Source organism: Glutamicibacter endophyticus (assembly GCF_048457885.1).
In the GTDB taxonomy this organism is placed as follows: domain Bacteria; phylum Actinomycetota; class Actinomycetes; order Actinomycetales; family Micrococcaceae; genus Glutamicibacter; species Glutamicibacter endophyticus.
The window spans coordinates 3,375,293-3,489,595 of sequence record NZ_CP174200.1; the positions used below are offsets into that span (position 1 = coordinate 3,375,293).

Here is a 114,303-nt window from a genome sequence, read left to right on the forward strand (position 1 = left end):
GCACCGCCCCGAACGTGTTAGCGTAATCGCGACCACACGGGTGTCCGTAAGCACGGGCTGAGATCGAACTGTAGCTGTTCGAGACCGTCGAACCTGTCCGGGTAATGCCGGCGAAGGAAGTGAGCTCATTCCATGAATGAATTTCAGCAGCACCCTGCCCATTCTCTGTCCTATCTCGAGGAGGGTGACCTGCGCGTTCCGGTCACCGAAATCGAGTTGGCCGATTCCCCCGATGGGCGAAGCAATCCCCCGTTGCAGGTGTACCGCACCTGTGGCCCCGGTAGCGACCCGGTACAGGGACTGCCACCCTTCCGCGAACAGTGGATCCGGGGACGCGGCGACGTTGAGGACTATGCCGGGCGCGGGCGCAACTTGCTCGACGACGGCAAGTCCGCGCTACGCCGCGGCACCGCCAGCGAGGAGTGGGCCGGGCGGCGCCCCACCCCGTTGCGTGCCACCGGTGAGCAGCGCGTCACCCAGATGCACTATGCGCGCCGCGGGCTGATCACCGAGGAGATGCGCTATGTGGCCCTGCGCGAGGGCTGCGATGTGGAGAAGGTACGTAGCGAGTTGGCCGCCGGCCGGGCCATCATTCCGGCCAATATCAACCACCCGGAAGCGGAGCCGATGATCATCGGCCGCGCCTTCCTGGTCAAGATCAACGCCAATATCGGTAACTCGGCGGTGACCAGCTCCATCGCCGAAGAAGTTTCGAAGCTGCAGTGGGCCACCGCGTGGGGGGCCGACACCGTAATGGATCTGTCCACCGGTGATGATATCCACACCACGCGCGAGTGGATCCTGCGCAATTCCCCGGTGCCCATCGGCACCGTGCCGATCTATCAGGCGCTGGAGAAGGTCAACGGCGAGGCTAACGCGCTGACCTGGGAGATTTTCCGCGACACCGTCATTGAGCAATGCGAGCAGGGCGTGGACTACATGACCATTCACGCCGGGGTGCTCTTGCGCTACATCCCGCTCACGGCCGATCGTGTCACCGGGATCGTCTCGCGCGGCGGGTCGATTATGGCCGGCTGGTGCCTGGCCCACCACAAGGAGAATTTCCTCTACGAGCACTTCGACGAGCTGTGCGAGATCTTCGCCAAGTACGACGTGGCCTTCTCCCTCGGCGACGGGCTACGCCCCGGCTCCATCGCGGACGCCAACGACGCAGCACAATTCGCCGAACTCGATACGCTGGCCGAACTGACCAAACGCGCCTGGAAGTACGACGTGCAGGTCATGGTCGAGGGACCCGGTCACATCCCGCTGCACCTGGTCCGCGAGAATGTGGAACGCCAGCAGGAACTGTGTGATGGTGCCCCGTTCTACACGCTGGGCCCGCTGGTCACCGATATCGCTCCAGGTTATGACCACATCACCAGCGCCATTGGCGCCACCGAGATAGCCCGCTACGGCACCGCCATGCTCTGCTATGTCACCCCCAAGGAGCACCTGGGGTTGCCGAACCGCGACGACGTGAAGACGGGTGTGATCACCTACAAGATCGCCGCCCACGCCGCAGATCTGGCCAAGGGCCACCCCATGGCCCAGGCACGCGACGACGCGCTGAGCAAGGCTCGCTTCGAGTTCCGCTGGAACGATCAGTTCTCGCTCTCGCTCGATCCGGTCACCGCCCAGGAATTCCACGATGAAACCCTGCCCGCCGAACCGGCGAAAACCGCGCACTTCTGCTCCATGTGCGGGCCGAAGTTCTGCTCGATGCGCATCAGCCAGGACATCCGCAATGAGTACGGTACGGCCGCCGAACAGCAGGCGCTGGTCGGAATGGCAGAAAAATCGGCTGAATTCCTCGCGTCCGGCGGAAAGGTTTATGTCAGCGCCGAAATTCCGGTGGGTGAGCCAAGTAGCTAGACAGGATTATCGGCTAGTTTCCTCCAATCCCAAAGGATTAGCACAGACTCGAGCCCTATAGTCATAAGTACCTCATGAAGGTGCGAGTGATGATCGACTGATGGCCCCGGTAGTTACCGGGGCCATCAGTCGTTAAGCCATCGCTCCCCGCCGGGTCAAAGATCCCCCAATTGGCTATTTCTTCGTGGTCAACTGCCCGATGCCACGCACTGCGCCTCGCGGCGACGATAGATACTAAGCGGCCCGCCGAGCACGGTGAGCGGCCGCCAACTATTGCCGATCGACGAAGGATCTCCGATGAACTTCCGCTCCAAGCCAGTCAAGACCGCCACCGCCCTGGGTTCTGCCCTGTTGGCCGCGGGCCTACTTGTCTCCTGCGCCTCGGGCGTCTCCGAGCAGCCAACCACTTCCGCCGAGGCCTCCGCGACGCAAAGCCCCTCTCAGCTGCTGGCCGCTACCGCATGGGAAACGACCGGCGCCGTGGATCAGGACGGCCAAGAGGTGGACTTGAGCGACGAACGCGCCGCGAATTTCGTTGGCTACGCCTACTTCAACCAGGACGGCAGCTTCCAGATGTATACCTTGGATGACGAGCCCAAGATGCAAGGTGAGTGGAGCATCTCGGAGGACGGAGCAACCCGCCATATTGTGGCCAAGGACGAGGACGGCAAGGTTCTCTTCGAGCGCGTCTCGCACATCACCACCCTGACCGGTGAGGAGTTCACCTACCGGGTCCCCGCCGAGGACGACCCGGAGCAGTTCGTGGACATCGTCCACACCCCCACCGACCACCTCGAACCCACTAAGTAAGAGGAGCTATCGGCAAGCTCCAGTGCGGGGCTAAGTTCACGCACAGATGAGAGCCTTAGAGTAATAAGTACCTCATGAAGGTGCGAGTGATGATCGAGAAAGCCGCCGGTTCCCACCGGCGGCTTTGTCGTTAAGGCAATTCGGGCCGTGGTTACGTACCCGTGAGGCCATCGCCTGGTGCTACAACCGCGGAGGAGTCTGGAAACGGAAGATCCAGCCCCTACTTCTTGATGCTCGGGGCTGTTAGGTGCGCTAGCCCGGCTCGTCACACCTCCGGAGGACTGCCGGGTCTAATTTCGAACGCCTCTGCCTTCGACACTCACCACTGTGGCATCTTGTTCCTTCTGGTATCCACCTACGTCAACATCCCTCGCAAAGCCCATGTACTTACCATGCCCCATAGTGCCCACCGGACACTGCGACCTGCGCCGCGGACATACCTAAAGGCTCTCCTGCCCCACGAACTACAAAGCCAAAGGCAGCGCCATAGGCACGGTTCCGCGAGCGCGTTCACCTTCGTTCAGGCTGATGGTCGTGGATGGTGCGTTCCTTTGGCCTGCGGCGGGGTGCTGTTCCAGAAGAATCCTGGTGGTCGCATCTTTTGCTCCGTGGATGACCTAGCAGGTCTGAACTTCACTGAATCCATCTCTGACTTCTTGGGAAGGCCAACGCTTGTCACCTGAGTCCAAATAGCCCCATTTCCGGCTCGGGATCGAATAAGTTGGCTAGCACTCCGGATGTGGCAAGCAGGAACATACCCACAACGACCACTGCGACAATTATCAAGGAAATGAAGAAAAACTTCTTGTCTTGTGCTTTCATAGGTTAAGTAATACCACCTGACCAATACCCTCCGCCTACCCAGGTCTACCCAGGAAGATAAGATGACACGGAAAACCCGTAGTAAACTTCTTGCGATTTCGCTAGTTGCTTCCCTCCTCTACGCGCCAACAGGTGCTTTTGCGCAGCCACAAGAGGCTTCGCCCAACGGCACCACTGAGGCGCTGGAAAACCTTGCTGCTCTATCAGGCGAAAGCTCGACCGACATTCTGGGGACCTCAACAGATACTCCAGTTTCTGAGAGCGCAGATGCTTTTGATCTTTCGATCGCAGAGACTGAGATCTCCATTCCTCGAGAAGCAGACAAGCCAGTGAAAATTGGTGAGGGGCCAGAGACCGTTGAGATCCTTCGACCAGCCGATAACCAGTCGGAGGCAACGGCTATCGCACCTGGTGTGGTTGCGAACGAAGGGGAAGAATTCACAACTGTCACATCTGTCAAAAATAGTGGTGACGTCCAGATCGCGACGATCATCAACGATGCAGAATCGACCGAACGGTTTGAATACCAAATGCTCCTGCCAGCAGGCGCCACGATGCGTGAGACGAACGGGGGCGTGCTTATCGAATCTGAGAATGGGGACTTAATTGGTGGGTTTACTCCCCCGTGGGCCAAGGACGCTAACGGCTTAGAAATACCCACCCGCTATGAGGTCGACGGAAACACTCTAATTCAAGTCGTCGACCACCGTTCTGCTAAAAATCTCGAGTATCCCGTCGTTGCCGATCCGGCCTACTCAAGAGGAATTATCAAAGAAGTCAAATGGGAACGCTGGAACAACGGGGGCTGGGAGATTCGGTTCACGGTTACTTCCGTCGCACGTTGGTACCAACCATTCAACCCAAGCTACGTTTACAAAATGGGTCTAGATGATCTTCGTGAACACCATCCCCGCTCCATGGCAAAAGCTACGATGGCGCAACAGTGGGAATGCCACGTCGTTGGCCTTCCAGGAACCATAAATATCGATCTAGAAAGTAAGCGTAAAAGCTGGCCTGGGTGGCGTAAAGGTATAGCTGCCTCAGTGATCAAGGGAAACCCCGCCAAAGCCTGCAATTGGTGATTTCGCTGAGCGATCTCGGATACCACTAAGCAACCTTTGAGAAGCGGCACTCAATCCTGACAGTTTTCAGATAGCCGATACACCGTAGCATGTGACGACGCCCGGCTCCTTGTGACAGGGAGCCGGGCTTCCACTGTTGATGGACCTAGACGAGGTCAAACTTCTCTCGTAGTACCTGCCGGGAATATCCCTTGTACACGGGAAGCTTTCCACCGACGCCCCGCACGAGAATACACACAGAAGTGTCGGCATCCTCCGCGGATAGATACGAACGACAGGCGAGCGCGAGCACCTGTGTGGTGGTGGTGGTAGGTGATATGCCCCACCGACGGAGTACTCCTGCAGAGAAACTAGACGTTAGTAAACCCCTGTGAGATGGGTGGCATGCCGCCGTGAGAGTGGCCGGTATGCTGGAATGATTCCCTAGGAGAACTTACGCCCGGTAGTGCTCGGACACTGCCATATTTGGTTGGCCTAGAGGGTGGGATGCCGGTTCCTGGATTACGTTGCCGTGCCCCATCGTCCTGCTCTCTTGTTGACATCTACGACTGCAGTCCGAGCAGCGTGCCGTTGAATGGATCAGGCGATGCCTCATATCAATGACCGAACCGGCTTCGACACGATTGCTGACCTCTTCAGAGTCCCGACTCGTCTTTTGCACGAATTGTGAGACAACGGCAGACTTCAACTGGAAAATATTTCGGATCAGCAAAAATCGTTCGACGGGCTTTTGGCGCTAACGCTTCTCTCCCCGCCACGCACTGTCATATCCCAGGTTTTGTAGAGAGTAAACGGGTATAAAAATTAGACCGCCAACGCCAGAGCCTTGGCATCAGCCGCATAGTCTGCCTCAACCTCGGCCGATGTCCGGTAATCAAGCATGCTGTGCACCCGATCCGTGTTGAACCAGTGCACCCCTGCGCCGTAGCCCGCTCCACGCCCTGATGACCCTCAACAAAACCCGGGACTTGACTGGTCTTGCCGTTTTTCACGAGCTTATTTCCGCCAGCTCCACAGCGTGGGGAGTTCGCAACCGTTGCCACGGTACATGCTTTCTAAGCCTGTAGTTGTGGTGTTACTCCTAGTTGTTGTGGCTTTAGGGAGGTTCTATACGCACATTCGTAAATAAAATCGCTAGTTCAGCGGCAGCCGGTAGTAGGCGCTGTGCGGGTCGCTGCGATAGGAGCCGAAGGCCGGAGCCGGTGTGAATCCCACCGACTCGTAGAGGGCCCGCGCAGCTCGGAAGTGGTCATGAGTTCCCGTTTCCAGCAGCAGCGTGCGTATCCCGCGTTCAGTGGCAACCTCGACGAGGTATTGCAGCATCTTGCGCGCATGACCGCGCCCACGGTGGGAGGCCATTGTGCGCATGCTCTTCACCTCGGCCATGTAGTCGGCGAAGAAGTGTAATGCGCCCATGGTGACCGGCTTCGACCCCAGATAGCCGGCATACAGCTGCACCGTGCGGTCCGTGAGGCGATCGGCATCGAAGGCGTGCCGGCTTTCCGATGGTGCGGTAGCCTCCAGGTCGCGCAGGTGCTCATCAATGAATTCGGCCATCCCGGGCGCATCGACGCCCACCGCCCTGATCTGTAGCTTCATAAACGGCAGTCTGCCAGAGTCATGTTTCAAGCAGTTTGAGCCGCGGTCACAAGCGCGTTTCCGATGCTCGCTTTTTCGGCGGCAATCCGGCCCGTGCCGTCTCCCACCGCTGACATTGTCGGTCTTAGCTCGTATCCTAAAGCTACGTGCACCCCTTCAACGGAAGTCAGGACGTTGCGCGATGGACAATGATTTCGATGCCGAACTCACCGATGCTTCCACGGCACCGGCATCAGCGGCGCCCACAACCGGACACCGCACATTCCTTCACGTTCTGGTCAACACCGCCATTGCGAATATCACCACGAGCTACCTGTGGTTCGCGCTGACCTTCTGGGTGTACCTCGAGACGAAGAATGTCATGGCTACCGGCTTTATCGGCGGCGCGTTCATGCTCCTGATTTCGGTCTGTGCCATGATCTTCGGCACCGCCGTGGATCGACACCGCAAGAAGGCTGTCCTGGTCTTTTCGGCGGTGTTCACCGCGGCGATGTTCTCCCTAGCCGGCCTGCTGTATCTGTGGCTGCCCACCGCGTCCATCTTGGATATTGGCGGGTGGCAATTCTGGCTTTTCAGTGGAGTGATCCTCATCGGCGCCATCGTGGAGCAGATGCGCAATATCGCCCTGTCCACCACCGTGACCCTGCTGGTGCCGGTAGAACGACATGCCAACGCAAACGGTCTCGTCGGCACCGTGCAGGGGGCCGCGCTGATTGTCACCAGCGTGTTTAGTGGCCTGTCCATCGGCCTGCTCGGCATGGGATGGACCCTGAGTTTGGCGATCATTCTGGTGCTGGTGACCTTGACGCATCTGCTGACGATTCGCATCCCAGAAAAGCAGCCCGAGCCGGAACCCGGGGTCAGCCGCAGCATGGATTTCCGGACCGGATTCGCGGCCATCACCGCCATCACGGGATTGCTCGCGCTCATCCTGTTCTCGATGTTCAATAATTTCATCGGCGGGGTCTACATGGCGCTGATGGATCCCTACGGTCTGGAGATCATGTCCGTCGAGGCCTGGGGCATCGCCTTCGGTGTTGCCTCCACCGGCTTCATCATTGGTGGGCTCCTCGTTGCCAGATTTGGGCTCGGCAGCAACCCGATCCGCACCCTGTTGATCGCGGTGATGGCCATGGGTGCCTTGGGCGCCTTATTCACCATCCGGGAATCGGTGTGGCTTTTTGTGCTGGGAACCTGGCTCTACATGATGTTGATTCCCGCCGCGGAAGCCGCCGAACAGACCGTCATTCAGCGCGTCGTGCCCTACGCCCGGCAGGGGCGCGTCTTCGGCTTCGCCCAAATGCTTGAGGCGGCCGCGGCACCCATTACCGCGTTTCTGATTGCGCCGTTCGCACAGTATTTGATCATTCCGTACATGCGTACCGAGCAGGGACTCGATACCTTCAACTGGTTGTTAGGTGGCGGTGGTACGCGCGGCATCGCCCTGATTTTCTGCGTTGCCGGCGTGATCATGGTGATTGTCGCCCTGCTGGCCCTAGCCAGCCGACCCTACCGTGAACTCTCGGCGAGCTTCGGCTCGGCAAAGGTCAACGAACGAACCGGACAGGAAACCGATGGCTAATCAAAAAACCTTGCCCACCACGGCCAGCGTGGCCGACTTCCTCGCCGCGGTCACACCGAACAAGCGACGGATGGACGGTGAAGAGCTGGTGGAGATCTTCCGTCAAACAACCGGCGTTGAACCGGTCATGTGGGGGCCGAGCATGATCGGTTTCGGACAGTACAGCTACAGCTACGACTCCAAACGCAGTGGGATCTGGCCCAAGGTCGCGTTCTCCCCACGCCGGGACCGGATAAGCCTCTATGGGTTGAAGGACAACACGCAGCAGGTGGAGCTGCTTCCGCGTTTGGGTAGCTTCACCGAGGGTGTTGGTTGCGTCTACGTGAAAAAGCTTGAAGATATCGACCACACGGTTTTACGCGAACTCATAATTCTGGGCTTCAGCCGCCCGGATCGGCTACCCGAGTCCACAGATTAGTACTGATCTCGCGTCGGACGGGCATTCGTGCTCGGGGTGGTTCCGAAGCTCGGCTTGCCTTCGCAAGACTGTGTCAAAGGTCGCGCCGAGGGCCATTGTGACCAGAGTATAGTTTGCCTTGTTAGTACCCATTATCGTGTTGGCGCGTCGCGTTTTCGCGGCGGCTACCCGCCACGGAAGGACTAGGCATGCACCTGCTCACCCCGCAGATTGATGCGTCACTATCGCGCACTCTGGCCAAACACATGTTTACGGCGATGCTAGTGCGTGGCATTCTGGCCATCGTTTTAGGTTTGCTGATCTTGTTCTTTCCGAAGACCTCGTCGGTGACCATTTCCCTCTTCGTGGTCCTTACCCTGTCTTTTTGGCTCTTTCTTGACGGCGTCGCATCGCTGCGAGCCGGTTGGATCGAGCGCAAGGCCGGGGTGAAAGGTTGGGGGTGGACGATCGCCGGCGGTATCGCGGCGATCCTCGCCGGCCTTGGCGCACTGGCCTTCCCGCTGTCCGTGGCCTCCTTCGGCGGCCTGATGATTATGTGGTTCATGGCGTTGGGGCTGATGATCCGCGGCATGCTGGAAATCGGCTCACGCCTCGGTGGGGCCTGGGCCAAGGTATTCGGCGTGCTGAACCTGCTGGCCGGTCTCGCCCTGTCCATCGTCATTGTGACCAATCCGGTCTCGGCGCTGTTGGCCCTGTTGTGGATTATTGGCTTCTACGGCGTGGTGTTTGGCGTTGCCGCGCTCGTGGGCGCCTTTGCCTTCCGCCGCGCGACCAAGCCGCTCACCGCCGCCTAACGTATCGGCAGGCAGTCGCAAGCCGAGGCACAGTGCGGACATAGGGGCGCGACTTAAGCTGGTATTACCTCTTTGAAGGTGCGAGTGATGATCCGCGAAATGCCCCGCTTCGGCGGGGCATTTCCTGGTTTAGCCGGCTAGGGAGCCTTGCAGGCGCAGTTGAGCCGGAGTACGCAATACCGGGGCCCGGCGTTGCGCGGCGGCGACGGCTGCGGCGGCCGCCGCTGGGGTCAGTCCGTCGCTGACCATCAGGCGAATGGATTCCTTGGCCAAGTCGGTGGCCGCCTCGGCGGCCAGGCGCACATCGATATGTTCCTCGTCGAGTCCGAGGGCGCGGGCCATGGTGGGCGTTAATGCCTCGGTGGTTTCCTGCTGCATATCGAGCCAGACCCTGCGGTAGGCTGCGGCACCGACCAAGAGGTCGGCCAGGCCTTGATCTACAACGGCCGATTCGCCGTGGTAGGCCTCGGCGAAAGATTGAGCGACGAGGTCAATGAGGGCCGGGGTGGACTGGCTGCCGGGCCGGGCCGCTTCGCGGACACGCCGGGAGAGCCCTTCGATGAACTTGACCAGACCCTGCACGAGTAGCGGACGCAGGCAGTCGGCCTTGGTAGGAAAGTTGCGAAAGAAGGTCCGTTCGGACATTCCAGAGGCTTCGACCAACGCCTTGGTGTTGGCGTCGGGGCCTTCGCTGATGAGTACTTCGGCGCAGCGGCGAGAACTATCGAAGAGCTGCTGCGCACTGAGGGGTGTTCTTGCCATCCTTTAAGCCTAACCTTAATGCCGGTTACTGCCATTATGAGCTCACTCACCGCCGCGTGGCAGGCCTAGCCGAATGGCCGATGCGCCCCGCCTGCGCCATTGGGCATAGTCGAAGAGACGATGATTCTGCACAGACACTTCGGAGCTAGCCCATGAACGCCCGCCGCCTATTCCCCCTGCCCTTCCTGCTGCTGACCCTTGCACTGGCCGGTTGCACCACGGGAAGTCCTAGCCCCGCGCACTCCTCCGATGCCACGGAAGCAACGGCCACGGCCAGTAGCTCCGCAATATCGGCCACGGCCGAACTGCGTCAGGCCGTGACCGACTCAGATGTGGCCGCCGCGCGGCAAGCGATCGCCCGCGGTGCCGATCTAGAGGTGCGCATGCACAACGGGATGACCCCGGTCATCGTCGCGACCAAGGCCGACGACACACCCATGGCGCTGGCGCTGATCGAGGCCGGAGCGGATGTCAACGCCATCGACGACATGCAGGACTCCGCCTTTCTCTACGCTGGCGCCGAGGGGTTGGATGAGATCCTCGCCGCGACCCTAGCCGCGGGGGCCGATGTAGAAAGCGTGAACCGGTACGGCGGCACCGCGCTGATTCCCGCCAGCGAACACGGCCACGTCTCCACCGTCAAAATGCTCATTGCCGCGGGCGTGCCCCTGGATCATGTCAACAACTTGGGGTGGACGGCCCTGCACGAGGCGATTGTGCTCGGCGACGGCGGAGCCGATCAGCTCGAAACCATTCGGCTGCTCTTGGACGCCGGCGCCGATCCGCAGCTGGCCGATGGCAACGGGGTGTTGCCGGTGGAACTCGCCCGGCGTCACGGATACTCAGAGATCGCCGAACTGCTGGCGCGTTCCTGAGCGGCCGGGTGCCGCCGCCAGGCGCACCACCCGGTGCGCGGTGCGCCGCATGAACGACTCGTCGTGGCTTGAGAACAGCACGGCGCCCCCGGCGGCCAGTCGATGCTCGATCACCCGGTGGAGTCGTTCCAGCCCGTGCTCGTCGAGGGCCTCGGTGGGTTCGTCGAGCAGCAGCACACGCGGCTCGCGCACCAGCACCGTCGCGAGCGCCAGCAAGCGGCGCGCCGATACCGGGAGCTCATAGGGGTGCGTTTCGGCCAGCTCGCTCAAGCCCAGTTCATCCAGGACGCGCTCGACCCGCAGGCGGTGCAGGCTACCGCGCGGCAGACCAAAGCTGACCTCGCGGCGCACCGTGCGCTCAAAGAGTTGCTCGGCCGGGTTTTGCAGCAGCAGCCCAATGTCTTCACATGATTCGACGGTTCCGCCGCGCGGTGGCAGGAGCCCGGCGGCGGTTTTCAGCACGGTGCTCTTGCCACTGCCGTTGGCACCGGCCAGGCCGAGACACTCACCGGCCGACAGCCGCAGGCTAAAGTCCTCGAGTACCGCGGCGGGCTGTTGTGGGTATCCCGCGCTGACGTGATCGAATGCTAGGAGCGTCGCCGGATCCTCGATCGCTGGACGCTCGGTGAGAGCAGGCGGCGCCGGGGTGGGCCAAGCTGTCACGGGCACCAAGGTCCCATCCTGCAGCCGGTAGCTGGCATCCGCCTGACCGGTGAGGGCATCGGGCAGCCGGCTGAGCACCACCACAGCCCGGCCCTGAGCGCGGAGCTCGAGGATCACCTGGCGCACGCGCTCGGCGGCAAGGGCATCCAATCCGGCCAGTGGTTCGTCGAGGACGAGCACCTGGGGGTCGCCGATGCTCAATGCGGCGAGCGCCACGAGCCGTTGTTGTCCGCCGGAGAGCCGTTCCGGGGCACGCTCCAGCAGCGGTTCGATCCCGAATTGCCGGGCGGCCGATTGCACCCGGGTTCGCATCTGCGCACGTGGCACGCCGATATTTTCCAGCCCGAAGGCCAATTCCTCGGCCACGGTCTCGCGGATGCCGGAGAGGTACTGCCCGACCTCCTGCGGCAGTAGTGCAACATGGCGGGCCCAAACGGCCAGGTCGATGCGTGGGCCCTGCCCGTCGCGGTGATCGATCTGCTGTCCGTCGAGCCGTAGCTGACCGTGGAGCAGGTCGAGTCCGGGGCGCGGCAGCATGCCGGCCAGGACCGCTCCGAGGGTGGATTTTCCGGAGCCCGAGGCACCGACGATCACGTTGAGCGTTCCCGGCACCAACTGCAGGTGGCTGCCGTGCAGTATCGGGTGCTGGGACCCGTCAAAGTGGAAGGAATCGATCCGGGCTTCGAGCACCGGCTGCCGTGCCCCGCTCATCCGCTGAACCGGTCCAGGGTCAGGATCAGGGCCGGACCGGCGACGGCACAGATCAGTGCCACACGGCGCAGCACGCGTTGCGTGGTGGAATCGGGGACCTCACGCAGCCGGGTATGCGCCCCGGCGGCGGGGAATCCGCGCGCCGCCAGGTGCGGGGCACGGTCGGCGGCATCCTGTAGCGACCCAAGCACCAGCGGCACGCTGCGCAGCCGGATGCGTTGAAACCAACCGACCGGACCGCGGCCAACATGCCCCAGACGCAAGGCCTGCGCCTGCCCGATGGTGTGCTGTTTCGCGCTCAACTGCGGCAGCAGCGACAACGTGGCCGCCACCAGATAGCCCAGCTGCGGCGGTGCCTTCGACAGGTCGATGGCCGCGATGAGCCGGTGCCGGTCGATCACTAACGCGCAGAGCAGCCCGACGACCACAAGCACCGCGGTGCGCAGCGCCAGCTGGGTAGCGAGCCACAGTCCCGCGCCGGTCAGTTCGAAGGGCCCGAGCTCGGCGAGCACCGGCGATGGGCCGGGGGTGAACAGGGCGTGGACCATCAGTTGGGAGCCGAAGGTCGGCGCTATGATCAGCGCGGACAGCGCGCAGAGCTTACCCAAACACCGGTGTGTGGCCGCCAGAACCAGGCAGCAGAGGATTACCGCCAGGCTCAGCGGCCAGTACCCGGCCGCGGTGGTGATGGTCAGTACCGCGGTGGCTAGGGCCAACACGGTGAAGGGGTGTAGCTGCTCGGCTTGTGGCATGGAGTCCGTTGCTTAGTTCCCGCTGCGTCGGCCCAGCACGCGGTAGCGGCGCACAAAATCAAAGCTACTAGTCAACCGGCCCGGCAGCGCGTAAACGAGCAGGGCGGCGATGAGGAAGACCACGGCCTTATCCCCGGGGTCGGAAATCAGCGCCTGCTTGGTGACCGCGGAAAACAGCGACTCGCCCATGGCCCGGAAGGTCGCCACGAGCGCACCGGTGCCCACCCCGGAGGTACCTCCGTAGACGAAGGCCGCCACCGGCGCGGAGATCACGCCGACGATCACGCCGCTGAGCAGACCGGCCACCGGGGCCAGGTAGATGCGGCGCAGCGCACCGAAACGGGCGGCGGTACCGGCGAGGAAACCAACGAGCGCGGCGCCAGCGGCGAAGGGCAACACGGTGGGAGCGAATAGCGACCAGATCAGCGTGCCCAGCACACCGGTGGCGGCCCCGGCACGGCGACCGGCGAGGAAACCGATGAGCACGGTACCAATGGAGTCCAGATACAGCGGCACCATCACCGAGCCAACGAACTGGCCCAAGATCACGTTCAGGGCCAGCGCCACCGGGATCAGGGTGAGCGTGGCGACCGGCACCTCGGGCAGTACCGCGGCCAGCAGCAGGATCGCGGCGGCAAGGTAGGCGACGAAGGTGGCCAGCGCGACGCCCTGCCCCAGCCCTTCGACCAGCGCGGTGGGTTGGGTGATGACCAGGGTGATGTAGGTGCCGACCAGCAGCAGCGTGCCGGCCACGGCCATCAGCCGGCGCGGTAGTGTGCCCCCGGCGCGGGCGTCGTCTATGGTCAGGTTCGATGACATGGGTACCTCTGATGCGTCGATGATGTGGCGGCATCCCCTGGGATACCGCCGTTCGGCAGGGTCTATGTCACCTCGACCCGGAAGCATAGTCTAGTCGATGCCTGCCCGCCCGGTCGGGGCGTTCAGACCCCGAGCCAGCGCCGCGAGCTTCATGCGCAGTTCGGCGAACCCGGCGGCCGGGTCGTTGGCGCTGAGCACCCGGGCGTTGGCCGGGCGACCCCAGAGCCCACGAAAATCGGCGACGGTGGTGCCAAAGAGCAACTGAGATTCGGTTTCCACCGCGACACTGGCCGGTCGTGTGGCGTAGTCCAGGGTGCCCACGGCAATCCCCGCGGCACAGTAATCGTGCACGTGGGCGATGTACCCCTGATCGTAGGCCCGATGAAATTCGAAGTAGAAACGCAGGGCATCGGAGAGGTAGCGCACCAGCGGATTCGAAGCGGTGCTTGTGGTTCCCTCGCCGTCTTCGGCGCGCACCAGTTCCGGTTCCGCGCAACCGGCCGCGGCGGCCAGCTCGGTCAGGAAGCTCGGCTGCATTTCGAATCGTTCGGTCTGCTCCAGCGGGCAGAGGATCGGCAGCTGTTCGTCCGGCAGCCCCTGCGCGGCGGCCCGGTCGTAGGCCGCAAAGACCTCGGCGGCGGCATGCGGGTCGACGTGCACATTCCATTCGGCCGTGGGGGTGGTGTTGCCCTGATAGTAGAAGGCCCCGCCCATGATCACCACGCGCTTCAGTAGCCAGGGCAGCCGCGGTTCGCGACGCAAGGCCAGGGCAAAGTTCGTCAACGGGGCGCAGAGCAGGGCGGTCAGCTCCCCCGGATGTTCGCGCGCGGCGCGCACCCAGACATCCACGGCGTCCTGGTCCTCGGTCGTGCCGGCCGGCTCGGGTAGCTGGGCGTATCCCACGCCCTGCGGTCCGTGGGTTTCTTCGGTGGTGACCAGCGGGATCTGCAGGGGTTGACGGGCCCCGATATACACCGGCACCTCGCCGCGGCCGCAAAGTTCGAGCAATGCCCGGTTATTGGCCGCCACCCTATCCGCATCCACGTTCCCCGGGGTACTGGTGACCGCCTCGAGTTGCACATGCTCGCAGGCGCAGAGGTAGGCCAACGCCAGCGCGTCGTCGATTCCCGTGTCGTTGTCCACCAGCAGGCGCACCGGTTCGGGTGCCTTGTTCATCGGACTCATCTCTTCCCCCTCGGCCGGGTCTGGACCCGTTGGTGACTATACCGGCCTTCCACCAAGACCCGCAGGTGATCTGGCATACTGAGCCCGTGCGACTCAGACCCTCCGCCCTGCTGCGTGCGCCGATCATCGCCGCGCTATGCGTGGGGTTCGCGGCGCTTTTTCACGCCGTGGGTGGCGGACCGGTACCGGATGCGGGTTTGCTTGTACTGCTGTCCGGGGCGCTGACCCTGGGAAACCTGTTGCTCGTCAGGCGTCATGCGCTCTGGCGCACCCTACTGGCCAGCGGCGCCGGCCAGCTTCCGCTGCATGCGGCGTTCGCTGCCGGGCACCGGGTGCCGAGCCTTGGCGCGGGCCATGCCCACGCCGTCGGTGAGCCGGTGCAGCTGGCGGTGCGCACCGCAACGGAGCACCCTCCCATGTGGTTGGCGCATATCGGGGCGGCTGTGGTCACCACCGCCGTCGTCGGCCTGGTCGATGGACTGGGGCGTTGCGCGCGACGGCTGGGTGGGCAGCTCATCCGGCGGGTTCTGCTGCTTTGGTTGCTGTGGGCGCTAGGCCGGGTGCCCCTCATCCCGCGTCTGCTCGCCCATCGACCGTTGTCCCGGCCGCGGTGCGGCTTAACGCACTGCGCGGATCCGGTCCGCGGCCCTCCAGCGCGTCCCAGATTTTCCTAATCCCTGCGGCTCGCACCACCGTCTCATGGCGGTATCGCGAGCCGTCTTCCCGCCGGGCCCCGCCCGGAGCACACCGTCTACGTCACTGGCCGAGCGCCGTGCCGTCGGACCGAAAATCTAGGATTCCTCATGTCGCCTACCTCGATGCCCTCGAGGCCCCTACCCGACTCCGCTACCCCCACCCCGAATGCCAGGGGCTGGTTTCCTGCCCTGTTGCGCCGCCTGCATTTCTACGCCGGGCTCTTCATCGGCCCGTTGATCGCCATCGTGGCGCTATCCGGGGCGCTCTACGCGCTGGCCGCGCCGCTGGAGAACGTCATCTACCGGGATGAGCTCTATAGTTCGGCACGCGGGCCGGCCCAGCCGCTGTCCGCGCAGATTGATGCCGCCAACACTTACCTGCAGACCGGAACGCCGGTCAAGGCCGTACGCCCCGCCATAGCCGAGGGACGGAGCACGCGCGTGCTGTACGCCGATGCGCAGGATCCCATGGGTGCCGACCGCGCCATCTTCGTCGACCCGGTCAGCCTTCAGATCACCGGCGACCTGCATTCCTATGGAACCAGCGGGGCGTTACCGATGCGGATCTGGCTCGATGGGGTGCACCGCAACCTGCACCTGGGCGAGCTTGGACGCGGCTACAGCGAAATGGCCGCCTCGTGGTTGGCCCCGGTGGCGCTAAGTGGCTTGGGCCTGTGGCTCTGGCGCCGCCGTTCACGGCGGCGTAGCACGCACCGGCCACCCGGCGCGCGGCGCGGCCTGCGCGCCACCCGCACGCTACACGCGAGGATCGGGGTCTGCGTCCTGCTTGGTGCGCTGTTCTTTTCCGCCACCGGACTCACCTGGTCCCACTATGCCGGTGGCAATATCGCCGCCGTGCGTGCCGAACTTGGCTGGACGGCCGAGCCGCTGAAGCTCACGGTGGGCGAGGCGGCCACCGATGCGGAGCATAGCGCGCATCATGGCGGCGGCGGGCATCTCGGCTCGAGTGTGGCACCCGAGCATTTCGATCACGTGTTGGCGGCCGCCCGGCAGGTCAATATCGACTCACCGGTGCTGGAGATCTCCGCGCCGGCCGATGAGCACTCGGGGTGGCGGGTACGCGAGCTCGACCGGCAGGTGCCCTCGGCGCTGGATTCGGTTTCGTTGGATCCGCAGACGCTCGCGGTGATCGACCGGGATGATTTTGATCGGTATCCGTTGATGGCCAAGCTTTCGAGCTGGGGTATCGCCCTGCACATGGGTGAGCTGTTCGGCCTGCCGAATCAGCTGTTGATGGCCGCCTTCGCCCTAGGCATCTTCGTCCTCTGCCTCTTGGGCTACCGCATGTGGTGGCAGCGCCGTCCGGCCGGGGTGGCCGGCGGCCTGGCGGCCGCCCCGCGCGCCGGGGCGTTACTACGCGCTCCGCGCTGGGCGATGGGAGTGAGCCTGCTGCTCGCTCTGGCGCTTGGCATCTTCCTGCCCTTGCTCGGCGTAAGCCTGCTCGGCTTCGTCCTTATCGACCTGCTGGTGCAAGGGCGTGCGCGGCGCCGCGCGAAACTTGCGAGTGATTCTCATTAGAATGGTGGCGGCCCGGCGTACGGGCCGCCACCGAGCAGAAAGGCAGGACCGTTGATTCCCGTCATCGCGCTGACCGGCCATTTGGGTGCCGGTAAGACCAGTGTGCTCAACCAGCTCCTGAGCCGCCCGGGCACCCGCGTCGGGGTCATTATCAACGACGCCGGGGCCATCAACGTCGACGCCGGGCTGCTCACCTCGCAGGTGGACGCGGCCGAGTCCATTGCCGGAGGTTGCGTCTGCTGCCTGAACGATTCCGGGCCGCTGGATGAGCTGCTCGAGAAGCTCAGCGCCCCGCGGCTACGGCTGGATGCGATCATCGTGGAAACCAGCGGGTTGGCCGACCCGGTGAATGTAGCCCAGCTGCTGCGCTTTTCGCAGGCCGAGAACGTGCGCTTCGGTGGAATCGTCGATGTCCTCGACGCCGTCGAACATGAACGGACCGTGGATACCGGCGGCCTGCCCCCGGCGCGGTACGCCGCTACCAGCTTGGTGCTGGTGAACAAGATGGATCTGTTGGAGCCCGCGGCGGCGACCGCGACCCTGGAGCGGATCACCGCCCGGGTGCGCGAACGCAATGCACTGGCTCCGGTGCTACCCATTGCGCATGCCGCGGTGGATCCGGAGCTCATTTTCGACGTGGCCAACGAGCAGGATCCCGAGGATCAACTGCCGCTGGCCGAACTGGCCCGCGCCAGCCATCATCGGCACACCCCGCACGTGCACGCGGTCACCGTCCCCTGCCCCGAGCCGGCCGATCCGGGGGCCGTGCTGGATCTGCTGGCTTCCCCGCCACCGGGGGCCTACCGGCTCAAGGGCGTGGTGCCGTTCCGGCTGGCCGGTGGCCGCCGCGCCCGCTACCGGGTCAACGTGGTGGGCCGCACGGTTCACTTCGAACCCCCGGGTCCGGGTGCCGACCCGAGCGAGGATGGGCTGGTCGCGGTGGGTATGGAACTGTGCGCGGAGGAAGCCAGCGCGGCCTTAGGTGTCGCGCTCAGCCCGAGCACGCAAGAACCTAGCGCACGGTCGCTGACGCGTCTGGAGCGCCAACTGATTCTCTCCGGCGGTGCCCGCTAAGGGCCGCGGTCCGGCTCTCATGCCGGCCCGCGGCCTACGGGGGTGAAATTTCTTAGCTTTGCACCGATTGCGCGGCGGCCCACTGTTCCACGCGCCGGTTGCTCTCCTCTTCCGAAAGATCCTCGACGCGGGACATGATCGACCAGCGCACCCCGTACGGGTCACGGATCGAGGCGAAGCGGTCGCCGGAGACGAAGGTGCTCAGCGACTCGCGGATCACCGCGCCGGCCGCCTCGGCCCGCTGCACCAGCTCATCGGCGTCGGCGCAGTACAGCCCCAGCGAGTAGCAGTCGTCGTCCCCCTCCGGGGCCGGTACGAGGTGGTAGTCGGGGTTGACCTCGCCAAGTTGCAGTCGGCCCTGGCCGAAGTCCAGCTCCGCGTGGACGATGATTCCGCCCATGTCGGTGGCGTTGACCACCCGGGCGCCGAAGACCGAACGGTAGAACTCGATGGCTTCGCGCACCGAGCGCAACGCCAGGAACGGGGTCAGGCTCGTGTAGCCCTGCGGGATACCGTCGGTGGTGTACGTGCCGCTAACGCCGCGGCGGGGCGTGTTGTTTGTTTCCATAACTCGACGGTACGTTGCCTTCAGGGGACGAGACTTGAAGATTTACGACAACCTGCGAAAGGGACCCATGGGCGACGTCGAGGACTTGCGCGGCATTCTGTACCCCACCCGTCTGCCGACCTTTCACCGGGAGCCGGCGCCCGCGGAGCTGACGGAGCTGATCCGTTGGTTCTGGATCCCACGCTGGGCCATCGCCCCGGGGCGTAGCTCGCGGCAGGAAGTCTTGCCGTTCCCGGCCTCGAACCTCGTGGTGCAGCCCCAGATGGTCAGCATCGCCGGCCCGACCACCGCAATCTCCCGCCGCGATCTCACCGGCACCGGATGGGCCGTGGGCGCGCTCCTACGGCCCGCGGCGCTGGCCTCGCTGAGGCTTGACCCGCAGGCGCTGCGCGATCGTGAAGAGCCGCTGGACGAGCCGGATCTGCATGCGGCGGTCTGCGCGGCCATGGACGAACCCGAGGAATCGGCCGCCCGGCGGCGGGCCGTGGCGGAATTTTCCAGTTGGGCCCGAGCGCGGCTGACCCCGCCCGATGAGGAGGCACGGCTGGCCAACACCATGGAGGAGCTGATCTCCACCGATCGCTCGATGATGCGCGTGGAACAAGTTGCCGACGCGCTGCACAGCAGCCCGCGCACGGTGCAACGACTGGCCCACCGATACATTGGGGTGCCGCCGTTGGCGATGATCCGACGGTACCGCTTGCAGGAAGCGGCCCAACGCCTCCGCGAAGAACCACAGCAGTCGCTGGCCGATCTGGCCGCCGATCTTGGCTACGCCGACCACGCCCATCTGACCCGTGATTTCCGCACGGTGCTGGGTTTCACCCCGCGTGGGTACCGCGGCAGCGACCAGTAACTGAGGCGGGGCCCTACGGGTTTTTGCGTGCCACGCAAGGATGCGCGCAGCACCGCCATCGGCGACGTACGCTGAATCCCACACCCGTTGATCCGAGAGGAAAAGTGGCCCCATGCATCAGCACCAGCACAGCGACGCCGTCATCAATCATCAAGACTTCTGGGAGCAGCACTACGGTGCCGCCCAGCGGATCTGGTCCGGTCGGGTCAACCCGCAGTTGGCCGAACTGGCCGGTGCGCTGCCGGCCGGCCGCTCGGTGGATCTAGGCTGCGGGGAGGGCGCGGACGTGCACTGGCTCGCCGCACGCGGCTGGGAGGCACTGGGCGTCGATATTTCTGCCACGGCTATCGAGCGGGCCCGCGCGGTGGCCGCCGAACATGAGCTGAGCACGGCGCGGTTCACGGCCGCGGATCTGACGGTTTGGACCCCGAACGAACATTTTGATCTGGTCACCGCCAGTTTCCTGCAGGCCCCTTTTGAGTTCTCGCGCAGCACGTTGCTGCGTCGGGCCAGCGAGCTGGTGGCCCCGGGCGGTCACTTGCTGCTGGTCTCGCACGGCTCTCGGCCGCAGTGGGCGCCGCAGCCGCAGGGCGGCTTCGAGTTCCCCACGCTGGAGGATGAGCTTCGGGCGCTGGCGCTGGATGAACAGCGCTGGGAGCTGCTCGTGGCCGAACGCCGTACTCGGGAGCTCACCGGGCCACGGGGCCAGCCGGGAACCACCGATGACAACGTGATCTTTGCCCGGCGCCGCTGAGCCACATCGGGCAGAAAGTAAAAAACCGGGGCCACGGCCCGGAACGAAGCGCACATCCCCGCCCCTCCCCGAGCAAAGAAACATCACTGGAACAAAAGAGGTTGGAGAGGAATGAGAATGGCGCGCCGTCCCGGGCCGTGGCCCCGGCGGTCTGAGATGAACCGGTCGTGCTACAGCACGATCTGGCGGTTCTGATCCTTGTAGAGCAGGTAGCGGAAGTTGCTCGGGCCACCGGCGTAGCAGGCCTGCGGGCAGAAGGCGCGCAGTGCCATGTAGTCTCCGGCTTCAACTTCGACCCAGTCGTCGTTCAGGCGGTAGACGGCCTTGCCCTCGAGCACGTACAGCCCGTGCTCCATCACGTGGGTTTCGGCGAAGGGAATCGAGGCTCCCGGTTCGAAGGTAACGATGTTCACGCCGAAGTCGTAGGACAGGTCCTCCGGATCGAGCATGCGGGTGGTGCGCCACTTATTGTCGGTGTCCGGCATGGCGCCCGGGGTGATGTCCTTCTCGTTACCGACCACGGCCTTCGGGGCCGGCACGTAGTCCAGGGCCTCGTAGCGCTTGCGGATCCAGTGGAAGGTGGCCAGCTCGGCGCCGTTGTTGTTCAGCGACCAGTTAGCGTTCGGCGGCACGAAAGCGAAGCCGCCCTCCTCCAGCACGTGCTCCTGACCTTCGAGGGTCAGGGTCAGCGACCCGCCCACGACGAACAGGAAGCTGGAGACCCCGGCCTGCGGTTCGGGCTTTGCGGCCCCGCCGCCCGGAGCGATCTCGACGATCACCTGGGAGAAGGTGGTCGGTCCGCCGGCGACCGGGCGGTTGAGCACCCAGGCGCGGGTGTTGGTGAACTCGGGGAACACGCTGGTGACGATATCGCGCAGCACACCCTTGGGGATCACGGTGTAGGCCTCGGTCACGATCGCACGATCGGTGAGCAGGTCGGTCTGCGGCGGGTGCCCACCATAGGTGTTGTAGTAGGCACTCTTGGTCTGTGCTTGGGCAGTCATCTGCGGTTCTCCTAGTTAGCGTGGGAGCGATTCAGTGCGATCGCTTCGAGTTCGTCGAGGGAAATCTGGGCCAGCTCGGTGACTTCCTCGGCGCTGACCGCACCGCAGGCAACGCCACGGTGGATATAACGGGCCAGCGCGCGGGCGGTGGCTGGCTCGTCCATAATGGCCGATTCGATCTTGTGCACGTAGTTGCGCAGTCGGGTCGCGGCGGCCTCAAGTCCTTCACGGAAGAACGCGAAGGTGGCAAGGTAGCGGGTGACCAGCTGGTTTTCGTGCAGGTCCCAGCCTTGGTAGATGCCGCGTTCGAGGTGACGACGGACCAAGCGGGCGTGCAGTTTCCAGGCGGCGGCCATATTCTCCGGGTCACCGGCGGGCAGGATATTGGTCGACCCGTCGGAGAGCTCGACCCCGGTGCCGGCCACGGCCACCTGCATGACATCCTTGGCGAAGTCGGCGACCGGGTGCTCCATGGACTGGTAGGCGGCGGCCACACCCAGCGAAGCGGAGTAGTCGTAGGTGCCGTAATGCAGCGAGATCACACGCCCGGCACCGGCGTGGATGAGGCGGGCCACCGGGTGATCACCCTCGGGCCCGATGATGACCTGCGGGGTTTCGATCTGCACCTCGAAGCGCAGCGAACCGGCCGGCAGGTTATGTGCCTGCTCGAGCTTCTCGGCGAGGAACACCATGGTGCTGACCTGCTCGACGGTGGTGACCTTCGGCAGCGTAATGCGCAGGCCCTCCGGCAGCGGTCCGTGGCTGGCCAGCTGGGAAACGAACAGATCTAGGGTGCGCACTCCGCGGGCCCGGGTGGGCTCCTCGAAGCACTTGAAGCGGGTGCCGATGAAGGCCGGGGCGCTTCCGTCGGCCACGGCGGCGGCGACGGCATCTGCCGCCGCCACCACTGCGGCGTCTTCTTCGGCATCGCTGCGCGTGCCGAAGCCGTCCTCGAAGTCGAGGCGCAGGTCTTCGATGGGCTCCTTGGTCAGCTTGGTGGTCACCAGCTCGGCCAGGCGCTGCGGCTCCTTGAGTCCCAGCGTGGTGGCCAGCTCGACCAAACCACGCGTGTCACCCACGGCGGCCAAAGCGTTGCGACCCCAGGTCGAAGGCAGCTCGGCAGTGTACCGGTCGGCCGGAATGTACACGGTGTGTACGGGCTGACGGTTACCGGTGTCCCCCGGGAACTGCTTAGCCAGCAGTTCGTCGGTGGAGGCTAGCTGTTCTTCGACCGCGGCCAAGGTTTGCTCATCAAAGACTGCACTCATCGTTACTTCACGGGCTCCTTATCCAACAATTCGTAGGCGGGGGTGGTCAAGAAGTCGGCGAAGTCCTCGTCACGGCCCGAGACCAGGGTGCCGATAAGCTCGGCGGCTGGCTCGTAGTAGGCGGCGAAGCGTGCCTCGTCGTTGACCTCTCCGCGCAGGCGCTCAACTTCCTCGGCGAGGATGTTGGCCACCAGTTCGGCGGTGATGGTGTTGCCGGTATCTTCGGCGACGACCTCGTTGCGGATCTGCTGCCAGATCTGCGAACGGGAGATTTCGGCGGTGGCGGCGTCTTCCATCAGGTTGTGGATGGCCACCGCACCGTTGCCCGAAAGCCACACGGCGGTGTAGGCCACTGCCACGTAGAGGTTGGCGCGCACGCCGGCCTCGGTGACCTTGCCCGGGGCGCTGGCCACGTCGAGCAGCTGCTCGGCGGTGACCTCAACCTCGGGGCGCTGCTTGTCGAGCTGGTTCGGCTTATCGCCCAGCACCGAGTCGAAGACTTCCTGACAGATCGGCACCAGATCCGGGTGGGCCACCCAGGAGCCGTCGAAGCCGTCGCCGGCCTCGCGGGTCTTGTCGGCGCGGACCTTCTCGAAGGCTGCGGCGGTGGTTTCCGGTTCGCGGCGGTTCGGGATGACCGCGGCCATGCCGCCCATGGCGAAGGCGCCACGCTTGTGGCAGGTCTTGACCAGCAGCTCGGTGTAGGCACGCATCATCGGGGCGGTCATCGCCACGTCGGCGCGGTCCGGCATGATGAAGGCTTCGCCGGCTTCGCGGAAGGTCTTGATCATCGAGAACAGGTAGTCCCAGCGTCCGGCGTTCAGCCCCGAGGCGTGATCGCGCAGCTCGTAGAGGAACTCTTCCATCTGGAAGGCGGCCGGGATGGTTTCGATGAGCATCGTGGCACGGATGGTGCCGTAAGGGATGCCCACGTATTCCTGAGCGAAGGTGAACACGTCGTTCCACAGGCGTGGCTCAAGGTAGTGTTCCATCTTCGGCAGGTAGTAGAACGGGCCCTGGCCGGTGGCGGTCAGGTGCTTGGCGTTGTGGAAGAAGTGCAGACCGAAGTCGACCAGGGCGCCGACGCCGGGCTTGCCGTCGATCAGCACGTTGTTTTCCACCATGTGCCAGCCGCGGGGGCGCACGACCACGGTGGCCAACGGCGCGTCGCTGCGCAGCTGGTAGGTCTTGCCTTCCTCGGAGGTGAAGCTCAGCTCGCCGCGGGCGGCGTTGGTCAGGTTGGCGACGGCGTCAATGACGTTGTCCCAGCTCGGGGTGGAGGCGTCTTCCAGGTCGGCCAGCCAGACCTTGGCACCGGAGTTCAGTGCGTTGATGGCCATCTTGGCCGGGGAGGCCGGGCCGGTGATTTCCACGCGGCGATCCTGCAGGGCTGCCGGAGCTTCGGCGACCTTCCAGTCACCGTTGCGGACCTCTTCGGTGGCCGGGTCGAAGTCGATGCGCTTGGCGGCCGAGTATTCGGCGCGGCGGGCGGCACGGGCGGCCAGCAACTCGTCGCGGGTGCCAGCGAACTTCTCATGCAACGCCTCGATGAAGGCGAGGGCCTCTTCGCTGAGGATATTCTCTGCCCCGTTCACCTCGGGGACTCGGGTTAGCGAGATACTCATGGTGCTCCTTTTGACCTCTTTTTAATCTGTTCCAGTGACTCTCAATGCTTATTCGACGCGCGAACCACGGCGGCGGCAACGTCGCCGGCGACCTGGGTATCGAACACCGACGGGATGATGAATCCCGGATTGAGTTCGTCCTGTCCCACCCGTGCGGCAATCGCGTCGGCGGCAGCCAGCAACATGGAGTCGGTGATGTCGGCGACTCCTGCATCCAGCAGCCCGCGGAAGAAGCCAGGGAAAGCCAGGACGTTATTAATCTGGTTGGGGAAGTCGCTGCGACCGGTGGCAACCACCGCCGCATGCCTACCCGCAACCTCCGGATCCACCTCGGGATCCGGGTTCGCCATGGCGAAGACGATGGCCTGGTCATTCATCGAGGCAATATCGTTTTCGTCCAGGACGTTTGGTGCCGAAACGCCGATAAATACGTCCGCTCCGGCCACGGCTTCCTTCAGGGAGCCGCGGAAATTCTCGGGGTTGGTGTTCTGCGCCAACCACACTCGGTGTTCGTCGGTGTAGGTTTCGTCGCGGTTGATCGCACCGCCACGGCCGCAGGCGATGATGTTCTTCGCGCCGCGGGCCTGCAAAAGCTGAATGATGGCGTTGCCGGCCGCTCCGACGCCGGAGACCACGATGCGCACCGAGCCGATGCTCTTACCCACGACGAGCAGTGCGTTCTGCAGGGCCGCCAAGGTCACGATGGCGGTGCCGTGCTGGTCATCGTGGAAGACCGGGATGTCGAGCTCTTCGCGCAGGCGCGCTTCGATTTCAAAGCAGCGTGGTGCGGCAATATCTTCGAGGTTCACTCCGCCATACACCGGGGCCAGGGCCTTGACGATGCTCACGATCTCGTCGGTATCCTGAGTGTCCAGGCAGACCGGCCAGGCGTCGACGTCGGCGAACTGCTTGAACAGTGCGGCCTTGCCTTCCATAACCGGCAATGCGGCGGCGGGGCCGATATTACCCAGGCCCAGAACCGCCGAACCGTCGGTAACCACGGCGATGGTGTTGCGCTTGACGGTCAGGTTGCGGGCGTCGGCGGGGTTTTCGGCAATGGCGAGGCAAACGCGGGCCACGCCGGGAGTGTAGGCGCGGGAGAGATCGTCGCGGTTGCGCAGGGCAACCTTGGGCACAACCTCGAGCTTGCCGCCTAGGTGCATGAGGAAGGTGCGGTCCGAAACATTACGAACCTTCACACCATCGAGGGCGTTCAGTGCATCGCGGACGGCTTCGCCGTGGGCGACGTCGGTAGTGTTGCACGAAACGTCAACCACCATGTGGTTGTGGTGGGACTCGGTTACGTCCAGGGCGGTGATATGGGCACCGGCGCGGCCGACGGCGGCCGCCAGTTCGCTGGTGGCTGTAATCGACGCGGGGGTCTCCACGCGCAAGGTCAAAGAATATCCAGGGCTTGGTGCAGCCATCAGTTCCTCCTACGAACGTTTTCCGTATAGTGGATACTAATATCTATAAAATGAAAAGGCAAGCACATTTTGTGGACCTGCTCACAACTCTGTCACAAAAAGTTTTCGGATCGTGGAAATCTGGCAGACTTTAGCGGTAATCTAGTTCCACGACGCCTAAACGACTTTCACTTGGACCCGTGATATAGCGCCCCTTGGCGCCTCGGATCCCCTTCACTCTAGGAGCAGCGATATGACAGAGACCGCGAGCAAACCGGCGGCGGGCGTACAGTCCGTCGAGCGGGCCTTTGAGCTGCTTGAAGTAATTGCCCGGGCCGGCGGTGAGGCGGCGCTGAGCGAGCTAGCCGCCGACACTCCGCTACCCCTACCGACCATCCATCGCCTGCTGCGCACCCTGGTTGGCGTGGGCTACGTCCGCCAGCTGCCCAACCGGCGCTACTCGCTGGGCCCGCGCCTCATTCGCTTGGGCGAGGTGGCCAACCGTCAGCTCGGCGCGCTGGCCACCCCGGTTCTCAAAACCCTCGTCGAGGAGCTCGGCGAAAGCGCGAATATTGCGGTGCTCGACGGCGACATGGTCACCTATATTGCTCAGGCGCAATCCCCGCATTCCATGCGCATGATCACCGAGGTCGGCCGCCGTGCGATGCTGCATTACTCGGGCGTGGGCAAGGCGATTCTCTCGGTACTCGACGACGAGCGCGTGCAGCGTCTGGTCGCCCAGGCCGGCATGCCGCCGAAAACCCCGAATACGATCACCACGCTCGGCAAGCTATTTACCGACGTCGAGGCCATCCGCGAACGCGGCTATGCGCTGGATGAGGAGGAGCAGGAGCTGGGTGTGCGTTGCGTAGCGGTACCGGTACCCGGCGCCCCCACCCCGATGGCCATCTCCGTCTCCGGCCCGGTCACTCGCGTGGATGCAAACTTCGTTGGCCTGGCGGTACCGAAGCTTCAAGAGGCGGCCGAAACTCTCGGACGCCAACTGGTGGCGGACGCCGAGTAGCGACCACCCACGGCGTCGAGTCTTTAACTAAACGATGGCCCTGGCCCACCCCGGGTTAATTGGGGCTGGCCAGGGCCATCGTCGTACGCTGAGGCTTAGACGGTGCGCACAACCTGGTCGTAGGCAAAGCGTTCCTTCGGGGCGCCGATCTGGTCGGCGGCGGGCTGACCGATGTTGACCACGAGGAAGCTCTTCTGCTCGCCGTTGGGGAAGAAGGCCTGGTCGATGGCCGAGAAATCGGCACCGGTCATCGGACCGGCGGCCAGACCCAGCGAGCGCACGGCCAGGATGAAGTAGCCGGCCTGCAGGTGTGCGTTGTTATTGCCGGTGGCGGCGGTGAACTCGGCGTCGGCGTCGTACATGGCCTTCGGGGCCGTGTAGCCGGGCAGGAAGTCTTCCCAACGCTCATGCCAGGAGGTGTCGTAGCTGAGCACGGCCACTAGCGGTGCCGCGGCGGTCTTCTCACGGTTACCGGGCATCAGCGCCTCGACCAGCTGGGCGCGGGCTTCGGCCGAGCGGACGTAGGTGACGCGCAGCGGCTGCGAGTTGAAGGCGGTCGGCCCGGACTTGGCCAGCTCGTAGATGGCGCGGGCTTGCTCGTCGCTGACCTCACCGGTGAAGGCGTTCGCGGTGCGCGAGGAGGCAAAGATCGCCTCAAGCGCCTGGGTGTCGATGGTTAATTCCTGTTCGGCAATGCTCACAGAGTCTCTCCTTGGCATGAGCCCGAGGCGGTGGAGCCACGGGCGCGGGCGGTAGTGGGTGCTTCGTTGTGTTCCAACCACCGCTTCCGCGGCCAGATTCCCCGAACCTGCTGTGACTTAGCCCACGCGATCGAGTGATTCCATCACCTCGGCGAGCAGGCCACGCAGCTGGGCGGCGCGCCGCTCGTCGAGTCCGACGGCCACGGCCATGCGCTCTGGAACATCGGCCACGGTCTCACGCAACGCAATCCCCTGCTCGGTCAGCGAGATGAGTACCCGGCGTTCGTCGGCCGCACTGCGCACGCGATGCAGGTGGCCAGCGGCCTCCAGGCGCTTGAGCAACGGGGTGAGCGTGCCGCTATCGAGGCGCAGACGGGTGCCAAGCTCGCCGATGCTCAGTGGTTCTAGATCCTTCCAGAGGGCCAACATGACCAAATATTGCGTGTAGGTCAGTCCGGATTCCGCCAGCAAGGTGCTGTAGGCGCGGGTGACGGCACGGGTTGCCGCATGTAACGGGAAGCAGAGCTGGGCGTCGAGGTCGAGCTGTTCGTAGGCCATGGCAAAATTATAGCTTGCCAATTTAAATTGTGCACAATATAGTTGTGCTCATGACAAACAAAACCCTGTACACCGCAACCGCCGCCGCCTACGGAGATGGCCGCAATGGCCGCGTCGAGTCCTCCGATGGACTACTCAGCGCCGAGGTACGCACCCCCACCGAGCTCGGCGGCCCCGGTGGCGCCACCAACCCCGAGCAGCTCTTCGCCGCCGGCTACGCGGCCTGCTTCCACTCCGCACTGAAGCTGGTGGCCGGTCAGCACAAGGCCGACGCCTCGGACTCCGAGGTCGTGGCCGATGTCAGCCTGCACGGTTTGCCGCAGGGTGGTTTTGGTCTCGCGGTGCGCCTCGAGGTTGCCCTGCCGGCCTTGGAGCGGGAGGAAGCCGAGAAGCTGGTCGAGGCCGCCCACCAGGTGTGCCCCTACTCCAACGCCACCCGCGGCAATATCGACGTCTCGCTCTCGGTGGCCTAAGGTGACCGCGCTGACCATCGCCGGCCTGGCCCTCAGTGGCCTCGCCGCCGCCGTGCACGTGCTGATTTTCTGGCTTGAGTCTTTCGCCTGGCTTACGCCGCGGGCGCGCAGGATCTTCGGCACCGGGGAGTCCGAGGCCCAGGCCACCCGCGAACTCGCCTTCAACCAAGGGTTCTACAACCTCTTCTTGGCCATCGCCGTGCTCCTTGGCCTGGTGTTCTTCGGCGCCGGGGCGCAGACCGTGGGGGCGACGCTGATCTTCACCGGCGCAGGCTCGATGGTCGCGGCCAGTCTCGTGCTGCTGCTCAGCAGCCCCGAGAAGCGCGCGGCCGCGCTGAAGCAGGGCGTGCTACCCCTGCTGGGCATCGCCGCACTGGCGCTGGGCCTGCTCTAGTTCCGGCGCACCCATTGGCACCGTCTCGCATGCGAGGCGGTGCCAATTTCTGTATCCAGCGCGTTGCGCCTAGTCGGGGATCAGCGCGGTGTCGCGCACCATGGCCAACGCCGCGGCCAAGGCACCTTGCACAACCACATCCTCGCCCATTTTCGAGGCGACCAGCTCGGCCCAACTGAGCGTGTAGTCGCGGCTCATCAATTCGCGGGTGCGGGCCAGCACCGGCTCGATCCGCTCGGCCACGGATCCGGCAATGATGATCCGGTCCAAATCCAAAAGCCCGGAGAGCAGCATGCAGACCGGGGTCAGCACCTCGGCCAGCGAACCGAGGATGTCCTGCGCACAGCGATCCCCACGGCGCGCGGCGGCAAAGACGAGGTCGGCGTCAATCGACTCGGCCGGCACCTCGGCCAGTTCCCCGCGCAAGGTTCCGGCCGCCGCGGCGGCCCGCACCTCGGTGCGCGCGTGGTAGGCCAGACCATCGGGTGTGCGCACCCCGGCGATCATCTCCAGCACGCGCATTTCACCCACCGCGCCATGCTGCCCACGCAACAGCCGCCCATCCACCACCAGTCCGGTACCAAAGCGCTCCCCGGAGAGCAGCGTGGCGAAGGAGCGCACCCCGGCTCCGGCGCCACCGGCGGCCTCGGCCAATGCGGCGAGGTTTGCGTCGTTATCCACCAAGACGCGCCAGCCGCGCTCGGCAAATTCGGCCTGCAGGTTCGGGTTCATGCGTTCCCACCAGCCCTCTGCGCCATCCGAGACGGAGGTGCCGTGGGCATCGACCGGAGCGGGGACTGCGATCGCCATGGACATGATCTGCTCTTGCCCGAGATCAGCCTCGGCGAGCACCGAATCGACCAGATCCACCAATGCGGCGCGCCGTCTGGGGCCGGAGGCGTCGGCGGGTATTTCCCGATCGCGCTGCGCCACGATCACCCCATGCAGATCCGCGACGCGGGCACGTAGCCGCGACTCGTCGCTTTCGCAGGCGATGACATAACCGGCCTGTGGGCGGAAGAGGTAACGCAGCGCCGGCCGCCCCTTGACGTAGCTGCCGGCGATACGCGAATCCTCGGCCTGTTCGATCCAGCCGGCCTCGACCAGATCGCGGCACACCGAAAGCACGGTGGCCCGCGTCAGCCCAGTAGCTTCGATTAATTCGCTCGCGGTCATGGGCTTTCCGGGCCAGATCGCCTGCAGGACGCTGCGCGCGTTGACGGTGCGCGGGGATAATCCGGCGCCCGCCGACGCGGCGCCATCCGCCTCGTTCAGGGGGAGCCATCCCGGCCACGCTGCCGGGTCCAAGTCCTTCAAAAAGTCCACGCAACAATTATAGACACGCTTATATTTAGGTGCTAATTTTATTCCCACGCCGCGTGACGGGCACCACATGCCCGGCACCCGCGATCGTCACCGCCGCACGAGAGGACGCCATGCACCCGATCAATTCCCCCGGAGCCACCCCGGCCCGCCACGGGGTTTCCCGACGCCAGTTACTGGCAGGCTTTGCCGGCCTGTCGACACTGGCCGCACTGGGCCTGAGCGGGTGCTCGGCCAGCGCCACCGCGGGCCAATCGCTGCGCTTCTACCAGACCAAGCGCGAGGTGATCGAGTACATCCGGGGCCTGCTGGCGGACTTCCACACCGAACACCCCGAAATCTCGGTCGTCCACGACACCGCCGAAGGCACGCTCAACGGCCAGTTCGTGCGCAGCACGCCGCCGGATCTGGCGCTGCAGCTCTACAACTTCGAAATGTCGCGCTTCCAGGAACGCGGGGAACTCTCCGATCTCTCGGACCTGCCGCAGGCCGCGGCCATCGCGCCGGCGGTGCGCGAACAGATCGAGCTCTACCCGCTCTATCCCGGGCGCACCTCGGTGCTGCCCTACTCGATGATGGCCGCGGGCGTGATCTACAACAAGGAACTCTTCGCCAAGCACGACGTGGCCGTACCCACCACCTACAGCGAGTTCATCACCGCCTGCGAAACCTTCGAGGACGCCGGGGTAACTCCCATGTATGGCACCTGGGCCGACGCGTGGAGCGTCAAGCAGGGACTGGTGGACTACGCGGTCGGCGGCATGGTCGACGTCATCGAGTTCTTCAAGCAACTGCGCGCCCTCGGCCCGGACGTCACCGCCGACTCGCCGGTCTCCTTCTCACGCACGCTGCGTGAACCGCTGGAAAAGATGCTCAAGATCGCGAAGTTCACCAACCGCGATGCCAAGGGACGCATCTACGGTGACGGCAACCAGGCCTTCGCCAAGGGAGAGGCGGCCATGTATCTCCAAGGTCCGTGGGCCCTGCTGGAAATCGAAAAGGTCAACCCAAAGCTTTCGGTGGGCACCTTCCCGCTGCCGATGACCGAGAACCCGGCGGATAACAAGGTGCGCGTCAATCTCGACCTGGCCCTGTGGATTCCGAGCAAGGCGAAAAACCCGGACGCCGCCCGCGAACTGCTGAAGTTCCTGACCCAGCCGGCCATCCAGGACGAATACAACCGTTTCGCCCTGGGCTTCGGGGTCCGCAACGACGCGCCGCCGGTCAGCGACCCGCGCATCAGCGAACTACAGCCCTATGTGGACAGCGGTGCGATCTATCAGGGTGTCTCGCAAGGCATCCCGTTGACCATCCCATTCGAAAACTACTGCCAAGACCTGGTCTTCGGGGGCAATCTCGAGCAGATGCTCGCCACCCTCGACGCCGACTGGGTCCGGCTGGCCAAGCGCGCCTAGGAGCCCTCGATGACGACTACCGAACAATCGGCCAACGCCCCGCGGCCCGAGACCCTCAGTCCCGCCAAAACCCAACCGCGTAAGCAGCGCAGGCTGGGCAAACACCCGGATGGCACGCACTGGCTTTTCCTCGCCCCGACACTGCTGGTGTTCACCCTCTGTATCGTGCTCCCGGCGCTGATGGGCATTTTCTTCAGCTTCACCAACTCCGTGGGCTACGGCGACTGGGAGTTCGTCGGGCTGAGCAACTACGCGCTCATGTTCACCGATCCGGCGATCCTCTCTTCCTTCGGCTTCACTCTGGGCTTTGCGGCAATTACCGTGATCGTGACCAATATTGTCGCGTTCCTGCTCGCGGTCGGGCTGAGCGCCAAGATCCGCGCCCGTGTCGCGCTCCGCACGATTTTCGTGATCCCGATGGTGGTCTCCCCCATTGTGATCGCCTTCGTCTTCAAGTTCCTCTTCGCCAAAACCGTGCCCGCGGCCTCCGGCGCTCTGGGGATCGGGCCGCTCGAGGAAACGATTCTGGCCAACCCGGATTTGGCGTGGCTGTCCATCGTGATCGTCACCGCCTGGCAGGCGATTCCCGGCACCATGCTGATTTATATTGCCGGATTGGTCGCCATTCCGGACGACATCTACGAGGCCGCCTCCATTGACGGCATTGGACCATGGCGCCAGATGTGGCTGATCACCATTCCGCTGATGGCCGGATACATCCTCATCAACGTGGTGTTGACCTTCAAGAACTTCCTGAACGCCTACGACATCATCAAGGGCCTGACCGACGGCGGTCCGGGCACCTCGACCCGTTCGGTGGCCATGACCATCTTCCGCGGCTTCACCGACGGCGACTACGCCTACCAGATGGCGACCGCCACGATCTTCTTCATCATCACCCTGGCCATCGCGCTGCTGCAGCTGCGCCTGACCCGCCCAAGGAAGCGCTAATCATGACGGCAACACCGAGTAGTCCCAAATACAGCAGCACCCAGATTCTCTCCAAGGGGTCCAAGGTCCGTCGTCGCGGCGAGCGCTTCAACCGTCCGCTGACCCTGATCTTGACCCTGTGCACCCTAACGGTGCTGATTCCGCTGCTAGTCACCGTGTTCATGGCCTTCAAAACGGCCGGTCAGGCAGTCGAGGCTCAGGCCTTCGCCCCGCCGGCCCCGTTGAGCATCGAAGGTTTCCTCGAGGCGTGGCGGCTGACCAACTTCCCGGTCACCTTCGCCACCTCGCTGTTTGTCTCGGCGATTGCGGTGGCCGGGGCGGTACTGATCTCATCGATGGCCGCCTACGCCATCCACGCCAACTGGGAACGCAAGTTCTTCCGCTTCGCCTTTTTCTACGTGCTGGCCGCCATGTTCCTGCCCTTCCCGGTGCTTGCGCTGTCGCAGATCAAGCTCAGCGGCATTGTCGGCCTGGATAACCCGCTCGGGGTGGGCATTTTGCATGTGATGTTCGCACTCGGTTTCAATGTCATGCTGCTGACCACCTTCCTGCGCAACCTGCCCGGTGAGCTCGAAGAGGCCGCCCGCATGGACGGTGCCAGCACCTGGCAGACCTTCTGGCAGGTCATCTTCCCGGTGCTTGCGCCGATGAGTGCAACGGTGGGGATCTTCGCCTTCCTGTTCTCGTGGAACGACTTCATGATGCCCTCGATGATCATCTCGGACCCGGCCCAGCAGACCTTGCCGGTGGTGCAACAGCTCTTCCAGTCGCAGTTCTCCAGCAATTACCACGTCTCCTTCGCCTCCTACCTGATGGCCATGACCCCCTCGATTCTGGTGTACATCCTTACCCAGCGCTGGGTACTCTCCGGAGTGACCCAGGGCGCGGTAAAGTCCTAGTCCCCGCGTGTCCGTATTTTCGAAAGGAATCTCAGTGACGAGCTCCCTCCGCCCCGCCGACCACACCTCGGCGGACCGCATGGCCGACCCGAACTGGTGGCGGCAGGCCGCCGTCTACCAGATCTACCCGCGCAGCTTCGCCGACGCCAACGGCGATGGCATCGGCGACCTGCAAGGGATAACCGCCAAGGTGCCCTACCTGCGGGAGCTTGGCGTCGATGCCGTCTGGCTCAGCCCCTTCTACCCCTCGGCGCTGGCCGACGGCGGCTACGACGTGGACGACTACCGCGACGTCGACCCAAAGATCGGCACACTCGAGGATTTCGACCGGATGGTCGCCGCCCTGCACGAGGCCGGCATTAAGCTCATTGCCGATATCGTCCCGAACCACTCCTCAAACCGTCACGCCTGGTTCCAGGAAGCGCTGGCGGCCGGCCCCGGATCCCCGGAACGCGACCGCTATATCTTCCGGGACGGGCGCGGCGAGCACGGGGAACTGCCACCGACCGACTGGGAATCGGTCTTTGGCGGCCCCATGTGGCATCGCGTCACCGAGCCCGACGGCCAGCCGGGACAGTGGTACCTGCACATCTTCGCCCCGGAACAACCAGACTTTAACTGGCAGAACCGGCAGGTGCGCGAGGACTTTTTGACCACGCTGCGCTTCTGGTCGGATCGTGGGGTGGATGGCTTCCGCATCGATGTGGCCCACGGGCTGACCAAGAACCTCGAGGGCGCGCTGCCCACCAAGGCCGAACTCGATGCGCGCAAGCACGCCACCGATGGTTTCGTCGACGGCTCGCACCCGTACTGGGACCGCGACGAGGTGCATGAGATCTACGCCGAATGGCGCAAGCTGTTCGACTCCTACGATCCGCCGCGGACCGCCGTGGCCGAGGCCTGGGTGCACGCCGACCGGCTCGCCCGCTACGCACGCCCCGAGGGTCTGGGACAGGCCTTCAACTTCGATCTGTTGCTGGCCGACTTCGACGCGGCCTCCTTCCGCGAGGTGGCCACCAAGGGGCTGGACGAAGCCGCACGGTCCGGGGCCTCCTCCACGTGGGTGTTCTCCAACCATGACGTGGTGCGCCACGCCACCCGCTACGGGCTACCGGTAACCGAGCACCCGCACACCGGCAAGGACTGGCTGCTGCGCGGCGGAGCGCGCTCCGAGGTCGACACCGAGCTGGGCGAGCGCCGTGCGCGGGCCGCCACCCTCTTCCAACTGGCCCTGCCCGGCTCGGCCTACCTGTATCAGGGCGAAGAGTTGGGCCTGCATGAAGTGGGGGACCTACCCGACTCCGCCCGCCAGGATCCGAGCTTCTACCGCAACCCCGGCAAGGAGATCGGGCGCGATGGTTGCCGCGTACCGCTGCCCTGGAGTAGCCAGGGCCCCTCCTTCGGCTTCGGTGACGGCGGTGCACATCTGCCGCAACCGGCGTGGTTCGCCGACTACTCGGTGCAGTCTCAGGACGGCACCGCCGGCTCCACATTGGAAATGTATCGCGCGGCACTGAAACTGCGCCGCGAACTACAGACCGAGGAACGTCTTCACTGGTTGGTCAGCGGCCACGAGCAGGTACTGAGCTTCGAGCGCCCGGGCGGCTGGGTGGTGGTCAGCAACTTCGGCAACGAACCGGTTGACCTCCCAGCCGGTGAGGTGTTGCTGGCCAGTAGCGAGCTGAACGACGCCACTCTGCCCGGGGCCACCACCGTATGGTTGCGCCGCTAACCACCTACTTTTACCCCACGAAAGGATTATGAATCGATGAGTCTGAGCACCGCGCCAGCCACCGAACGCCCCGAAACCCTCACCGATGCAAACTGGTGGCGGCAGGCCGCCGTCTACCAGATCTACCCGCGGAGTTTCGCCGACGCTAACGGCGATGGCATCGGTGACCTGCAGGGCATTACCGCCAAGGTTCCCTACCTGAAATCCCTCGGGGTGGACGCCGTATGGCTCAGCCCCTTCTACCCCTCGGCGCTGGCCGACGGTGGCTACGATGTCGCCGACTACCGCGATGTCGACCCCAAGATCGGCACCCTGGACGACTTCGATCGGATGCGCTCCGCCTTGCATGACGCCGGGATCAAACTGGTCGTGGATATTGTCCCGAACCATTCCTCCAATGAGCACCGCTGGTTCCAGCAGGCGCTGGCCGCGGGCCGCGGCAGCGTCGAGCGCGACCGCTACATCTTCCGCGAGGGACGCGGGGACAATGGCGAACTACCGCCGAGCGACTGGACCAGTATTTTCGGTGGCCCGGCCTGGACCCAAGTGGAGGACGGGCAGTGGTATCTGCACCTGTTCGCCCCCGAGCAACCGGATTTCAACTGGTCGAACCCCGAGGTGCGCGAGGACTTCTTGACCACCCTGCGGTTCTGGTCCGACCGTGGCGTCGATGGTTTCCGCATCGACGTGGCGCACGCGCTGAGCAAGGATCTTTCCGATCCGCTACCCAGCGAGGCGGAGCTGAACCAAATCGATCGCAGCTCGGGCACGCACCCGATCTGGGACCGCGACGAGGTACATGAGATCTACGCCGAATGGCGCAAACTGTTCGACTCCTATGATCCGCCGCGCACCGCCGTGGCCGAAGCGTGGGTCGAACGGCACCGCCGACCGCGCTACGCCAGCGCACAGGGCTTGGGGCAGGCCTTCGAGTTCGATCTGCTCACCCAAGAATTCGACGCCGCGGCCTTCCGCGAGGTGGTCACCGACTCGCTGGAGCTGGCCGCCGAGTCCGGTTCCTCGTCCACCTGGGTACTCTCCAATCACGATGTGGTGCGCCATGCCACCCGCTACGGTTTGCCGCCGTTGCAGGCCAGCGTGGGCTCCACCGAACGCGATCAGAAGCAGGGTCAGGCCTGGGTACTGGCCGGTGCCCCGGAAACGGCATTGGATCGCGCCCGCGGGGAACGCCGGGCACGGGCGGCCTCCCTGTTCGAGCTGGCGCTCCCGGGCTCTGCCTACCTGTACCAGGGTGAAGAATTGGGGCTCCACGAGGTGGGCGACATCGCCGATGAGGCGCGGCAGGATCCGACTTTCTTCCGAAACCCCGGGGTGGATAAGGGCCGCGACGGCTGCCGCGTACCCCTGCCATGGAGCAGCGAAGGGTCCTCCTTCGGTTTCGGTTCCGGCCACGCGCACCTGCCGCAGCCGCAGTGGTTTGGCGACTACTCGGTGGCGGCGCAAGATGGCACCGCTGGCTCGACGCTGGAACTGTATCGCGCGGCGCTACGACTGCGGCGGGAGCTGCAGGGCGCGGAAACCCTGCAGTGGCTCGAGACCGCTCGGCCGGACGTGCTGAGTTTCGAGCGGCCCGGCGGCTGGGTGGTGGTGACCAACTTCGGCACCGAACCGGTTGACCTGCCCGAGGGGGAACTATTGCTTAGTAGCGCAGAGCTGGTCGCCGGGGCGCTGCCCGGTGAGGCAACCGCCTGGTTGCGCCGCTAGTAGTAATTCTTAGGGCCCCGCTTCACTTTGGAGCGGGGCCCTAACTCATTTAACAGCTCCGTTGCGTTCCGGCATTGCAGCTGCCGCCAGTTTAAGCGCAGCCCTGTCTGGAGAATCTAGGTCCTACTCAGCAGGTTTAGAGCAACCTACGCAACAATGCTCGACCCTTTTTGTTATTGAGAATCATTTGCAATAAGCTTAGGGCGTTTGGTTCCTGGACGCGGCACTCGTTGACCGCACGGCTCGACGCACATGAAAACGGAGCAATCTCTCAATGAAACACCCCAATCCCGTCAAAGCACTCTCACTCGCCCTGCTAGTCGCGCTAATTAGTGGGTGCAGCACCCCCGGCACTGTCGATCGCACGAACGCGAACAGCACGACGGCCGAATCGGTCACCATCGACAGCTGCGGCCGAGAGGTCACCTTCGATACGCCGCCAGAACGCATCTTGGCCGTCGGGTCGGAAGCCCCGGCACTGCTCGAGGCGGCCGGTGCTGGCGAACGAGTCACCCACTACGCGGGAAGCTTGCAGGTTCCCTTCGACGCATCAACCCAGCGTGTGGTGGAGCAGGCCGAACGCATCGCCGAGGATTCCCACAAGGTGTCCTTTGAGATGATCCTGAACAGTGGGGTCGATGCGGTGATCGGCACCGATATCACCGCAGGCGTTGACCTCGACTCGCTGGCCCAGCGCCTGGAGGGAGCCGGGATCAAATTAGTCACGGTCAGCGGCTACTGCGCCGGTATCGAGGGGCGTTCCACACACAACCTCAGCGGCTTCGAGTTGATCTACCGGGATATTGAGAACTACGGCAGGGTCTTTGGCACTCAGGACCAGGCCGCGGCCTCCATCGCCGATCTACGCAAACGAGTTACCGCAGCCACCGAGCTCGTCGGTGACCACGCCGCGCGCAGCGCGGTCCCCCTCTATGTCCCGGCCGAAGGAACCGTGGGCTCCTACGGCGGACAGTCATTGGTGTCGGAGCAAATGGAATTGCTCGGCGTAGAAAATGTCTTCGCCGATGTCCCCAAGCGTTACTTTGAGCCCTCCACCGAGGCGCTGACCGATGCGGCTCCGCAACTGATTTTCGCCATGTTCCTACCCACCGGATCCTCGCAGGTTGAAACCGAGCAGGACGTCGTGGACGCGGTGCGTCAGCGCCCCGAGCTGGCCGGTATCGAAGCGGTATCGGACGACTCGGCCCTGCTGCCACTGAATTACTACTACACCTCCCCCGGCCCCTTGGCCGTGGATGGCCTGGAGCTGCTCGCTAATCGCCTGAGCGACGGATGAGCCGGCTCACCCAACACTCCCGGAGCGCCGCCTCCCACTCATCATTGCGCCGAGGGGCTCTGCCATCGGCTACCGCCGTGGAGTTCGTCAAGCTCTCGCCCACCGAAAACATGACTCTCCTGGTCACCAGCGGGCACCCCAGCGCGCACTACCCAGCGATTGCGGCCCAGCTGCTCCAAACCCAGCATGTGCACGCCGAGCAGGTCGGATTTATCCGCACCGCATCCACCCCGGAGGCGCACGCGCGGTTGCATATGGCTGGCGACGAATTCTGCGGCAATGCATGCATGGCGCTGGCCGCCTACCTTGCCGCGCACGGCGGATTACTACCCGGCCGGTCGCGACAGATCACCCTCGAGGCCTCGGGCAGCACCCGGGCGGTGCACTGTCTGGTCGAGCACCGCGACTCGGGATACCACTGTCAACTCTCGGTGCCCGGGCCACTGCGTGTTGAGCCCTACCGTTTCCCGGGTGCCGAAACGGCGCCCTGCGCTCTGTTGCGCTATCCCGAAGCGATTCATCTGGTGCTCGAAGGCAACCCCGCAGATCCGCATCTGCGTGCCGCGGCGCAAAACCACGCACGGAATCTAGCACTACGCACCGGTATCGCCCTGGTCGGGGTAATGCTCTACGACCCGATACGACAACAACTAGCACCACTGATCCACGTGCCCGCGCTGGATTCCATGGTTTTCGAACGCAGTTGCGGTTCGGGCACCGGCGCAGTGGGCGCCTACTTGGCCGCTACCGGCGGCCGCTCGATCAGCACCGCGGTGCACCAGCCCGGAGGCACCATGCACGTGAGCGCACAGTACACACAGGGAACCGTCACCGAGCTTGGTATCGGTGGGCAGGTTCGCATCATCGCCGAAGGGACAGCCTATGTTCACATCTAACCCAGTCACCACCGAGCCAACCGTTGCGAGCTCCGATGAGGCGCAACGGTTATTGGAGAGCCTGCACCAGTATCGCCGGCTCTTCACCGAGGCTCTCGCGGCCTATGACGGCAGCACCGGAGGGGCCCGACACCTCGAACAGGCCATCGCCAACTATGCCCGGCTGATCACCAGCGCATCGAACGAGGCACGGTTCACCCGGCTCCTTCAAGATGGCGGGGCACCGACGGAAGAATTAGTGGACGAACTGCGTGCACTCTCGGCACGATGCGCCGGGGTGCTGGAAAAGTACCGGGCGCTACGGTTGCTCAACGGTCAGGAAAGCACCGACGACTACTTCATGAACGTTGAATCCTGCATCGAGCAGGAATTCGGGGCGATGACTCCGGATGAGCATTCCAAGGTGCTGCTCATCGGTTCCGGTTCCTACCCGATGACCTTGCTCCACCTCGCTCAACAGACCGGGGCCCGCACTCTCGGTATCGACATCGACGCAGAAGCCGTGGAACTGGGCCGACGGGTGGTGCAACAGTTGGGCAGCGGCCTGCACATCGGGCTCGAACAGCGTACGGCCGCCGAACTGGAGTTCACAGCCCAAGCCACCCACCTCGTTTTCAGTTCCACGGTGGCGGCCAAATACGAGCTACTCGACGAGCTCTACGCGCACACCCGCGAGGACGTCGTGGTGGCCATGCGCTTCGGAGATTCACTGAAGTCGCTATTCAACTACCCGATGCAGCCGGTCAACCCACAACGCTGGCAATTGGTGCACACCATCCGCCAAGAAGATCAGGTTTTCGATATCGCGCTCTACGCCAAGGCGCGCACGCAGGCAAAGGACGGATAACCATGGAAGATTTCGGTTCGGTATTAATCGCCGGCACCGGTCCCACCGCGGTGCAATTAGCGCTCCTGTTCACCCGCCTCGAGCATCAGGTGGGCATCGCCGGGCGCCCCTCGGCGCGCTCCGCCGAGTTCTTTGACCGCTTGCAAGCCTCCGCCGGTCAGATTGAGGTCGAGGTGCACAATGAACAACACCGGGCGCTGGCCGGCACCGGCAGGCTCAGCTTCTGGTACACCGATTACACGCACGTACGGGGCCGTTGGGACACTCTCGTCCTGACGGTCACCGCCGATGCCTACCTTCCGGTGCTACGCAGTCTCCCGCCTAGCGTGCACACCTCGCTCCAGCGCATTGTCCTGCTCTCCCCCACCCTCGGCTCCAGTGCCCTGGTGCGCAGCTACACCCGCGACTGGCCCGCCACCCCAGAAGTCATCAGCCTTTCAAGCTACCTAGGGGATACTCGCTGGTCGCAGGGTACTATCGGCGAGCGCGTGCTGACCGCCGGGGTCAAACGCCGCGTCTACGCCGGTTCCAGCGCGGGTAGCTCGCCAAGTCTGCAGGTGCTGTCCAAGTTGCACGCCGGCGTCGGTGTCGAACTGGAGGCAGTTGAACATCCGCTGGCCGCCGAAACACGGAATATGTCGCTCTACGTGCATTCGAGCCTGTTCATGAACGAGTTCGCGCTGCGGGCCGTATTCGATCCGGCGGCGACAAAGAGCTATGTCTATAAGCTCTACCCGGAGGGACCGATCAACCCGGAGCTGATCCGCACCATGCTCGCCCATTGGCGAGAGCTCTCGGCCATTACCGAGCGCTTGGGCGGCGCCCCGGTCAACCTGCTGGATTTCATGCTCAGCGACGGGTATCCAGTGCGCCCCGAAAGCATCAATCCGGTGGACGCCGCCCGCTTCGAGAGCCTGTCGAGCAGCGAGCAAGAGTACTTGCTCTACGTACGCTATGCGTCGCTACTGATCGACCCGTACTCCACCCCGGATGACCAGGGACGCTACCTCGACTTCTCGGCCATCGCTTTCCGTCCGATCTTCCGCACACAGGCTGGGGTATGGGATATTCCGCGGATGCCGAAGGAGGATTACTACCGCACGAAGATCATCCAAGGTCTCGCCCGGCAACTGCAGGTCCCCTGTCCCACGATCGACGCGCTGCTCAATACCTACGAACGATACCTAACCCAGAGTGCCGAAGCCTTAGCCCCGGAACCTTGTTCTGAGGCCTTCACGGTGCAAGATTTTTCCGACGATGTGCAGCTGATCTGCGCCGCAACGGTGGGAGTGAAATGAGCAATAACCTCACAGTCGACCAAACCCTGCCCAGCGAACGGCGCATAGTCGCCGCCCTGTGGCCCACACTGCTCGCCTCCGCGGCGGGTCTACTACCCTTCACCATTTTCAGCACCTTTCTGGTCTCGATCGCAGAATCCGTGGGCGAAGGGAACGCCGCCGTCGGCGCCCTGCGTGGACTCGGCGGAATCGGCGCGGTGCTGGCCGGGGTCGCGCTGGCCCCGCTACTTTCCCGTTTTGCACCGGGCCGCGTGGCTTCGGTGGCGTTGGTGCTCCTTGCCCTGGCCACTGTTGTCGGGTCGTTCGCTTGGCTTCCGGCGCTGGCGGCCTTCTGCCTGATCACAGGCGTGTCGAACGCGTTGCTCTATCCGGCGCTCTCCACGGCGGCGGCCGACCGCTTTGGCTCCGGGCCCGCCGCCAGCCGGGCCGCCACACTGGTCATGACCTCACAAACCCTAGCCTCGACGCTGGGGGCTCCGCTGCTGGTGATCCCCACCAGCTGGTGGGGCTGGCGTGGCGACCTGATCGCGGTGGCCGTGCTGGCCCTCGCGCTGGTCCCGCTACTGCTGCGTTTTGACCGCAACACCCAGCATGCGGCACCGGATACCGCACGCATCGGTTACCTTGCCGCCTTCCGCACCCTTGCCAAGGTGCCGGGGGCACGGGCACTGCTCTTGGTGGCCTTTGGCCGGGCCGGGGCTCTGATGGGCCATCTGGCTTTCCTCGCGCCGTTGTACTCCGAACGCTTTGGCCTGCAACCGAGCCAGTTCGCCTTCGTTTGGGGGCTTAGCGGCGGTGCTTTCTTCCTAGGACATCTCGCGGCCGGTCGACTGTTGAATCTCGAGGAGGCCGATGCACGAGCCCGGCGGGTTATGGTGCTCTGCCTCATCAGCGCCCTTGGCGCTCTGGTTGGGGTGTATCTCGCCCCTAATCTGCCGTTGGCGCTTCTGGCCACGGCGTTGCTTTCGGCGAGTCACGCCGTGGTGGCCGCAGCCGTGGTGACCCTGCTGGTGCGCCGATGCAGTACCGTACGCGGCACCGCGTTGAGCCTAAACTCCGCGGGTATGAGCCTAGGTCTCTTCCTCGGTGCCGCCGTGGCCGGTGCCGGCATGGGCGTGGCCGGCTATCCGGGTGCGGCCACCGCACTCGGGGCGCTCACGCTACTCGCGCTACTAGCCGCCCTGTCTCTGCGACCGGAGCCGACCGAATGAGCACAGTTACCGAATTTTCAGCCGTCTTGCCCCCGCTCCCGGCAGCGGATGACCTCGAGCATGACCGGCGGCGTCGGCGCACCCGCCGATGGCTGATCGGGCTCTCGGTGCTCTTGGTGGCCACAATTCCGGTGGCCGTTAGCCTCGGGCCGGCCAGTATCCCGTTGGAGACGACCGCGAGGATTATCGGCCGGCAGCTTTTCGGGCTTCCGCTGCAAGTGGATTGGAGCGCGTCCGAGGAATCGATTATCTGGCTCTCGCGGGTACCTCGGGTACTTCTTGGAGCCGCGGTCGGCGCGGGGTTGGCCATTGCCGGAGTGGCGTTGCAGGCGTTGACTCGCAATATCCTGGCCGAGCCCTACCTGCTCGGGGTGACCTCGGGTGCCTCGACACTAGCCGCGGCCGCGATTCTTTTCGGTTTCGGTGCCAGCGTAGGTTCGCTATCGCTCACCGGTAGCGCTTTCATCGGGGCGCTCGCCGCCGGGGTGGCGGTCTTCTTATTGGCCCGTGTCAGTGGGCAGATGACTTCCACCCGTCTGGTGCTCTCAGGGGTTTCGATTGGGTACGTATTACACGCATTGACCTCGCTGCTGATTTTCGCCTCCGATGACCCGGATGCGGGCCGTTCGGTGCTCTTTTGGGTGCTCGGTTCGCTCACGCTGGCCACCCACGGTTCGGCCATACTGACCCTCGCGGTGGTGCTGGCCACGCTGATGCTGCTGTTGTATTGGGCTAGGCCGCTCGATGCGCTCGCCATCGGTGATGGCACCGCGCAGACCTTGGGCCTCTCCCCGACCCGGCTTCGCGCGATGGTGATGGTGTTGATCGCGCTCTGCGTCGGAGCCTTGGTTGCCGCCTCGGGTGGGATCGGCTTCGTGGGGCTGATCATCCCTCATGTAGCCCGGCTCTGCGTGGGAACCGCACACCGTCGGCTATTACCGGTCGCGGCGCTGCTCGGTGGGATCTTCCTCATCTGGGCCGATGTGCTGGCCCGCAGCGTCCTGTCCCCGCAGGAACTGCCGTTAGGGATCGTCACCGCACTACTCGGCGCGCCCTTGCTCTTCCTGCTGGTACGCCGGCTGAACCCTACCCAATGATGACGCGTTACATGAAAGGAAGTGAGTAGCCATGATTTCGGCCCAAGATATTTCGGTCGGCTACGATGACCGACTGGTCATTCAGGGCGTCTCGCTCGAGGCGGGCCCCGGTGAAGTGCTGGGGCTGATCGGCCCCAACGGTAGCGGTAAGAGCACGCTGTTGCGCACCCTCTATGCGGCCCTGCGGCCCCGGGCCGGACTCGTGAGCATCGATGGAGACCCGGTGACCGCGTTGCGCGGCACCGAACTGGCCCGGAAGATCGCGGTAGTGGCCCAAGAGACACCCTCGGACCTGCCGATCACCGTGGCCGATATGGTGTTGTTGGGGCGGACAGCGCAACGCGGTGCCTTGGCCGCTTTCGACCGCGAAGATCACCGTGCCGCGGCGCAGGCGCTGACTCGCGTCGGTGTCCGCGACTTAGCGGATCGGCGCTACGCCACGCTCTCCGGCGGTGAAAAGCAACGCGTGCTTATTGCTCGCATGCTCGCGCAACAGGCCGATCACCTGTTACTCGATGAACCGACAAACCACCTGGACATTCGGCACCAGCACGAATTGTTGCGCCTCGTCGGGCAGCTCGGGTTGACCACCGTCATCGTGTTGCACGATCTGAATCTTGCGGCGCGCTATTGCACGAAACTGGTGATGCTCCAGCAAGGGCGGGTCGTGGCCAGCGGTACTCCCGACACGGTGCTCACCTCGGAGCTGATACGCGAGGTCTATGAGGTGAACGCCGAGCGTGTTTCACTCGGCGCCCACCTACAGCTGGTGTTCAGTCCGCTTGAGGAGCCGGTCACGGTGTAGCCGGTTGGTGTTCCCACGGTTACTGCTCCTTGGGCGCAACATGACATATGCCAGACGCGCGAGTGCCGCAGGCTCCAACGAAAGTAGGATTTACAGCCAATTGGGGCCCGGAATAGACTTCAAGGGAATTTATACTCAATCACTTGGGTCGACTTCGTGCCTCCTGTTCGGAGTCCCGCCCGAGTCGTCGACCTAGAGATTGCTCGCCAGCCTAAGGTGGTGCGTTGCCCATTACTGCTCTTTCCGTTTCAGCCATGAGTGCATTTGCACTTGGAGCAGTACTCTGTCTGCGCGCGAGCAACCATTCTCGAGCAAGCTCTCCGACGCTCGAAGGGCGCCGGAATCCATTTCTGATCTTCATTTTCAGCGCCTTGGCACTATTCATTTTTGGGCTCGGGCTATTGATTTTCGACTTCATCAACTAGCCGCCAACCCGTAGCGGATGGCGTCGGTGACGTCATCCGCCGCGGTCCACGCTGTCTCTGGACCGCGTAACGCAACGCCACAGCCGGAGCGTTGGCTGCCCACTAAGCACGTCACGCCGGAGGCGGGCCCTGCCAGAGCTTGAGAATGCGGCGCTGGGAGTGGTCCCCCTCCGGAGCCATGTCCACCAAGGCCACACGGTCCAGCTCCAGCAGTTGTCCGGCATGTCGTCGCCGACCGTCGTGGTGGGTGATGTGCGGCCGGTAGGCCTCGAGGGTATGCCGCTGGCTGGCGATGCGCCCGTGCAGGGCCAGCACCTGCCCAGCGATGGTTTCGTGGAGCTCCTGTAGCCGTGGGTCGGGTTCCACGAGGTTGACCAGAATCGATTCGTGCCGCCCGAACCACGCCTCGGGGCCTACCCGCAGTTGCGCCCCTAAGGCCCGGCAGACGGCCGGGGTCGCATCTTCCACTAGCCGCCGCACGGGATCCGATCCGTCTTCGGCGGTACTGGGCAAATCAAAACGTAGCAGCGTGATGTGCAGTGGCCAGTCCTCGCGCGGGAACATCCCACCCTCGGTCACCGGTTCGACGAACACGACCATCACCAGATTCCGCATGGCTCCAGTGTCACATCGATCGCTCCGGCGGAACAGGGGCCGCTAGACAGTGGTGTGGTTGCGGCGGGCCAGATCGGCGGCGCCGATGAGCCCCGCTTCGGCCCCCAGTTGAGCCTGAGCCACCACCGCATAGGGCCGGTAGCCACGCCCGGAGAGCGTTTTTCGGTAGCTCTCGTCGGCGGTGGCCACCAACTGCGCAGAGGCCGCACCCAGCCCGCCACCGATCACGATCATGCCTGGATCCAGTACCGCGCACAGATTGGCGATTCCCAGCCCCAACCACTGCCCCATCTCGGTGAGCAGGTCCCGGCAGGCCGGATCCCCTTCGGCGGCCAGTCGGGTCACGATAGCTCCGGTGACCTCCTCAGGCGCTCCGTGCACCGCGGCAATCAGGTTGTGCGCCACCGGTGAACCCGAACGCACCAGTTCGGCGCCATCGCGGCCAAGTGCGTTACCCGAGGCGTACTGTTCCCAGCATCCCCGGTTACCGCAAGCGCAGCGGTGCCCTCCGGGAACGATCACCTGGTGGCCAAACTCCCCAGCTACCCCGAAGCGTCCGCGATACACCTCGCCGCCGAGAATCATCGCACCGCCAATCCCGGTGCCTAGGGTCAAGCAGACCACATCGCTTTCTGCGCGCGCGGCCCCAAAGCGGTACTCGGCCCACCCGGCGGCGTCCGCGTCATTGACCAGGGTGACTTCGGCACCCATCAGATCGCGAAGCCGAGCCCGCACCGGCTCGTTGCGCCAGGCCAGGTGTGGACTAAACAGCACGTTCTCACCGGCCGCATCCATCCACCCCGCGGCGCCGACCCCGACCGGGATACCCGCTTCGCCGGCACTGAGTTCATTCACCAGCTCGGCCACAGTGTATTCAACCGTTAGGGCATCATTTTTCGGTGTTTCACGACGAAGTTGACGCACGATGCGCCCTGCCGAATCGACAAGTCCGGCGGCTATTTTGGTTCCGCCTATATCGACACCGATGGCCATAATCTGTTGCACGCTAATAACTCTAAACGTTAAGCGCCTGGTGTCCCTCGGACCGGAGTTTTCTCACCGCAATGTAGGCGCAGCTCGAAAGGCACTAGCGACCATCTGTCCTAGGCTGTGGCGCATCCTCCAGTCCAGATCGCGGGCCGCCAAACTACCGTCGGCCACAATTCGCGCCGGGTCACCCGGCCGACGCTCGGCTAGGCGCGGCTCGAACCGGTGCCCGGTCACCTCGGCGACCGCCTGCATAATCTCCCGAACCGAAACCCCCTGACCCGATCCGAGGTTATAAACCGGCTCGACGGGTTCGCCGCGTTCGAGCCGCCGCGCGGCCGCCACATGCGCCAGCGCGAGATCCGCCACGTGCACATAGTCGCGCACGCAGGTGCCATCGGCGGTGTCGTAGTCGGTGCCGAAAATGGTCGGTCGCTCCCCCGCGGCGAGCGCTCGGAAGATCAACGGGAACAAGTTATGAGCGCTGGCGTCGTAGAGGTGCTTGTCCCCCGAACCCACCACGTTGAAGTAGCGCAGCGAGGTGTGCGCAATCCCCGCGGCGACCGCTTGGTCGCGGATCAACCATTCGGCCACGAGCTTGCTTTGACCATAGGGCGACTGCGGATAGGTGGGCGTGCGCTCGGTGACGAGCTCCTCACGCGGGGTGCCATAGACGGCGGCCGAGGAGGAAAAGACAATGCGCTCCACCCCTGCATCGGCCATGGCCTGCAATAGGGTGGCGGTGCCCGTGACATTCTGCTCGAAGGTATGCAACGGATAGCGCACCGATTCCCCGGCGTACTTGTAGCCGGCTAGGTGAATCACACCGCGCACCCGGTACCTGAGCATGGCGTGCGCGAGCTCATCGCGCTGCAAGATGCTCAGCTCGAGCAGCGGAATGTGCTCGGGTACGAAACCGCGCACACCGCTACTGAGGCTGTCCACGACGACCGGGGACATGCCGGCCTCATCCAGTGCCCTGATGACGTGGGCTCCGATATATCCGGCACCGCCGGTAACCAGCCAACTCATACGCGCCCCGCCCCCTGCGCGGGGGCCACCACAAAGATGCCGGGCTCGGCGTACCCGGCCCGGTCAAAGGCCTGACGGATCGCGCTCTCCACCTGCGGCCGCACCGTTTCGTCGATCAGCGCAATGGCGCTCCCGCCAAAGCCGCCGCCCGTCATGCGCGCCCCAAGGGCACCGGCTTCGAGGGCAGCGCTCACGGCTAGGTCCAGTTCGGGACAGGAAATCTCATAGTCATCGCGCATCGAAGCATGTGATTCGGTCAGCAGTTGGCCGACGAGGTTCAGATCTCCACGTTCCAGGGCCTGCACGGTGTGCAGAACACGGCCGTTCTCGGAAACAATGTGGCGGGCCCTGCGACGCAGTGGCTCTTCCAGCGCATCAAGCAGGTGCACCTCGTCGATCTCGCGCAACGAGCTCACCCCCAACCGCGCGGCGGCCGCTTCGCAGCTGGCCCGGCGTTGTGCATAGCCACCGTCCACCAGAGCGTGGGCGACCCGTGTGTCAATGACCAGCACCTTTAGGCCCCGCTCGGTTAGTGGCAACGGAACCGCTCGCGAGGCAAAGGAGCGACAGTCCAAAAACAGGGCGTGGCCTGCCTGCGAGAGCAGCGAGGCGCTTTGGTCCATGATCCCGGTCGGTGCCCCCACAAAGTCGTTTTCCGCCCGTTGCGTCAGGCGCACCATCCGTTCCGCATCGAGCCCGAGGTGGAGCACCTCATTCAGTGCCACGATGGTTGCTACCTCGAGCGCATGCGAGGAGGAGAGCCCCGAACCAACCGGGACCGTGGAATCCACGAGGAGTTCAAAACCGCGTATCCGTCCGGCATATTCCGCGGCGAGCACATGGCTCACCGCCGCCGGGTACGCAGCCCAGCCTGCCGGGGTTCCCGGAGCAAGGTCGGCTAGCCGCATCCGCGTCACCTCGGGAGCCCCACCACCGGCGCCCATGGTGGAGGCCAGGGCAATCTCGTCCGCATGCGCGGCGTCGGGGTCCACGCGACGCACCGCGATCAGCGTCTGCCGGTCGATGGCAAAGGGCAACACGTACCCAAGGTTGTAGTCGGTATGTTCCCCCATAAGGTTCACCCGGCCCGGTGCCTGCCAGACACCCTCCGGACGGTGACCGTAAAGTGCCTCGAAGCGCTCGTGCAGTCGCCGGGCGCGCTGCTCTACGGTGTGGTCCTCGTGGCGGATCATGGCATGGCCTCACGCAGTCGCGCAGCGGTCTGTTCGGCACTCACGTCGTTGATGAAGGCGCCCATGGCCGCCTCGGATCCGGCCAAGAACTTCAGTTTGTCGGCGGAACGGCGTGGACTGGTCAGTTGTAGATGCAACCAGCCGGTCGCGCGGTCAACTGCGGTCAGCGGGGCCTGATGCCACGCGGCGATATAGGGAGTGGGGCTGGCATACAGTGCGTCATAGCGGCGCAATAGGTCGCGGTAAAGCACGGCCAATTCGTCGCGTTCGGCCCCGGTCAATGCTGCGATATCCGGCACCTGACGATGCGGCACCAGATGGGTTTCCAGTGGCCAGCGCGCCGCAAAGGGTACATAGGCGGAGAAGTATTCGCCCTCGAACACCATTCGTTCACCACTCTCCCGCTCCCTAGCGAGTAGTTGCCCCATAAGCGCGCCCCCGGTGTCCTCGGCGTACCGGCGCGAACGCTCGGCCAGCCGCTGGGCGTAGGGGGTGATGTAGGGGTAGGCATAGATCTGTCCATGCGGGTGATGCAGGGTCACGCCAATGTCTTGGCCGCGGTTTTCGAATGGGAAAACCTGGCGGATGCCGGGTAGCGCCGAGAGGGCCGCGGTGCGTTGTGCCCACGCCTCAACCACGGTGCGGGCCCGCGCATCAGTCAGTTGGGAGAAACTCCCGGCGTGCTCCGGAGTGAAGACCACAACCTCGCAACGGCCGTAGGCGGGCTGGGCTTGACCGTGGGCGGCGTCCGCGAGGTGGTCTTGGGTCGGCCCCAGCGAGGGGAAGCGGTTCTCGAAGCAGACCACATCGAAATCGGCGGCGGGAATTTCGCTGTGCCGCCCCGCCACGCTCGGGCAGAGCGGGCACTCTTCCTTCGGCGGCAGATAGGTGCGCGCTTGGCGGTGGGCGGCGACGGCCACCCAGTCCCCGGTCAACGGATCCTGGCGTAATTCCCCGGGCGCCGAACGCGGGTCCAGCGCCCGCTGGTCTCGCACCTCTTGTGGCGGCTCGCGGCCAGCGTCGGCGAAGAAGATCGCCTCGCGGCCATCGGCCAGCCGATGGCTGAGCCAGCCGTGGTTGCCGCAATCCGCTAACCCGGAAGTACTGAGTGACATTGATTTTCTGCCCTAGCAATTGTTGAAGAACGGTGTCGTGGACGCAGCCTCTAGCTGGCTGCCCCAACCCTCCGCTTGTTGTAAATGTCGAAGGCCACGGCGATGAGCAGCACCATGCCCTTAACCAGTTGCTGCGTCGAGGCACCCACACCCATGAGCTGCATGCCATTTGAAAGCACCGCCATTACCAGACCACCGACAATGGCTCCGGTGACCCGACCCACGCCGCCGGTGGTCGAGGCGCCACCGATGAAACAGGCGGCGATGGCATCAAGCTCGAACATATTGCCCGCCCCCGGCTGGGCGCCGTTGGACCTGGAGGAGAACACCACGCCGGCAATACCGGCCAACATGCCCATATTCACGAAGATCCAGAAATTGATCTTCTTGACGTTCACCCCGGAGAGCCGGGCGGCCGACAGGTTACCGCCGATGGCGTAGACGTGGCGGCCGAAAACGGTACGCGTGGTCAACACGTGATAGGCGATGATGAGCACACCGAGAATCATCAGCACGATGGGCATGCCGCGGCTGATGGCGATCTGCCAGAAGAACCAGAGAATCACGGCGGTGGCGAGCGCGTACTTGATGATGAACAACGCCAGCGAATCCACGTGCTGCCCGAATTTCAGTTGTCCCTGCCGGGTGCGCCAGGCCGAAACCACCAAACCGACCACCGCAATCACGCCGATGACGAGAGTGAAGGTGTCATAGCCGTAGCCTCCGAGCAGTCCGTTAAGGAACCCGCCGGCGATTCGCTGGTATTCGCCGGGGAACGGCGAGAGGGAGACGTTATTGAGCACCTCATAGGTCAACCCACGAAACAGCAGCATGCCGGCCAGGGTCACGATGAAGGCCGGAATGCCCACATAGGCGACCCAAAAGCCCTGCCAGACTCCGCACAGGGCGCCGACCGCGATCCCGGCGAGCATACCCACCCACCATGGGGCTCCGCCCTGAATGACGAGCACCGCGGAGACCGCACCGGTCAGCGCCACCAGGGAACCGACGGAGAGATCAATGTGCCCGGCGACGATCACCATGATCATGCCCAAGGCGAGCACGAGCACATAGGAGTACTGCAACACAATGTTGGTGATGTTGATGGGGCTGAGCAGCAGGCCCTTGGTGAGCACCGTGAACAGCACGACGATCAGCACGAAGGCAATATAAATGCCGCTGGTGCGCAGGTTCTTGGTGAAAATATCCTTCACATCGGAAGCGATGGTCATCGGGTGTTGTCCTTCTCGAGTGTCATGAGCTCCATCAGGCGTTCCTGGGTGGCTTCGGCGCGCGGGAGTTGGCCGGTGATCCGGCCGTAGGCGAGTGTGTAAATGCGGTCACAGATCCCTAGTAGCTCCGGTAGTTCGGAGGAGATCACCAGCACCGCCTTACCTGCGTCGGCGAGCTCGTTGATGATCGTGTAGATCTCGTATTTAGCTCCGACGTCGATGCCGCGGGTTGGTTCGTCGAGGATCAGTAGTTCGGGGGCGGTGTGCAGCCATTTGCCCAGTACGACCTTTTGCTGGTTACCGCCCGAGAGATTTCCGGTTTTGGCCAGCACCGAGGGGGCCTTGATCCGCATGGAGCGGCGGTAGAACTCGGCGATCTGGATCTCCTTGGGCCCGTTGACGAATCCGCCGGTGGAGATCTTTTGCAGCCCGGCCGCGGTGGTGTTGGTGCGAATATCTTCGATGAGGTTTAGTCCGAATTTTTTCCGGTCCTCCGAAACATAGGCGATGCCAGCCTTGATGGCTTTGCGCACGCTGGAAGTATCCACGGGCCGGCCATCCATCAGCACGGTGCCGGAGATATCCCGCCCATAGCTGTGTCCGAAAATGCTCATCGCCAGCTCGGTACGACCAGCGCCCATGAGACCGGCAACGCCCACAATCTCACCGGCCCGCACATCCAGCGCCGCCCCATCCACCACCAGCCGATCGGGCTGGGTCGGGTGTCGCACGCTCCAATCCCGCACCTCGAACACCACCGAGCCAATGTCAGGTTCGCGCGGCGGATAGCGTACCGACAGCTCACGCCCGACCATGGCCCGAATAATGCGGTCCTGCGTGGTGAGCGGGTCGGACATGTCGAGAGTTTCAACGCTCTGCCCGTCGCGAATGATGGTCGTGGTGTCGGCGATCTCCTCGATCTCTCCGAGCTTGTGGGAGATGATGATGCTGGTGATCCCCTGCCGCCGAAGATCGCGCAGAAGATCCAAGAGATGCTCGGAGTCGGCGTCATTCAACGCGGCGGTGGGTTCGTCGAGGATGAGCAGCTTGACGTTTTTGCTCAGCGCCTTGGCGATTTCCACGAGCTGCTGCTTACCCACGCCGAGTTGTCCCACCGGGGTGGCAGGGTGCTCGGCCAGACCAACGCGTTCCAATAGAGCCGCGGCTCGCTGGTTCGTGGAGTTCCAGTCGATGAATCCGGCGTGCTGGGTTTCGTTGCCAAGGAAGATGTTTTCCGCCACCGACAGGTGCGGCACCAGCGCCAATTCTTGATGGATGATGACGATCCCCAGCGCTTCGGAATCCTTGATGGTGCTGGCCTTGAGCTCAACACCGTCAAAGTGGATGCTGCCGGAGTAGCTCCCATGCGGGTATACCCCGGAGAGGACCTTCATAAGCGTGGATTTCCCGGCGCCGTTCTCACCACAGATGGCGTGGATCTCTCCGGCGGCAACCGAGAGGTTGACGCCGTCGAGAGCCTTAACCCCGGGAAAGGTTTTGATGATGTCCTGCATGCGCAGGATGGTGTTCTCCATGTGGGCTCGTTCTTCTCCTCGCGTGCGCCCTACTGTGGGCGGTTACTTGCTCTGCCCGGCGGCAACTTCGTCGGCCGTGTAGTAACCGGAGTCGACCAGCAGCGAAGAAATGTTCTCGGCCGTGACGATGTCCGAGTCCAGTAGGTAGGACGGGACGGTTTTCACGCCGTTGTCATAGCTGGAGGTGTCATTGGCTTCCGGTTCGTGGCCTTCGGCGAAGTCCTTGACCGCGGTGACCGCCTGGCTGGCGAGCTTGCGGGTGTCCTTGAAGATCGTGGAGTACTGCACTTTGTCGTCGATGAGTTTCACGGAGGCGATTTCCGCATCCTGTCCGGTGATGATCGGCAGTCCAGCGTCGATATCGACTCCGTATCCGGCGTTGCTCAGTGCGGTGATCACGCCACGCGAGATGCCATCGAAGGGTGAGAGGATCCCGTCGATCTTCTTCTTGCCGCCGCCGTAATGGGCGGTGATCAGGTCCTCCATGCGGCTTTGCGCTTCTTCCTGAGACCAGCGCAGGGTGGCGGTTTGCTCAATGGTCGTCTGCCCGGAGCCGACCACTAGGGTGCCGTCGTCGAGGTAGGGCTTGAGGGTGTCCATCGCACCCTTGAAGAAGAAGTGCGCGTTGTTGTCGTCCACGGAGCCGGCGAACAGCTCAATGTTCAGCGGCCCTTTCTTCGTGGTGCGTTCGCCCTGTTCATCGAGCAGTCCCAGTCCGGTCAACAGCGAGGTGGCCTGTTGCACGCCCACCTTGTAGTTGTCGAAGGTGACGTAGAAGTCGACATTCTCGGTGCCGTTGATCAGCCGGTCGTAGGCGATGATCGGAATATTCTGATCGGCGGCCGCTTGAAGTTGGGTGGAGAGGGCGGTGCCGTCGATGGAGGCCACGACGAGAATATCGGCGCCCTTGGTGATCATCTGGTCGATCTGCTGCTGTTGCGTGGGGATATCGTCGTTGGCGAACTGCAGGTCGACCTCGTAGCCGGCCTCTTCAAGCTGGGACTTCACGGCGGCACCATCGGCAATCCAACGCTCCGAGGTTTCGGTGGGCATCGCCACGCCTATTTGCACGTCGCCCGGTTCCATCGCATCGCCACCACCGGCCGCACCGGCCCCGGCTCCCCCGCCACCGCAGGCGGCCAAACCCGTAATGAACGCCAACGAACCGAGCGCAGCTACCGTGCGGCGAGCCCATGTTTTCCGTGCCATGTAATCCTCCTGCTAGTCCTTCGTTGTCGGGCGGTGGAGCCAGACTCACACAATGTTAGCGCTAACAAGTGATGCGGGCCACCCCCAGAGCAAATTCTTCGCTTCCCACCCAGAGACCTCGCAATGGCAATAAATGCACGAAGACCCGACCCCTGCAGGGGTCGGGTCTTTCTCATGCGCGCTATAGGTGGTCTTTTACCTAGTGACCGTGGCCGACATCGGCCAGCTTCGGTTTAGGCATTTCGATCGCACCCGTTTCAATTTTTTCGAACTCCTCCGGGGTGACCACGGGGATTTCGTAGCCATCCTTGTCGATGAGCTTTCCACCCTCGAAGTGGTCCCCGTCGATCAGGCCGCACACCTCATCCTTGCGTACCAGACGCGGTGGGGCGGCCGAGAAGACCGAACCATCCTTCTTCGGGGTGCCGAAGCGCATCTCGTTGAACAGCAGATTCAGCAGCACGGCCATCAGTGCGGCCGAGGAGATACCCGAGTGGAAGATGGTCTCGAACCAGGTTGGGAAGTTGTGGTAAAAATCCGGCTTCACGATGGGCAGGCAGCCAAAGGAGATGGACGCGGCCACAATGGCGAGGTTCAAACCGTCGTACTTCACCTTGGACAGCGTGCGGATGCCGGAGGCGGCCACCGTGCCGAACAGGACGATACCGGCGCCACCGAGCACTGGCATCGGAATGGCGGCCACCACACGACCGAGGACCGGAAGCAAGCCAAGGACCAGCAAGATACCGCCACCTGCGGCCACCACGAAACGGCTGGTAATGCCGGTGATCGCTACCAGGCCCACGTTCTGCGCGAAGGCGGACTGGGTGAAGGTGTTGAAGATCGGGGCGACCATCGAGGAAGCCATATCGGCACGCAGGCCGTTGGCGATGCGCTTGCGGTCCACCTTGGTGCCGGCGATCTCGCCCACGGCGAGGATATCGGCGGTGGTTTCGGTCAGAATAACGAGCACCACGATGGTCATCGAGATGATGCCGCCGATTTCAAAGACCGGCATGCCGAAGGCCAGCGGCTGCGGAACCGCGAAGATGGCGCCTTCGCCGACCTTCGAGAAGTCGGCCATGCCGACTACGGCTGCCACTACGGTGCCGATGACGATAGCCAGCAGAATCGACAGGCGCGAAATTGCGGCGTTGCCGACCTTCGAGAGCAATAGGACGATCAACAGCGTCAGGCCGGCGAGCCCGATGTTGGCTAGAGAGCCGTAGTCCTCGGTGTTCGAGTTTCCGCCCATGGCCCAGTTCGCGGCTACCGGGGTGAGCGATACACCGATCATGGTGATCACCACGCCGGTGACCACCGGCGGGAAGAACCTAATCACACGGGCAAAGAACGGCGTGATCAGGAAACCGATAGCCGAGGCGGCAAGTACCGCACCGAAGACCGCTTGAATGCCGCCACCGCCATTGACGATGGCCACCATGGTGGCCACGGAGGCGAACGAGGTTCCCTGCACCAGGGGCAGCTGAGCCCCGAAGAAAGGAATGCCAATGGTCTGCAGAATCGTGGCCAGACCACCTACAAACAGGCAGCAGGCAACCAACAGGCCCAGATCAGCACTGTCCATCCCGGCGGCACCGCCGATGATCAGTGGCGGGGCAATGATGCCGCCGTACATGGTTAAGACGTGTTGCATGCCATAGGCAATTGTCTTCCCAATCGGCAACTTTTCGTCTTCGGGACGCTGTGGTTTGATAGATTCGACTTTCGCAGCGCGCATGGCTGACCTCCTTCGTCAGTTTGCTGCAAGGGGCGTGTCCGTGCGGCTACACGGACACGCCCCGATAGGCATTAAGGGCTAGATGAATGCCGGGATGTTGGTCCAGATCGGATGCTTGGCGCCGGCACCTTCGCGCTCGACAGTGGCTTCGATCAGACCGTATGGGCGGTCTGCGGCGAAGAACACTTCGTTCGGGTTGTCCTGGCCGAAGACCTCAAGGTCCACCAGGAAGTGGTGGTTGTTCGGCAGCGAGAACTTGATCTCGGAAATCTCCGGGTTGGCCTCCAGTGCAGCCTTGCCCATTTCGAACATGGTGTGCTGCAGAGCCAGCGAGTGAGTGTTGGCGAACAAGGTCAGCAACTGCTCACGCACCGAGGCGTAGACGGCGTTGAAGTCGATGCCGGCTTCGATAGCCTCGTTCGAGTAACGCCAGCGAGCGGTCACGTCGGTGGCCAAAATGCGGTCGGTGGTTTCCTTCAGCGTGGTGTACTTGTCACGCGGGAAACCGTGGAACTCCGAACCGGTGGACTTCAGGACGGTCAGGTCCTCAAGGCCGGCGACGATGCTCTTCGAACCGTCTTCGGCGATCTCCAGAACGGCGGTGCGTACCTCGCTCTTGTTCTTCGAGAAGGCGTGATCGTGGTCGTTGATGCGGTCCCAGAAGTACTGCTGGGCTGCCCAGCGGCCTCCGGTGATCCACTCGAACTCGCTGGTGAAGTGGTTGCCCAACTTCAGCAGGAACTCTTCCGGGCTGCGCACGCCGTCACGGGCTAGGCCGTAGACGGTGTTCTTCTGGGTGTCGGTCGGGACGACCAGACCGTTGTCACCCTCGTAGTGCGCCTTGGTGAAGTCGCCGTGGAGCTGGCTGGTGACGTTCAGGTCTTCGATCTCGTGGCGGGCGGTGTCGCGGGTGATCTTGACCAGGCGAACTTCGGCCTTGCCGTACTGGTTCTCGCCCAGAACGATCTTGGTGGCGGCGGGAGCGGTGGTTTCGGTAGTCATGGTTCTAACTTCCTCGGTACGTGGAATATGCAAACGGGCTGATAAGAAGAGGTACGTGGTAGTGCTCATCGACGCTATTGACGTAGAAGTCGATGCTTACCGCGGGGAAGAAGCTTTCCGTTCCCTGCTTCCCGAAGTAGTCGCCGGTCTCGAAGGAAACCCGGTAATGTCCTACTTCAACCTGTGTCGGCCCCAGGTTCTTGATGCGGCCATCCGCATCGGTTTCGCCGGTTCCAATTTCTTGCCAGCCGGATGCCGTCTTGGCTTCCAGCGTGGCCTTGACACCGGAGGCAGGCCTCCCGGTCCCGGTGTCGAGTACATGGGTGGTGATGTGGCTGCGCTCAGTTACATCTGCCATTGATAACTCCTTGGGTAAGGGGTTTATATTCGGGGAAAGTCTGGCGTCGAGCGCCTAGTTGTTAATCGCATTCGAGAGACGCAAAAGTGCAATGGCTCGAAGCTGTTCGGCGACCTCGCGCATTTCGGTGGCGTCATCATTGCCGATGCGACGCTGGCATTCGGCCAGGATCTCTTCGGTGGTGCGACCCGCTGCGCGGATCAGAAAGACGCGGTTGAAGCGCTGCTCGTACTCACGGTTGGCTTCTACCAGGCGGGCCTTGGCTTCATCGTCCAAGGAGAGCCCGGACTGTTCGCCACGCGAAAGGTTCGCTTCCTTAGATTCACCCTCGGCTCGTTCGCCAATTCTCGGGTGATGGGCCAGAGCGGCGTTAACCTCTTCTTCGGTGAAGGGATTGGCGCTGCGCTCGGCGGTGCGCTGAAGTTCATCGACGGAGTCGAAGGGGCGGGCCGAAAGCACCTCGTTAACCCACCGGTCAATATCGATGCATGGGCGCAAGATCGCCACGGCCTCGGAGTCGCTTAGGGTGTTGAAGGATTCTAAATCCATCGGTATCAGCTCTTTCGTCCTGCTCTGCTCGATCCGCTCGCTGACACCCTTACCACCGACTGGCTCGTCGGCTTCGACTAGATGTTTCTGGATCGTGGAAACTTCGTTCCACTACTGTAAGCCCAATCACACCCAGTGAGTCAAGTGGAATCCCTCACATTGCATAAAATCAGATTTTTTCTAGGTGGAAATCTTGCTTAGCGAAAGAATATGACACACACCACTTGCGCGTCGAGCTAAAGTCTGGCCATAATGATTTCACAACATAGAAACTAACTTCCGTAATACGGAATAAACTAGACTCAAAGGAGGGTCGCCATGACCGCCATCAATTCGGCCGAAACGCACTGCACACAGGATGAATCCCTGGTCCACGCGGCCACCGACGCACTGCGCACGGGACTGTTTGCTCCGATCCCCAACCTGGATCCGGACATCAGCAACCGGGTGCGCATCTCCCCCGCTGCTCCCACCATCTGGGACCGCTTCTTCGGCAAGAAGCGCTAAGCCACCGGCCACCGCCGGTCCTGTAGACCACGCAGAGCCCATTCTCCTGAGGCGTCGAGAATGGGCTCTGCGTTCTTTTAAGCGCAGGTGCAAGGGCTTTCAGGCCACGATCAGCGCAAGAAAAGTTGAGCCAAGGTCGGTAGCGTCAAGACCGCCAAGGCGCAGGTGAGCACGATCCCCACCGCAGTTGGTTCGCCATCGCCGGTTTCACTCGCCGCCATAATGTAAGCCGTAGCCGACACCGGCATCGCAGCCATCAAGACCGCAGTATTGAACCAGAGCGGATCCAAGTCGGGAGCCAACCACACCAGGCTAACTACGGTCAGCGCCGGTAAGAGCAATAACTTACCCAGCACCATCAACACCATTGCCGGTAACGACATCCGCGCCGCGCTCCGCTGGTCTGCTGCGCGCCCCCGGATACGGCGCACCGTACGCCGTAGCGATAGCCCAATGGTAAAAAGCGCCCCGGGCGCGGCTACAGCCGCCAACATCTGAGCGGCCCGCTCTACCGGGTCGGGCAATGACCAACCGAAGTAGAGCACGGCCCCTCCGGCCAGCATCGCCCAGGTCACCGGATTGCGTAGCAACGCGTTGCGCACCGTCATCGCCACGGTGCGCGCACTGCGTCGCCGCTGATCTCCTCGTCGCGTCGGCAACACGAGTTGGGCCAGTACGGGAAACCCGACCATGAACAACACGTTATGCACCAATTGCCCCATGCCAGCCGCGAGCCCCGCACTGCTGCCCAGCACGCCCAGAACCACCGGAATCCCCAGATAGGACACATTGCCAAATCCGGTACTCAGACTCATGGCCAGCGACTGCGCGAGAGACCGTCGCAACACATAGCGGGTCAACAGCCCAACCAGCCCCGCAAAAACCGTGGTGGCCGCGGTGGTGACAAGTAAGAACTCCAGCGGCACCCCGGACTGCGGATCAGCATCGGCCACCACCGTGAAAAGCAGCGCTGGCAAGGCAATGTAGAACACAAAGGTATTCAGCGCCGGCTCGACGTTATCGGCAAAGCGCAAAGCGTGGCTCGCGGCGTAGCCCACGATCATGATTAAGAACAGCGGGAGGATACCGAAAAGTACGTCGCCAAACATCACCGCTCCTCGCGCATAGCCACCCCGTCAACTCTAGGCGCATGCGTTGTTGACCTGTATCTTCATGAAGGCCGTTAACGAACGTACAGGCCGTCGGACGCATCGAAAACGATGCGTCCGACGGCCTGTACCGTACCGAAGATTTGCTTAGACCGCGGCGGCGGAGCCCAAGACCTCGGCTGTTGAGACATAGGGCAGCTCGAACTCATCGGCCACGGACTTGAAGGTCACCTGGCCTTCGTGGACGTTCAGCCCGTTGGCAAGGCCGGCATCTTCACGCAACGCCTGCATCCATCCCTTATCCGCAATGCGCAGAGCGTAAGGCAGCGTGGCGTTGGTCAGCGCCGCGGTGGAAGTCTGCGGCACGGCACCAGGCATATTGGCCACGCAGTAGTACACGGCGTCATGGACCTTGAAGGTCGGCTCGGCGTGAGTGGTTGGGCGCGACCCTTCGAAGCAGCCACCCTGGTCGATCGCGATATCGACCAGCACGGAACCCGGGCGCATGTGGGCGACCATATCCTTGGTTACCAGCTTTGGTGCGGCGGCGCCCGGAATCAGCACGGAACCGATCACGAGATCCGCTTCGGCTACTTCGGCGGCGATGGTCAGGCGCTGCGAGGCCAGGGTCTTGATCCGTCCGTTGAAGGCCAGGTCGATCTCGCGCAGGCGCGGGAGACTAATATCAATGATGGTCACGTCGGCGCCCATGCCAAGTGCGATGGTTGCCGCGTGCGTACCCGCCACGCCACCACCGATTACTACAACCTTGGCCGGACGCGTGCCTGGCACACCACCCATCAGCACTCCGGCACCACCGTTAGGCTGCTGTAGCTGCACGGCCCCGATTTGAGCCGCCAAGCGACCGGCAACCTCAGACATCGGTGCCAGCAGCGGCAGGGAACGTCCGGAAGTGACGGTCTCATAGGCAATGGCGGTTGACCCTGCGGCGAGCAGTGCGTCGGTGCATTCGCGCGAAGCGGCTAGATGGAGGTAGGTAAACAGCAATTGCCCAGCACGCATGCGGTGGTATTCCGCGGCGATCGGTTCCTTGACCTTCAAGATCATCTCGGCTTCAGCCCAGGTTGCATCGGCATCCGGCGCAATCCGCGCCCCGGCGGCAACATAGGCCTCATCGGCGTTGCCCGAACCGACCCCGGCGCCGGTTTCGATGATCACTTCGTGGCCCCGAGCGACAAACTCGGATACCCCGGCGGGGGTTATGGCGACGCGAAATTCGTTGTTCTTGATTTCCTTCGGGACACCAATGATCATGGCAACCGCTCCTCTCGTGAGACGTCTCGGGCGGTGTGAACGAACGGAAATTCGAGCGGTGACCGCCATAACTTGTGTTCACCAGAGTAGGGTTTTCGACGAGATTTTCAGAGGACTGCCGAAATATCTACGGCAGTATCAAGATAATCTGTTTTTTATTTCATCGGGTGACGCTTCGGCGGGCGAGATCGCCGTTGGATCTTCGGGGTTAACGACCCGCGACCCCGTGGCACCCAAAGCGGCGCCACGGGGTCGTGAGCTAGTGACGTGGGTTAGGCGTCGCCGCCGGCGTTCCCACTCGTACCCGCGGTCGGGTCATTCAACCGGTACGCCGCATGCGCCTCGGCGACCTTCGCCTCATCAATCTCCCCACGCTCGGCCAACGCGGCCAGCGCCTGGACCACCACGGTATGCGCATCGATCTTAAAGAACCGGCGCGCCGCGGCCCGCGTATCGGAGAACCCGAACCCATCAGCACCCAACGTATAGAACTCACCGGGCACGTACGGGCGGATCTGCTCGGGCACCGCGCGCATGTAATCACTGGTCGCGATCACCGGCCCGGTCGCCTGGGCCAGTTTCCCGGTCACAAACGGGGTCACCCGCCCACCAGCCGGATCACACAGGTACGCCTCATCGGCGGCCTGCCCATCCCGCGCCAACTCGTTCCAGGAAGTCACCGACCACACATCGGCGGACACACCCCACTGCTCGGCCAGGATCGCCTGGGCTTCTAACGCCCACGGCACCGCCACACCCGAAGCCAAGAGTTGGGCGCGGGGCCCGTCCACGGCGGCTTCCTTCAACAGGTAGATGCCCTTGATCAGCCCCTCGACGTCCAGGTTGTCTGGTTCGGCCGGCTGGGTGATCGGCTCGTTATAGACCGTGAGGTAATACATCACGTTCGGATCCGGGTGCCCCCCACCATACATGCGCTCCAGCCCGGAACGCATAATATGCCCGATCTCGTACCCGTAGGCCGGGTCGTAGGTGATCACCGCCGGGTTGGTGGCCGCCAGCAACGGTGAATGCCCATCCGCGTGCTGTAGTCCTTCACCGGTGAGGGTGGTGCGTCCGGCGGTCGCACCGATGATGAACCCGCGGGTCATCTGATCCGCCGCAGCCCAGAACTGGTCGCCGGTGCGTTGGAAGCCGAACATGGAGTAGAACACGTAGATCGGGATCAACGCTTCGCCATGGGTGGAGTAGCTGGTGCCCGCGGCGGTGAACGCGGCGACCGCGCCGGCTTCGTTAATGCCCGGGTGGATCAACTGACCGGCCGGGGATTCCTTATACGCCAGTACCAGGTCACGGTCCACCGAGAGGTAGTTCTGCCCGGCCGGGTTATAGATCTTCGCGGTCGGGAAGAACGAGTCCATACCAAAGGTGCGGGACTCATCGGGCACGATCGGCACGATCCGGTGCCCGAAGTCCTTATCGCGCATCAGATCCTTGAGCAACCGGACAAAGGCCATGGTCGTGGCCGCCTGCTGCTTCCCGGAACCGCGTTTGGCGATCGCGTAGGACTTCTCCCCGGGCAAGGTCACCGGGGTAGGGGTTTCGGAACGGCGTGAGGGTACCGCCCCGCCTAGGGCGGCACGGCGTTCCATCAGGTACTTATACTCTTCGGAGTCCACCCCGGGGTGGTAGTACGGCGGCAGGTACGGGTCGGCTTCCAGCTGCGCGTCGCTGATCGGGATCCGCAGGTGGTCACGGAACCCCTTCAAGTCTTCCAGGGTGAGCTTTTTCATCTGGTGGGTCGCGTTGCGGGCCTCGAAGTGCGGGCCCAGCCCGTAGCCCTTGACCGTTTTGGCCAGGATGACGGTGGGTTTGCCCTTGAACTCGCTGGCGGCCTTATAGGCGGCGTAGACCTTGTGGTAGTCATGCCCGCCACGCTTGAGCTGCCAGATCTCATCATCGGAAAGGTCCGCGACCAGTTCCTTCGTTTCGGGGCGCTGCCCGAAGAAGTGCTCGCGGATAAACGCCCCGGACTCGGCCTTGTAGGTCTGGTAGTCCCCATCGGGGGTCTGGTTCATCACATCGACCAGGGCCCCGGCCGGGTCCTTGTCCAGCAGGGTGTCCCATTCACGACCCCAGACGACCTTGATCACGTTCCAGCCCGCGCCGCGGAAGAACGCTTCAAGTTCCTGCATGATCTTCCCGTTACCACGTACCGGCCCGTCCAGGCGCTGCAGGTTGCAGTTGATCACGAAGTTCAGGTTATCGAGCTTCTCATTCGCGGCCAGCTGCAGGAAGCCACGCGACTCGGGCTCATCCATTTCCCCGTCCCCGAGGAACGCCCACACCTGCTGGTCGCTGGTGTCTTTAATGCCGCGGTTGTGCAGGTACCGGTTCAGTTGGGCCTGGTAGATCGCGTTCGCCGGGCCGATGCCCATCGACACGGTCGGGAACTGCCAGAACGCGGGCATATTCCGTGGGTGCGGGTAGGAGGGCAGCGCGTGCCCTTCCTTGGACTTTTCTTGGCGGAACCCGTCCAGGTCCTGCTCGGTCAGACGGCCTTCGAGGTAGGCGCGGGCATACATGCCCGGGGAGGCGTGGCCTTGGAAGAAGATCTGGTCCCCGCCCCCGGGGTGGTCTTGGCCGCGGAAGAAGTGGTTGAATCCGACCTCGTAGAGGGTCGCGGCACCGGCGTAGGTGGAGATATGCCCGCCGACCCCGATGTCGGGGCGTTGTCCGCGGTGAACCATGACCGCGGCGTTCCAGCGCATGAAGGCCCGGTAGCGGCGTTCAATGGCTTCGTCACCGGGGAACTCGGGTTCTTGATCGACCGGGATCGTGTTGACGTAGTCGGTGGTGGTGACCATCGGCACGCCCACGGATTTCGCGCCGGCGCGTTGCAGTAGGGAACGGATGATGAATTGGGCCCGTTCGGTGCCCTGCGCCTCGACGAGTTGGTCGAACGAGTCGATCCATTCCTGGGTTTCTTCAGGGTCTCGGTCGGATAGCTGATACGTCAAACCACTACGGATCCCGGTGATTTGCTCGTCGATATCCGCCGATGATGCGGTCAATGCACTAGCCGTTTGCGGCTCATTCTCGATGATGGTCATGCAGGGCTTTCCTTCGGAGTTTTGACCGCTTCTGGCGGTCGCCACGACAACACGGTCGTTTCACTGTATGAAAACTTTCTCTCGCATCCTAAGATTAAGTAACTCAACTCACAACCCCGGACAGACCCGGTAGAGTCGGGGAAACCAGTCATCACCGCTAGTGAACTCCGGATTAATGGGGAATAGCGACGCGTAAAAGTAGGAGAGTAATGTCCAGCGCCATCACGTCACACTCGGCACCGCAGCGTCGGCGCACCATCATCGTCACCGGAGCGGGCTCCGGAATCGGCCGCGCCGCGGCCCAACTGCTCCTCGCTCAGGGTTGGAATGTCGGACTGCTCGGACGCACCGAACAAACCCTGCACGAGACCGCCGCGGGGGCCGACAATGCCCTCGTGATCACCGCCGACGTGGCCGATGTCGCTCAGGTACGCGCAGCATTCGATGCCACCGTCCAGCGCTTTGGTACCGTCGATGCGCTCTTCAACAACGCTGGGATCTTCGGCGCTGCGGTCAACGTCGGCGACCTCGAACCGGAGGAATGGGACAGGGTCTGCGCCATCAATCTCACCGGGGCAATTAACTGTGCTCGCGAAGCTTTCAACCGCATGAAGGCGCACGGTGGTCGCATCATCAACAATGGCTCGATTTCCGCGCAGGTGCCGCGCCCCAATTCGGTCTCCTACGCGGTGACCAAACATGCAATCACGGGCCTGACCAAGTCCATTGAGCTCGATGGGCGAGCATGGAATATCTGCGCGTCACAGATCGATATCGGCAACACCGCCAGCGAGCTCTTGCAGGGCATCGGCACCCAGGCCGGCGCCTTGCAGGCCGACGGCTCGCGCAAGGTTGAGCCCTCATTCCCCTTGGAGCATGCCGCGCAGGCCGTGGCCTACATCGCCAATGCCCCGCTAAGTGCTTCGATTAACCAGCTGACCATTACGGCCGCGGGCATGCCCTTCATCGGCCGAGGCTAGCCCACGCCGACGTCGCGACCTAGAAGTATTCGGCGAGCAGGGTCTCGAGCTTATCGAGCGCGGAGTTCCAGGCCGCCGTGCTGGCCGCAAGCACCTCATTGGGTAGCGGCCATTGGGTCAGCGTCAGATGCGTGAGGCCGCCGAATTCCTTGAGGGTCACGCGGGTGTTGATCACCAGGTCCAAGGTCATCTCATGAGGACCGTCGGCACTGGCGAAGAGCTCATACTCTTCGTATTCGGTGATGACCGCGCGCAACGGCACGTGGTGCGACGGGTCTTGCTGCGGGTGCAGGTCCAGTTCATGTCGTCCCCCGACCTTGGGTTCGAGTACGATCGATCCCTCGCGTACCGACCATCCGGCCGGACCCCACCATTCGGCGATGATTTCCGGTTCACGGAAGGCCGCCCACACCGCGGAGCGGGGAGCTTTGAGTTGGCGGGTGACGATCAGCTCGGTCATATCCTGCATATCTAGAGAATATCGCGTCGGCGCCCGGTCCCTCGCCAGGGCCGACGCGAGCGCTAGCTCAAGCGCGCGGCAGCCTGGATGGTCTCGGCATCGGGCGTGGTGCCGGCGGCCTGGTGGGCCCGCAGCACGCGTACGGCACGCTCCCATTTCACGCGCTCACGCGGGCTGGTCTCGATGGTGCGCTCGGCGGGGCCAAAGATGGACAGTCCCAGATATTTCAGCCGCCACAGTACGCGGTACCCACGACTGAGTCCCGTGGTATCTCGAACGATGGGCAACGGTGCGTCACTCATGGCCACTCCTCTGGTCAGCGGTGCGTGCGGCATGCGCCGCACACTTCCAGTGTAGGCCAATAGTTGGTGCACCAACTAATTTTGATCGGTGGCGCTCAGCGCGTGACGGGTGGCCTTTTGCAAGGTGGTGCGCAACTGCACCACCTCGGCCTCATCGAGGTCCAAGCGCCGCATCATTTCGCGCGGCACGTTCAGAGCTTGAGTCCGCAAGGCAGTGCCTTGCTCGGTCAGCGAAATGACAATGGCTCGCTCATCGCGCGGATTACGGTTTCGCTCCAGCAGCCCCGCGGCTTCGAGGCGTTTAACCAGCGGCGAGAGCGTCCCCGGATCCAGATGCAACCGTTCGGCTAATTCGCGGGCTCCGATCGGACCGAACTCCCACAGCGCCAACATCACCAAATACTGCGGGTGGGTCAACCCCAGCGGGTCGAGCACCGGCTTATAGGAGGCAATGATGGTGCGTGCCGCCACCGCCGCGGCAAAGCACACCTGTTGTTCAAGCCTGAGTAATTCGTCATCGCCCAGCTGTTGCTCTTCCGGATTGGTCATCGATGCCTCTCTTTCCCGTCTCACTACTGCCACTTCACATCCTCGCACGTCCAGATGATTCGGGCGCTGGTCAGCTCGAGGACACACGCCTAGGCTGGCCCTATGAGCAACCTTGAACAGGTGCCTGCCGAACAGGACTGCAGAACCCTCCCCTGCCTCGATGAGCTTCAGATCCTCGAACCACGGCCGGTACCGCTCGGCGGACCGCGGGCCATGACGGTCTTCCGCACCCTGCCGCAAAAGCAACGCAGTCTGATCGGCGCCTGGTGCTTCCTGGACCACTACGGCCCCGACGACGTCGCCCGCACCGGCGGCATGCGCGTACCGCGCCACCCTCACACCGGATTGCAGACCGTGTCCTGGCTGTTCACCGGCGCCATCGAACATCTTGATTCGGCGGGCTTTAGCGCCACCGTACGCCCCGGCGAGGTCAACCTGATGACCGCCGGACAGGGCATCAGCCACTCCGAGTTTCTCAGCGAGGACACCACAGTACTGCACGGGGCACAACTGTGGATAGCATTGCCCGATCGAACCCGCTTTATGCCACCGACCTTCGAGAACTACCGTCCCGAGCCGCTGCACGGCCCCGGGTACAGCCTGCGCGTCTTCCTCGGGACGCTCGGCACTCAAGGGCACAGCAGCACCTCGCCGGTGCAAACACACACCGAAGTCAGCGGTGCCGAATTGTGGCTGGAACCGCATGCGGAGCTGAATATCGACGTGCCGGCCCACCACGAACACGGTGTTCTGGTCGATGCCGGAACCCCACAGGTACAGGGCCAGCAGCTCGCACACCGCGAGCTGGGATTCATTCCGGCCGGCGCCAGCTCCTTGCACCTGCGCGCCGGCGCGGAGCCGGTGCGCGCGTTGCTCATCGGCGGGGAACCGCTTAACGAACAAATCCTCATGTGGTGGAACTTCGTGGGGCGAACCCACGAAGAAGTCATCGCGTACCGTGCCCAGTGGCAAGCCGAGATCGGCGCCGAACCAGGTATGGTGCAGGGCGAACAATTCGGTCCTTTTCCGCCCGATACGCCAGCCCCGTTACCGGCCCCGGAGCTACCCACGGTGCGCCTACGACCACGCCCCAATCCAGGAGATCAGAGATGAACGAGAACAGCATCCGGCACCTGCCCGAGAAGCAGCGTTATGTCCTCGAAGACGCGGGCACGCAGATTGGAGCGGCCCACTACCGCGAAGTGCCGGGCAGTACGGACGAGGGCACCGATCGTATCTTCTTCCACACCGTGGTGGACGAGGCCTACGGAGGGCAGGGACTCGCCGGGAAGTTAGCAAACTACGCGCTCACGGACACGGTCGCCCAGGGCGCTCAGATCGTGGCCGTCTGCCCCTATATCAAGGCCTACGTTGCCAAGCACCATGATTTCGACGCGCACCTAGTAAAGGTCGCCGCGCGGCATCTGGCGGCACTGCCCAAGGATTAGCGCGCCGCGGTACGCCCAGCGACGAGAACCATAGCCAGCGCCACCACGAAGGTCAGCGCAAACACGGCGGCAAATGGCGCGGCACCGGCAAGCACGAACACCACCCCGGCCACGGCGGTGGCACTGGCAGAGCCCAGGGAATCGGCCAGCGTCATCGCCGAGGAATTGAAGCCTTGCTGGTCCTTGGCCGAGAGGCCGAGCATATTCACGTTCTGACGCGGATAAATCAACCCCATACCGAAGCCGCCGAGGGCCCATCCCGCCACCAAGATCGGTACCGGCAAATGCCAGGTGGCGGTGGCCAGTGCGGTGCCGATCGCCGCGGTGGCGGCCAGCGATCCGACGGTGATGAATGCGGCGTTGCTAAAACGCTCTCCCGTACGCCCCTGGAGCCAGGAGCCCACCGACCAGGACAGCGCCGAGGCGGTAAGTACCAACCCGGCGAGATCCGGGCGTAGCGCGTAATCCTCACGCAACATATAAGGCAGGTACACCTCGGTACCGAAGAAGGCCGCGGCCACCAACCCTCGGGAGAGCACCGTAGCCGGCAGTCCGCGGGCCGCCCGCAGGGTTCCGGCCGGTAGCAACGGCTTCAGGGCCAGCAGGGCCGCCGCCAAGGCCACCACCACACAGATCGGGCCGATACCCGGTAAGCGTCCCAAGAGGCTCATCGCCAGCACGCTGACCGCGGTAGCGGCGGCCAGTAGCAGTCGGCGGACCGAGACTGGTCCCAGCTCGGCGTTGTGTTCGGGTTGCAGCGAGCGCAGGGCGGGAACGACGGCCGAAAACGCAAACACCACGAGCAGCAAGACTCCCAGGAACACCCATCGCCAGCCGATAAAGGTGGCCACAAGCCCGGCAATCCAGGGACCGATGAGCGCCGGGAGAACCCAGGCGGCGGCAAAGAGCGCGAAGATTTTCGGGTGCAAATGCCCCGGATAGAGGCGGGCGATCAGCACGTAGATGCCCACCGTAATGGCTCCACCGCCCACACCTTGAATCAGTCGGCCGATAACGAGCATTGGCATACTCACTGCTACGCCACAGATCAGTAGGCCGATGACGAAGATCAACACCGAGGCGAAGAGCGGGAGCTTAGGCCCGCGCCGGTCGGCCAGTTCACCGGCGGCCACCATACCGACCATGCCGCTGGCTAGCGGCGCGGAGAAGGCCAGCGCGTAGAGCTCGCGCCCCTGTAGCGCTTCGCTGATGACTGGCATGGCGGTGGTTACCGCCATGACCTCAAATGCCACCATGAACACCAGCACGAACATGCCCAGAGTGGTGCCCAGATACTTAGGACTGAAGACCGTCGTCGGTCGGGGATGGATCCGTTCGGACGGACCGGTTGAATGCATAAAGCTATTCTTTCACTGTCTGGGCCAGAAGCCAGCAGGACTGACTAGCCACCGATCACATGCAGTGCGAAGGCCGAGAGAAATCCCAAGACGACCAATAAACCGGTCAAGTCGCCTTCGCCGGCATAGGCTTCGGGAATCATGGTGTCGGCGAGCATCGTCAGGATGCCGCCGGCGGCCACCGCGGTGGCGAAGGCCAACACCTCCGGGGCCGCACCAGCCAGCAGCAGGTAGCCTAGGGCCGCGGCCAGTCCGGAGGCAACGACCGTACCGGCCCACAATCCGAACACCGAGCCTGCGCTGCGCCCTCCGGCCTTCAGGTCCGCGGTACTGGCCAGCCCTTCGGGGACGTTGGAGATGAAAATCGCGGCAACCATGGTCGGGTTGATCCCGCCCCCGGCCACGAGGCCCACTCCGAGGGCCACCGATTCCGGGATCCCGTCAATCAGTGCACCGATCGCGATGGCGATACCCGAATTGTTCTGCGCACCGCTACCGCTGGCCGCGGCCTTACGCTTCGGGCGGGCGCCGACGAGCCGGTTTGCAGCGAAATAGAGCAACGAGCCGGCGGCTACGCCACCGGCGGTCGCCAGCAGGCCTCCGGTGTCCGCCGCTTCGAGCACAAGTTCGAAACTCAGCGCGCTAATCAACACCCCAGAACCAAAGGCCATCACCGCGCAGATGATGCTACGCGGTATCCGCAGGAACCAGGCCAGCCCCGCGCCGAGCAACAGCGCCGCACCGGCGACCGAACCCCAGAGGAATGCAGTGAGAGCCTCGAACATGGCCCCAGCCTATCGACCCGGCAGTGGAATCTCCGCTAGCTCGGCTCGTTCGACATGTTGTTGAAGCGAGAGTAGTGACCTTGGAAGGCCACGGTGATGGTCTTGGTGGGACCGTTACGGTGCTTGGCCACGATGACATCGGCCTCGCCCGGGCGGTTTTCCTTGTCGTAGACGTCATCGCGGTGCAACAGAATGACCATGTCGGCGTCCTGCTCGATGGAACCGGATTCACGCAGATCCGAGACCATGGGCTTCTTGTCGGTGCGCTGTTCCGAACCACGGTTCAGCTGCGAGAGCGCAATCAGCGGGACATCCAGTTCCTTGGCCAGTAGCTTCAAGTTACGCGAGAACTCGGAGACTTCCTGCTGACGCGATTCGACACGCTTTCCCGAGCTCATCAGCTGCAGGTAGTCCAGCACGATCATGCGTAGCTCATTGCGCTGCTTCAGGCGACGGCACTTGGCGCGAATCTCCATCATCGACATATTCGGTGAGTCGTCGATGAACAACGGCGCCTCGTTGAGGCGTCCCATGGTGGTAGCGATCTTGGTCCACTGCTCATCGGCCACATCGCCCTTACGCAGCGCCTGCAACTGAATGGAGGCCTCGGCGGAGAGCAGGCGCATGGCGATTTCATTGCGGCCCATTTCCAGCGAGAAGAACACGGTGGCCATACGGTGCTTGATGGCTGCCGAGCGTGCGAAGTCCAGGGCGAAGGTGGACTTACCCACCGCCGGGCGAGCCGCGATGATAATCATCTGTCCGCCCTGCAGGCCCTGGGTCAGCTCGTCGAATTCGTAGAAGCCGGTAGGCACACCGGTAATGCCATCGCCGGCGTTAGCGGCGTTCTCGATCTCATCGACGGTGCCTTCAATGATGTCGCTCAGGCGCACATAGTCTTCGGAATTGCGGTTTTCGGCGACCTTGTAGACCTCGGCCTGGGCCTCGTTGACGATGGCATCGACCTCGCCATCGGGTGAGTAGCCCATTTGCACAATGCGCGTACCGGCATCCACCAGGCGGCGCAACACCGCACGTTCACGCACGATCTCCGCATAGTAGGCCGCGTTAGTTGCCGTGGGGACTTGCTGGACCAGATTGTGCAGGTAGGCGGCGCCACCTACGCGCGCCAGCTCATTGCGTTTGGTCAGCACATCGGCCACGGTCACCGCATCGACCGGCTCACCGCGACCATACAGGTCCACGATGGCCTCATAGATAAATTCGTGGGCGGGACGGTAGAAGTCCGCACCGCGCACCACCTCGACGACGTCGGCGATGGCATCCTTGGAAAGCATCATGGCGCCCAGCACGGAAGACTCGGCGGCCAGATCCTGTGGAGGTGTGCGCCCCGCATCCGCGTCGCGGCTTTCGTACGTCGGCTCAGCGCTCATAACTGACACTTCCATCCCCTTGAGTTCCACCCGGGCGGCTCTGCCCCCACCTTTTAACCAACTCACCAACACTGTCAGGCGTTACCGACAGGTTGAGTCGTGACATTGTGGATATTCGTCCGCCCTGTGCCAACGATAGGCGCGTTTACCACGGATCGAAACCCACTTATCCACAAAATATGTGGATAAAGGTGAAGCCCCTGTGGATTCGCTGTTTACGACTTGGGGAGAACTCTGTGGATTATTAAAATCACATCTTGTCAATAGCCATCTGACAAGGCCGTTTAGAAAATGGGTACTGTGGATACAAGTTTATTTTTCACAGTTATTCAGCCTGTAGATATCGCCTGTCCACAGCGAATCACCGCGTTTCCGGGGCTTTAGACAGGTTTTCAACCCCTTATCAACAAGTTATCCACTGGATTGTGGATAACTATGTGGAATCTTTTCATACCTTATGCAGAGTCGGGCGTGTGACCCTAGACAAGCGCGGGCAGTCGGCGAATGGCCGAGTCATGGAAAACGACCGGGTCATGCTCGGCCACCCGGTGCGCATGCACGCGCAGTAGCACCACCCAGTGATCGCCTGCATCGACCTCGGAGTAGATCGAGGTTTCAAAGTGGGCGGCCGAGTCATCCAGCAACAAGGCCCCGTCGGCGGTAACTTCGGTGGAGACGCCGGCAAAGCGGTCGCCATGCTTCGACGCCAACTGGGCACACACCCACTCGTTGCGTTCACTGAGCACCGAGATTCCAATGCGTCCAGCCCGCCGCAACCGAGGCCAGGTTCGCGAGGACTTTTGCACAGCGAACATCACCAGCGGTGGCTCGAGAGAGACCCCAACGGTAAAGGAGGACGCCACGAATCCCTCTTGGCGCCCATCTACGGTGGCGCACAGGGCTGCAATTCCTGAGGGGTGTCGGGCAAAGACCGTACGCAGGGAGTGAGAATCGAGATCGTAGTTCAGCGGCAAGGTTTTATCCTTCGTTCTCATGCCCACCGATGCGTGACATGGACGCTCTGCGGCACGAGACCGCGGGTTTCCATGGTTTTCGTCTCGATGTGCGGTACTTGCCCCGCACGGCCAGTACGGGACCGAATCGTCACCTGGAGCACCCCACTACCGTTGAGAGGGTTGCCGGCCGACAAGCCAGGGCTAGATGTCGACACTCTTGATTCTGTTAAGAACAATATGGGCTACATGACGCGAGGGTCAAACAAACTGCGTAGCAAAGCTCAATATTCACCGGTTTATTCGACCCGCCGCGTCACTCACGGACTCGCGCCGCGTAATCTTCGTTGTTCACAAGGCGTAAGCGGGCTCAGCCCAAAATGCTGCCACTGATCAGCGAGATAATCATCGCCAGCACCGCGGTGTTGAAGAGAAAGGCCACATAGGTATGCGTCCGAATGGTGCGCAGGCCCTGGCGGGTGCGCGGGGTGCCTCCGTTATAGGCTCCCGCGGCCGAGACCATCAGCGCCATGGAAAGAAAGTCACCGAAGTCCGGTGCCTCGCGGATGTCGAAGTCAATGTGTTCACCGGCGGCATTTAGCCGGAAGTACTGCAAGGCGAAAGTGTAACCCACCGAAACCCAACTGGCCGCGGCCGTTACGATAACCAGCGCGGGTACGAGCGCACTGGGGCTGTCCCATGGCGTGAGGACCAGGCAGATAGCCACCACGAGTGAGGCTAGGGCAAGCGAGAGGGACCACGCCTGCGCGTCGTGTGCGCCCATGAATCGGCTCAACTGGCTCGGCCCGTGCTGCCATTGGTAGCGCGCGATGCGTTCGAGCAGACGTGGGTCGGTGCGGGTATATAACCAATGTGTCCAGCCAAGATTAAGCACCAGTGCCAAGGCCAAGCCACCGCCAACAGCGGTGACCAGCAACGCCGCACCATTTATGTCGGAGCGGGAAAGTAGTGAACCGATAAGGAGCGCAGGCAAGAGCGGTAGCGAGGTTACCGCGAGCCGGAAGCCGTCATCGAAGGCAAGCCGGCGCCACCGCGCGCGCAAGGTTCGCTTGGCCGATTTCATAGCTCAACTCTCGCACAGAACGAGATGACATGAGGTGCATTGCGCCATTGTTTCGCGAAATAAGCCCCGTTCAGGGGCGTGTCTTAATGGCTATAGTGCAAGTACACCGCCGGTGGCGACCCCGAATGGAGCCAGTATGCACACCGAGATTCCTGACCTGCTCGACGCCCTGGGAGACAGCCGTTCGCTCTTGCGCGAGGCTTACGTAGATCTCGACGAGCAGGGATTTACCCATCGGCCCCACCCCGGAGGGCCCAGTCTCCAAGATCCCCTGCGGTTAGCCATTGAACTGGAGCTGGGGTGGTGCGCGCTGATCACACACGGCGAGCGAGCGCAGGACACCCAACCTTCCGTCGCCACGGCGAGCTCGTTAACGGCCGCCCTGCAGCAGTATGCATTGGTGGCCGCGGCCACCGATGCGCTGATCAGTTCGCTCACGGTCTTCGACCGGCGGCTAAGTGTTCCGCCAACCCCATGGACCCCGCCGGGCAGCACGTGGTCCCTGCGCCGCGTCATTGCCCATCTGATCACACAGACGGCATTTCAGGCAGGCCAGGCCCAAACACTACGTGCCGGGCTTGCAGCGGCCGCCTCGGGGTCCTGAGCGCGCCCGCTTAGAAGATTCGGATACTAGAGGCCTGAGGTCCCTCAGTCGAGTCCACCTCGAGGCGTAGGCTACCGCCCAGTGCCTCGACATAGCGCTGTAGTGTCGCGAACTGCACCCGGTCGAATTCGCCGCGCTCGAGCTTGCCGATCCGCTCCGCTTTGACCTTCAGCAGGGCGGCCAACTCCTGCTGGCTCAAGCCCGCGCGCTCACGGAGCTCACGCAAGTTCTCTTCACGTTCGGCCTGTTCAAGACTCCGCCGATGTTCGGCCACACGTTCCTTGGCGGAATCGTCCAACTGCGACTGGTCGGGAAAGACTGCGCCCATGCTAAAACCCCATTGTTCTGCTTGATGCCGGTGATTCACGGCCCAGCGTAGCACCGGGGCGTCGGCGGATCCGCCTCCGTGTTAACTCATGACCACGTTCCGCTGGGCACCGCCACAGGCCCTGATCGAGCGCGGGAGCTTTCGGGCTGTTGAGCCCGCGGTGCGCGGCGTAGACTAGGCGTCCACGGGCCTTGTCGGCAGAAATGGGCTAGGGGGACAGCATGTCTCAAACGTTCACCTATGACGTGTTTTCAAGCCTGGATGGATATGCCAGCGCCGGTGAGCACTGGGGCGGCTACTGGGGCAAGCAGGGCCCCGAACTCCTGGCTCGGCGCCTAGCCATCTATTCGGAGCCCTGCCTGCTAATACTCGGTGCGGCTACGTACCGGCTCTTCGCGCATTTCTTGGCCACCGAGCCACCGGATTCCGAGGTCTTCGATCCTTGGGTCAGCGCAATGCTCGGCCAACCGATGCTGGTGATCTCCACAAGTCTGCGCGAACCGCTGGAGCTACCCAATGCGCGGCTGGAGCGGGGTGATGCGACCGAGGTGGTGGCACGGTTGCGCGAGGAATCCAGCGTGCCGCTGCGCTCTCATGGAAGTATTCGGATGAACCGAGCGCTTTTGAATGCCGGGCTGGTCGATATCGTGCAGCTTACGGTTTTCCCGGCGCTCACCGGTGCCAGTGGTAGCGACCGGATCTTCGCCGAGGTCGGCGACTTTGACCTGGAGCTACTAGATGCCCGACTGCTGGATTCACGCACCCAGGAGTTGAGTTATCGTCCCACCCCGCACCCCTAGCGGGAGTACCTCGTAACTAAAAACGCCAATGGGTGGCACCCCGTTCACGCGGAACGGGATGCCACCCATTGATCAAAGTGAAGCCGAAAGGGCCTTACTTCTTGGCGGCAGCCACAACCTGCAGGCGCAGGTTGGCAACGACGTCCTCGTGCAGACGCACGGTGGCGGTGTAGTTGCCGGTAGCCTTGATGCGGTCATCGAACTCGATGTTGCGCTTGTCGATCTTGCCCAAACCGGCAGATTCGACGGCAGCTGCAATGTCAGCGTTCTTGACGGTGCCGAACAGGCGGCCGTTAGCGCCAGCCTTGACGGTGACCTTAACCGGCTGGGACTTCAGCGATGCTGCCAATGCCTGAGCTTCCTCGAGATTGGCAACGGCGCGAGCAGCGCGAGCAGCCTTGATCGACTCAACCTGCTTCTCACCGCCCTTGGTCCAAATGAGTGCGTAGCCGCGCGGCAGCAGGTAGTTACGGGCGTAGCCGTTCTTTACCTCGACAATGTCGCCAGCGGTACCCAGACCGGATACTTCGTGAGTCAGAATGATCTTTGCCATGGTGGTATCCCTTCCTTAACCGCGGCCAGCGCCGGAGTAAGGCAGCAGGGCAACTTCGCGGGCGTTCTTGATAGCCTGTGCGATCTTGCGCTGTTCCTGAACGGACACACCGGTCACGCGACGAGCGCGGATCTTGCCGCGGTCGGAGATGAACTTACGCAGCAATGCGGTGTCCTTGTAGTCGATGACGGTGATGTCAGCGGCCTTCAAGGGGTTGGACTTTGGTTTGGGCTTACGGATTTCAGCCTTAGCCATCGTGGAGCTCCTTAGCTTGGGAGCCCGCAGAGTGATCTGCGGGATGGTGAATAAATGAGTTTAGAAAGGTGGTTCGTCGTTGCCCGGGTTGCCCCAGCCACCGCCGCTGTTGTTGCCACCGCCGGTGCTCCACGGGTCGTTGGATGGAGCATTCCATCCGCCACCCTGCTGCGGCTGTTGCTGCTGCTGTGGGGCGTTCTGCTGCGGTGCGTTGGAGAAACCTCCACCGCCGCCGAAGCCACCGCCCCCACCGCCGGAGCGCTGGGTGCGGGTTACCTTGGCGGACGCGAAACGAAGCGAGGGGCCGATTTCATCGACCTCAAGCTCCATGACGGTGCGTCGTTCACCTTCCTTGGTGTCGTACGAGCGCGAACGCAGGCGACCCTGGGCGATGACGCGCATGCCCTTGGTCAGCGTTTCGGCAACGTTCTCGGCCGCCTCGCGCCACACCGATGCACGCAAGAACAGGGCTTCCCCGTCCTTCCATTCATTGGACTGGCGATCGAAGGTGCGCGGAGTCGAAGCGATCGTGAAGTTCGCTACGGCTGAACCGGACGGCGTGAAACGCAGCTCCGGGTCGGCGGTCAGATTTCCGATAACGGTAATTACAGTCTCGCCTGCCATTGACTCTCCTTAAATGGGGTGAACGTTGTTTGCACTACGACGGGAAAAGGGGCGTAATTAAACGCGGGCCTCTTCCGGACGGGTGACCTTGTGGCGCAGGATCTGCTCGTTGATCTTCAGCTGACGCTCAAGCTCGGACGAAGTAGCAGGATCTGCGGTGTAGTTCACCACGATGTAGATGGCTTCCGCCTTCTTCTTGATCTCGTAGGCCATCTTGCGACGACCCCAGATATCAACCTTCTCGATGGAACCACCGGCGGTGCGGACAACCTCGAGGTACTTCTCGATGGTTGGCTCGACGGTGCGGTCGTCGACCTCGGGATCAATCAGAACCATAAGTTCATAAGCACGCATGTGAACCCACCTCCTTTGGGCTAAGCGGTTGCGGCATCTCCGCAACAGGAGGTTCTAGCGTTATCCGCGCGGCTCACTACCCAGATTTCAGGCAGGATCCGGCACAGACCTATCAAGTCTAGACGATACACATGACGCCTCGTAACCTTTGTGACACAGGTAACTTGCGTCAACATTTGCGGTACAGTATTGCGCTTCGCCCGTCGGGATGTTTCGCTAGTGACTACGAGAGTTTCCCTATAGGAAAAGAGGCAGGTCATGCTCGCCCAACCCACCGAGAATCAAGTGCTGGCCGCGGCGGCGGCCATTGTTCAGGCCTTTGCCGCCACCGACACCGAGAGCTACTTTGCGAAATTCAGTGAAGACGCCAGCTTCATCTTCCATCCCGAACCACAGCGTCTGAATAGCCGCGCCGAGTACGAAGCACTGTGGGCATCCTGGCTACGCGATGGTTGGCGTGTTGTGTCCTGTGAGTCCAGCGATCCCCTGGTGCAGTGCTGGCCAGGCGGTGCGGCCTTCAGCCATACCGTCGCCACCACGGTGCATGTGGAGGGCGAGGGCGAAGAGTCCTATGTCGAGCGGGAATCCATCATCTTCAAGGACGTCGATGGCGAGCTCCTCGCCGTCCACGAGCACCTGTCCACCATCACCGCCTAGGAGCCAAGACATGTCCATGATCGACAGACTCGAACAACGGCTGAATCTCACCTCCGACGATTCCGGGCCGATCCGCGGCACCCTATCCCTCGGTCGCATCGGCATGATCTGGCTCGCCGCCAACCTCGTGGTGACCACGATGTTGACCGGCACCCTATTTGTTCCCTCCGTTTCGTGGGGCGCGACGATCGGGTTGATCGTGCTAGGTACCGTAGCCGGCGCCTTGGTGCTGATTACCATCGGCAACATCGGCACGCGCACCGGATTGCCCACCATGGCCTTGACGCGCGGCGCCTTCGGCATCCGCGGCAGCTACCTGCCCGTGGCGGCCAATCTCATTGTGCTCATGGGTTGGAGCTGGGTGCAGGCCATGCTGGCCGGTGTTACCGTCGACTACCTCGTGCACTCGTGGACCGGCTACTCCAATCCGATCCTGTTCTCCGTGCTCAGCGAGATCATTGTGGTCATTCTGGCGATCCGCGGCCACGAGGGCATCGCGAAGATCGAACCGTGGCTCGCGGTGATCATGCTGGCGATCATGGGATGGATCTTCTTCACGATTTTCACCACCTTCACCCCTGGGGACCTCAACTCCCTGCCGGCCCCCGCAGAAGAGGGGATGACCGGTGGGCTCGTCTTCGACGTCGTCTTTGCCACGGCGATCTCCTGGACCGTGCTTTCGGCGGATATCAATCGCACCGCCAAGAGTCCGAAGTCCGGCATGCTGGGCTCGGGTATCGGCTACATCGTCTCGACGGTCTCCGCGATGGCGTTGGGAGCGACCGTCTTTGCCTATGTGCTCAAGCGCGGCGATGAGGCCATCGCCTTCGATCCAGGCACCGTGGTCGCGGCCTTCGGCGCCCCCATTGCGATCGTTATTTTCTTCTCCGTGATGGCCACCAACACCATGGTTGTCTTCGGCATGACCACCTCACTGGTCAACGCGCGCGCCGAAGGAAATATGCGCTTCCTCCCGGCGGCTCTCGTGCTGGGCCTTATCTCGATTCTCGGTTCGACGTTCCTGGGCCTGCTGGATAGCTTTACGAACTTCATGATCCTGATCGGTTCCTTCTTCGTACCGGTCTTCGCCATCATGATCGTGGACTACTACATCATCGCCCGGGCAGCCTACTCCCGAGACATCCTGCGCGCGAGTAGCGGAGCCTACTGGTATTCGGGTGGCTTCAACCCGATCGCCATTGGCTCTTGGGTCGTGGGAGCGGCGCTGTCGTACGCGCTGGCCTACCTTTGGCCAAGCCCCATCGGAGCGACGCTACCGACTTTCGTGGTCACCTTCTTGCTCTATCTAGTCCTGTCCTACGGACGCAAGAACAAGAACCCAATCCACCAATCACATCTGGCCGCCTAGGCTACCGGCGTAGGTCCCCGGAGATCACCGGCTCGAGACGCTTCGTGAACTCCGGGGCCAACGTGCGCATATAGGTGTCGGAAATATGGTGCTTGTCGCGGTAGACCAGAACGTTGCCGACCACGGCGGGACATGTGTTTTCGGTGCAAAACTCGTCGGTGAAATCCTGCACCTGCACCCGTGGCTCTAGCTCGGCGGCCCGCTTCGTGGCGTCCGCCGGCTCCAGGGCGTCCTTTCGTTCCGTGGCGCATTCTTGCGGATGCTGCAGGTGTCCGGCCAGGCAATCGCGCGCGAATTGCTTGCCTTCGGGACGCGGGGTATCCACTAGCGGGATCACATCGATGCCCGCATCCTCCAGCTCGCCCCAATACTCGGCAAAACCCGCGGCCGGGTCGCTGGTGTAGCTCGCCGCTGCCCAGTAGGCCGTGATCACCACGTCAATATCGGAACGCTCAAGAATCCGTTCCAAACTGGCCTCATTCGCCGCACGGCAAGAAATCGAACCGGCTTGCTCCGCCTCTCGAGTGGCGGCGGTGAAGGGACAGGAATTCTTGAGGTAGGTCACCAGCTTCCAGTCGTTGCGTTGCACAAGGTCAAGCACCGCCTGGTACCAGTGCGTGGCGTGCGAGTCCCCCACCAACGCGATCGTAGTCTTCGCCTTCGGGTTGCCGAATTCGCACTCCTTGGTTTCCGTGGCCTGCGGCTTTTGCACGCAAGCCCCGATTTGCGGCAAATCCTCGGCCGCCTCGGACAGCGCCGGAACGATCTGCGTATTGCCCTCGAGAAACGCCGGAGCACCGGCCTGGAGGGAGGGCGCCCCGAATCCCTGCGGCGGTGCCTGTTCAAGTTGGCGCACCTGCTGGCGCTGCTCGGCCACCAGTCGCTGTTGCGCGTACTGCGGCGCGAAGCCCACGCCGGCGACCACGGCCACTGCCGCCACGCCCGCCAGTACGGTGCGTCCCGCACCGTGCGAGAACCCCGACCAGCGGCGCACCGGGTTCTCCACCAGCAGATAACTGAGCTGCGCCAGCACGAGGGAAAGCGCCAAGAGCCCAATGGATTCAAGTGGGCCGGGGTCTTCTCCGGTTAGTTGCGCGGCAAAAACGATCAGCGGCCAGTGCCATAAATAGAGTGAATAGGACACCGCGCCCACCCATTGGACCGGCGGGCTGTCAATCACCCGATGCAGGGAGAAAACACCCTCGGTGCGTTCGGCGGCGATGATCAGCATGGTGGCTAGCACCGGCACCAGGGCGGCCAGGCCGGGAAAGGCGGTGTGCCCGTCGTAGCTGAACGCGGCGCCGACGATAGCCGCCAACGCGAAGAGCACCAAGAGGCTGCGGCTCCATTGCGGTAGCCCGTATAGCAACCCCCGGGTGGCGCTCGTGCTTCGGGCGGCCAATAACGCCAGGAGCCCACCTGCGGCCAGCTCCCAGGCCCGAGTGGTGGTCACGAAATAGCCGCTGGCATCTGCGGCCAATCCTAAATACGCGGAGTAGCCCAGCGACAGAACGAAAACCAGAGAAAACCCGGTCCAGAGCCCGGCGGTACGGAGCCGTGCTGGAAGTAGCAGGCATGCGGCTAGCACGATCAGCGGCCATACAAAGTAGAACTGTTCCTCAACACCCAACGACCAGAAATGTTGCAGCGCACTAGGTGCTTCATCGGCTGCCAAGTAGTCCACCGACGATGCGGCGAGCACCCAGTTTTGCACCGAGAGGGCACTGGCCACCGCTTGGACGCCAACCGAATGCCATTGGGTCGATGGCGTGATTCGCAAGGTCACCAGCACCACGACAAGGATGACCAACAGGGCCGCTGGCAGGATCCTTCGCACGCGCCCCGCGTAGAAAGAAAGCAGACTAATCCAGCCGGTGCTCTCGGCTTCTTTGAGCAAATGAGAGGTAATGAGAAAGCCGGAGATGACAAGGAAGATATCGACTCCGATGTAACCACCGGGGACGATTCGTGGTTCGAGGTGGTAGATCACCACGAGCAATACGGCCAGCGCGCGTAATGCCTGTATTTCGGGGCGGAATCCGCGCCGTATCCCAGTCTGTTGTCCCTGCATCTTTCTAGCGGAACAGATGGGCGTGAACGGAAGGGAAACAGCATTCGACGTGCGGCTTGGAAAGTACCGCAAGAATGCGCATGCGCCGCTCGGTATGAGCGTGGCGCCCCGACCCGCGGTCAGGACGCCACAACTTCACCCAGGGGGTTGGCCCAGTAGCTTAGCCTCCCAAACCTCCGAGCAATCCTAAAATCAATTCAAGCAGAGCATCCACGTTTCCACCTCCCCGCACCGTCACCGCGTGGGCCCACCATCACCGCGCTACCTCGCTAACGAGGCTGACATTACCGATTTAGTGCGGTCAGTCACAATAGTTTTTAAGAAGTCGTAGATATATTTCGTACTCCTATAACCGCGTTCACCTAGGCGTTAATCGAGTACGGCTTATTTGTAACCGCAAATTATCAACCAGTGATAGCTGGCGACCGGCCTTCGGCATTTCAATGGCTACGCTGCGGTATTCACCGGCTCCGAACCTAGCGTTGCGGCAAGCTGCCCGGAGCAAGACCCAATAGATACTCGGCGGCAACCCGGATCAGTGGGGTGAGCTCGGCCAACGCTTCCGGTTCGGCGGTATTTACGTAGCTACCCGCCCCGTCGATCGCCACCAGGATCCCACTGGCGGCCAGCCGCGGGTTGCGCGACGTCACCTGCCCGGCCCGCTCGGCGCACGCAATGAGCTCCGTGAGTCCGGCAAGCGTCAGTTCCTCCTGCTCATTAACCACGGCGCGCAAGGATTCGCGATAACGCGATAAGTGCCGGACGTTGAGCCACAGTTTGCCCAAGTTTTCGAAATCCGGGGCGGCCACATTGGCCAAGAATTGGGCGATATTTCCCAGTTCATCCCCCTCGGTCATGCCCACCGAAAAAATCGCCTCGCGCTCGCGCACCGCGGCCAGCTCGAAAGCCGCACACGTCAGCTCGTCGACACTCTTGAAATAGTGGCTAATGAGCCCGGGACGCACGTCCAATTTTTCAGCCACAAGGCGCATGGTCACCTTTTCCAAACCCAGCTGCAGGGCTAAGGCCGCCGCGGTATCGAGGATTTCTGCTCTGCGGTCCTCCGGGTTCTTCCGGGTTCGTGGTTTGGGCGCGCTTGACGTCATGCGCTCACCCTAATAGATTTGAACTCCACAGTCTATTGGTGTCATGACCAATAGTGAGAGAGGTAGCTAGATTCGATGGGCGCAGACCTGATCATTTCCGCTCGGGGCATCCACAACCCCGGGGAGCCAGCGAGCACGGCCACCACGGTGGCCATCTCCAACGAGCACATCATGGCCCTCGGCGGACCAGAGCTTGTGCAACAGCACGCCACCAAAGACACTCGCATCATCGAGCTCGATGGCGTGGTGCTGCCCGGGCTCGTGGATATTCACACGCACCCGGTCTGGGGTTCCATCGAGCGCGGGACCTCCCTCGACCTCGCCGAAATCCACACACTCGAAGCCCTGCTGACCGCCACCGGCGAGCGCCTCGCGGCGCTGGGTGCCGATCAGTGGATCACCGGGTTCAACCTAGACGTCAATCTCTTTAACGGGCACGTGGACGGCCGGGTATTCGACGAACACTTCCCCGGAGTGAAGATCAGCTACATGACCTCCGATGCGCATGCCTTGGTGGTAAGCCCCGCCGTCATCGAGCAGTTGGGCATCACAGGCCGCGAACGCTTCGCCGATGCCTCACAGATTCACACCGACGAGCAGGGCACTCCGACCGGCTACATTGTGGAGCTGCAGGCCATGGATCTGGTGATGGAGCACTATCCGACGCTACCCACCGAACAGGCCGCCGACCTTGTTCTGCAAGAACTGCACCACATGGCCCGTGCCGGCCTTACCGGGATACATGCACTTGATTTCGCCGACCCGTCCCAAGCCGTGTTCAGTTACCTGGACGAGCGCAATCTGCTACCCCTGAAGGTTCGCTGCTCCCCACTGATTCCCGCCGATTCCGGGCCAGAAGTATGGGCTCAGGCCGTAGCGCAGCAAGAGCTTGGTGGCCGTCGGTGGCAGGTGGCCGGGGTGAAATTCATGCTCGATGGCACCGCCGATAACGGCTCGGCGTGGTTCGCACACCCGGACTGCTATGGGCAAAACACCGACAGCCTCTGGCGCAATCCGCAGGCCTACCGTGAGGCCATCGAATACTTCACCTCCCGCGGCATACCTACGGCCACGCACGCTATCGGAGACGCCGCGGTGGCCTATGCGCTCGACGCGATAGAAGCGGCTGGACCGGCCCGCGGCGGTGCCCACCGCATTGAGCACCTGGAATCCATCGGCGACGAGCTGCTGCCTCGCTTCGCCGAGCTGGGAGTCATCGCTAGCGTGCAACCGGTCCACGGGACGCGCCTGACCAGCGCGGATGGCAGCGACAACTGGTCCATTCGCCTCGGTCGTGACCGTGCAGCCCATGGTTGGCGCACCCGCGACCTGCTACGTGCCAAGGCGCCACTGGCCTTGGGATCCGACTGGCCCATCGGGGTGGCCGATCCGCGTATCGCGTTGGCTGACGCACAGCTGCGCCGCCCGGTCGAAGACCCGCAGGCCGCCACCCTCCACGTCGAACAAGCGCTCACCGCGGATGAGGCCTATACGGCGATGACACGGATTCCTGCCCTCGCCGCCGGCGCACCGGCCGAAGGCAGGATCGCCGTCGGCGCCCGCGCCGACCTGAGTATTTTCGCCGCCGACCCGATGCGACTCGCCCCGAGCGCTCAGGCCAGCAATCCCGTAGTGGCCACCGTCGTCGACGGTAACCTCATCGAACACGACCGCGTCACCGCCGACGCCCTGCGCTAAGGAATACCCATGACCGATTTCCCCGTTCCACGCCCCACCCTGCGCCCCCATGTACGCATCGACGCCGGCAACCCCACCGCACGCGGCCAACAGCGTGCGGCACAGCTTGGCGACCAGCTACATGGCGCGCTGGCGATCTACACGAAGTTCTTCGACCTCGGTGGTCTAACCCAGCAGCAGGTGCGCTCCGACGCCGAACGCGCGTTAGAGGACATTTCGAGCTTCGCCCCCGAGCTCGCCGAAGAGATTATTGGCACTGCTACCGAAGCAAATTTGTCCCCGTGGCAGGTGGCCGCCCTCAACGCACGCACCGAGATCTTGGCCCGTAGTGCCAACATCGCACCGGGAGAATGCTCCACGATCGTGCGCGAGACTGCGCATGGGACCTTCGGGGTCCAAACTTGGGACTGGCACGTCGAATTGGCCGGACACTGGCACACGCAACAGGTCATCGGCGGCCGTCACCACATGGTGGGAATTACCGAACATGGCATTCTGGGCAAGATCGGCATCAACAGCGCCGGCCTGGGACTGCACTTCAACATTCTGGGGCACCGCGAAGACGCGGTCGGTGGAATCCCCATGCATGTGTTGTCCGCCTATGTGCTGCAGAATGCCGGGTCGGTGGCCGAGGCCATCGATGTGGTGCGTAGCGCGCCGATCGCCTCCTCCGGCTCCTTCGCACTACTGGACCGACAGGGTTCGGCGCTCCTCGAAATCACCCCGCGCGGCGTATTCGAGGTGCCACCGCTGCAGGCAGGCACGCACCTGCGCACCAACCACTTCCTCACCGAAACGCCCAAGGCCGAGGAGAAGAGCTGGCTCTATCAGCCCGACTCCGGGCAGCGTTTCGACTTCCTCGCCGCGCGCCTAGCCAATGGGGCGCCGGAGTCCGTCAATGAACTCTTTGAGCAGCTGGTGACCGGCTCGGGTGAGCCACCGGTGACCTGCGTACCGGATATGAACCTCTCCATGGGGCAGCGTTGGGCGAGCCTGGCTACGGTCATCCTCGACCCAAGCTCACGCAGCGCCAAGGTACTTGATGGCACGCCCGCCGAGGCCGGTCAGCGCCCGTGGCACACGCTCATCGCCAATTAGGTTGCAGGCAGTGCTGAACGCCAGCACGCTGGCCTAGAACGAAAGGAAAGGTGCGGCACATCGACAGTTTCGATGTGCCGCACCTTCGTGCTTATCCGGCTTGTTGCCTAGTGCAACCGCGCTACCGCTTCGGTCAGCTCCAGCAATAGCTGCGTCTGCAACCGATGCCAGTGCGCCGTATCGGGTTCGGGCCAGCTGGAGAACTTCACGATCACCAGCTCCTGGGAAGGGTCGATCCACAGGTTCTGTCCGTGGATGCCGATGCCGGAGATGATCCCGCGCTCGGTACCTGTGCACCACCACTGCCGGGTGTAGGATCCTCGCGGAAACTGCTCCGTGAAGCCCTCGCCCTTCATGGCCTCGGGATTCCCGCCCGCGAAGACCTCCGCAACCCAGGCTTCGGACACCACCCGTCCCCCGGGAGCTTGTCCGCCGCTTAGCATCAGCTGGCCCACCTTGGCCAGGTCACGCGCGGTGCAGCTGATCCCACCGTTGGCGAAACCGAACCCGGCGTTATCGACGGTGATCGTCGCATCCCGTTCGGCCCCGAGTTTCTGCCAAAGATACACGCCCAACGCTTCGGCATACCGCATGGCACTGGCTCGTTCGATCACCCACGCAAGCACATCGGTGCTTGCCGAACAGTACTGGAACCGCTGCCCATAGTTCCCGGCCCCGCGCAGGGACGTGAGGAACTCCGAGGTGTTCGACGGATCCCCCGGCTGCTGGGGGCGCCATCCGGCCGAGCGGTCGTGGCGCTGGACCTCGGAGTTCGGGTCGACATAGGTTTCGTCGTAGTCGACGGTGACGAGCATGTCCAGGACCTGGCGTACCGTCGCCTCACCGTAGACCGAGTCGGCCAATTCGGGCACGTAGTGCACCACGGGTGCATCGATCTCGAGCTTCTGTTCCAGCTCAAGGGCACCGGCCACCAGCGCGCAGAGCGACTTTGAGACGCTCATCAGCAGATGTGGCTGATACTCCCCCACCCCGGCCCGGTAGTACTCGGCCACCAGCTCTCCGCGCTGCAGAATCACCAGCGAATCGGTGTAGCTTTCTTCCAGACGGGCGACGAGGTCCGGCAGCTGTTCCGCTAGCGCACCTAGCCGCAGCGTTGCCTGCGCCGGCACGGGCGCCGTGGAGATCCGCGCGTGGGTGGTCACCTCTTCCATATGGCTGAAGGCCCACCGATTGTGCCCGGCCTCCTGCCAGTTTTCGAGCAGCCGGTTCCCGGCATCATCTTGCGGGTAACGCGGCGGATGGGCACGGTGGTTATCTGTCGGGGAAGCTGCAACGAACATTAGACCGCCCCGAGCACCTGGGTGGATTTCTTCGCCAGCGACACGTAGCACAGGGCCGACACCGCGATGCCTACCGGCACCGAAAGGTCTACCCCACCAAACGCTAGGGATAGTGGCCCGATCCAGACATCGGTGGAGAGGAATAGCGCGGTGGCCAGACCTCCAAGGAGCAGACCTCCCATCCCAGCCATGCTGTAGCCGCCGCGGTACCAGTACTTGCCGGAAGGGAACTGTTCGAAAAGCTGCAACGAATCGTAGCGATTGCGGCGAAGCAAGATATCGACCACGTAAATGGTCATTGTCGGCACCGAGATGATCAGCAGGAACTGCAGCATCAGGTTTACCGCGTCGATCAGCGAGGTAGAGATGGCCAGCACGAAGGTGAAGATCGTGCCCAGCACGCCAATCAGCACGGCCGAAGGGATGCGACGGATCGGCACACCGATGGACTGGAACACCATGCTCGAGGTGTAGGTAGTCATACCGTTCAACGCAACGGTGTTGAGCACAACGCCGATGACCAAGAGGATCCCCAGCCACCCGGGCAGCATTTCCAGCAGGGCGAAGTCGATGCCGATCTCTAGTGCCTCGAAGGAGACCGCGGTACCCAGCAAGGCGCCGACGCTGAGGAAGATAATTCCCGGTACGGCTCCACCGAGTGCCGTTGCGGCCACGATGCGCCATGCCTTGGTTTCGCTGGGCAGGTAACGAGCCAGATCAGCGCTGTTGGAGTAGGACAGTGGGGTCGAGGCAAGAATCGCGAAGCCGATGCTCAGCGAGATCCACAGATCCAGCCCTCCCAGAGGCTCGGGCTGCACGAACCCGAGATCGATCTGCGGCAGGATAAAGGCGGTGACCACCACGAAGATGGCCAGCAACGCCACGGTCACCACGGTGTAGCTGCGCAAGATTAATGCGTGCCCATAGACGGCTACGAGCACGGTAATACCGGAAACAACGATGGTCACCAGAGCCTTGGCCAGCGTCTCGTTACCCATACCGATGCGACGGAGCAGTTCGGCGCCCATGAAGGTTGAGGCCACCCAATTCAGCGCGAGGAAGATGCCCGAAACGAACCAGCCGTAGAAGGCGATCACAATGCGGTTGCCCCGGATTCCGTAGATCGCGCGGGTAATCACCGAGCCCGAGGTTCCGGCCGACGGGCCGCTGGCGGCGACGATTCCCGGCAGGACCCACAGCAGGTTGCTGGCAATGATCACGGCCATGGCCTGCCAGATTTCCAACCCTAGAACGAGGGTAAGCGTGGCTCCCATGGTGAAGCTCAGAACACTCACATTCGGTGCGGCCCAGACGGCGAATAACTCGTAGGGCTTGCCGTGGCGGTGTTCGGGCGCGATGTATTCAATCCCGCGTTTTTCTGGATGCTTCGCGGAATCCGCGGCATCGGAATCAAGGTAGGTACTACTCATGACTCACGATCCTTCCTGCTGAGTGTGACCGCTCCATTGCGGTAAATGTCCCCAAAATTTTCCTTGTTGGTCATGTGACCAATTAGCGTTCAAGGTTCAATTAGAACGGTCAGCACCAAGCTGTGTCAAGCCTCACAGCACCACTGACCCAAACGAACAGGTCGCGGCCGAGGTTGGCGCCAAGACCAACCCAATCCCCGGGAAGCATGGGTTCCACAAAGAGGCCGAGTGGCGCGCGGTTGAACCGGAGCGTCCCGGAAATTAACTGTAGACAAGTTGTATACAACCCGTCTACAGTGTTGAAGTGACGACAGTCACCCCGGGATTTCATCGCTACCTCTTCCACTTTTCAGGAGTCACCATGAGCAAAGTCTCTACGACTGCAACAGTGAAGAAACACACTTCACTGCCTACGGTTGCAGCCTCGTCTCTCGCAGGCACGGCCGTCGAATGGTACGACTTTTTTCTTTACGGCACCGCTGCTGCCTTGGTCTTCAACCAGCTATATTTCCCAACCGGCGACCCCTTTGTGAGCACTATGCTCGCACTCGGCACCTTTGCGGCTGGCTTCCTAGCCCGCCCATTGGGTGCGATCGTGCTTGGGCACCTCGGCGACCGCAAGGGGCGTCGAGCCACACTGATTTCCAGCTTGATGCTGATGGGCGTATCCACCGCATTAATTGCCCTCATTCCCACATACGAAACGATCGGCGTCTGGGCGCCAATCTTGCTCTTGCTAATGCGGCTCGTACAGGGATTCGCGCTTGGCGGCGAGTGGGGCGGGGCGGTCTTGCTGGTTTCCGAGTACTCCAATGACAGTTCTCGCCGGGCTTTTTGGGCATCTTGGCCCAACGTGGGCCCACCCATGGGCAATCTGATGGCGGCCGGTGTACTGGCTCTCCTATCAGCCACCCTGACTCCCGAAGCATTCCTTTCCTGGGGCTGGCGAATCGCTTTTGGTCTTTCCGCCGTGCTCGTCATCATCGGTCTGATCTTGCGCCTTTACGTCGAAGAAACACCCTTGTTCAAAGAATCCCAGGCGCGTCAGGCCGCGGCCGGTGTGCAACATCGACGTATGCCCCTAGCTCAGTTGCTCCGCGGTAATTGGCGACAAATCCTCATCGCTGCTGGCTCGCGAATGGGCGAAAATGCCGGATTCTATATTTACTCCCTCTTCCTGATCACCTATGTCACTGAGATCCTCAAAATGGAGCGCGGAATCGGTCTTAGCGCTGTAATGGTCGGTCAAGGAGTCGCCATCGTAGCGATCCCCCTCATGGCAATCCTCGCCGATCGGATTGGCCGCAAGCCTGTCTTGTTCGCTGCGTCGGCGGCAACAGTTCTCTGGGGATTCGCCTTCTTCGCCTTATTAGACACCAAGAGTCCCGGCTTGATTACCCTTGCTGCGGTGGGTGGGCTACTGATCTTCGCCGCCTACTCCTCCGTCATCGGAGCCTTCTTTTCGGAGCTGTTCCCCACGGAAGTTCGCTACTCGGGCACCTCGGTCTCGTACAACATCGCCTCACTGATTGCCGGCGCACTGTCACCTGTCATTGCTCTGGCCCTTTATGAGGCGTTTGGAACAGGTCTGGCTATCGGTATCTACCTTGCCGTCATGGGCTTGATTTCCATCATCTCGGTAGCCTGCGCCAGAGAAACGAAGAACATCAAGCTCACGGATCTGGATGCCTAAAAGGTTGGTATGGTCACTTCGACAGCTAACCCTCCTTAGTCGAAGGACATGCCATGAGCATCATGCACAACTCGCAGATCACCGCACCGGAACGGGCCTACCGCTGGCTTCGGCAGCAGATCGGCGAATTACCCTACAACCAGGAGGCATTCCTAAGTGAAAACGCAATCGCTGAGGCCGCCGGCGTCTCACGAACCCCGGTGCGGGAGGCTCTCCTTCGCCTCGAAGCCGAAGGACTGTTAAGGCGCGTTCCTCATAAAGGTGCCTACATCCCGGCACTAACCGGCACCGATCTTAAAGAAATCCTCGAAGTCCGGCAGGTTATCGGCGAATGGGCCACCCGCCAAGTCGCCGAACATCGGGTAGATCTGGTCCCGCACCTCGAGGCCATTTTGGAACAACAGGCACAGACCACTGATCCCGTCGCCTTTATCGAACTCGACATTGCCTTCCACCGAACCATTGTTGAGGGAGCCGGAAACTCTACCCTCGCTCAGGTGTATGACGCTCAGCGATTCAAGCAAGAACGACTCGGCATCCAGGCGGTTCTAGCCACCACCGACCGTTTTGACGCAGTGCTTGTCGAACACCGCGCCATTGTCGCTGGCATCAAAGCTGGCAATCCAGACCAAGCGGCCCAGGCCGCACTAAGCCATCTCGAATCAACCAGAAAAGCGGTCTCAACACAGCGCTCAACTAGCTAGTCGTATTCCGGCTGTTGGTGGGTGACGTAGAGAGACCACCAAGGAGTACCGACATGTCCGCACAGCTCATACACCTTGATATCGATGCCAAGAGTCCTACCCGGGAACCACTCGGCTTCGGAGAACTGATGCGGATCATGGTCGAACCCTCCTTGGCCGTTTCCACTCTGTACATCCCCACGAAAGGCAGCGAAGAATGCACAGCGTAAGTACACCGACAGGGATAGGGAAGCCCAGCGCCGCCGATGATACGGTGACTTTCACCGTCAAAGGCACCGGCGAAACACTCACCCTTAAAAATTGTGCGGCGATCGTAGCCGGCTATACGGGACGGGATACCCACGCGGTTCAAGAACATATTGATGAACTTGCAGCCATTGGTATTGCCCCTCCGCCACACGTGCCAATGTTCTACCCAGTACCTTCGAGTTCTTTGAGCACCGCAAGCACGCTGACTGTTAGCGGCGAGCGCACCAGCGGTGAGGTCGAACCTCTATATATCCGCCACAACGGCCGGTACTTCCTGGGTTTGGCCTCGGATCATACCGACCGCGAGCTCGAAGCCGTCGACATTCCGCAATCTAAGGCAGCCTGCCCGAAGCCCGTTAGCACCGAAGTCATCGAGATCACGGACCTTAGCACCTTGTCTTTGGACGGGGCACGCGCCCGTAGCTGGGTGGACGGCGAACTCTACCAAGACGGCACGCTTGCCAATCTGCGCACGCCAGCCAACGTGATTGAGCTCCTGCTCGAGAATCAGGGCAAAAACCTCGAGGATTTCCTCTGCCTTGGTGGAACGCTGCCGGTGATTGGCGGCGCTTTCAAGTACGGCGCCGTGTGGAAGCTCGAACTGACCCTTGACGAAAACACTGTCCTGACCCATACCTATCGCATTACGGAAGGAAACTAACATGCGTACCGGAGCCGAATACTTAACCTCGCTTAACGACAACCGAACGATCCTGCTTGACGGTGAAGTAGTCCACGACGTCGTGAACCACCCGGCCTTCGCCAATGTGGCAAAGACCGTAGCCGAGCTCTATGACATCGCCGCCGACCCGGCCAACGGTATGCAGTACCACAGCGAAGAAATCGATGGCACCGCCAATTTGGTTTTCAGCGCACCACGTACCCCCGAACAGCTCAAGGCTCGTCGTGTAGCGGTGGAACGCTGGGCAAAGCACACCCACGGTTGGGTCGGCCGTAGCCCGGATCACGTAGGAACTTTCTTCGCGGCGTTCGGTTCCCACGCGGATGTTTTCGAACACCCCGAGCGCGACTTCGCTGGCAACATTCGCCGGTACTACGAGCGCATTCTGCGCGAGAATCTCTACGTCTCCTACGCCATTATTCCGCCGCAGTACTCCCGCGCCACCACGGCATCGGGCTGGGAAGGTGATTACATCCAAGTCGGCGTGGTCGGTGAAACCGCAGAAGGTCTCATCGTGCGCGGTTCGCAGATGCTCGCCACGGGAGCTGCCATCGCTGACGAAGTCTTCGTCACTTGCATTAAGCCGCTCGGAGCCGACGATCAGGACTTTGCCGTTTCCTTCGCTCTTCCGGTGGACACCAAGGGACTGAAACTCCTCTGCCGGCGTCCTTTCGCGCCGCAGGCATCTAGTGAGTTCGACTACCCGTTGACCAGCAACTACGACGAGCCGGACTCCTTGGTGATCTTCGACGATGTACTCGTTCCGTGGGACCGCGTCTTTATCGACCGTGATACTGAAAAGTTGCGCCGCCAGTTCTTCGATACGGGCGCGCATGCCTTAGGCAACTGGCAGGCGCAGACACGCCTAACCGTCAAGTTGCAGTTCATCGGTGCCGTGGCCCGCAAGATCACTCAGGTCAACGGGACCGAAAAGATTCCAGGCGTGCAGGAAAAGTTGGGCGAGCTGGCTGCGACGATCTCTTCGGTCGAATCCGCGCTGCTTGCTGCCGAATACACTGCCACAAGTGACGACGCCGGCATGCTGGTCCCCGGAAAACGTGCTCTGTACGGAACCATGGGCCTGCAGTCGGAGATCTATCCGAAGGTTATCGAAATCCTCCGCGACCTTGTCGGGGGCGGTGTCCTGCAACTTCCTTCGGGAGTCAATGATTTGCACAGCGATGTGACGCGCGACGACGTACGACGCTACATCGCTTCACCCAACGTATCTAGCGAGGAACGCATCAAGCTTTTCCGCTTGGCATGGGACATCATCGGCACTGAATTCGCAGGCCGTCACCAACAGTACGAGATGTTCTACGCTGGCGCTCCCTTCGTCGTCAAAGGTGCGTACACCTTCCGCAACTACGGATATGAGAAGCACGTAGCGGAGCTCGACGAATTCCTTGCCAGCTACAGCCACGAACCAGCCACCTCGGCCAGCAACGCTTAAGGAGATCCATCATGGCAAAACCAGAATACGAATTCGGCCCGGTCTCCCGTGTTGAATTTACGGATTGCAACCCACATATCGAAGGGCTTTCCGAAGCCATCTTGGCTCGCGACGACTCAAGTGATGCGGTGACCCGCATCCTGAAGTTCGAGCCCGGCACCGATACTTCTCCTAACGGTCCACTACGCCACGATTTCTGGGAAGAGGTCTACATCTTCGAGGGTTCATTCGTGGATCAGCGCCTAGGGCAGACTTTCAAGGCAGGCGACTGGGCGACCCGTCCGCCAGGAATGGAACACGGACCGTGGGTCTCCGAGAATGGAGCGAAGATGTTCGAGGTGCGCTACTACTCGAAGGAGGATTAGGCCATGGCACTGAATACCGACTTTGCGGTACCCGCGCCACTGGACATGCGTCAGGCCATGGGACGATTCCTCACTGGCGTCGCGGTGGTTACCACCGAACACGAGGGTGAGGGATCGGGCATGACTATCAACTCACTGACTTCTATCAGTCTGGAACCGCCGATCCTAATGATCTCGCTGAACTTCGATACTCGGACCGGGGATGCCATCCGTGCTGGCGGTCGCTTCGCGGTCTCGATTCTCGGCGCCAAACAGGAGGCCGTTGCCCGACAGTTCGCTACCCGTGGCGGAGCACGCTTTGAAGTTGGGAACTTCGACGCCACGCCCGGCGGACTACCAGTGATCGGTGAAGCACTTAGCCAGCTCGAGTGTGAAGTTGTCAATCAGTACGATATCGGCGATCATCAGGTCTTTTTCGGTCAGGTCACCGCTAGCCGCGACCGTGATGGTAGCGGGCTAGCCTTTAACGCCGGCAAATTCGGAACCTTCGAAGACTTCCACCACGAGAAGGCTCCCTGGCTTTTCTAGCCACCACCGGCCTCATGCGGGGCGCGTCGGGAGACTTCCTGGCGCGCCCCATACGCACATCAGAAATTAGTGAAGATACCGCATCCATTAAAGGAGTGTCCATGAAAATCGCTTTGGCACAGATCCTCAGCAGCCCCGATCCGGCTGACAATCTGGACCTCATTCGCGATCACGTGTCGACTGCCGCTGCACAGGGAGCAGAGCTTGTAGTGTTCCCCGAGGCAACCATGTGCGCATTCGGCAATGACCTAACTGCTGTCGCTGAGCACCTTGACGGGCCATGGGCAAACACGGTGCGGCGAATCGCCGAGGAACACCAAGTCACCGTCGTGGTCGGCATGTTCACCCCGGGTGAGCAGAATCGCGTACGCAACACCTTGCTAATTACCGGTGGCGGCATCGAAGCTCATTACGACAAGATTCATCTCTACGATGCCTTCGGGTACCGCGAATCCGAATCCGTCACCGCCGGTAGCCTACCGGTGCAATTCACGCTCAACGGGATCACTTTCGGCGTCGCTACTTGCTACGACGTGCGCTTCCCTGAGTTATTCTTCCGACATGCGCAGGCCGAAGCACTGGTCAATATCGTTTGTGCGTCGTGGGCCTCGGGTCCGGGCAAGGCCGAGCAGTGGCAACTTGCAACGCGCGCCCGGGCGATGGATAGCACAACGTTTGTGGCGGCCGTAGATCAAGCCGACCCTTACTCGGTCGAGCAGGATGTTCCACCCGGAGTGCCTCTGGGTGTGGGGCACAGTGCACTGATCTCTCCACTCGGGGAAGTCATCGAAGACCTAGGCGTAAAGCCAGGGATGAGGATAGTGACGATCGATCCGGAGCAGGTGGATGCAGCTCGGACCGGACTGCCGGTTCTAGCCAACGCGCGGCTTCGGTAGGCGGTCCGGCCGGGGAAGTGATTAGAGGCTGGCCAGCGCGGCGGAGTAGTCCGGTTCCACGTGGAGATCCTCGTTAATCTGAGTATGCAGCACAATCCCCTGCTCATCGAGCACCACAATGGCCCGAGCAAATAGCCCGGCCAAGGGTCCGTTGGCCTGCGTGACCCCAAAGTCGTCGCCGAAGCTCGAGCGGAATGCCGAGGCAACGACGACATTCTCAAGTCCCTCGGCCCCGCAGAAACGCCCCAGGGCAAAGGGAAGGTCCATGGACACGCAAAGCACGGTGGTGTCAGCTAGGTCTGCCGCCAGCTCGTTGAAGCGGCGCACCGAGGCGGCGCACACACCGGTGTCGACGGACGGAAAGATGTTCAGCACTACGCGCCGGCCCGACAGCGAAGCCTTGGTGACCTCCTCCAGCTCGGCGGTGGTCAATTCGAAATCGGGAGCCGGCAGGCCGACCTTGGGTAGTTCGCCAACGGTCTGCGCGATGGTCCCGCGTACTTTAAAGCTCGTCATCCCCCTACTATGTATCGCCCACGATCCACCCATAGAGCTCTGTGCTGATATATTACGAGCTTCAGTTGCCCAACCCCCGGGTCCCAACACGAGATTGGGCCCCGGGGGGTCGCGCGGTTACTTAGTTCGCGAAGAAGACCTCGGCCACTCGGGCCAGGTACCAGGGGTCATCGACTCCGCACATCTCGCGGGCCGAGTGCATGGACAGTAGCGGCACCCCGACATCCACGGTGCGGATTCCGAGACGGGTCGCGGTCAACGGGCCGATGGTCGAGCCGCAGGGCACCTGGTTATTCGACACGAATTCCTGATAGGGAACCTCGGCCTGTTCGCACCAGCCGGCGAAGGCGGCGGCACCCACGGCGTCGGTCGCGTAGCGCTGATTGCCGTTGATCTTCAGCAGCGGACCGGCGTTGAGCATCGGACGGTTAGCCGGATCGTGGCGTTCCGGATAGTTCGGGTGCACCGCATGTCCAGCATCGGCCGAGAGGCACAGCGAATTGGCCATGGCGCGTGCGCTGTCTTCCACTCCGGCCCCTAGCGACGCCTGGATCCGTCCGAGCACCTCTTCAAGGAAGGGTCCGCAGGCGCCGGAGCGCGATTCCGAGCCAAGCTCTTCATGATCGAAGGCGGCAAGCATCGCAATTCGCCCGCCCTGCGGGTCGCGCGCGTAGTTGAGCAGGGCAATCAGCCCGGCGTGCACACTGCTGAGATTATCTAGGCGAGAACCGGCATAGAATTCCTTGCCGACACCGAAAACCTCGCCACGCTGGGCCGGCGCGGTCAGCACGTCATAGCCCGCCACCTGGTCGGCGGCGACCCCGGCGGCCGCAGCCAATTCACCGAGAATGTCGGCATCGGCCAGGTCTCCGGCCCCGAAGATCGGGTTCGTGTGGGTCTGTCGATCCAGTTTCAGGCCGTCATTTACCGCCCGATCTAGGTGGATAGCCAGCTGTGGGATGCGCAGCAGCGGCTCGGTGCAGGTCAGGTGGGTGCTGCCATCGCGCAAAACCAAGCGTCCGGCGAGCACCAGTTCACGATCTAACCAAGAGTTCAAAAGTGGCCCGCCATAGACTTCCACCCCGGCCTGCCACCAGCCGTGGGCACCGGTGGTCGGCTTAGGCTTGAGCTTGAACCCCGGCGAATCGGTGTGGGCACCGAGGATATGGAATCCCGCGCTGGCAGTTGCTCCCTCGGGTTGCACCCAGGCGATGATGGCACCATCACGCACCACGTAGTACCCGCCGGGGGCCAGTTGCCAGGCCTGCGCCTCGTCCAATGCGGTGAAGCCTGCGGCTTGGAGACGGCGCGCGGCGCTGTCCGCGGCGTGGTAGCTGGAAGGGGATGCGGCGACATAGTCGGCCAGGTCAGAGATGTGTGCCAGGGCTGCGGCAAATGCCATGAAGGTGGGTCACTTCCTCGTGTAATCGGGTCTACGGTAGTGGACGTTGACTGTGTTCCAGCTTACTGGGCGGCCGGCGCCAACCCGAGTCGTGCCGGCGATCCCGGCGTTTAGGGCTCGTCGATGCCGTGAAGTTGGGCGTGCAACGCCCGCACCTTGGGCAGCAGTTCGGGGACCGGACCGGAAACGGACAACCCCGTGGTGACCTGATCAATGCTCAACGGGCGGACAGGGCCAGCGGCAAGGCCCCATTCCGCGTGCCATTGCTGCAGTTCATGGGTTCCGGCCACGTAGACGATGGGACCAAGGCCCACCCAGGCGTGGGCGGCGGCGCACATGGGGCAGTGCTCCCCCGAGGTGTACACGGTGCAAGCCGCGCGTTGCTCGGCGTCGAGGTTCTCCCCCGCCCAGCGGGCGATCTCCAATTCCGGGTGGCGGGTGTGGTTACCGTCCTTGACCCGATTACGATCCTCGAACAGCACCAGGCCCGACGGATCGACGAGCACCGACCCGAAGGGCTCATCGCCGTCCTCGAGCGCCTCGGCGGCCAACTCGATGGTGCGCAGCAAGTAACTGCACTGGGTGTCGTCAAAGTCGTTCAACGGCCGCATGCTCATACTTCCCAGCCTAGTAATCCAGGCCCTGGGAGGGAATGACCAGCCCGGTTTCATAGGCGTACACCACTGCCTGCACCCGGTCGCGCAAATGCAACTTGGTCAGGATCCGCCGTACGTGGGTTTTAACGGTGGCCTCGGAGAGGAAGAAACGGTGCGCGATCTCGGCATTGGAGAGCCCCTCAGCCAACGCGCGCAGCACCTCGAGCTCGCGCGGGGTGAGGTCATCGAGCAACGGGTCGCGTTCCGTGGGCTCGGGTTTGGCGCTCTGCTGTTCGGCGCCGTTGCGCACGTAGGTTTCCAGCAGACGTGCGGTCACCCGGGGTGCCACCACCGCGTCGCCGGAAGCCACCAAACGCACCGCCGAAACGAGCTCTTCCGGGGCGACGTCCTTGAGCAGGAAGGCGCTGGCTCCGGCCTGAAGCCCGGCAAAGGCGTACTCGTCGAGATCGAAGGTGGTCAGAATGATGATCTTGGTATCCGGATGGCTCCCGGCGATCCGCTCTGTGGCCTCGATACCGTCCATTTTCGGCATGCGCACATCCATCAGCACCACATCCGGGCGCAGGGCATCGGTTTGGGTCAACGCCTCCAACCCGTCCGCGGCCTCCCCGACGATGAGCATATCGGGCTCGCCCTCGAGGATGAGTCGAAACCCCATGCGCAACAGCGGCTGGTCGTCGACCAGTAGGACCTTCGTTGGTTCGGCCATCAGTTTCCCCCGGTCTTAAGTGCGATAGCTACCAGTTTATCTTTCTGGTGGCATTTGTCCGTCCCAGTTCTCGGGTTTTCCGTTCAAGTTTTCTCGACCCTCCGGCGGATCGATACGAGTTGCGGTCAGATCCCGCGGGACCATCGTGAACCCCTGCCAGTGCACCTCCATGGGCGACTGTTCTTCATCGCGCGGCACGTGGTGGTACCCGACCGCGACCCAAGACACCACGTCATCCAGGGGCTGTCCCTTTTGCTTCTTGACATAGTCCACCACGCCGCGGCCGCAGCGTCCACGGTTGTAGGTGGCGTAGATCTGGCAGTCGTCGGCATTGGTGAATGCGACGTCGTAACCGGTCTCGCCCTCGTGGTGCTTCTGATCGTCCACGAAGGTGAAGCTGTCGGTTTTGCCCATGTCGATCTGGTAGGAAATCGGGTGCCCGTCCGCGTTGAGCGTCTCGGGGGCCATCACCTTCCACCAGCGGCGATCGCTCCAGCGCGCGGTGGCCGGGGTGTCGATTCTCGTGTAGTTTCCCTCGACGATGGGAGAGTATTTGCCCTCGGTGCCGGTGTCCTTGGCATCGAATTGCTCGACGACTTGCCCGGTTTGTCCGCCCAGCGCCCAGTCGATCTTCCACACGGCGTTATGCGAGTGGCTCGAGGCGTGATCGCTATCTTCGGGGCCGACCGCCGAACCGTGCTTCTCATCGGAGTAATCCACCGGCGAAAGGTCTCCGGTGGCGCCCAGCGAGGGGCGGATGCTGCCATCGGCCCCGAAGGTGACCTGGTTGATGTATTCGTACCAGCCGACCTTGGAGACCGTGGACAGTTGCCAGTCGTCCTTGCGTTTGGCCAACAGCTCCCCGACCTCCGCCGAGCGGTAGGACAGTCCGGCGTCGACCATATCGCTGCAGAGCACCGGGCGGGTGGGTGTGCTGCCGTATTTGCTGCCGTCGCCGATGTTCGGAATCGGGGCTTCAAGAATCTGCCCGGTGCACTCCAGATCGGTCAGCGAATGCATATTGGGCCCGCCGAAGCCGGCCGTGGTGATATCCGAGGTGTTGCGCCCGCCGTCGTCGTAGGGCACCTCGAGCTGAGCCAGTGACATCTGGCTGATCACCGGGATGGGGTCCTTCCCCGGCGGGGCGAAGGAAATATCGGAGAGCACCATGCCGAGCTTGGGATCCACCGACCAGCACATGTTCCAGGTGCCGCCGCTGGTCATTTCCCGGCTCAACCCCTGCGCCTTCTCGTCCGAGCAGGAAACGCTGGCCGAGCTGGCCGAACCTGCCGCGGGTGGCTGCTCCGGATTGGTCTCGCCACTGGCGCTACACGAGGCCAGTAGGGCCGTGCAGCCGATCAGCGCGGTCAGTCGCAGCAGCGCGGTGCTTCGCATGGATTGAGCTCTCCTAGGTCGTAACGTGCGAAATGGGGAACCCCTCATGACAAGGGGCTCCCCATTCCGTGATCCTACTAGCCGGTTGGTCTCACTCGCCGGTTTGACCCGACGTGTGAGAACCTATCCCGCTAGTTCTTGTGCGAACGGCGGGTGCGCAGTGCCAAGAAGGTACCTGCACCGAGCAGCAGCAGGGCCAGCAGCGAGTACCCAATGACCTGGGCGCCGGTGTCGGCTAGCCCATTGCCATTGTTGTTCCCGTTGTTGTTGCCATTGTTGTTGCCGTTGTTATTGCCGTTGTTGTTCCCGTTTCCGTTGTTGTTGTTATCGTCGCCGATAACCTTGAACGGAGCCGAGTCCTTCTTCTTGCCATCCTTGTCGTTGACGACGACCTCGTAGTCACCCTCTGGGGTGTTCTCCGGGACGGTCACCTCAACTTCGAAGGTGCAGTTGTTGTCGACGACGACCTTCAGGATGTCGCCTGCGGATGCCTTAGCACCGCTGTCCACGACGTCGATCTTGGTCTTGCCGTCTGCCGAGACGATGGTCAGGGTCAGCACCTCACCCTTGGTGAAGCCCTTACCGATGACCTTGAAGGTATCACCGGCCTTGACCTCATTCGGGACCACAATCACGGACTGGTCGATGGAGCAAGTGTTGACCGGCTTGTCGGTGACGTTGATGTTCTCGCTGTCGCCGTTACCGTCCTTGTCCTCGGCCCGGACCTCGTACTCGCCCTCCGGGGTGTCTTCCGGCACGGTGACCTTCACGTCGAACTCACCGTTCTCGTCGGTCTTCACATCCACGGTCTCAATGACGTTGCCGTCCTTGTCGCGGATCTCGACCTTGACATCGGTGTTCGGCGGGAAGCCCTCGCCGTGAACGTCGATCTCGTCGCCAGGGTTGACGTCCTTCGGGTTCACGGTGATCTCCGGATCGTACTGGCCGTCGCCCAGGCCGGTGAGGCCAGCGTCAACGGTCAGGTCCTCGGCAGCCTCGGCGGTGAGGGTCAGCACCGCGGTGCGGCCCTCGGCGTCGGCGTTGGAGTCCACGGCACGATCGTCGCCCACGTTAGCCGGCGAGAAGGAGGCGCCTTCCGGTGCGGAGAACTGGATGACGTAGTCGCCATGGGCCAGTTCGCTGAACCAGTAGTTACCGTTCTCATCGGTGGTGGTGGTAACCGCGTCACCCTCGTCATCGAGTACCGGCTGACCGGAAGAGGTCAACAGGCTGACGGTGACGTCGGCGACGCCGGCTTCACCCTCGTCCTGCAGGCCGTTCTCGTTGGCGTCGTTCCAGACCAGGTCACCGAACTTACCGTTGTTGTCGCCACCGGTGTTGCCATCGGTCACGTTCAGCGGTGCGGTTGCTTCGCCACCTTCAAGGTCAACGGCCTTGACGGTGTGCTCACCCGGGGTCGTGCCTTCCGGCACGGTCAGCGGGGTAGTGAAGCCGCCGTTTTCGTCGGTCTCAACCTCAACCGGGTCACCCACATTGTTGCCATCGGCATCCTGCAGCTGAACGGTTACGGTCGAGTCCGGAGCGAACCCGGCACCGGTTACGGTGGTGTCCTCGCCGGCCGGCACCTCGGACGGATCCACGGTGATGATCGGCTCGGTGATCTCGATACCGGTGATACCAGCGTCGACGTTCGATGCGGCCGGAGCCTCATCGGTCAGTGCCAGCACCTCGGTGCGGCCGTTCTCGTCGGCGTCGGAGTCCACGGTGTCGTCGTCGCCCACGTTGGCCGGGGAGAACCCTGCACCCTCGGGAGCCACGAACTCGACGATGTACTCGCCGGCGGCCAGATCGGCGACGGTGTAGTTACCGTTGGCGTTGGTGGTGGTGCTGATGGCGTTGCCATCGGCGTCCTCAACCGGGGTGCCCTCGGCGTCCAGCAGGTTGACGGTGACGTCGGCCAGGCCAACCTCGCCCTCATCCTGAATACCGTCTTCGTTCAGGTCGATCCACGAGCGACCATCAACCGAACCGTCGTTGCCACCGGTGTTACCTTCGGTGACGGTCAGCGGAGTCGAATCGGTGTTGCCCTCTTCGTCCGTCGCCACAACGTCGTACTCGCCCGGGGTGGTGCCTTCCGGAACGGTGATCGGGGTGGTGAAGTGGCCGTTCTCGTCGGTCTCGACGTTCACCGGACCGGCGATGACGTTGCCGTCTTCGTCGACGATGGTGACCTCAACCGGCGAGTTCGGGGCGTACCCGTCACCGGTGACCTGAGTGTCTTCACCAGCCGGAACCTCGGACGGATCCACGGTCACGGTCGGGGAAGTGAACACCACATCGGTGATACCGGCATCGACGTGCTCAGCGGCCGGAGCCTCTGCGGTCAGTGCCAGTGCATCGGTGCGACCATTATCCGGATTCACATCCGAATCGATGGTGTCATCGTCGCCCACGTTGGCCGGGGAGAACCCGGTACCGTCCGGCTTGATGACCTCGACGATGTAATCGCCGGCTGCCAGCTCCGAGATGGAGTAGACACCGTTGGAGTCGGTCGCGGTGCTGACGGCGTTGCCATCGGCATCGTTGACCGGGTTACCCTCGGCATCCAGCAGGTTCACGGTGATGCCGCCCAGGGCGGACTCGCCTTCATCCTGCAGACCATTCTTGTTGGCGTCGACCCAGGTGCGACCCGAGATCGAACCGTCGTTGCCACCGGTGTTGCCATCGGTAACGGTCAGCGGTGCGGTGTCGGTGTTGCCCTCACCATCGGTGGCCTTGACCTCGAAGTCACCTGGAGTGGTGCCCTCGGGGACGGTCAGCGGGGTGGTGAAGTGGCCGTTCTCGTCGGTCTCGACGTTCACCGGATCGCCTACCGGGTTGCCCTCGGAGTCGACCAGCTGAACCTCAACCGGCGAGTTCGGAGCGAACCCGTCACCGGTTACCTGAGTGTCCTCGCCAGCCGGAACCTCGGACGGATCCACGGTCACGGTCGGCTCGGTGATCTCAACACCGTTGATACCAGCGTCAACGGTCAGATCCTCAGGAGCCTCGGCGGTCAGGGTGACTACCGCGGTGCGGCCGTCTTCCTGAGCGTTCGAGTCAACTGCACGATCGTCGCCTGCCTCTGCCGGCGAGAAGGTTGCACCTTCCGGAGCCACGAACCCGACGACGTAGTCGCCGTGTGCCAGGCCATCGAAGAGGTAGTTACCGTTCTCATCGGTGGTGGTGCTGATGGCGTTGCCATCTGCATCGTTGACCGGGTTGCCATCGGCATCCAGCAGGTTGACGGTGATACCGGCCAGGCCGGCCTCGCCCTCATCCTGAATACCGTCGGCGTTCATGTCGTTCCAGACACGGTCACCCAGGACACCGTTGTTGTCGCCACCGTTACCGGCGATGACGTTCAGCGGGGTCTCTGCGGACTTACCGGTGTTCGAATCGGTGCCCTTGACGGAGTAGCCGTCGGCAACCGGAGCATCGGCCGGTACCGTCAGCGGGGTGTCAATGGCGCCGTTGTCATCGGCGGTGGTAGCAACCGGGTCACCCACGTTGTTGCCTTCTGGGTCAACCAGCTGCACCTGAACGTCACCGTTCGGGGTGTAGCCCACACCGGTCACCTGGGTGGTCTCACCCTGCGGTACATCGACCGGATCGATCGCAATAGTCGGATCCATAACCTGGATGCCCAGCAGACCAGCGTCAACGGTGTCGTTGGCCGGAGCTTCGGCGGTCAGGGTCACGACTGCGGTGCGGCCGTTGTCAACGTTGGCGTCCGAGTCCACAGCGTCGTCATCGCCCTGGTCTGCCGGTGCGAAGGAAGCACCCTGCGGCAGGCCAGTGAATTCAACGATGTAGTCACCGTGTGCCAGGTTGGCGAAGGCATACATACCATCCGCATCGGTGGTGGTGCTGATGGCGTTGCCATCGGCATCGTTCACCGGGGTACCTTCGGCGTTCAGCAGGTTCACGGTGACGCCTTCGACGCCAGGCTCGCCTGCATCCTGGATACCGTTGCCATCAACGTCGGCCCAGACGAAGTCGCCCAGCTCGCCGTTGTTGCCAGCGGTACCATCGGTGACGGTCAGCGGAGCATCGTCGGTGCCACCGTCTTCATCGGTTGCCACTACCTTGTAGTCGCCCGGGGTAGAACCTTCCGGAACGGTGACTGGGGTAGTGAAGTGACCGTTTTCGTCGGTGTTCACGGTGATCGGATCGCCAACCGGGTTACCCTCTGGGTCAACCAGCTGGACCTGAACCGGCGAGTTCGGCTTGAAGCCATCACCGGTAGCGGTGGTGTCCTCGCCCGGTGCAACCGAGGACGGATCCACGGTCACGGTCGGCTCGGAAACCACAACACCGGTCAGACCGGCATCCACTGCGTCGGTGGTCGGAGCCTCGGTGGTCAGTGCGACCACGTCGGTACGGCCATTGTCGGCAGCGTCGGAATCGACAGCATCGTCATCGCCCTGGTTGACCGGAGCGAAGCCGGTTGCGTTCTCAGGGAGAACGAACTCAACGGTGTATTCGCCGACCGGCAGGTTAGCGAAGGTGTAGTTACCGTTGGCATCGGTGGTGGTGCTGGTGGCGTTGCCATCTGCATCGTTGACCGGGTTGCCTGCGGCATCCAACAGGTTGACGGTGACGCCTTCAACGCCGGCTTCACCCTCGTCCTGAATACCGTTCTCGTTGACGTCGTTCCAGACACGGTCACCGATCTGGCCCGGGTTTTCACCGGTGCCACCCTCGGTAACGGTCAGCGGTGCGGTTGCCTCGCCACCCTGAGTGTCAGTGCCCTTGATGGTGTAGTCACCCGGAGCGGTAGTGTCCGCAACAGGCAACTCAGTTGCCGGGAAAGCACCGTTCTCATCCGACGGAGCAGTGATCGGATCACCAACAGGGTTGCCATCGGCATCCTGCAGCTGAACGGTCACAGTGTCGTTCGGAGCGAAATCAGTACCGGAAACATTCGTCGGATCGCCAGCCGGAACCGTAGTCGGGTCAGCAGTGATCGACGGCTCGTTGCCACCAGTCGGCTCAGTCACGGTCAGCGGGGTCGTAGCCTCGCCACCCTGAGTGTCAGTGCCCTTGATGGTGTAGTCACCCGGAGCGGTAGTGTCCGCAACAGGCAACTCAGTTGCCGGGAAAGCACCGTTCTCATCCGACGGAGCAGTGATCGGATCACCAACAGGGTTGCCATCGGCATCCTGCAGCTGAACGGTCACAGTGTCGTTCGGAGCGAAATCAGTACCGGAAACATTCGTCGGATCGCCAGCCGGAACCGTAGTCGGGTCAGCAGTGATCGACGGCTCGTTGCCACCAGTCGGCTCAGTCACGGTCAGCGGGGTCGTAGCCTCGCCACCCTGAGTGTCAGTGCCCTTGATGGTGTAGTCACCCGGAGCGGTAGTGTCCGCAACAGGCAACTCAGTTGCCGGGAAAGCACCGTTCTCATCCGACGGAGCAGTGATCGGATCACCAACAGGGTTGCCATCGGCATCCTGCAGCTGAACGGTCACAGTGTCGTTCGGAGCGAAATCAGTACCGGAAACATTCGTCGGATCGCCAGCCGGAACCGTAGTCGGGTCAGCAGTGATCGACGGCTCGTTGCCACCAGTCGGCTCAGTCACGGTCAGCGGGGTCGTAGCCTCGCCACCCTGAGTGTCAGTGCCCTTGATGGTGTAGTCACCCGGAGTCGTTCCCTCAGGAACGGTCAGCGGGCTTGGACCAAAGGCACCATTTTCGTCAGTCGGAGCAGTGATCGGGTCACCAACAGGGTTGCCATCGGCATCCTGCAGCTGAACGGTCACGGTGTCGTTCGGAGCGAAATCAGTACCGGAAACATCGGTCGGCTGACCCGGCTCAACAGAGGTCGGATCGGCAGTAATGACCGGAGTGCCCGCTTCAACCACGGTCAACGGGGCCTCGGCCGAGTTGGTGGTGGTGTCGTCGGTGCCGCGGACGGTGTAGTCGCCTGGCTGTGCATCAGCCGGGGTCGGAACCGGAACAGTGAAGGTTCCGTCTGGGCCCGCGGTGGTGGTGATCGGATCGCCAACCGGGTTACCGGCGGGATCGATGAGCTGTACAGTTACCGGTCCATCCGGGGTGTACCCGGTACCGGTTGCGTTGGTTGGGTCACCGGCCGGAACGGTCGGTGGGTCCAAGCCAATGTTCAGCTCCTGTACATCCGGCTCAGTCACGTTAAGTGGCTGAGTTACCGGGGTACCGGTGGTTACATCGGTGGCGCGCACATCGTAGGTTCCCGGAGGAACATCTGCGGCAACCGGGAGTTCGGTCGACGGGAAGTCGCCGTTCTCGTCGGCGGTCACAGTAACCGGATCGCCAACAGGCTGGCCATCGGCGTCTACAAGCTGCAGCTCGACGTCACCGCTCGGGGTGAAGCCGGTACCGGTGACGTTGGTCGGGGTACCTGCAGGCACCTCGGTTGGGTCAACGGTGATCGACGGATCAATCGCAGCGGCACATGCACCGGTGCGAACACCAGCGCTACCGAGGTTCAAACGACCTGCATCTGCCGACTGAAGAACACCCAGCGACAGTGCCGAAACCTCAAGGGCCTCGGTCGTCTCGGTGCCATCAGGCAGGGTGCAAGTGGTCTCAACCTGACGGTTCAGCTGCAGCGACACGAATTCCGTGGCCAACGTGAAGACCGGCTCCAGAACCTGACGGACCGGGAGGGTGATCATGTTGGTCTTGATGTCGGTGATCAGCAGATCGTAGATCGCGTGTCCACCATCGCCCACCAAGAAGTCGCGAATCGGAATGATCGCGGTATTAACCGCTGGGATCACTGCCGAGTTCATCGCGGTGGTCAAGGTGGTGCAGAGCACCGATCCGCCCAAGCCGGAAGGCGTGCAAGAAACCGGATTGACGGTCTCGCCACCCAGGTTCACGGTCCACGAAGCTTCGGCACCGCCAGCAGGGCTGGTCAAGGACGCATCAACAGTCAAGGTGATGCTGGAAATAGCACCCTCAATAGCGTTGGTGGCGACCTTGATGACCTCTTCGATCAGATCGTGGATGGTCTCCGCGATGATCGGGTAGATCTCGTTGCTGATCAGCTCGGTGTTCGGGTTCTGGTTGTTGATGCCATCCGGCAGGTCAACACCCTCCGGGCGTTCACCCGAGTAGGCCTTGTCCAGATCCACGTACAACGTGCCGGTGCTCAGGTCGATGCTGAGCACTTCGTTCTTCGAGGTGATCGGCTGAGCCAACAGCTCGTTGAACACCTCATCCTGAATGTTGGAATCAACGGTCACATTGAAGTCGGCGCCGACCGGCAACGCGCTGAGCACGTCGAGTAGGTCGGTAAGCTGCGACATCCCGTTGATGTAGTCTTCCAAGGTGGTATCCACCTGGCCAATGGCGTCATATAGCTGTGAAGCCATCTGCTCGACCAGTGGAGACTGGAGTTCCAGGTTGGCTTCAGCCACCCGGTACTGACCCTTGCCACCGAATCCATCTGGATCTTCGAAGACGCCGTCCACTGCCTTAACCCAAGCACCACCGGCACCGGCGGTCAGTTCCGCCTTGCTCAGTACTTGGCCGGTCAATGCATCGGCGCCAACGGCTTCAAACAGCGCAAGCAGGTTGATCCTGGCCACGCCAAAATCACCCTGCTCACCGTCGAGGGTGATCGCCCCGTCGGCTCCGGCCACACCGGAGATTGCTTCACCGTTCTTACCGTCGGTTGCGGTCGAACGTGACAACAGAGTGCCAAGCTCGCCGAAGTTCAGAAACTGGTCGACCGGAATCGGGAACTGTCCGAGATCGACCAGTTCGCTGCCGAGCAACGATACGTCGAGCCCGCCTTCATCGGTTTCCGGACCACTCGGGAACAAGGCCCGAGTCTGTCCGCCGCCGGCCATTTCGTTACTGAATAGCGAGAGATCGATGATGCTCGCCGCAGATTCAGTTTGTTCTGCTGGTTGCGTGTTTACATCTGCCATGGCGGGTAAGCCGTAGGCCGAAACAGCTAGGGATGAAGCCACCCCTAGTGCCAAAGGCCTTCGCCACCACGCCGCGTTTCCTGCAGGTGCAAATTTCGTGCGCGCAGTGCGTCGCATGAAATGCCCTCCTTGTATATGGCGCTACTGTGTACAACCCCCAAGGTTCCCCACTGCACATTCAACAAGGTCGGCTAGGTCCAAATCAATAGCTTTCTGAGACTAACCTCAGAATTTCCGTAAAATTCAACACTTGCCCCACTATGTAGGCACTGTTCTAAAAACACACAAGTCAAACGGATAAACCATTGGAACTTGCTATAGTTGACGCTTCACGGTCCGAGCGATGCCACTGCGCGCATAATCAAATACCCACGAATAATGCCCAGTGAGCTAGGTAACACCGCGGTTTTTTGGATCACGATCTCAGTTCGGCATAAATTTTTCCCATCATGCCTTGGCGTGAATACTTTCTCAGTGAGTGGGAACTTCACTCTGAAAGTAAATTTTCAAGACAAGATGTTAAGTGGTGGGGTTAGTTTTAGGCTCAAGTAACGATGAGTCACATTTGGGAATCCGCAGCGAAGCGGAGACAATCCAACCGCCTTCGGGCCGCGGACCAGCCTCCACCGTTCCATCGAATAACGCAGCGCGTTCGCGCATACCGCTCAACCCCTGACCGGAACCCACCGAATGAGAGAGCGTCCCATCGCCATCATCAATAATTTCGAGAACAAGCCACTTAGACTCTCGCTTGAGCCGCACCTGTACGTAGCTAGCTCCATGGGCATAGCGCAAAGCGTTGGTCAACGATTCCTGGACGATGCGGTACACGGTGAGTTCGAAGGTGGTGTCCTTGGGCAATGGCTCCCCGGTGTAGCTATAGGTCAGAGGCAATCCGGCGACCCGGAAACCATCCAGCATCTGCTCCAAGTTGCCAGAGCTCGGCTGCGGCGAGAGCTCGGCCCCGTCGGCCTGACGCAGCACACCCAGAAGTCTGCGCATATCGGCGAGCGCCGCACGTCCGGTTCCTGACAGTTCGGCCAAGACGGTTTCTGCCCTGGCCGCGTCTTTCTTCGCCACCACACGGGCGCCATCGGAAAGTGCGATCATCACCGATAGTGAATGGGCGACAACGTCATGCATCTCCCGCGCAATCCGGTGGCGCTCTTGCACCTGAGCGAGGCGTGAGACTTGGGAGGCCCAGTGATTGATTTCGGCGTCATGGATGCGAGCGTTGCGGATGTTGGTTCCGACGGCCGCTGCGGCCACATAGCTACCGAGCATGAACCCGCCGCTGATCGAGAGCATTAGTGCGGCTCCCCCGTAGTCATCGATGCTCTCACCCTCGTCGAGGACCTCGCTGACATCGGGATATCCGGTCATGATGAACAACAAGATATGGAACGCGCCGATAAACAAGGCGATCGGGATGGTGCGACGGCCAGAGTACTTCGTGCCGACCGTATAGAGCGCGATCATCATGCCGATCCCGCTATATCCGCCACCGCCGGCGTCCAAGACGATGGAACTGGATTCAATGAGAAATACGGTCAGCAATACCAGCATTGGGTAACGCAGGCGAAAGAGTAACGCTAGGGCCGTGGCCAGGATCCCCGCGAGCATCAGGATCTGGTCTAGTTCCGGATCGATGGCCCGGCCGACGAGGCCGAGCAGCGACAGCATCAAATACACCAGAACGGTGGCCACGACGACGAAACGCGGGTGGGTGCGCATGAATCTGCGCACCCGCCCCATGCGCCGTCTGGTCAGTTCGTCGAAGGAGACCAGCGGGTCGGCGCCCTGATGTGAACTCATGGAGTTAAGCCTAGATGTCGCGAGCCCGCAAGGCCCACGCGGCGAACACGAGCGGAATCACCGCCCACCCTGCCACGGCGCACATCAATTGCCAGGTTTCCAGTGACGACATCGAGGTCGTCGGGGAGATCAAGGCCGAAACCACCTGATCCGGCAGGTATTGCACAATGTTTTTCACCCAGTCCACGGCCATGATCAGGACCTGAACCAGAATGGACAGTACAAAGAACAACCCCAGTAGCACCGTGATACCACCGGCCGAGCTGCGCAACAGGAACCCTAGTGCTAGGCCGATCAGCGCCACCATCATCGTGGTCAGTGCTCCGTACCAAAGCACACGCTGGAAGGCTGCGGAGGATAGCTCCAGCCCCAACTCGTAGTGTCCGGCGATTGGCAGACAAACCAGATAGGCCAGTAGGGTGCCCGCCACCGAGATGACCCCGGTTAGCACGGCGATGAGCAATGCCTTGGCCGACAGAACTCGAATTCGCTGCGGGCTGGCCAGGAAGGTGCTCACCGCGGATCCGGTGGTGAATTCTCCGCTGGCCAAGAGCACCGCCATGGAACCCAGGATCAGCTGTGAAAAGGTAATCCCCGAGCCAAAGACCTCGGCGGTCACTTCGGGATCGGTGAAGTTCGGCATGCCCGCTTCGGCCGGAATATTCGTCATGAATGCTCCGACCGACCAGATGCCTAAGGCAGCCAGTGCCACCTGCGCTAGCACGGCGACGACGATCAAGATCTGGGTGGAGCGCAGTGCAAAGAATCGAATGGACTCGGCACGGAACACACTGCCAAGGGTGACTCGGCCCGCGCGCGATGGGGTGACGGTTGACGTGCTCATAAGCTCCTACTTTCCTGCCGTCATCGGCGCCGCCGTGGTGGATTCGTATTCCACGGCCGTTCGGGTCAATTCGAGATAGGCGTCCTCTAGCGTGCGGCTAAGCGGCCGCAATTCGCTGAGTGCAATGCCTGCCTCCAGGGCACGCTGACCGATCTGCTGCGAGGTGGGTCCCACCACGCGCAGGGTCAAAGCGTCCTCCCGCACGAGTTCCACTCCACTGGCTGCCAGAGCGCGCATTAGCGCTTCGAGATCGCCGGCACGCACCAGGGTCTGCTCGCGACCATCTGCGAGAAACTCCGCAATGGGCGCATCGGCCATGATCCGACCGCGCCCGATGACAATCAGGTGGTCGGCGGTCTGCGACATTTCGCTCATCAAGTGCGAGGAGATAAACACCGTCTTCCCCTCGGCGGCCTGCTGCCTCGCCAACTGACGAACCCACGCCACACCCTCGGGATCGAGCCCGTTGACCGGTTCGTCGAGGATAAGAACCTGTGGGTCACCGAGCAGCGCGGTGGCGATACCTAGTCGCTGACCCATGCCCAGAGAAAAACCGCCGACCTTCTTATGTTGCACCGACCGCAGGCCGGTGAGCTCGAGTACCGCGTCGACGCGACTGGCTGGCAATTGTGCGGCCGCCGCCATGGAACGCAAGTGGGCTCGGGCCGTCAACGATTTGTGGACGCTTCGCGCCTCCAGCAGGGCGCCGACCTCCGTCAGCGGATGGCTCGACGAAGTAAAGGGGGCGCCGTTGACCTGTACGGAGCCGCTCGAGGGCGTCGCGAGGCCAAGGATCATGCGCATCGTAGTAGATTTACCGGCGCCATTCGGCCCGAGAAAACCGGTCACTTGCCCCGGCTGCACGGTGAACGAGACGCGGTCGACAACGGTTTTCGAACCGTAGCGTTTGCTAAGTTCCTGTGCCTGAATCATGCCTCAAGTCTAGGAACGGCGCGGTTGGATCGAACCGTCCCCAGTGCTGATTTATCGGCTCCTCCCAAAGGCTTACACGCTAAGTGCGTACTCCGTTCGGAGCATATCTGCGGCCCCGAGATAACCACCCATGCCATGAACGGATGGACCCGGGGCGGCCGAGGAAGACACCAAATACAGTCCACGTCCGATCCGCCACGGCGAGGAACTCAACCGAGGTCGAAGCAATGCGCCACGCAGATCCATACTTCCTCCGGTGATATCACCACCGACCAGCGCGGCGTTCTGTTGTTCCAGTCCGGCCGCCGGGATCACATGACGCTCGAGCACGGTGTCTCCAAACCCGGGGGCCGCCGCCTCGATCTGCGCGGTCACCGCCGCCGCCATGTCGGTGCTCGACCCACGCGGCACGTGGCAATAGGCCCAGAGCACCTGAGTGTCATCGCCGGTGCGCGAACTGTCGAACAGTGAGGGTTGGGAGACGATCACGTAGGGGCGCTGTACCGTGCGGGTACGGCTTTGGCGCTCCACGCGAATCACGCGCCGCGCATCACCGCCCAGATGGACGGTCCCGGCCCGATGAAGTTGCTTCTCACGCCATGGGACTGGTTCACGCAACAGGTAATGCACGATGCAACTGCCCGGTGGGCGGCGCGTTTTAGCCAAGCGGCGGCGTAGCGGCGGCCGAATCCTTTCACCGGCTATACGCGCGGCGTCCTCGGCTCCCACCGCGAACAGCACCACTTCTTCGTCCAGTTGCCGCAGGTCGGTCACCGGTTGGGAGCGCTGAAATTGTGCACCGTGGGCGGCGGCTTCTTCGGCGAGCGCATCGCTGATCGCCTGGGAACCTCCAATGGGAATCGGCCAGCCACCAGCATGGGCGGAGGCCGCCAGGAAAAGCCCAGAACCCAACGCCGCAGGTCCGTGCCCTCCCCCAGCAAGATGCGCCGCACAACCCGCGAGGAGCGCTGCGGCCCGAGGGAATCGTTCGGAGTACAGATCGCGTAGCACCATGGCGCCGGGAACGGCCGCGGCAAAGCGGGCCAAGGCCGCAGCTTCACGTCCGGCCCGCGGTAGCGGGTTAAGCAACACGGTCGCCAGTTCATCGATGTGTTCGGAAAGCGGCGCGAGTAGGTGCCGATAGGCGCGGCCTTCGGCACCGCCAAGTTCTTCGGCGGTACGGTCCAGATCGCGCCAAGCATGAGCGCTACGGCGATCGAGCACGTGAGCGAAGGACAGCTCCGGCGTCTCGAAACGTACCCGACGATGAACCCCTAGATCGGCGAATGCCGGTGAAAGTAGCGCCATCGGGTGCACGGCACTGCCCAGATCAAAGCTGGCACCACTGGTGCCGATCCGTTGCGTGCGGGCCGCGCCGCCGAGCTCCGCGTTGGCCTCGTACACCGTCACCGGGACCCCGGCTCGTGCAATCACGGCGGCAGCCGCCAAGCCGTTCGGGCCGGCCCCGACCACGGCTACCTCACCCATTTAACCGGCCTGTTCCTTATGTGGGGCCTTCCCGCGAAGCGATGAGAGCGTGAACTTATCGTCGGCACCGGCGAATCCGCCGGCCTGCGGATCATCCTGACCAACGATTCGCACCGGATCCTGCAACGGGTCGAGCACGGTGCGTACTACCCGGTACATCAAAAAGCCCAGCATGATCATGTGCGCGAAGACCAGCAATACATAGCCCAGCTCGGGGAACGTCTTGTGGATGTCCTTGTCATCTCCGAAAGAGCCGAGGTAGGCCCAGAGGCCATAGAAGTGTGCCACTTCCACCAGCATCCACGCGGTGAATTCCTTCCACCGCGGCAGCGCCAAGGCAAAGAGCGGAATGAGCCAGACGATGAACTGAGGCGAGTAGACCTTATTCACCATCACGAAGGAGGCAATAATCAAGAACGCCAACGAGGCCAGCCGTGGGCGCTCCGACGCGGCCAAGGCCAGCACGGCCACACCCACGCAGCAGAGGAAGAACAACCCAATGCCCAACCGGGAAATTGTCTCTGGCGCAAGGAAGGGAACCAACTCGTACTTCGCCCCAATGTTCCAGACATGCCAGAAGCTGGAAAGCCCAGCCCCACGTTCGGAGGAGAAGCTGAAGAAATATGCAAAGGACGAAGGAAAAGCGAGCGCATAGGGCAGGTTCACCAGCGCCCAGGTGCCGGCAGCAAACCCGGCGGTTTTAAAGAACACCGACCACCGTCCGGTACGCAACGCAAGCACCAGAATGGCCCCCAGAATGAAGAAGGGATAGATCTTCATGGCCGTCCCCAAGCCGATGAGCACACCGGCCCCGATGCTATGTCCGCGCGCGAAGGCCAACATCCCGCCGGCCAGCAGCGCTACGGCCCACATGTCCCAGTTGATACTGCCGGTCAAGATAATCCCCGGGGCAATGGCCACAAAGGCGGCATCCCAGGGACGCCGTCCACACATCTTCATGGTGCACAACACCGTGATGAGCCAGAGCACGCTGACCAGCAGCAGGTTCATATCGAAAAAGATCAGCGAACGACCGGTTTCCACCTGCGGCACGAGAGCCGAGACCACGGAGGCCACAGCGCTCATGAGGACCGGATACTCAAAGTCGGCTCCGGCCGCGAATGGTGCGAAGGGGTTATCGGCAAAGCCACGTGCCCCAAAGAGCGGGACCCAGTCGGTGTAGCAGAAATAGTCGTAGGGGTTCGAACCGCCCCAACCGTTCACCCGGCAGGGATTCTTCGCCAGCAACATGAGCAGCGAGCCAATCACCGTCATGATGATCAGCACCCGCTCCACGGTGAACAGTCCGGGATTAACTTGTCCCGGCGCACTATGCCGACCTAACGGTCCGCCAATCACCTCGGTGAACTTCGCCAGAAAGCGGTCGGACCGTGAGGGCACGGTGATGCGCACCGGGCCACGGCGTCGCGCGGACTGTTTGGACTGGGTGGACTCCTGCATGGTTTCCAGCCTAAATGCTTGAGGCGTACCGCGTGCGGCGACGCCCGGATTATGTCTGCACCTGTCGCCCCTAGGCCACGGAATTGGTTTCATCTACGAATTTCACGTCGCAGCACCCTGATGGAAGCTACCGATTACCTAGATGCTCGGGCCAAGCTACTGCGTACCGCAGGCACCGGGCACAAAGCCGTACCTTGTACGCACGACAGCAGTAGAAAGCTGTACTAGAGCTGCTGCGTGACAGTGGACACCGCGCCACTGGCCTCATCGACGAACACGTACAAGTAAGCCGTGTCGTGATGCAGGTCCGTGATGTCGAGCTGGCCCACGAAGACCGTCGGATACTGCTCAACGACCGGCCACGTCGGCGCTTGCAGCCATCTCGGGGGCGTGCTCACGTACCGGTAGCGCTGCTTGATCAACGCCTGCAATTGGGTCCGACGCGACCGCTCCGGGACAGCGCTCACTGCCTCGAGTAGCGTGGCTGCGCTCAACGCGTCGATGTCGACCCACGTCGGCTGCGCCGACATCAAGAGTTCGTAGTCGGCGGCTGCTTCCCGTCCGAGCTCCGTCGAATGCACATAGACGCCCTGGTCGCAGAGATACTGCTCCAGCACGCCAACGGCATCCACCCGCCCGGCGGGTGTTCCCAGGTCTATTAGCAGGAGGTACTGCAGCAGATCGCGATGGGCGACGTAGGCGGGTGCATTGGGCCAATCGCGCAGTGTGTCGAGGCTCTGGCCGTACAGTTCTTCCAAGAATGCCTCGTCGCCCATGGCTCCCGAGAGGAAATCCTGGATGATCCGTACAGCGTTCTTTTCCGGCCCCATGGCTACGATCCTAGGCTCCTTGCGATCGGAGCGGCAAACATCAGACACCGTGTCGAGTCATCCATGTCAGCGACCAGGACCGCCGGCACTTCCTTGGCAGCGGTAAACGCCATGATCAATTCGGCAACATCGATGAGAAGGCGCATGCTGACTACGGCCGCAGCTATGCAGATGAACCGCATGGACTGATCGAGCAACTCTCCGCCGACGCGGTGCTCCTCACGGCGCCCGACCAATTGGGCGTCGACTACAACGCCCATCTGTTCGACTCGATCCTCACGCACGTCGCACTAGGGCTCGGCTGGCGCGAGGGGCAGGGCGGGCCGAGTGCCTACGCAGGAAAGCGCGCCCTCGAGTTCCTGACCCAAAGGCGCTGGTAGCTTCGCACCGGCCGTAGTCCTAGGCCGGTGCAGTGCCTCGTCGTTCCTGTTGACCAGCGGACGGAGCTCGTTTCTTAGGCGTTCTCCTCGATATCCGCCCACCCACCTTCGACAGTGCGGTCCTCCATTTTTCAACGAGACCCGTTCCACGGTTTTGGTGAAGTACCTGAACATACGGAGTCTAGTTGTCCGCCCAAAGATATGACCAGAGAAACTTCTGTACCGCGCACCTCCTTTGGTCTTGGCAAGGTCCAGCTTTTCCGTCCTGACAGCGGCATTCAGCAAACTAGCAGGGGATGACACCGCCTCTTCACCCGGCGTTTACCCGAGTGCACCCCTGCGGTTAACTCCAACGAATACCTTCAATTTTGTGAGCAATACCGAACAGCCAAAAGTCTTGGCGATCATTCCCGCCCGGGGAGGGTCCAAGGGCATCCGGCTCAAGAACCTGCGACAGATCGGCGGCCAATCGCTGCTGGGACGGGCCATCACCTCGGCCCGGGCCGCGTCGCGCATCGACGAGGTCGTGGTCAGCACCGACCACCCGCAGATCAAAGCCGAGGCCCTGTCCTACGGGGCCACGGTGGTAGATCGTCCAGCGGATATCGCCGGTGACACCGCCAGCAGTGAATCGGTGCTGGAGCATGTGTTGGAACAGGTCGACCCAGCCCCCGAGGTAACGGTCTTCATCCAGTGCACCAGCCCGATGATCTCCCCG

At 62.6% G+C, this 114,303-nt stretch carries 104 protein-coding genes and 2 riboswitches (1 of these 106 running past the window's edge); of the genes, 45 read left to right on the plus strand and 59 right to left on the minus strand.

Annotation, left to right across the window (positions count from 1 at the left end):
* The first annotated feature begins 26 nt into the window (after positions 1-26).
* A riboswitch (TPP riboswitch) is annotated at positions 27-136 on the plus strand.
* The 3 genes from thiC to ACJD00_RS15720 all read left to right on the plus strand — a co-directional run bounded on the left by thiC (position 133) and on the right by ACJD00_RS15720 (position 4,589).
* A complete protein-coding gene (gene thiC, locus ACJD00_RS15710; protein WP_418907831.1) occupies positions 133-1,875 on the plus strand; it encodes a phosphomethylpyrimidine synthase ThiC in 1,743 nt (580 codons plus the stop codon). It overlaps the preceding riboswitch by 4 nt.
* 297 nt (positions 1,876-2,172) lie before the next feature.
* A complete protein-coding gene (locus ACJD00_RS15715) occupies positions 2,173-2,685 on the plus strand; it encodes a DUF4822 domain-containing protein (RefSeq protein ID WP_418907832.1) in 513 nt (170 codons plus the stop codon).
* Between the two features lie 884 nt (positions 2,686-3,569).
* Entirely contained in the window at positions 3,570-4,589 is a 1,020-nt protein-coding gene (locus tag ACJD00_RS15720) for a hypothetical protein (RefSeq protein WP_418907833.1), read from the plus strand.
* A gap of 1,134 nt (positions 4,590-5,723) precedes the next feature.
* Here the strand turns inward: ACJD00_RS15720 and ACJD00_RS15725 are convergent.
* Positions 5,724-6,188, minus strand: a complete 465-nt coding sequence (locus ACJD00_RS15725) for a GNAT family N-acetyltransferase (RefSeq protein ID WP_418907834.1) — start codon at positions 6,186-6,188, stop codon at positions 5,724-5,726.
* A gap of 181 nt (positions 6,189-6,369) precedes the next feature.
* On the opposite strand from ACJD00_RS15725, the gene ACJD00_RS15730 reads away from it, so the two are divergent.
* The 3 genes from ACJD00_RS15730 (at position 6,370) to ACJD00_RS15740 (ending at position 8,982) form a co-directional block, all read left to right on the plus strand.
* The gene (locus ACJD00_RS15730) at positions 6,370-7,770 is read left to right on the plus strand and encodes an MFS transporter (protein ID WP_418907835.1); all 1,401 of its coding nucleotides are present in this window, start codon (positions 6,370-6,372) and stop codon (positions 7,768-7,770) included.
* On the plus strand, positions 7,763-8,188 hold the full coding sequence (locus tag ACJD00_RS15735; RefSeq protein WP_418907836.1) for a DUF1801 domain-containing protein: 426 nt from the start codon (positions 7,763-7,765) through the stop codon (positions 8,186-8,188). Before ACJD00_RS15730 ends, ACJD00_RS15735 begins: the two co-directional genes overlap by 8 nt.
* A gap of 188 nt (positions 8,189-8,376) precedes the next feature.
* Entirely contained in the window at positions 8,377-8,982 is a 606-nt protein-coding gene (locus ACJD00_RS15740; protein ID WP_418907837.1) for an HdeD family acid-resistance protein, read from the plus strand.
* Positions 8,983-9,111: 129 nt separating this feature from the next.
* Here the strand turns inward: ACJD00_RS15740 and ACJD00_RS15745 are convergent, their stop codons facing one another.
* Positions 9,112-9,744: a hypothetical protein gene (locus ACJD00_RS15745; RefSeq protein WP_418907838.1), complete on the minus strand. Its 633-nt coding sequence runs from the start codon at positions 9,742-9,744 to the stop codon at positions 9,112-9,114.
* A gap of 152 nt (positions 9,745-9,896) precedes the next feature.
* Here ACJD00_RS15745 and ACJD00_RS15750 point away from each other — a divergent pair, with 152 nt between their 5' ends.
* Complete coding sequence (locus ACJD00_RS15750) at positions 9,897-10,619, plus strand: ankyrin repeat domain-containing protein (protein WP_418907839.1); 723 nt, start codon at positions 9,897-9,899, stop codon at positions 10,617-10,619.
* Here ACJD00_RS15750 and ACJD00_RS15755 read toward each other — a convergent pair.
* The 4 genes from ACJD00_RS15755 to ACJD00_RS15770 form a co-directional block, all read right to left on the minus strand.
* Entirely contained in the window at positions 10,587-11,993 is a 1,407-nt protein-coding gene (locus ACJD00_RS15755; RefSeq protein WP_418907840.1) for an ABC transporter ATP-binding protein, read from the minus strand. The two genes, ACJD00_RS15750 and ACJD00_RS15755, sit on opposite strands and share 33 nt — an antisense overlap.
* Positions 11,990-12,745, minus strand: coding sequence for an energy-coupling factor transporter transmembrane component T family protein (locus ACJD00_RS15760; RefSeq protein WP_418907841.1), 756 nt, complete (start codon positions 12,743-12,745; stop codon positions 11,990-11,992). Before ACJD00_RS15760 ends, ACJD00_RS15755 begins: the two co-directional genes overlap by 4 nt.
* A gap of 12 nt (positions 12,746-12,757) precedes the next feature.
* Positions 12,758-13,564, minus strand: coding sequence for an ECF transporter S component (locus ACJD00_RS15765; protein WP_418907842.1), 807 nt, complete (start codon positions 13,562-13,564; stop codon positions 12,758-12,760).
* Between the two features lie 90 nt (positions 13,565-13,654).
* Entirely contained in the window at positions 13,655-14,749 is a 1,095-nt protein-coding gene (locus tag ACJD00_RS15770; protein WP_418907843.1) for a nucleoside hydrolase, read from the minus strand.
* An 86-nt stretch (positions 14,750-14,835) separates the two neighbouring features.
* Between ACJD00_RS15770 and ACJD00_RS15775 the strand changes: the two genes are divergently transcribed.
* The 3 genes from ACJD00_RS15775 (at position 14,836) to ACJD00_RS15785 (ending at position 18,057) form a co-directional block, all read left to right on the plus strand.
* Entirely contained in the window at positions 14,836-15,423 is a 588-nt protein-coding gene (locus ACJD00_RS15775) for a hypothetical protein (protein WP_418907844.1), read from the plus strand.
* A 129-nt stretch (positions 15,424-15,552) separates the two neighbouring features.
* Positions 15,553-16,983: a PepSY-associated TM helix domain-containing protein gene (locus ACJD00_RS15780; RefSeq protein WP_418907845.1), complete on the plus strand. Its 1,431-nt coding sequence runs from the start codon at positions 15,553-15,555 to the stop codon at positions 16,981-16,983.
* A 51-nt stretch (positions 16,984-17,034) separates the two neighbouring features.
* Positions 17,035-18,057: a CobW family GTP-binding protein gene (locus tag ACJD00_RS15785; protein WP_418907846.1), complete on the plus strand. Its 1,023-nt coding sequence runs from the start codon at positions 17,035-17,037 to the stop codon at positions 18,055-18,057.
* Positions 18,058-18,109: 52 nt separating this feature from the next.
* Here ACJD00_RS15785 and ACJD00_RS15790 read toward each other — a convergent pair whose 3' ends face one another.
* Entirely contained in the window at positions 18,110-18,625 is a 516-nt protein-coding gene (locus ACJD00_RS15790) for a VOC family protein (protein ID WP_418907847.1), read from the minus strand.
* A 67-nt stretch (positions 18,626-18,692) separates the two neighbouring features.
* Here ACJD00_RS15790 and ACJD00_RS15795 point away from each other — a divergent pair, with 67 nt between their 5' ends.
* The gene (locus tag ACJD00_RS15795; protein ID WP_418907848.1) at positions 18,693-19,481 is read left to right on the plus strand and encodes a helix-turn-helix domain-containing protein; all 789 of its coding nucleotides are present in this window, start codon (positions 18,693-18,695) and stop codon (positions 19,479-19,481) included.
* Between the two features lie 112 nt (positions 19,482-19,593).
* Positions 19,594-20,235, plus strand: a complete 642-nt coding sequence (locus ACJD00_RS15800; protein ID WP_418907849.1) for a class I SAM-dependent methyltransferase — start codon at positions 19,594-19,596, stop codon at positions 20,233-20,235.
* 170 nt (positions 20,236-20,405) lie between these two features.
* On the opposite strand, the gene ACJD00_RS15805 is transcribed toward ACJD00_RS15800, so the two are convergent.
* From ACJD00_RS15805 to ACJD00_RS15820, 4 genes are read right to left on the minus strand one after another with little or no spacing between them, the layout of a single operon-like run.
* Positions 20,406-21,239 carry a bifunctional allantoicase/(S)-ureidoglycine aminohydrolase gene (locus tag ACJD00_RS15805; protein WP_418907850.1) on the minus strand — a complete coding sequence of 278 codons (834 nt, stop codon included), beginning with the start codon at positions 21,237-21,239 and terminating at the stop codon, positions 20,406-20,408.
* An 11-nt stretch (positions 21,240-21,250) separates the two neighbouring features.
* On the minus strand, positions 21,251-22,507 hold the full coding sequence (locus tag ACJD00_RS15810) for a DUF6986 family protein (protein WP_418907851.1): 1,257 nt from the start codon (positions 22,505-22,507) through the stop codon (positions 21,251-21,253).
* A gap of 2 nt (positions 22,508-22,509) precedes the next feature.
* Entirely contained in the window at positions 22,510-24,132 is a 1,623-nt protein-coding gene (gene aceB, locus ACJD00_RS15815) for a malate synthase A (protein ID WP_418907852.1), read from the minus strand.
* A gap of 41 nt (positions 24,133-24,173) precedes the next feature.
* Entirely contained in the window at positions 24,174-25,559 is a 1,386-nt protein-coding gene (locus ACJD00_RS15820; RefSeq protein ID WP_418907853.1) for an NAD-dependent malic enzyme, read from the minus strand.
* Between the two features lie 232 nt (positions 25,560-25,791).
* On the opposite strand from ACJD00_RS15820, the gene ACJD00_RS15825 reads away from it, so the two are divergent.
* Positions 25,792-26,562 carry an IclR family transcriptional regulator gene (locus ACJD00_RS15825; RefSeq protein ID WP_309410016.1) on the plus strand — a complete coding sequence of 257 codons (771 nt, stop codon included), beginning with the start codon at positions 25,792-25,794 and terminating at the stop codon, positions 26,560-26,562.
* A 95-nt stretch (positions 26,563-26,657) separates the two neighbouring features.
* On the opposite strand, the gene ACJD00_RS15830 is transcribed toward ACJD00_RS15825, so the two are convergent.
* Together ACJD00_RS15830 and ACJD00_RS15835 are read right to left on the minus strand one after the other, a co-directional pair.
* Entirely contained in the window at positions 26,658-27,263 is a 606-nt protein-coding gene (locus ACJD00_RS15830; RefSeq protein ID WP_418907854.1) for a malonic semialdehyde reductase, read from the minus strand.
* Positions 27,264-27,380: 117 nt separating this feature from the next.
* On the minus strand, positions 27,381-27,821 hold the full coding sequence (locus ACJD00_RS15835) for a MarR family winged helix-turn-helix transcriptional regulator (RefSeq protein ID WP_418907855.1): 441 nt from the start codon (positions 27,819-27,821) through the stop codon (positions 27,381-27,383).
* A gap of 50 nt (positions 27,822-27,871) precedes the next feature.
* Here ACJD00_RS15835 and ACJD00_RS15840 point away from each other — a divergent pair, with 50 nt between their 5' ends.
* Both ACJD00_RS15840 and ACJD00_RS15845 read left to right on the plus strand, forming a co-directional pair.
* On the plus strand, positions 27,872-28,294 hold the full coding sequence (locus ACJD00_RS15840) for an organic hydroperoxide resistance protein (protein ID WP_418907856.1): 423 nt from the start codon (positions 27,872-27,874) through the stop codon (positions 28,292-28,294).
* 10 nt (positions 28,295-28,304) lie between these two features.
* Entirely contained in the window at positions 28,305-28,688 is a 384-nt protein-coding gene (locus ACJD00_RS15845; RefSeq protein WP_418909347.1) for a DUF1304 domain-containing protein, read from the plus strand.
* Between the two features lie 69 nt (positions 28,689-28,757).
* Here ACJD00_RS15845 and ACJD00_RS15850 read toward each other — a convergent pair whose 3' ends face one another.
* A complete protein-coding gene (locus ACJD00_RS15850; RefSeq protein WP_418907857.1) occupies positions 28,758-30,014 on the minus strand; it encodes an ROK family transcriptional regulator in 1,257 nt (418 codons plus the stop codon).
* Between the two features lie 53 nt (positions 30,015-30,067).
* On the opposite strand from ACJD00_RS15850, the gene ACJD00_RS15855 reads away from it, so the two are divergent.
* The 12 genes from ACJD00_RS15855 (at position 30,068) to ACJD00_RS15910 (ending at position 44,184) form a co-directional block, all read left to right on the plus strand.
* A complete protein-coding gene (locus ACJD00_RS15855) occupies positions 30,068-31,426 on the plus strand; it encodes an ABC transporter substrate-binding protein (protein WP_418907858.1) in 1,359 nt (452 codons plus the stop codon).
* A gap of 9 nt (positions 31,427-31,435) precedes the next feature.
* Positions 31,436-32,377: a carbohydrate ABC transporter permease gene (locus tag ACJD00_RS15860; RefSeq protein WP_418907859.1), complete on the plus strand. Its 942-nt coding sequence runs from the start codon at positions 31,436-31,438 to the stop codon at positions 32,375-32,377.
* Between the two features lie 2 nt (positions 32,378-32,379).
* A complete protein-coding gene (locus tag ACJD00_RS15865; protein WP_418907860.1) occupies positions 32,380-33,276 on the plus strand; it encodes a carbohydrate ABC transporter permease in 897 nt (298 codons plus the stop codon).
* A 79-nt stretch (positions 33,277-33,355) separates the two neighbouring features.
* The gene (locus ACJD00_RS15870; protein ID WP_418909348.1) at positions 33,356-35,008 is read left to right on the plus strand and encodes a glycoside hydrolase family 13 protein; all 1,653 of its coding nucleotides are present in this window, start codon (positions 33,356-33,358) and stop codon (positions 35,006-35,008) included.
* Between the two features lie 36 nt (positions 35,009-35,044).
* The gene (locus ACJD00_RS15875) at positions 35,045-36,733 is read left to right on the plus strand and encodes a glycoside hydrolase family 13 protein (RefSeq protein WP_418907861.1); all 1,689 of its coding nucleotides are present in this window, start codon (positions 35,045-35,047) and stop codon (positions 36,731-36,733) included.
* Positions 36,734-37,007: 274 nt separating this feature from the next.
* Positions 37,008-38,030, plus strand: coding sequence for an ABC transporter substrate-binding protein (locus ACJD00_RS15880; protein WP_418907862.1), 1,023 nt, complete (start codon positions 37,008-37,010; stop codon positions 38,028-38,030).
* Positions 38,031-38,107: 77 nt separating this feature from the next.
* Positions 38,108-38,926, plus strand: coding sequence for a hypothetical protein (locus tag ACJD00_RS15885; protein WP_418907863.1), 819 nt, complete (start codon positions 38,108-38,110; stop codon positions 38,924-38,926).
* Positions 38,913-39,773, plus strand: a complete 861-nt coding sequence (locus ACJD00_RS15890; RefSeq protein ID WP_418907864.1) for a class I SAM-dependent methyltransferase — start codon at positions 38,913-38,915, stop codon at positions 39,771-39,773. Before ACJD00_RS15885 ends, ACJD00_RS15890 begins: the two co-directional genes overlap by 14 nt.
* Positions 39,774-39,775: 2 nt before the next feature.
* The gene (locus ACJD00_RS15895) at positions 39,776-41,071 is read left to right on the plus strand and encodes an opine metallophore biosynthesis dehydrogenase (protein WP_418907865.1); all 1,296 of its coding nucleotides are present in this window, start codon (positions 39,776-39,778) and stop codon (positions 41,069-41,071) included.
* Positions 41,068-42,282 (plus strand): MFS transporter, encoded by a 1,215-nt coding sequence (locus ACJD00_RS15900; RefSeq protein WP_309410033.1) that lies wholly within the window; start codon positions 41,068-41,070, stop codon positions 42,280-42,282. The genes ACJD00_RS15895 and ACJD00_RS15900 overlap by 4 nt, the downstream gene beginning before the upstream one ends.
* Positions 42,279-43,379: a FecCD family ABC transporter permease gene (locus ACJD00_RS15905; protein WP_418907866.1), complete on the plus strand. Its 1,101-nt coding sequence runs from the start codon at positions 42,279-42,281 to the stop codon at positions 43,377-43,379. Before ACJD00_RS15900 ends, ACJD00_RS15905 begins: the two co-directional genes overlap by 4 nt.
* 31 nt (positions 43,380-43,410) lie before the next feature.
* On the plus strand, positions 43,411-44,184 hold the full coding sequence (locus tag ACJD00_RS15910) for an ABC transporter ATP-binding protein (protein ID WP_418907867.1): 774 nt from the start codon (positions 43,411-43,413) through the stop codon (positions 44,182-44,184).
* A gap of 536 nt (positions 44,185-44,720) precedes the next feature.
* On the opposite strand, the gene ACJD00_RS15915 is transcribed toward ACJD00_RS15910, so the two are convergent.
* The 12 genes from ACJD00_RS15915 to uraD form a co-directional block, all read right to left on the minus strand.
* On the minus strand, positions 44,721-45,224 hold the full coding sequence (locus ACJD00_RS15915) for a 2'-5' RNA ligase family protein (protein ID WP_418907868.1): 504 nt from the start codon (positions 45,222-45,224) through the stop codon (positions 44,721-44,723).
* Positions 45,225-45,266: 42 nt separating this feature from the next.
* Positions 45,267-46,217: an ROK family protein gene (locus ACJD00_RS15920; protein WP_418909349.1), complete on the minus strand. Its 951-nt coding sequence runs from the start codon at positions 46,215-46,217 to the stop codon at positions 45,267-45,269.
* 63 nt (positions 46,218-46,280) lie between these two features.
* The gene (galE, locus tag ACJD00_RS15925; protein WP_418907869.1) at positions 46,281-47,243 is read right to left on the minus strand and encodes a UDP-glucose 4-epimerase GalE; all 963 of its coding nucleotides are present in this window, start codon (positions 47,241-47,243) and stop codon (positions 46,281-46,283) included.
* A complete protein-coding gene (gene galK, locus ACJD00_RS15930) occupies positions 47,240-48,436 on the minus strand; it encodes a galactokinase (protein ID WP_418907870.1) in 1,197 nt (398 codons plus the stop codon). Before galK ends, galE begins: the two co-directional genes overlap by 4 nt.
* Positions 48,433-49,551 carry a galactose-1-phosphate uridylyltransferase gene (gene galT, locus ACJD00_RS15935; protein ID WP_418907871.1) on the minus strand — a complete coding sequence of 373 codons (1,119 nt, stop codon included), beginning with the start codon at positions 49,549-49,551 and terminating at the stop codon, positions 48,433-48,435. Before galT ends, galK begins: the two co-directional genes overlap by 4 nt.
* Before the next feature lie 50 nt (positions 49,552-49,601).
* The gene (mmsB, locus tag ACJD00_RS15940) at positions 49,602-50,783 is read right to left on the minus strand and encodes a multiple monosaccharide ABC transporter permease (RefSeq protein ID WP_418907872.1); all 1,182 of its coding nucleotides are present in this window, start codon (positions 50,781-50,783) and stop codon (positions 49,602-49,604) included.
* Positions 50,780-52,318 carry a multiple monosaccharide ABC transporter ATP-binding protein gene (mmsA, locus tag ACJD00_RS15945; protein ID WP_418907873.1) on the minus strand — a complete coding sequence of 513 codons (1,539 nt, stop codon included), beginning with the start codon at positions 52,316-52,318 and terminating at the stop codon, positions 50,780-50,782. Before mmsA ends, mmsB begins: the two co-directional genes overlap by 4 nt.
* A gap of 42 nt (positions 52,319-52,360) precedes the next feature.
* The gene (chvE, locus tag ACJD00_RS15950) at positions 52,361-53,527 is read right to left on the minus strand and encodes a multiple monosaccharide ABC transporter substrate-binding protein (RefSeq protein WP_418907874.1); all 1,167 of its coding nucleotides are present in this window, start codon (positions 53,525-53,527) and stop codon (positions 52,361-52,363) included.
* Positions 53,528-53,726: 199 nt separating this feature from the next.
* Entirely contained in the window at positions 53,727-55,268 is a 1,542-nt protein-coding gene (locus ACJD00_RS15955; protein WP_418907875.1) for a nucleobase:cation symporter-2 family protein, read from the minus strand.
* A gap of 78 nt (positions 55,269-55,346) precedes the next feature.
* Positions 55,347-56,270 carry a factor-independent urate hydroxylase gene (gene pucL, locus ACJD00_RS15960; RefSeq protein ID WP_418907876.1) on the minus strand — a complete coding sequence of 308 codons (924 nt, stop codon included), beginning with the start codon at positions 56,268-56,270 and terminating at the stop codon, positions 55,347-55,349.
* Positions 56,271-56,274: 4 nt separating this feature from the next.
* Complete coding sequence (gene uraH, locus ACJD00_RS15965; protein WP_309410060.1) at positions 56,275-56,628, minus strand: hydroxyisourate hydrolase; 354 nt, start codon at positions 56,626-56,628, stop codon at positions 56,275-56,277.
* A 54-nt stretch (positions 56,629-56,682) separates the two neighbouring features.
* Positions 56,683-57,177 carry a 2-oxo-4-hydroxy-4-carboxy-5-ureidoimidazoline decarboxylase gene (gene uraD / locus ACJD00_RS15970; RefSeq protein WP_418907877.1) on the minus strand — a complete coding sequence of 165 codons (495 nt, stop codon included), beginning with the start codon at positions 57,175-57,177 and terminating at the stop codon, positions 56,683-56,685.
* A gap of 318 nt (positions 57,178-57,495) precedes the next feature.
* On the opposite strand from uraD, the gene ACJD00_RS15975 reads away from it, so the two are divergent.
* Positions 57,496-57,684, plus strand: coding sequence for a hypothetical protein (locus tag ACJD00_RS15975; RefSeq protein WP_418907878.1), 189 nt, complete (start codon positions 57,496-57,498; stop codon positions 57,682-57,684).
* A gap of 110 nt (positions 57,685-57,794) precedes the next feature.
* Here ACJD00_RS15975 and ACJD00_RS15980 read toward each other — a convergent pair whose 3' ends face one another.
* The 3 genes from ACJD00_RS15980 to aceE form a co-directional block, all read right to left on the minus strand.
* The gene (locus ACJD00_RS15980; RefSeq protein WP_418907879.1) at positions 57,795-58,793 is read right to left on the minus strand and encodes an AEC family transporter; all 999 of its coding nucleotides are present in this window, start codon (positions 58,791-58,793) and stop codon (positions 57,795-57,797) included.
* A 147-nt stretch (positions 58,794-58,940) separates the two neighbouring features.
* Positions 58,941-60,068, minus strand: coding sequence for an alanine dehydrogenase (ald, locus tag ACJD00_RS15985; RefSeq protein WP_418907880.1), 1,128 nt, complete (start codon positions 60,066-60,068; stop codon positions 58,941-58,943).
* Between the two features lie 272 nt (positions 60,069-60,340).
* The gene (aceE, locus tag ACJD00_RS15990; protein WP_418907881.1) at positions 60,341-63,139 is read right to left on the minus strand and encodes a pyruvate dehydrogenase (acetyl-transferring), homodimeric type; all 2,799 of its coding nucleotides are present in this window, start codon (positions 63,137-63,139) and stop codon (positions 60,341-60,343) included.
* 209 nt (positions 63,140-63,348) lie between these two features.
* On the opposite strand from aceE, the gene ACJD00_RS15995 reads away from it, so the two are divergent.
* Entirely contained in the window at positions 63,349-64,119 is a 771-nt protein-coding gene (locus tag ACJD00_RS15995; RefSeq protein WP_418907882.1) for an SDR family oxidoreductase, read from the plus strand.
* 19 nt (positions 64,120-64,138) lie between these two features.
* On the opposite strand, the gene ACJD00_RS16000 is transcribed toward ACJD00_RS15995, so the two are convergent.
* The 3 genes from ACJD00_RS16000 to ACJD00_RS16010 form a co-directional block, all read right to left on the minus strand.
* Positions 64,139-64,588, minus strand: coding sequence for an SRPBCC family protein (locus ACJD00_RS16000; protein WP_418907883.1), 450 nt, complete (start codon positions 64,586-64,588; stop codon positions 64,139-64,141).
* 53 nt (positions 64,589-64,641) lie between these two features.
* Complete coding sequence (locus tag ACJD00_RS16005; protein WP_309410406.1) at positions 64,642-64,881, minus strand: hypothetical protein; 240 nt, start codon at positions 64,879-64,881, stop codon at positions 64,642-64,644.
* Between the two features lie 75 nt (positions 64,882-64,956).
* A complete protein-coding gene (locus ACJD00_RS16010; protein ID WP_418907884.1) occupies positions 64,957-65,430 on the minus strand; it encodes a MarR family winged helix-turn-helix transcriptional regulator in 474 nt (157 codons plus the stop codon).
* Positions 65,431-65,532: 102 nt separating this feature from the next.
* On the opposite strand from ACJD00_RS16010, the gene ACJD00_RS16015 reads away from it, so the two are divergent.
* Positions 65,533-66,543, plus strand: coding sequence for a pirin family protein (locus tag ACJD00_RS16015; RefSeq protein ID WP_418907885.1), 1,011 nt, complete (start codon positions 65,533-65,535; stop codon positions 66,541-66,543).
* Positions 66,540-66,878: a GNAT family N-acetyltransferase gene (locus tag ACJD00_RS16020; RefSeq protein WP_418907886.1), complete on the plus strand. Its 339-nt coding sequence runs from the start codon at positions 66,540-66,542 to the stop codon at positions 66,876-66,878. Before ACJD00_RS16015 ends, ACJD00_RS16020 begins: the two co-directional genes overlap by 4 nt.
* Here ACJD00_RS16020 and ACJD00_RS16025 read toward each other — a convergent pair.
* From ACJD00_RS16025 to ACJD00_RS16045, 5 genes are all read right to left on the minus strand, one after another.
* Positions 66,875-68,236, minus strand: a complete 1,362-nt coding sequence (locus tag ACJD00_RS16025) for an MFS transporter (protein WP_418907887.1) — start codon at positions 68,234-68,236, stop codon at positions 66,875-66,877. The two genes, ACJD00_RS16020 and ACJD00_RS16025, sit on opposite strands and share 4 nt — an antisense overlap.
* A 44-nt stretch (positions 68,237-68,280) precedes the next feature.
* Positions 68,281-69,021 (minus strand): ZIP family metal transporter, encoded by a 741-nt coding sequence (locus tag ACJD00_RS16030; RefSeq protein ID WP_418907888.1) that lies wholly within the window; start codon positions 69,019-69,021, stop codon positions 68,281-68,283.
* A gap of 35 nt (positions 69,022-69,056) precedes the next feature.
* The gene (gene dnaB / locus ACJD00_RS16035) at positions 69,057-70,415 is read right to left on the minus strand and encodes a replicative DNA helicase (RefSeq protein ID WP_309410400.1); all 1,359 of its coding nucleotides are present in this window, start codon (positions 70,413-70,415) and stop codon (positions 69,057-69,059) included.
* Positions 70,416-70,894: 479 nt separating this feature from the next.
* Positions 70,895-71,410, minus strand: coding sequence for a flavin reductase family protein (locus ACJD00_RS16040; RefSeq protein WP_418907889.1), 516 nt, complete (start codon positions 71,408-71,410; stop codon positions 70,895-70,897).
* A 68-nt stretch (positions 71,411-71,478) separates the two neighbouring features.
* Positions 71,479-71,594, minus strand: a riboswitch (SAM riboswitch).
* A 144-nt stretch (positions 71,595-71,738) separates the two neighbouring features.
* Complete coding sequence (locus tag ACJD00_RS16045) at positions 71,739-72,452, minus strand: DUF1345 domain-containing protein (protein ID WP_418907890.1); 714 nt, start codon at positions 72,450-72,452, stop codon at positions 71,739-71,741.
* Positions 72,453-72,588: 136 nt separating this feature from the next.
* Here ACJD00_RS16045 and ACJD00_RS16050 point away from each other — a divergent pair, with 136 nt between their 5' ends.
* Complete coding sequence (locus ACJD00_RS16050; protein ID WP_418907891.1) at positions 72,589-73,056, plus strand: DUF664 domain-containing protein; 468 nt, start codon at positions 72,589-72,591, stop codon at positions 73,054-73,056.
* A 10-nt stretch (positions 73,057-73,066) separates the two neighbouring features.
* Here ACJD00_RS16050 and ACJD00_RS16055 read toward each other — a convergent pair whose 3' ends face one another.
* Positions 73,067-73,384 (minus strand): helix-turn-helix domain-containing protein, encoded by a 318-nt coding sequence (locus tag ACJD00_RS16055; RefSeq protein ID WP_418907892.1) that lies wholly within the window; start codon positions 73,382-73,384, stop codon positions 73,067-73,069.
* A 221-nt stretch (positions 73,385-73,605) separates the two neighbouring features.
* On the opposite strand from ACJD00_RS16055, the gene ACJD00_RS16060 reads away from it, so the two are divergent.
* Positions 73,606-74,184 (plus strand): dihydrofolate reductase family protein, encoded by a 579-nt coding sequence (locus ACJD00_RS16060; RefSeq protein ID WP_418907893.1) that lies wholly within the window; start codon positions 73,606-73,608, stop codon positions 74,182-74,184.
* Positions 74,185-74,278: 94 nt separating this feature from the next.
* Here the strand turns inward: ACJD00_RS16060 and rplI are convergent, their stop codons facing one another.
* From rplI to rpsF, 4 genes are read right to left on the minus strand one after another with little or no spacing between them, the layout of a single operon-like run.
* A complete protein-coding gene (gene rplI, locus ACJD00_RS16065) occupies positions 74,279-74,737 on the minus strand; it encodes a 50S ribosomal protein L9 (RefSeq protein ID WP_418907894.1) in 459 nt (152 codons plus the stop codon).
* A 15-nt stretch (positions 74,738-74,752) separates the two neighbouring features.
* The gene (gene rpsR, locus ACJD00_RS16070; protein WP_013350683.1) at positions 74,753-74,992 is read right to left on the minus strand and encodes a 30S ribosomal protein S18; all 240 of its coding nucleotides are present in this window, start codon (positions 74,990-74,992) and stop codon (positions 74,753-74,755) included.
* Between the two features lie 60 nt (positions 74,993-75,052).
* Positions 75,053-75,616, minus strand: a complete 564-nt coding sequence (locus ACJD00_RS16075) for a single-stranded DNA-binding protein (protein ID WP_418907895.1) — start codon at positions 75,614-75,616, stop codon at positions 75,053-75,055.
* Positions 75,617-75,673: 57 nt separating this feature from the next.
* Complete coding sequence (gene rpsF / locus ACJD00_RS16080) at positions 75,674-75,970, minus strand: 30S ribosomal protein S6 (protein WP_309410392.1); 297 nt, start codon at positions 75,968-75,970, stop codon at positions 75,674-75,676.
* 258 nt (positions 75,971-76,228) lie between these two features.
* On the opposite strand from rpsF, the gene ACJD00_RS16085 reads away from it, so the two are divergent.
* Together ACJD00_RS16085 and ACJD00_RS16090 are read left to right on the plus strand one after the other, a co-directional pair.
* Positions 76,229-76,627: a YybH family protein gene (locus ACJD00_RS16085; protein WP_418907896.1), complete on the plus strand. Its 399-nt coding sequence runs from the start codon at positions 76,229-76,231 to the stop codon at positions 76,625-76,627.
* A gap of 10 nt (positions 76,628-76,637) precedes the next feature.
* Positions 76,638-77,996 carry a purine-cytosine permease family protein gene (locus ACJD00_RS16090; protein ID WP_418907897.1) on the plus strand — a complete coding sequence of 453 codons (1,359 nt, stop codon included), beginning with the start codon at positions 76,638-76,640 and terminating at the stop codon, positions 77,994-77,996.
* A 1-nt stretch (position 77,997) separates the two neighbouring features.
* On the opposite strand, the gene ACJD00_RS16095 is transcribed toward ACJD00_RS16090, so the two are convergent.
* On the minus strand, positions 77,998-80,067 hold the full coding sequence (locus ACJD00_RS16095) for an acyltransferase family protein (RefSeq protein WP_418907898.1): 2,070 nt from the start codon (positions 80,065-80,067) through the stop codon (positions 77,998-78,000).
* Positions 80,068-80,543: 476 nt separating this feature from the next.
* Positions 80,544-81,173 carry a TetR/AcrR family transcriptional regulator gene (locus tag ACJD00_RS16100; protein WP_418907899.1) on the minus strand — a complete coding sequence of 210 codons (630 nt, stop codon included), beginning with the start codon at positions 81,171-81,173 and terminating at the stop codon, positions 80,544-80,546.
* A 75-nt stretch (positions 81,174-81,248) separates the two neighbouring features.
* On the opposite strand from ACJD00_RS16100, the gene ACJD00_RS16105 reads away from it, so the two are divergent.
* Both ACJD00_RS16105 and ACJD00_RS16110 read left to right on the plus strand, forming a co-directional pair.
* Entirely contained in the window at positions 81,249-82,871 is a 1,623-nt protein-coding gene (locus ACJD00_RS16105) for an amidohydrolase (RefSeq protein ID WP_418907900.1), read from the plus strand.
* 9 nt (positions 82,872-82,880) lie between these two features.
* Positions 82,881-83,969 carry a C45 family autoproteolytic acyltransferase/hydolase gene (locus tag ACJD00_RS16110; RefSeq protein ID WP_418907901.1) on the plus strand — a complete coding sequence of 363 codons (1,089 nt, stop codon included), beginning with the start codon at positions 82,881-82,883 and terminating at the stop codon, positions 83,967-83,969.
* A 107-nt stretch (positions 83,970-84,076) separates the two neighbouring features.
* Here the strand turns inward: ACJD00_RS16110 and ACJD00_RS16115 are convergent, their stop codons facing one another.
* Positions 84,077-85,270, minus strand: a complete 1,194-nt coding sequence (locus ACJD00_RS16115) for a serine hydrolase domain-containing protein (protein ID WP_418907902.1) — start codon at positions 85,268-85,270, stop codon at positions 84,077-84,079.
* Entirely contained in the window at positions 85,270-86,700 is a 1,431-nt protein-coding gene (locus ACJD00_RS16120; RefSeq protein WP_418907903.1) for a purine-cytosine permease family protein, read from the minus strand. The genes ACJD00_RS16115 and ACJD00_RS16120 overlap by 1 nt, the downstream gene beginning before the upstream one ends.
* 304 nt (positions 86,701-87,004) lie before the next feature.
* Here ACJD00_RS16120 and ACJD00_RS16125 point away from each other — a divergent pair, with 304 nt between their 5' ends.
* From ACJD00_RS16125 to ACJD00_RS16155, 7 genes are all read left to right on the plus strand, one after another.
* Positions 87,005-88,393, plus strand: a complete 1,389-nt coding sequence (locus ACJD00_RS16125) for an MFS transporter (protein ID WP_418907904.1) — start codon at positions 87,005-87,007, stop codon at positions 88,391-88,393.
* Between the two features lie 53 nt (positions 88,394-88,446).
* Positions 88,447-89,097: a GntR family transcriptional regulator gene (locus ACJD00_RS16130; RefSeq protein WP_418907905.1), complete on the plus strand. Its 651-nt coding sequence runs from the start codon at positions 88,447-88,449 to the stop codon at positions 89,095-89,097.
* A 253-nt stretch (positions 89,098-89,350) separates the two neighbouring features.
* Positions 89,351-90,007 (plus strand): DUF2848 family protein, encoded by a 657-nt coding sequence (locus ACJD00_RS16135; RefSeq protein WP_418907906.1) that lies wholly within the window; start codon positions 89,351-89,353, stop codon positions 90,005-90,007.
* 1 nt (position 90,008) lies between these two features.
* Complete coding sequence (locus ACJD00_RS16140; RefSeq protein ID WP_418907907.1) at positions 90,009-91,481, plus strand: 4-hydroxyphenylacetate 3-hydroxylase family protein; 1,473 nt, start codon at positions 90,009-90,011, stop codon at positions 91,479-91,481.
* Between the two features lie 11 nt (positions 91,482-91,492).
* On the plus strand, positions 91,493-91,846 hold the full coding sequence (locus ACJD00_RS16145) for a cupin domain-containing protein (RefSeq protein WP_309410370.1): 354 nt from the start codon (positions 91,493-91,495) through the stop codon (positions 91,844-91,846).
* A 3-nt stretch (positions 91,847-91,849) separates the two neighbouring features.
* Complete coding sequence (locus ACJD00_RS16150; protein ID WP_309410369.1) at positions 91,850-92,374, plus strand: flavin reductase family protein; 525 nt, start codon at positions 91,850-91,852, stop codon at positions 92,372-92,374.
* A 101-nt stretch (positions 92,375-92,475) separates the two neighbouring features.
* Positions 92,476-93,270, plus strand: a complete 795-nt coding sequence (locus tag ACJD00_RS16155) for a carbon-nitrogen hydrolase family protein (RefSeq protein ID WP_418907908.1) — start codon at positions 92,476-92,478, stop codon at positions 93,268-93,270.
* A gap of 21 nt (positions 93,271-93,291) precedes the next feature.
* Here ACJD00_RS16155 and tpx read toward each other — a convergent pair whose 3' ends face one another.
* The 13 genes from tpx to ACJD00_RS16220 all read right to left on the minus strand — a co-directional run bounded on the left by tpx (position 93,292) and on the right by ACJD00_RS16220 (position 113,465).
* Complete coding sequence (tpx, locus tag ACJD00_RS16160) at positions 93,292-93,786, minus strand: thiol peroxidase (RefSeq protein WP_418907909.1); 495 nt, start codon at positions 93,784-93,786, stop codon at positions 93,292-93,294.
* A gap of 121 nt (positions 93,787-93,907) precedes the next feature.
* On the minus strand, positions 93,908-95,188 hold the full coding sequence (locus tag ACJD00_RS16165) for a M18 family aminopeptidase (protein WP_418907910.1): 1,281 nt from the start codon (positions 95,186-95,188) through the stop codon (positions 93,908-93,910).
* A 110-nt stretch (positions 95,189-95,298) separates the two neighbouring features.
* Positions 95,299-95,805 carry a nucleoside deaminase gene (locus ACJD00_RS16170; RefSeq protein ID WP_418907911.1) on the minus strand — a complete coding sequence of 169 codons (507 nt, stop codon included), beginning with the start codon at positions 95,803-95,805 and terminating at the stop codon, positions 95,299-95,301.
* Positions 95,806-95,815: 10 nt separating this feature from the next.
* Positions 95,816-96,514 (minus strand): response regulator, encoded by a 699-nt coding sequence (locus ACJD00_RS16175; RefSeq protein WP_418907912.1) that lies wholly within the window; start codon positions 96,512-96,514, stop codon positions 95,816-95,818.
* 36 nt (positions 96,515-96,550) lie between these two features.
* Positions 96,551-97,909, minus strand: coding sequence for a copper amine oxidase (locus tag ACJD00_RS16180; RefSeq protein ID WP_418907913.1), 1,359 nt, complete (start codon positions 97,907-97,909; stop codon positions 96,551-96,553).
* A gap of 131 nt (positions 97,910-98,040) precedes the next feature.
* A complete protein-coding gene (locus ACJD00_RS16185) occupies positions 98,041-105,834 on the minus strand; it encodes an SdrD B-like domain-containing protein (protein ID WP_418907914.1) in 7,794 nt (2,597 codons plus the stop codon).
* 519 nt (positions 105,835-106,353) lie between these two features.
* On the minus strand, positions 106,354-107,649 hold the full coding sequence (locus ACJD00_RS16190; RefSeq protein WP_418907915.1) for a sensor histidine kinase: 1,296 nt from the start codon (positions 107,647-107,649) through the stop codon (positions 106,354-106,356).
* A 10-nt stretch (positions 107,650-107,659) separates the two neighbouring features.
* Complete coding sequence (locus tag ACJD00_RS16195; RefSeq protein ID WP_418907916.1) at positions 107,660-108,493, minus strand: ABC transporter permease; 834 nt, start codon at positions 108,491-108,493, stop codon at positions 107,660-107,662.
* A gap of 6 nt (positions 108,494-108,499) precedes the next feature.
* Positions 108,500-109,426, minus strand: coding sequence for an ABC transporter ATP-binding protein (locus tag ACJD00_RS16200; RefSeq protein WP_418907917.1), 927 nt, complete (start codon positions 109,424-109,426; stop codon positions 108,500-108,502).
* Positions 109,427-109,498: 72 nt separating this feature from the next.
* Entirely contained in the window at positions 109,499-110,914 is a 1,416-nt protein-coding gene (locus ACJD00_RS16205) for a phytoene desaturase family protein (RefSeq protein ID WP_418907918.1), read from the minus strand.
* A complete protein-coding gene (locus tag ACJD00_RS16210) occupies positions 110,915-112,375 on the minus strand; it encodes a glycosyltransferase family 87 protein (protein ID WP_418907919.1) in 1,461 nt (486 codons plus the stop codon).
* Positions 112,376-112,599: 224 nt separating this feature from the next.
* A complete protein-coding gene (locus tag ACJD00_RS16215; RefSeq protein ID WP_418907920.1) occupies positions 112,600-113,253 on the minus strand; it encodes a hypothetical protein in 654 nt (217 codons plus the stop codon).
* A complete protein-coding gene (locus tag ACJD00_RS16220) occupies positions 113,208-113,465 on the minus strand; it encodes a hypothetical protein (protein WP_418907921.1) in 258 nt (85 codons plus the stop codon). The genes ACJD00_RS16215 and ACJD00_RS16220 overlap by 46 nt, the downstream gene beginning before the upstream one ends.
* A 490-nt stretch (positions 113,466-113,955) precedes the next feature.
* Between ACJD00_RS16220 and ACJD00_RS16225 the strand changes: the two genes are divergently transcribed.
* On the plus strand, positions 113,956-114,303 hold the 5' portion of the coding sequence (locus ACJD00_RS16225) for a cytidylyltransferase domain-containing protein (protein WP_418907922.1). Its footprint extends 828 nt past the window's final position; the window shows 348 of its 1,176 coding nt (coding positions 1-348); the start codon lies at positions 113,956-113,958; its stop codon lies beyond the right edge, outside the window.

Bases quoted from the DNA above. Each gene is read 5' to 3' on its own strand.
- ACJD00_RS16055 (WP_418907892.1), bottom strand. From the start codon at position 73,384: ATGGGCGCAGTCTTTCCCGACCAGTCGCAGTTGGACGATTCCGCCAAG.
- ACJD00_RS16050 (WP_418907891.1), top strand. From the start codon at position 72,589: ATGCACACCGAGATTCCTGACCTGCTCGACGCCCTGGGAGACAGCCGT.
- ACJD00_RS16000 (WP_418907883.1), bottom strand. From the start codon at position 64,588: ATGCAGGATATGACCGAGCTGATCGTCACCCGCCAACTCAAAGCTCCC.
- ACJD00_RS15765 (WP_418907842.1), bottom strand. From the start codon at position 13,564: ATGTCATCGAACCTGACCATAGACGACGCCCGCGCCGGGGGCACACTA.
- ACJD00_RS15715 (WP_418907832.1), top strand. From the start codon at position 2,173: ATGAACTTCCGCTCCAAGCCAGTCAAGACCGCCACCGCCCTGGGTTCT.
- galK (WP_418907870.1), bottom strand. From the start codon at position 48,436: ATGATCCGCCACGAGGACCACACCGTAGAGCAGCGCGCCCGGCGACTG.
- ACJD00_RS15745 (WP_418907838.1), bottom strand. From the start codon at position 9,744: ATGGCAAGAACACCCCTCAGTGCGCAGCAGCTCTTCGATAGTTCTCGC.
- uraD (WP_418907877.1), bottom strand. From the start codon at position 57,177: ATGGATTTAGAATCCTTCAACACCCTAAGCGACTCCGAGGCCGTGGCG.
- ACJD00_RS15800 (WP_418907849.1), top strand. From the start codon at position 19,594: ATGCATCAGCACCAGCACAGCGACGCCGTCATCAATCATCAAGACTTC.
- ACJD00_RS15975 (WP_418907878.1), top strand. From the start codon at position 57,496: ATGACCGCCATCAATTCGGCCGAAACGCACTGCACACAGGATGAATCC.
- ACJD00_RS15720 (WP_418907833.1), top strand. From the start codon at position 3,570: ATGACACGGAAAACCCGTAGTAAACTTCTTGCGATTTCGCTAGTTGCT.
- ACJD00_RS15755 (WP_418907840.1), bottom strand. From the start codon at position 11,993: ATGAGCGGGGCACGGCAGCCGGTGCTCGAAGCCCGGATCGATTCCTTC.
- ACJD00_RS16130 (WP_418907905.1), top strand. From the start codon at position 88,447: ATGAGCATCATGCACAACTCGCAGATCACCGCACCGGAACGGGCCTAC.
- ACJD00_RS16195 (WP_418907916.1), bottom strand. From the start codon at position 108,493: ATGAGCACGTCAACCGTCACCCCATCGCGCGCGGGCCGAGTCACCCTT.
- ACJD00_RS16180 (WP_418907913.1), bottom strand. From the start codon at position 97,909: ATGCGAAGCACCGCGCTGCTGCGACTGACCGCGCTGATCGGCTGCACG.
- ACJD00_RS16045 (WP_418907890.1), bottom strand. From the start codon at position 72,452: ATGAAATCGGCCAAGCGAACCTTGCGCGCGCGGTGGCGCCGGCTTGCC.
- ACJD00_RS15790 (WP_418907847.1), bottom strand. From the start codon at position 18,625: ATGGAAACAAACAACACGCCCCGCCGCGGCGTTAGCGGCACGTACACC.
- ACJD00_RS16100 (WP_418907899.1), bottom strand. From the start codon at position 81,173: ATGACGTCAAGCGCGCCCAAACCACGAACCCGGAAGAACCCGGAGGAC.
- rpsR (WP_013350683.1), bottom strand. From the start codon at position 74,992: ATGGCTAAGGCTGAAATCCGTAAGCCCAAACCAAAGTCCAACCCCTTG.
- ACJD00_RS15915 (WP_418907868.1), bottom strand. From the start codon at position 45,224: ATGCGGAATCTGGTGATGGTCGTGTTCGTCGAACCGGTGACCGAGGGT.
- dnaB (WP_309410400.1), bottom strand. From the start codon at position 70,415: ATGAGCGCTGAGCCGACGTACGAAAGCCGCGACGCGGATGCGGGGCGC.
- ACJD00_RS16025 (WP_418907887.1), bottom strand. From the start codon at position 68,236: ATGCATTCAACCGGTCCGTCCGAACGGATCCATCCCCGACCGACGACG.
- ACJD00_RS15875 (WP_418907861.1), top strand. From the start codon at position 35,045: ATGAGTCTGAGCACCGCGCCAGCCACCGAACGCCCCGAAACCCTCACC.
- ACJD00_RS16030 (WP_418907888.1), bottom strand. From the start codon at position 69,021: ATGTTCGAGGCTCTCACTGCATTCCTCTGGGGTTCGGTCGCCGGTGCG.
- ACJD00_RS15810 (WP_418907851.1), bottom strand. From the start codon at position 22,507: ATGAGTGCAGTCTTTGATGAGCAAACCTTGGCCGCGGTCGAAGAACAG.
- ACJD00_RS15780 (WP_418907845.1), top strand. From the start codon at position 15,553: ATGTCGCCTACCTCGATGCCCTCGAGGCCCCTACCCGACTCCGCTACC.
- ACJD00_RS15995 (WP_418907882.1), top strand. From the start codon at position 63,349: ATGTCCAGCGCCATCACGTCACACTCGGCACCGCAGCGTCGGCGCACC.
- ACJD00_RS15955 (WP_418907875.1), bottom strand. From the start codon at position 55,268: ATGCGCGCTGCGAAAGTCGAATCTATCAAACCACAGCGTCCCGAAGAC.
- ACJD00_RS16150 (WP_309410369.1), top strand. From the start codon at position 91,850: ATGGCACTGAATACCGACTTTGCGGTACCCGCGCCACTGGACATGCGT.
- ACJD00_RS16155 (WP_418907908.1), top strand. From the start codon at position 92,476: ATGAAAATCGCTTTGGCACAGATCCTCAGCAGCCCCGATCCGGCTGAC.
- ACJD00_RS15770 (WP_418907843.1), bottom strand. From the start codon at position 14,749: ATGAGTCCGATGAACAAGGCACCCGAACCGGTGCGCCTGCTGGTGGAC.
- ACJD00_RS15905 (WP_418907866.1), top strand. From the start codon at position 42,279: ATGAGCACAGTTACCGAATTTTCAGCCGTCTTGCCCCCGCTCCCGGCA.
- ACJD00_RS15860 (WP_418907859.1), top strand. From the start codon at position 31,436: ATGACGACTACCGAACAATCGGCCAACGCCCCGCGGCCCGAGACCCTC.
- ACJD00_RS16205 (WP_418907918.1), bottom strand. From the start codon at position 110,914: ATGGGTGAGGTAGCCGTGGTCGGGGCCGGCCCGAACGGCTTGGCGGCT.
- ACJD00_RS16120 (WP_418907903.1), bottom strand. From the start codon at position 86,700: ATGAGTAGTACCTACCTTGATTCCGATGCCGCGGATTCCGCGAAGCAT.
- ald (WP_418907880.1), bottom strand. From the start codon at position 60,068: ATGATCATTGGTGTCCCGAAGGAAATCAAGAACAACGAATTTCGCGTC.
- ACJD00_RS15825 (WP_309410016.1), top strand. From the start codon at position 25,792: ATGACAGAGACCGCGAGCAAACCGGCGGCGGGCGTACAGTCCGTCGAG.
- ACJD00_RS16060 (WP_418907893.1), top strand. From the start codon at position 73,606: ATGTCTCAAACGTTCACCTATGACGTGTTTTCAAGCCTGGATGGATAT.
- ACJD00_RS16090 (WP_418907897.1), top strand. From the start codon at position 76,638: ATGTCCATGATCGACAGACTCGAACAACGGCTGAATCTCACCTCCGAC.
- ACJD00_RS16170 (WP_418907911.1), bottom strand. From the start codon at position 95,805: ATGAGCATGCGGCCGTTGAACGACTTTGACGACACCCAGTGCAGTTAC.
- rplI (WP_418907894.1), bottom strand. From the start codon at position 74,737: ATGGCAAAGATCATTCTGACTCACGAAGTATCCGGTCTGGGTACCGCT.
- ACJD00_RS16115 (WP_418907902.1), bottom strand. From the start codon at position 85,270: ATGTTCGTTGCAGCTTCCCCGACAGATAACCACCGTGCCCATCCGCCG.
- ACJD00_RS15870 (WP_418909348.1), top strand. From the start codon at position 33,356: ATGGCCGACCCGAACTGGTGGCGGCAGGCCGCCGTCTACCAGATCTAC.
- ACJD00_RS15920 (WP_418909349.1), bottom strand. From the start codon at position 46,217: ATGGCCATCGGTGTCGATATAGGCGGAACCAAAATAGCCGCCGGACTT.
- ACJD00_RS15980 (WP_418907879.1), bottom strand. From the start codon at position 58,793: ATGTTTGGCGACGTACTTTTCGGTATCCTCCCGCTGTTCTTAATCATG.
- ACJD00_RS16185 (WP_418907914.1), bottom strand. From the start codon at position 105,834: ATGGCAGATGTAAACACGCAACCAGCAGAACAAACTGAATCTGCGGCG.
- ACJD00_RS16110 (WP_418907901.1), top strand. From the start codon at position 82,881: ATGACCGATTTCCCCGTTCCACGCCCCACCCTGCGCCCCCATGTACGC.
- mmsA (WP_418907873.1), bottom strand. From the start codon at position 52,318: ATGGAGAACACCATCCTGCGCATGCAGGACATCATCAAAACCTTTCCC.
- ACJD00_RS15910 (WP_418907867.1), top strand. From the start codon at position 43,411: ATGATTTCGGCCCAAGATATTTCGGTCGGCTACGATGACCGACTGGTC.
- ACJD00_RS15750 (WP_418907839.1), top strand. From the start codon at position 9,897: ATGAACGCCCGCCGCCTATTCCCCCTGCCCTTCCTGCTGCTGACCCTT.
- ACJD00_RS15880 (WP_418907862.1), top strand. From the start codon at position 37,008: ATGAAACACCCCAATCCCGTCAAAGCACTCTCACTCGCCCTGCTAGTC.
- ACJD00_RS16020 (WP_418907886.1), top strand. From the start codon at position 66,540: ATGAACGAGAACAGCATCCGGCACCTGCCCGAGAAGCAGCGTTATGTC.
- ACJD00_RS16085 (WP_418907896.1), top strand. From the start codon at position 76,229: ATGCTCGCCCAACCCACCGAGAATCAAGTGCTGGCCGCGGCGGCGGCC.
- ACJD00_RS16005 (WP_309410406.1), bottom strand. From the start codon at position 64,881: ATGAGTGACGCACCGTTGCCCATCGTTCGAGATACCACGGGACTCAGT.
- ACJD00_RS16095 (WP_418907898.1), bottom strand. From the start codon at position 80,067: ATGCAGGGACAACAGACTGGGATACGGCGCGGATTCCGCCCCGAAATA.
- ACJD00_RS15795 (WP_418907848.1), top strand. From the start codon at position 18,693: ATGGGCGACGTCGAGGACTTGCGCGGCATTCTGTACCCCACCCGTCTG.
- ACJD00_RS15725 (WP_418907834.1), bottom strand. From the start codon at position 6,188: ATGAAGCTACAGATCAGGGCGGTGGGCGTCGATGCGCCCGGGATGGCC.
- ACJD00_RS16040 (WP_418907889.1), bottom strand. From the start codon at position 71,410: ATGAGAACGAAGGATAAAACCTTGCCGCTGAACTACGATCTCGATTCT.
- ACJD00_RS15840 (WP_418907856.1), top strand. From the start codon at position 27,872: ATGACAAACAAAACCCTGTACACCGCAACCGCCGCCGCCTACGGAGAT.
- ACJD00_RS16010 (WP_418907884.1), bottom strand. From the start codon at position 65,430: ATGACCAATCCGGAAGAGCAACAGCTGGGCGATGACGAATTACTCAGG.
- ACJD00_RS16220 (WP_418907921.1), bottom strand. From the start codon at position 113,465: ATGGGCGTTGTAGTCGACGCCCAATTGGTCGGGCGCCGTGAGGAGCAC.
- rpsF (WP_309410392.1), bottom strand. From the start codon at position 75,970: ATGCGTGCTTATGAACTTATGGTTCTGATTGATCCCGAGGTCGACGAC.
- pucL (WP_418907876.1), bottom strand. From the start codon at position 56,270: ATGACTACCGAAACCACCGCTCCCGCCGCCACCAAGATCGTTCTGGGC.
- ACJD00_RS16145 (WP_309410370.1), top strand. From the start codon at position 91,493: ATGGCAAAACCAGAATACGAATTCGGCCCGGTCTCCCGTGTTGAATTT.
- ACJD00_RS16165 (WP_418907910.1), bottom strand. From the start codon at position 95,188: ATGGCATTTGCCGCAGCCCTGGCACACATCTCTGACCTGGCCGACTAT.
- galT (WP_418907871.1), bottom strand. From the start codon at position 49,551: ATGTCACTCAGTACTTCCGGGTTAGCGGATTGCGGCAACCACGGCTGG.
- ACJD00_RS15820 (WP_418907853.1), bottom strand. From the start codon at position 25,559: ATGGCTGCACCAAGCCCTGGATATTCTTTGACCTTGCGCGTGGAGACC.
- ACJD00_RS15735 (WP_418907836.1), top strand. From the start codon at position 7,763: ATGGCTAATCAAAAAACCTTGCCCACCACGGCCAGCGTGGCCGACTTC.
- ACJD00_RS15730 (WP_418907835.1), top strand. From the start codon at position 6,370: ATGGACAATGATTTCGATGCCGAACTCACCGATGCTTCCACGGCACCG.
- aceB (WP_418907852.1), bottom strand. From the start codon at position 24,132: ATGAGTATCTCGCTAACCCGAGTCCCCGAGGTGAACGGGGCAGAGAAT.
- ACJD00_RS15900 (WP_309410033.1), top strand. From the start codon at position 41,068: ATGAGCAATAACCTCACAGTCGACCAAACCCTGCCCAGCGAACGGCGC.
- ACJD00_RS15895 (WP_418907865.1), top strand. From the start codon at position 39,776: ATGGAAGATTTCGGTTCGGTATTAATCGCCGGCACCGGTCCCACCGCG.
- aceE (WP_418907881.1), bottom strand. From the start codon at position 63,139: ATGACCATCATCGAGAATGAGCCGCAAACGGCTAGTGCATTGACCGCA.
- thiC (WP_418907831.1), top strand. From the start codon at position 133: ATGAATGAATTTCAGCAGCACCCTGCCCATTCTCTGTCCTATCTCGAG.
- ACJD00_RS15865 (WP_418907860.1), top strand. From the start codon at position 32,380: ATGACGGCAACACCGAGTAGTCCCAAATACAGCAGCACCCAGATTCTC.
- ACJD00_RS15890 (WP_418907864.1), top strand. From the start codon at position 38,913: ATGTTCACATCTAACCCAGTCACCACCGAGCCAACCGTTGCGAGCTCC.
- ACJD00_RS16200 (WP_418907917.1), bottom strand. From the start codon at position 109,426: ATGATTCAGGCACAGGAACTTAGCAAACGCTACGGTTCGAAAACCGTT.
- ACJD00_RS16210 (WP_418907919.1), bottom strand. From the start codon at position 112,375: ATGCAGGAGTCCACCCAGTCCAAACAGTCCGCGCGACGCCGTGGCCCG.
- ACJD00_RS15805 (WP_418907850.1), bottom strand. From the start codon at position 21,239: ATGACTGCCCAAGCACAGACCAAGAGTGCCTACTACAACACCTATGGT.
- ACJD00_RS16175 (WP_418907912.1), bottom strand. From the start codon at position 96,514: ATGGCCGAACCAACGAAGGTCCTACTGGTCGACGACCAGCCGCTGTTG.
- uraH (WP_309410060.1), bottom strand. From the start codon at position 56,628: ATGGCAGATGTAACTGAGCGCAGCCACATCACCACCCATGTACTCGAC.
- ACJD00_RS16140 (WP_418907907.1), top strand. From the start codon at position 90,009: ATGCGTACCGGAGCCGAATACTTAACCTCGCTTAACGACAACCGAACG.
- ACJD00_RS16015 (WP_418907885.1), top strand. From the start codon at position 65,533: ATGAGCAACCTTGAACAGGTGCCTGCCGAACAGGACTGCAGAACCCTC.
- ACJD00_RS15835 (WP_418907855.1), bottom strand. From the start codon at position 27,821: ATGGCCTACGAACAGCTCGACCTCGACGCCCAGCTCTGCTTCCCGTTA.
- ACJD00_RS16105 (WP_418907900.1), top strand. From the start codon at position 81,249: ATGGGCGCAGACCTGATCATTTCCGCTCGGGGCATCCACAACCCCGGG.
- chvE (WP_418907874.1), bottom strand. From the start codon at position 53,527: ATGGCACGGAAAACATGGGCTCGCCGCACGGTAGCTGCGCTCGGTTCG.
- tpx (WP_418907909.1), bottom strand. From the start codon at position 93,786: ATGACGAGCTTTAAAGTACGCGGGACCATCGCGCAGACCGTTGGCGAA.
- ACJD00_RS16190 (WP_418907915.1), bottom strand. From the start codon at position 107,649: ATGAGTTCACATCAGGGCGCCGACCCGCTGGTCTCCTTCGACGAACTG.
- galE (WP_418907869.1), bottom strand. From the start codon at position 47,243: ATGAGTTGGCTGGTTACCGGCGGTGCCGGATATATCGGAGCCCACGTC.
- mmsB (WP_418907872.1), bottom strand. From the start codon at position 50,783: ATGACCATCGCTTCCGATGTGAAGGATATTTTCACCAAGAACCTGCGC.
- ACJD00_RS16075 (WP_418907895.1), bottom strand. From the start codon at position 75,616: ATGGCAGGCGAGACTGTAATTACCGTTATCGGAAATCTGACCGCCGAC.
- ACJD00_RS15760 (WP_418907841.1), bottom strand. From the start codon at position 12,745: ATGCCACAAGCCGAGCAGCTACACCCCTTCACCGTGTTGGCCCTAGCC.
- ACJD00_RS15740 (WP_418907837.1), top strand. From the start codon at position 8,377: ATGCACCTGCTCACCCCGCAGATTGATGCGTCACTATCGCGCACTCTG.